Below are 115343 nucleotides of genomic sequence, written 5' to 3'. Positions count from 1 at the left end.
TCCGCCGGTGGTTTTACTTTTAACTTCACATACGGATTTGCCAGATAGCCCTGCCAATCGACCAGCTCGATGCCGTAATCGTTCACTGTCCGCTGAAAAATGTCGATAACCTGGGCACCCACTTGCGCTTGAGCTTGCAATTCCGCTTGTGCTTGCAATTCCTCTTCGGCAAAAGCCTTTTCACCCGGAACAGCCGGTGTTAAAGCAACGATCAGAGCAGCCGCAAGCGTGGTCAGACCTGCTTTTGTGCGTCGTTTGTGCATATTTAATCCCTCCATCACTTTTTTTGGGGATGAATTGCGGAATGACAGCGTTCTTACAACACAAGCAGCTCCTTCGGCGAAGAGGTCAGCACCTTGACTCCGTCATCTGTAATCAGCACATCATCCTCAATGCGGACCCCGCCGAAGCCCGGAATATAAATTCCCGGCTCCACGGTAAGCACGTGACCCGGCACCAGCACCGACTTGCTTTCACGGGACAGCCGCACCTGTTCATGAATTTCCAGACCAAAGCCGTGGCCCAGCCCGTGACCAAAATGCTCACCATAACCGTATGAGGCAATCACATCCCGCCCCAAGCTGTCCCCCTCTCGACCGCTTAACCCCGGACGGAGCCCCGCAATCGTCTTCTGGTTGGCCTCCAGAACAATGGCATATAATTCCTCATGCCGCTCTGACGGTTTTCCTACAAATACCGTACGTGTGAGATCGGACAAATAACCGCGCACATTGGCGCCAAAGTCCAGTGTGACAAACTCATCCCGGCCAATTTCCTTGTCACTGGCGAGCCCGTGCGGCAACGCCGAACGCTCACCTGACGCGACAATGAACGCATAAGCGCCCGAATCCGCGCCTGCCAGCCGCAGCCTGTACTCCAGTTCCGCCGCAATTCGACGTTCGGTTACCCCGGGTTTGATCGAGTTCAGCACTTCAGTAAAGGCAGCGTCCGTGATACGTACCGCTTCGCTGATAGTGCGGATCTCCTCCTCGTCCTTCACATCGCGCAGCCGTTCAACTACATCCTCGGTCAATACGCATTCCAGGGACCCCAGCGCCGTTTGAAGCTCACCCGACTGCTGAAGGGAAACATGACGGCTCTCTACTCCCAAGCGCTGAATACCTGATTTCCTTGCGAGATCAGCCACGGTGTGGAGAATGGGTCCCTCATGCCGCAGGACGGAATATTCCGGCGCCTGCTCCGCTGCTTGAGTCGTATAGCGGAAATCCGTAACCAGGAAAGCTTCCTGCTCCGTAATGAGCGCGATCCCCGCCGAGCCGGTAAACCCGGTCATATAACGGCGGTTGGGACCCTGTGTAACCAGCATCGCGTCTATACCCAGCTCGTGAAATTCCGCGCGCAACCGCGCCAGTCTGCCAGGGACACCCTGCAGTGGTGTGGCCGCACGGCGGGGCTGATCCCCGGCCGTCGCAGTCCTCCGCTCTTCCTTGGCCGCTATCCAGCTTCCCGAAGCTTGCTGCATACCTTCCTCTTTCACTCGTTCTCGCCTCCTTATCCCAAATCATACGTTCCAGCTTTCTGTCAGCCTTTGATGCCCGTCAAGGTAATGCCTTCAATAAAATATCGCTGCCCGATAAAGAAAAGCAGAACGACAGGAGCCAAAATCGTGCTGGAAGCCGCCATCAGGTAAGGCCAGTTCGTATTGTTCAAGCCGCGAAACGTCGCCAACCCCAGCGCCAGCGTAAAATGCTTTTCATCACTCAAATAAATAATCGGGCCCAGAAAATCATTCCACACGTCAATAAAGGTAAAAATGCCGATTACGATCAACGCTGGCGAGCACAGCGGAACGATGACCCGCCACAGCACGGTCAGAGGTGTGCCTCCATCCATATAAGCCGCTTCATCCAGATCACGCGGAATTGTCAGCATGAATTGGCGCATCAGGAAAATATTAAATGCTCCGCCGCCGAACCAGGCGGGAACAATCAGCGGCAGAAACGTATTCAGCCCTCCCAACTCGCGCCACATGACAAAGGTGGGAATCAGCGTGACCGCGTAAGGCAGCATCATCGACCCGATCAGCAGGGAAAAAATCAACTGGCGTCCCGGCCAGCGCAGACGGGCAAAGGTAAACGCTGAGATGATGGAGGTTACCATCACCCCCGCCAGCACGCACACCTCAATGATGAAGGTATTCAGAAAATACCTGCCGAACGGCACCGAAGTCAGCGCCTCAGGGTAGTTGCTCCATTGAAAAGGAGCAGGTATCCACTCCGGCGGGAACACGAAGATTTGCGAGGTTCCCATCAGAGAGCTGCGAATAAGCCATACAAACGGCAGCAGCATGAACACACTGCCTGTGATTAAAATGAAATACAGCAAGATACGACGGATAACCGTGAAGGGCTTTGCACGCATGACGGTGGTTGGACTGCGGGAACGTTCCCGCTGCGGAATCGGACGCTGTGGCGCTCCCGGAGGACGGGCAGAAGAAGTCTGATTCATGGACGCCCACCCCCTTCATAATGAACCCACTTGTTAGATGTGGAGAAAATGAGCGCCGTCAACACCATGATGACGAAAAACAAAATCCAGGCCAGTGCCGAAGCATAACCGATTTTCGTTTCCGTAAAGGCCGTGCGCCACAGGTAGAATACATAGAACAGGGTTGAATTGTTGGGTCCCCCGTTGGTCATGACATAGGCCTGATTGAAGGCCTGGAAGGTAGAGATCAAGGACATCACCAGATTAAAAAAAATGGTCGGCGTCATCGAAGGAATCGTAATATGAACAAATTTGTGCCACATATGACCGCCATCCACCTCAGCCGCTTCATACAAATGGGCAGGCACCGACTGCAGTCCGGCCAAAAAGATAATAACCGTGTTCCCGATTCCCCAAGTGCTCATCATAATCAAGGAGGGAATGGCTGTCCTCTCATCGTAAATCCACTTGCTTCCCTGCAGGCCGACTTGCTCCAGCAATGAATTCAGCAGGCCAAAATCGGGATTAAACATCCATAACCACAGCATCGTGTTGGCAATGCTCGGCACAATCGTAGGCAAATAAAAGATGGTACGGAACACCGACAAACCCTTTACCTTCTGATTTAAGAGCAGCGCAATGATAAAGGCCGCCGCCAGGCCAAGCGGGACACTGCCCAGCGCATAATAAGTGGTCACAAACATGGATTTGGAAAAGGTATCATCCTCGGTCAAAATGGTCCGGTAATTATCCAGCCCGACAAAGCTCATCTGTCCGCCAATGGTCCAGTCGGTCAGACTGAAGACAAACGAGGCCGCAATCGGTCCAATCGTAAAGATCACGAGCCCCAGCATGGCAGGAAGCGCAAGCAGTATGCCCCAGTTCCGCTCCATACGCCGCATTCCTGACTTGGGTCGCTTCATGGGCAGTTCTCCTTTCCCGGCTTTCCTGCCGGATTATTCATCCGGGTATACTCCCTTTAGCAGCGGTTGAATGACAGGCTCCAGCTCATCCAGCGCCTGCTGCGCTGTCTTCTTGTTCGTCCAGATCATATCCAGTCCCGGCGTCAGCTTGGCACCGATATCCGGCCAGTTGCGGAGCGTAGAGGTTAACGGCTTGACCGCATAATCTTTGGCATAGTTGATGCCTGCCTGCTGAAATTCCGGCGGATGGGCGGGGTTATCTGTCCATGACTGAATAACCTGCTCATCTGTATAATATTTTTCCTCGATCGGCATCCACAGACCTGACTTGAACAGGTCCACCTTCTCGGGGTTGTTGTGATACAGATAAAATTCGAGCGCTTCCTTCGGGTGCTTGGTGCTCTGGAAAATAACCGTAGCTCCTGCAACGATCATCGTTTTGGGTTCCTTCAGCTTCGGCAGAACGCCGATGCTCCACTGCAGTTGCTTGTTGTTGGAGAAATCCAGCAGGGACCATGTCCCGTCCACCACCATGGCAACCTTTTTCGTCTGCAGCCGGATTGTATTGGAAGGCATATCCTGCTGTTGAATCAAATCCGGAGATACATGCTCTTTGAACACCAAGTCCTGCAGCTTCTGGAATACCTCCACCGACTCTGGACTATTCAGGGTATACTTCGTGCCTGTCTTGTCGGTTAAACCTCCGCCGTTGCTCGCCAGGAGCGGGCCCCAGGAGCTGCGGTCATTACCGAAGGCAAAGCCGTATTGCACAATATTGTCCGGATCAAATCCACTTTCACCCGGATGCTTGCCGTTCTGATCCTTGGTTAGCTTTCTGGCCACCTCCAGAAATTCATCCCAAGTCCATGCCTGTTCGGGATCAGCCGGCGGGAAAGGAACACCTGCTTCCGTAAACAGATCTTTGTTGTAAAATAACTGCATAATTTCCAGTGCGGTGAAATTGCCAATCGATTTGCCGGGTTCGCTGTAGAGATAAGAGGATTTTAGCTTGTTGGTTAATTCGGGAAATTCATCATAATAAGAGGATAAATCCAGGAGTTTGCCTTCACTTGCCCACTTCATCGTGAGTGAATCGCCCAGATAGGCGATATCCGGCAGTTGATTCGCGGCCATTAAGGTGTTGATTTTAGTCGGGTAATCCCCAGGGACGTGTTCGCCCTTCACCCGAATATTCGGGTGGGAAGTGTTAAAGCTCTCGATCATGCTTTCCATCGCCTGCTTCTCGTCATTGCTGCCCCAGTACATAAACCTGAGCTCGACCGCATCCGAATTGGCCGGTTCGCCAGCATTGCCGCTGCAAGCCGCCAACCCTATAAACACCACGGCCATCACGAGAGTCATCCATGTCCGTAACCGTCGTTTCCACACATCTACCGGCCCCTTCCTGAATCGGATTTCCCTTACAAGAGGTTGTTCAAAAAGTCAGCTTTTGATCACGAAGTAAATCAGGAAGTGGACTCGACCTCGAATCTTGAATTCAGCCGGGACTAAGCGGATGCTTCCGAAGCATGTTTCCTACGGAAACATTTCAGGTGCTCACGTACCCAAAAGTACGCTCCGCTCCTCAGTCCCTAGCTTCATTCAACTCCAGCGTTTTGAAAAAACGCACTTCGGAAGCATAGGCCTCGGTGCTGAAAACCTGACTTTTTGAACTCTCACTTATAAGTCCATTATGCGTGGAAAGCCCAGTGCCGACCACGCGACAAGTCCAGACGTTCTTTGTTTTGGTATGATTTTTTTAACAGAAATTTAACAATTCACAAAAAAGTTTTACGGAACTCGGTGGGAGTCAGTCCGGTGTGCTTCTTGAAGGCGATGCTAAAATAATTCGTATCCGCGAACCCCACCATCTCCGCCACCTCCGCCACCTTGCGCTTCGGGTCCAGCAGCAGCTCGCGGGCACGTTCAAACCGCACCCGGGTCTGGTAATCGGCAAAGCTTTCTCCCGTAACCTGCTTGAAGCGGACGCTCAAATATTTGGGGCTCATATTCATATAAGCCGCCAGACGGTTCAGACCTCCGTCCTCCTGCAGATGCTCACGGATCCATTGCCTGGCCTGCTGAAATTTGCGTGGGATCCCCTGCTCGCGCGCTTCCCGGATATGGCGGGCCATCCGGATAAAATAACGGAACACATAGTCGATCATCTCGGGTCCATGCCGTAATCGCGACAGCTCCAGCAGCGGGTTCTGCCCCTGCGCCGCCTGACGGACGGATGTTTCGTTGTGAATGATGCGCATGGCGAGCAGCACAAGCTGTGTGACGATCGTCTTCACCTGTTTGACAGGCAGACCGGCCAATTGCATCGACCATTCCTGCAAAATCGCCTGCACAGCAGCATCATTACCGGCCCGAAGCTCCGTGATCATCAGCAGTTCCTTCTCCAGCAAACCGCTGCTGTTCAATGTATTGGTCTGAATACTTTCAAAGGGGATGATCTGGTTATAGCCAACCCAGGCCCGGTGCTCTGCCGCCAATACCGCCTCCTCGTACGCTTCCGGAAGCTGCTCCAGACGCTGCACAGGGCGGCTGATTCCGATAGACACGGCCCGGTTCAGCCGCTCCTGTACGTCCTGCCGGATGTGCTGTGCCGTCCGCTCCGCCGCGCGGTCGGAAGCGATTGACAGCAGCAGCGCACACCGATCCCGGGACACTGCCGCCCCGTACACCTTCTCTCCGGCTGCTGCTATGGGGACGTCCCAAGCCAGCCCGGGGAAAATAGGATTGCCGTCATTCCGGCAGCCGCGCCGTTCATTGGCGGACAGCGTTTCCTCCTGCCTCAGTTCTTCCAGCTCGCAGCACAGCACGATATAAGGCGGCCTGCTTGTTTCGCTGAAGAACTCCTGCCTCTCCATCTCGCCAATAACCTCTTCTGCGGGACGCCGCTGCTGCAGCAAATCCAGCAGCAAATGCTCCCTGTACCATGGCTCGGATGAGCGCTGGCGGTAAACGGCCTCCTCCCCTGTTATACGCCATTCAGCAATCCGTTCCCCGGCCCTTCTCAAGGCTGCTTCAAATTCCTCTCTCGCCACGGGCTTGAGCAGATAGTCGGTCGCCTGCAGCGACAGCGCCTGACGAATATAGGGCACGGATTCGTAGCCTGTCAGAAATAACAAGGGCGTCTGTTTATCCTGTTCCCGAATAGCTTGGGCTACCTCCAGGCCGCTTGCATCCGGCAAATGAATATCCAGCAAAATCATGTCCGGTCGCCGCTCCGCATACAAGCGTAATGCGGTCTCACCATCACCCGCCATGGCACAAACTTTTACGGACAGACCGCTTTGCGCCACCATCCGCTTGAGCCCTTCCCGAATGTGATATTCGTCGTCTACAATCAGCAGCCGGTACATGTCATCCTCTCCTCTCTTTATTCAGCCCGAATCGGCGCGAGCAAAGTCACCGAGGTATACTGTCCCAACTCGCTCGTGACGGACAGTCCATACTGCGGACCGTAATGCCGCAAACGCTCATGCACATTGCGCAGCCCAAAGCCCGGGTCACTGCCCCGCCCGGGTTCAAGGGATTTGCTTATAGCCTCCAGGCGTTCTGCGGCAATCCCGCGCCCATCATCGCTGACCGTTAATCGTAGCGCATCACCTTCCTTCATACCAGATAACATAATATAGCCGGGGTCGGTGCGGCCTTTGAATGCGTGGTAAATGGCATTTTCTACAAGCGGCTGCAAAATGAGCTTGGGCACGTAAAACCCGCAGATTTCTTCCTCCACCTCGCAAATCCATTCAAACGAATTGTGAAACCTGAACTGCTGTACCTTCACATAGGCGCTTACATGCTCCACTTCCTGGCCCAGGCTGATTTCCTCCCGCCCGTAGCTTAAGGAGATGCGAAAGCATTTGCCAAAAGCCCCGATGACCTCCGCCATGTCCCCTTCTCCCTTCGCAAGAGCCATTCCCTTGAGCGACTCCAGCGTATTGTACAAAAAATGCGGATTAATCTGTGCCTGCAGCGCACGAAACTCCGCCTGCTTGCGGGACAGCAATGCTTCATACATTTGTCCGTACAGCTCATGATTTTTTTGCAGCATATGAAGATAACGCTCCCCGATCTGTCCCACTTCATCCTTTGGATTAAAAACCATGGAGGCGGGGGGCCTTGGGACGGAGGGGTCTATGGCGCTTATTCCCCCATCTGCCGCCATTAATCGCCTGAGCTGCAGCAAAGGACGGTAAATAGTATCACTCATGCGATAAGAGAGAAACCAGCCCAGTACCAGCGCAATCCAGAACGTCCAGATGGTCCAGACGCCCACCTTACGCGCATCCTCAAGCAGCACGGAGGGATCGACGGTTTGCAGCAGCGTCCATTGCCCTTCATTTAATGGACCATAGGAGATCATTGTTTGCCGCCCGTTCCATGTTCTCCAGTCCTTGGCCAGCTCTGGCCGGTCTGCAGCGGATTCCGCAATCTGCCGCAGAAGCTGCCGGTCCGCCGCTCCTTGCTCCGGCAATCCGTATACGGCTTCACCCTTCTGATCCAGCACCCACATCTGGATATTGCCGTCTGCTTCATGGAAAGAAAGTCCACGAAACAAGCTCTCCTTATCCATTTCTAACAACAAAAATCCAAGCGGTTCATAATCTCCGGTCGTTTTGCGCAGCAGCTTGCCGACATAGATGCGATTCTCCGGCAGCCCGCGACCTGATGCGAACGGCGAGTGGTTCATCCATATCATAGGTTTCTCCGTGAGCAGGCGGCGATACAATGCATGGGCTTCCTCTAATGTAGGAATACCGCCAAAACGGACCGACACATTCCCCTGGTAGAGAAAATGCCTCGGTCCGCCATTGGCGGCATAGATAAGCGAGGATATGATATACGGCTTGGTCTGGGTCTGTGTCCGGGCAACCATGCTAAGGGTGTCATCATTCCGCAAGTATTCATAGTCGTCCTCCGGCTTGCTATCCAGTGTGGCCTGCACATCAGGATTGCTGAGAATGGCGTTGGTTAAATCATTCAAATCGGAAAAGGTCGAGTTCACATAATTCACACTCATTTTCCAGGATTGCGTAGCCAGCGCTTCCGACTTCTCGCCAAGGGAATGAGCCGCGATCCGGGCAAAGGTAAACGTCAACACCGCCATTGGAACGACGGTAAGCACCAGTGTCAGTACAATGATCTTCCCACGAATGGTGGGAACTCCGGTGAACCTGATACCGCCCTTTCCCTCCATACATCCTCCTCCTTACACATAAGTGTGGAAGTCATGTTGCTTCCTTTGCCGATTGGGAATCATGCCTGTACTTAAAATGCAAGGATACCCGCCGCCACCTTCTCCTTGGCGGGAGAAGAGCGACGGCGGGCATAATGATCAGCAGCTATTTAATATTTCCTCTCCTTATCAGGGATTTCCTGCTGACTTGCCGGAGCTATTTGGCGCAGCCGGTAAATCAGGTGTCACCGGGGAAACCGGGGCTGCCAAAGTCGGCGGGTTAACTGGACTTTCCACTTGAATCTCAGCCCCAGCTTCAATAACAGTTACCCTCGCTATGGCCTGCAACAGGGTGCCCTCTACCGTGCCCTTCACTTCAAATGATCCGGGAGCGGCATAGAGTGCTGGATCGATATCCTCCCATTGCACATCCACCCATTTGGTGGAGCCTTCTCCTTCTCCATACGTAGCCTCCACCACACTAGGGAGCTCCGGCTTGATACCTGCCTGGGTCGTTACACTTACTTCCTTCAGAGCAGTGATGTCCCCCATTGGCAGCAGACTCTGTGCGGTCGTGCTGGCCAGTCCCTGCACCTCGGCTGCGCTCAAAGCACGGCTGTAGATGCGGAAATCATCTACCAGACCGTTGAGATACGGGTCAGGGTATTGAGATTTGCCGATATAGTTGTTCTTGGTCTGACCCAAACTGGTGGGGTTCAAGGTCAAGCTGGCATTACGTCCCACTTCCCGACCGTCCACGTACAAAATTCCTGTGGATCCGTTCAGCGTGACTGCGACATGCTTCCATACCCCTGTCGGCAGCACAGGGCCGGTGATCGTTTGTTCCTGCCCTGCCCCGTTGCCATTCACCGTAATGGCAAACAGCATCCGGTTCCCGGCTTTGGGGGTCAAGAACATATATTCATTCGTCCCGGAGCCGAAGTCAAAAATCCGCACATAATCGCTGAGGCTATTTGCTTTGACCCAGCCGGATACGGTCAATTGCTGCGCTCGGCTCACGATGCCCGCCGGAAGCTGTACATAGCTGTCACTGCCGTTCAGGCTGACGGCATTGCCTTTAATTCCTTGAGCCCATGCGGCCGCTCCTTTCACTGAAGCATTATTGCCGCTGCCCGAGGAATCCGCAGCGACGGTGCCGCTTGTTTCATCAAGCTTGTATAGCGCAAGCTGCTCTGGCAGCGGTGCCGCCGGCTCCACCACCACGCTGACGATGTCTTCGGCAGACAACAGCGAGTCGTTGGCAGTCAGCTTGAAGCGATACGTTCCCGGTGCGGACACGTTCACCCTCGTGCGCAGCGAGGTTTTGCTGGCGAAGGTAACCTGCGCGTTTTGCGGTCCTTCAACAAGGCTCCATTCGCTGGTCACCTTTCCTTGCGGAAGCCCGTCATCCTCAGCCGTTCCTTTCAAAACGATCGGATCGGGCAGCTTCACTTTGGCATCCTGGCCGGCATCTACGGCTGGAGCTTTGTTCGGGTCAGGTGTAGTCGGTGTCAGCTCTACCGTGTAGGAAGCTGCGGTGCCAATCTCCAATTTAAGCTTGTTGACAGACGCATATGCGTTAAATTTCCCCTTCGCTTGACCGTTCACCTTCACCAGGTACGTGCCTTCCGCCAAACCCTCGAAGGTAACATACGTCGTGTGCGTTTGACCTGGCGTTTGGTTCTTCAATTGAAACCATACATAGTCGTTGGATGTGGACAGCTTAGCTTCGGTAAATTGATCCTTGCTCAACTCCATGTACAGCTTTTCTGTAATCAGGTTGATGCGCTTGAACAGGCCGTCCAGCGGCTTGATGGTATAGATATCACCGCTTTCGCTCACCTCGGCACCATAACCTGTCAATCCAAAAATCGGATCTACAGCAACATCGGCACTTAACGTGTGGAGCGCACCGAACAGTCCGAGGTCCGCCTCGCCGCTCATGCCGCGCCAGCCGTTCAGGAGCGGAACATTTCTACCACCACCGGTGCCGTTTGTTCCGAAATTGCCTTTTTCCGCTTGATACGTCCAGGCGACCGCACCGACGTTCGCCGGGTCTGAGCTGATTTGCCCGGAGTTGATCGCTCCGACGTTGGCGATCTTGGCCGCATAGGACAAACGCTGCTGTTCCTCACGGCGATTGCTCTCATGATAGCGGATCCAGTCATCCATCGCATAGCCTGCAAGTGAGGTCGTGTACTGGAAGTTAAACCAATTCTCCCCGGTAATCGTGACAGGATCGGCATAATAGTACCATACAGGCATATGACCACGTGCTGCCCGGGTTTTGGCATTGATCTTGCCCATCATTTCCAGGGATTTGCTTTCCTCTTCTCCAGCATCCGCTTTCATTTTAGCCAGCGTATACACTGCCTCTTCACCTGTATTGTCATAGCTGTATTCGGAGCCGTAAGGATATTTCGTATTTTTGAAATTGTTAAATTTGCGGTCCATTTTTTCCTTGATATCACTTGCCTCATCCACAAAGCCCTCTTCTTCAAGCGCCTGAATGATATCCGGTGTGGTCAGCTCACCCATCAGACCCGTTTCCCAGTTGTACGCGACAGGCCCTTCGTACAAGGCTTTGAAGATGTTGTAGGCCCGCAGCAAATACGTTTCCTTAGGATGCTTGTATGTCACAAGCTCCGGGTACTCCTTTGCGATCTTATACATACTGAAATAGGTGTTGTATACGTGCGGATACGCATATCCGCGGTAGGTTGGTGTATCGTTCGGCTCCGGCATCAGGAAGTCATGAATTAAATAGTCCTCATGATGTCCGTTCATCAGATTCGTCCAGATGGCCGTCTCCAGATAATCGTCCACGGCCTGCACTTCCCTGGCTACCGGAGACAGTACATTTTTCTCCGCCAGGAACTGCCCGTGAGTCAGGCCCCAGTCATCCCCCCAGCCCCAGTAGCCATTGAAAATATTACGCTTAGATTTGGTATGCATCATCCAATCGTCGAACACTTTATCGCGCAAATCGCCTGGCACATTCCATTGGGTCTTCTCGACCATAAAGGTAGCGTGCCGCTGCAACGCCTGATCAACCGGCTCGATGGCATAAAACTGCAGTACCGTTTTTTGGCCGTTTCCATATTCCACTGTAATATTGTTCGGTCCCAGCTTGGTGAGCTGCAGCTCATAAATGTGATGTCCGCCCGCCTTGCTTTCCTTCAGCGGAATGACGGTTCCATCCGGATAAGTCACCTTGTTGATGGTCTGCTTGGTGCGCAGGTCCACTTTAGCCTTCTGATTCGTAGGCACGATCATGCCCGGCACAACGGTGACATCCACCAAATTCGCCTCATACAGCTTATCTTTCATGTCCTGCTCGTTCTGCACCGCCAGAAACTTGAAGCCATAATTGCGGCGTTCACTGGGGTTTAGGGTCAGGCTGGTGTTGGGCAAATATCCACGGTTGGTAGACTTGATGACATTGGAATGAATATAGAAAACATTCAGCCCCTCGATCCATTTGCCTTCATTCGCCGGGTTCCAGGCCCACTTGCTGCCCGGATGCTCTTCATCCCGCCAGCGGTCCTGGTACTCAAAGCCCGCACCTGTCGCGGCGTCCGGGATTAGCAGCAGTGAAGAACCGATACCGCTTGGACGTCCTGCTGTAATGTAGGAGCCGTTATTACCGACAAAGGAATGGGTCACAACTCTCGTTTCGTAAATCGCGTCCCCGTAGGTCCACTGCTCATTGAAGGGCAGCGGCAGACCAAAATCGCCAATTTCCAACTTTTTTCCACTCGTATTCTGTACCTCTATATTCCACCGCACCGAACCGTCCGGCTCCGCCGAATACGTTTCAATCACTTTAAAATTACGGATGCCTTCTGCATTGCTCGAATTCTCGTACGTCACAGTGACAAGGTTGCCGCTGTTCGTGATTTTGCGCACGTCTGCCGACTTGTTCGTCGATGCCTTGGTCCAGGTGCCTCCGTCCAGTCGGTACGTGAACATCAGCTCGCCCAGCCATTGATGATCTGCGGTATTCTGCTCTGGGGATACCGTGGCGTTCATCACGTATTCTGTCGGAAAAGCATCTCCTTTGATACGAATGGATGAAATTTCGCCATGCTGGCCGGTCTGAATCGTCAACTTGTCATTGGCCAGTTCATAGGCCGCTGCCGTTTGCGTTTTCAACCACATGGACGCAGCGCTTAACGCTAAAAAGGCTGTCAGAATCATCTTGAATTTCATAAGCATGGCCTCCTTCCGGAACCGAAATCCCTGGATTGCTTACCTGTCACCTGAAGTCTCATCATGTCGCCGAAACCTCCTTTTTTGGAATGTAAGCGTCTTCATAATCATTGTACATAGCATGTTCCATGGGGAGAATAAACAGTTTCAACCGATTTATGTAGAATTTCAACCACTATCAATCATGATTCATAAACCCATACACGCATTTCCCCTTTAGTCCGATTGCACCATGCGTAATAAGGGATAGCGGTGATGGTCTGGGGAACCCATTCCGGTGGCTCGGAGCTGTACAATGCGGCAGGGCTTTTTACTCGATAACCGCCTGCGCTCAGCTTAACCATTCCACCCAGTAAACTTTCGTCGTATTCTGCCGTAATCAGACTGCACTTTGGCAATCTTAACCCTGCCAAATTGGGCCCATTATCCACTTCCTCCAGACAGAACACAACCGGCCCGCGCTGGAGGGCAACCTGCTGTTGATTCATGGAGACAAGCGGATGGCTGCGCATTCGTTCGACAGGCATTGCCAGGTGCAACGTTACGATATCTCCTGCCTTCCAAGTGCGCTGAATCCGTGCATAACCTTTTTCCAGATGATCTAATGAAACGGCTTCCCCATTCACCTTCACTTCGGCCTGCTTGCACCAGCCCGGAATTCGAAATGCCCAGTGAAAAGAAACGGGCTCTGCTGTATGGACAGAAAAGCTTAAATCTGCGTCCCATGGATAATGATGGGTTTGTGTGATTTCAACCTGTTGCCCGGACAGCATCAGGCTGGCCTTGCCTGCAATATATAAGTGGGTGTACAGAGTGTCCGCAGTCTGGGTGTACACATGATCTTCGACCGAGGCGATCATTCGTGCCAGATTGGGCGGGCAGCAGGCGCAGAAGAACCATTTTTGCCGTTCTGTTTTGACATGCTCCTGATCTGTTCTGGAAGCTTGGAAAGGATTAACCTCCAGCGGATTTACGTAAAAAAACCGCTTGCCATCCAGGTCCATTCCACTGATCGTTCCGTTGTACAGCGCCCGCTCCAGGACATCGGCATATTTCCGGTCAGACGTCAAGCGCAGCATACGATTCGCCCAGAAAACCAGCCCTACAGAGGCGCAGGTCTCGCAATACATGCTGTCATTGGGCAGGTCATACCGGGAGGTAAAGGCTTCTCCATTGACTGCAGAGCCGATCCCGCCGGTAATGTACATTTTGTGATTCGTCACATCATTCCATAGAGTTTCGCAGGTCTGCAGCAGGGAAGCATCGTCCGTAACCGCCGCCAGATCCGCCAGTGCAATATACAGATACATCGCTCTGACGGCATGACCAATAGCCTCCGTTTGCTCCCGAACAGGCTGATGAGCCTGCTGGTATTCGAAGCCCAGGCCAAAATTAATATGTTGATCATCATTCCAGGTAGGGGCAGTGTGAATATGCTTCCTCTTTTCCTGCTCCTCCACAAAATACACAGGATGCTGTCCGCGCTGATCAATAAAATATTGTGCCAGATCCAGATATTGATCCTTTCCGGTGACACCGTATAATTTGATTAAGGCCAGTTCAATTTCCTCATGCCCTGGGTAACCCTTTAATTTACCATCTTCTGTTCCAAACGTCTGTTGAATCAGATCTACGTATTTTTCCATAATGTGCAATAATCTGTCCTTGCCTGTCGTTTCATAATAAGCAACGGCTGCTTCTATAAAATGTCCTGCACAGTACAGCTCATGATTGTCTCTTAAATTCGTCCAGCGGTTGTCGGGCTCCTTCAACAGGTAGTACGTATTCAGATATCCATCGTCAGCCTGGGCTCTTCCCAGCAATTCAATCACTTCATCCGCCTGGGCCTCGAGCGTTGGATTCGGATGATCCCTCAGGCTAAAAGCAACCGTTTCCAGCCATTTCGCAAGATCACTGTCCTGGAACACGGTGCCATAATACTCTCCGCTCGATTCCCCGGCGGCAATTTTAAAATTTGCAATAGCATGGCTGGGCTCCGTATCCGGCAATTCATCATTCAATGCTTTCCACTGATAAGGAATGACCTCCTCCGCTACAACTTGCTTGTACTTTTTCCAAAATAAATCCTTCACAAGGACACGCTTAACCGGGTTTGTCGTTTTCATTAAATAAACATTCCTTTCCTGATAATAGAACGCTTTCATTTTTCGAAAAATAAAGATAAAGTATGATCATACCAACCATGCCAATCTGAGCTCTCCTTGCCACAATGCTTATTTTAGCAACGTGAATACGTAAAAAAAATCGCGATCTTTAACTAAAACTTATACGATTTCACACATCGACTTTGTTTGCAGCTTTCGATTCCATTCGCAAGACGCACGCAAAAAGGAGCTGGCTTGTATGATCAAAACAGACCTCTTATCCTTCCTTGTTCCCCCACTGCCTTTTTTCATTGAGGGCAATTTTACGACTTATCAGAAAGGAGATTGGCACCCAAACCGTTATAATCTGGGTTATTTCGACGTGATTATCATTAAAAAAGGACTGCTGCACATTGGTGAAGAGAATCAAGCGTGGCAGGTCCCCGAAAACTTTGCTTTAATTCTTGAACCGGATAAACACCATTTCCCCATTGAGGCCTGTACAGAACCAACCTCCTTTTACTGGTTCCACTTTCAAACCAACAGCACCTGGTGCGCACAATCCTCACCTAATCTTATTACACCCAGCGCGCCCATTCCGGAGCTGCATTTTCATTCAGAGCATACGACCATCCATCTGCCCAAAATTCAAAAAGTGGTCAATGCACAGGAGTTGTTTTCTAAATTGGACTACTTATTATCCTCTACTTTAAAGCCCAGAAAGCTGGCGCTGTGGGAGGCTCAGCAAACATTTGCAAACGTCTTCCGAAGCCTGGAGTATGACCAAAGCAACAAAAACAGCTCTGCCAAGTTAGCAGAGCAGATTGAAATATATTTAAAACAAAACTACCGAAATACGATCACCAATAAAGATTTGGAGGACCATTTTCACGTGCATCAAAATTATCTGGCCCGATGTATGAAAGCAACCTTTCAATGCACCCCGCTTGAATATTTAATGGATTATCGACTCGAACAGGGACGTAATCTTTTGCTGCAAACCGACTGGCCTGTCCAGCAAATTACAGAAGAAACAGGGTTCTCCCAAGCAAGCTACTTCTCCAGATGCTTCAAAGAAAAATACGGGATGTCCCCGAAAAATTACAGACAGCAATACTGGATGCCCAAGTTTCTCTAGCCCTTAACCACTGAACGGTTTGGCTCCGGCGGGCAGCAGGTCCGTAAAAGCAAAGTAATAATCTGAGATGAATTCATACGTTTGTATAAAGATCGCGACGCCTGTTCCAGTGACATAGAAATCCGAATGATCGGAAAGACCTCTGCGGAAAAAACCGTCTTTATCTTGCACTTTTTTGAGCATTGCCTTCTTGTAGTCCGGGTTCGCCTTTAACACATCACCGAGTTCCAATTGTGCGCCATCTGCCAGGGAGAACGTATACCCCGTACGGGATGTGGTGCCGTCAAAGCTGCCAAGATAGGAGTAGTCCTGCATGATCAGGCTAACATAACCACCACGGTTGTAGGTTACGACATAAGTGCTTTCAAACTTGGATGGTTGGTTAGCAGGAGACCCGCCCATTTCTTGCATTTGCTGCTTCGCCTGTGCCAATACCTGCTCTGCATGCTGCTTCAGCACGGCATTCATCTTCTCAACACCAGCCTGACTGCCCGCGAACTGCGGGTATTTCAGATCATAGGTCGCCGTATCCATTTTTTCCTGAGACAGATTTACTGTACGGATGGAGATTTCATTTCGTTGGCCTTTGGTCATGCTTACCGTTTTTGCGGGTGCATTCCAGGCGGCGTCTATTCCCAGATAGACCTTCAAGTTGCCGATGGGAATATAAAGCTTGCCGTTGATCAGCTGTGCTTTCATATCGTCCGTACTTACTCCGTTGACTCCGACGTAAGGCTCGTCGTACCCGGTTGAAATCGTGAGCTTATTATAATTGGCACCGATCGTATAAGCTTTCTCAGACGCATTATAAGCCACAGGCAGCTTCAAATCATCCCTTAGAGCTGCTATCGGAATCAGAGTCTGCCCTTTGATCAAAAGTCCCTTGGTCTCCAACGCCTTACCGTTCCATTTCAGAGTTACCTGCGTTTGCTGAGCAGTTTGAGAGTTGCTGCTGGCTGCATGCAGCTCGGAAAAAGACGCAGTAACACCACCGATGGCTATAGCAGCAGCCAGCAGCAGGGAACCCAGTTGTTTTGTCTGTATTTTCATTGATAAACATCCTCCTCTGAGCCGTATCATAGAACACCTTGAACAGGGAAATGTTACAAACGGGTACGTTCCATTAACTGAAAAGCGTAGATGTCAGACATTCAATTTCTCCTCCTATACACATTGGAAAGTGGTCATCAAGCGTATATTTTTTATGTCACCACCCATTATCCGCCTTTTCAGTCCCGCGTTCAATGCTGGCAAGCTGCTGAAAGCACTTATTCAGTTGCTCACCGGGACGAGCCTTTGACCTCCCTGCTTACGGTACGATAACCGACAAATTCGGGGTAACGTTTCACGTCTTTACAGAGGGCGAACAGCCTTAATGTCTTTGGATTGTCAATCCCAAGCCCAAAAACCCTGGCGCTGATCAAAGCGCAGGGTTCTTGGGCTTGTCCTCTTCATGATCAGATGTCCTTATTGATCCAGCTCTCTTACTTCAAAAGGAAGCAGAACCTCCTCAATTTCGCTTCTATGAGGTTCATATTGTGAAGGGAGCATCAGGTGTTGTCCCATCGTTTCCTGTGATTCGTCATGAGCGAAGCCCGGAGGGTCTGTAGCGATTTCAAACAAAATTTCTCCATGCTCTCTAAAATAGATCGCATTAAAATAATTTCGATCCTGCACCGGTGTGACTCTATAACCATTGTCCTCGACGTATTTCTTCCAGTCTAGCTGATCCTGATCGTCTTTCGCCCTCCAAGCAATGTGGTGAACGGTACCGACACCCATCTGTCCATGTCCTGTGGATGTAAGCTTAAGATCAATCCAATTCCCGAGATCCCCCACAGAACGGTAGCGAGCGATATCACCTTCTTTGCCGACAAATTCAAGCCCCATGACCTTCTCTAATAGTTCAGCCGTTTGATCGGGACGAGCCGACAGCAGGGTTGCTCCGCCAAAGCCTTTAATCGCTACATTAGAGTCAATGCCCCCAAAATCCCACGAATTGGGCTCCCCTTCTTCCCGCTCAACAATCTCCAGATGGAGTCCATGCGGATCATCGAACTCCAAGTACTGCTCTCCGAAGCGTTCCATTTTGATAAAAGGAACCTTGAAATGTTCAAGCCGTTGTTCCCAAAAGCTCATGGCTCCTTCGGGCACAGCATAAGAAGTAACCCCAACCTGGCCATCACCAATGGTCCCTTGGTGAGCATTAGGCCACGGAAAAAAGGTGATGATTGTTCCAGGTTTTCCGCCTTCATTGCCAAAATAAAGATGATACGTTCCCGGATCGTCAAAGTTAACGGTTTGTTTTACAAGCCGCAGTCCCAGCACTCCTGCATAAAAATCTACATTCTCCTGCGGATGCCCGACGATTGCAGTAATATGATGGATACCCATCGTTTTTTTACTCATCACATTCACCCCTATTACATATGAGTTACAAATTCATTAACCGGCTTCCGGTATCCGCGTGGTCTGCGGCTCTCCACTTTCTCTTTTCCGATGGTAATCATCAATACGATCTCCTGCTGGTCGCCAATATTCAGAATTTCTTTGACTGCTTTCGGATCGAAGCCGATCATTGGGCATGTGTCCCAGCCTTTATCCTTGGCCGCCATCATGAACAGCATGGCTGACAGCGACGCATTTCGGATCGCCTCATCTCTTTGAAATTCTTCTCCTCTTGATTCATAGGTCGAAACGGTGTCGTTGACCATCTGATCGTACTCCTGCTTATTGACCACCCCTAGGTGCTTAAGGCCTTCATAAATTTCAGATGCTTGCAGATAGGCCTTTTTATCACCCAGGACCACAATAACAGCAGAAGAGCTTTCCACTTTATATTGGCCGTATGCTGCTTTTTTAAGTCTTTCCTTATAAGCAGGATCAGTGATAGTTATGTAATGGGTATGCTGCAGGTTAAATGCCGATGGGCCCAGCTTCACCACCTCAAAAATCTCATTCAATTCTTCTTTCGTGATCGGATGATCCGGCAGAAAATTGCTCGCAGAGCGTCTTTCCTTCGCCACTTGTATAAAATCAGCCATTTCTTTCTCCTCCATCTCGGTTAGCTTTCATGTTATTTTGATTAGATGCCTGTTTTTTATCTTAAATTAAAGAATATTTATCATGAAGTAATAGTATTACTTTTATATAGTAATGTCAACAAAAAAATCCCTTCCGGCTGTAACAAACAATCATAGGGTCAAATGACCTTATCTGTTAGCCACCAGAAGGGATCATGATTCATCGAACACTATAACATTCAGATGACCGCAGCCTCTTTACCTAGCGCCATCGTGTAATACCACGGCTTTTGGTCTTCATTCTGTTGGTATACCACGATCAGGAGCGTACGCCCTTCGGCCGTCAGAGCGCTGCCGCCACCAAGAACATGCTCAAGCCGGAACGGCAGCATATCGACCACCGCGAATTTCTGCAGCTCCTTCTCCCCCATGCCCAGCTCGGTAAATGCCGGGGGTGCGAATCGTTCTCCTTCGACTGCCCGCACCGCATCCGGCTGCTGCGCCGCCAGCTTAACATACTCGCTGCGGTCACCCTTATCGATCGAAGCTTCCCACCAGATTTTACGCGGCTTATATTTATGGTTCAGGAAGTAGTCCAGCTTCATCAGGCCGAGAATAACATCCATTCTTTTCGTCTCACGCTGCCCCAGAAATGCATAGAGCCGGGTGAACAGATCCTCAAGCTGATGCCCGATCTTCTGCCAGCCTCGCTCCTCCCAGTAGTCTCCGAACTCCTGAAAGAAGTCGAACGCTGAAGCGAATTCCCGCTCGATCAGATAATGAAGCGTATGATCCATCCGATGGGCGTTCCAGTATTTCTCCAGCACATCCTCCAGGCGTTTCAAGCGGACAATATCGGCAAAAGACAGCACATCGTTGCTCAGCATTTCATACGGCGCGACATCCATATAAGTGTAGTTATACTTCTCGGCGTCCAGACGCAGCCCGGTGCCGCGCAGCATTTTGAGAAATCCGAGCTGCAGCTCCTCGGGACCAAGTGCGAACACATCGTTAAAGGTTTTACGGAACGTATTATAATCCTCCAGCGGCAGACCTGCGATCAGATCCAGATGCTGGTCGATTTTGCCGCTCTCCTTGACCTTCGTGACCGTGCGGGTCAGCTTGGCAAAGTTCTGCCGCCGCTTCACCAGCTCGTTCGTCGGGTCATTGGTTGACTGCACACCAATCTCGAACCGGAAGATGTCCGGCGGCGCGTGCTCTGCCAGATAATCCAGCACCTCCGGCCGCATAATGTCCGCCGTAATCTCAAACTGGAATACGCAGCCGCGGTGATTTTCGATCAGGAATTTGAACATCTCAAGGGCGTAATCCCGTTTGATGTTAAATGTGCGGTCGACAAATTTAATCAGCTTGGCTCCGTTATCGATCAGGTACAGCAGATCGGATTTGGTCCGCTCGATATCAAAATAACGCACGCCGACCTCAATACTGGATAGGCAGAACTGACAACTGAACGGGCAGCCGCGGCTGGTTTCGAAGTAGACAACCCTTTTTCCCAGCTCCGGAATATCCTCCGGGAACCGATGCGGACTCGGCAGCTCGTTTAGATTGGCCTTCGGCCGGCCCGGCATGAGGATGACCTCTTCACCCTTGCGGTAAGCAAGGCCGTACACAAAATGATACTTGCCCGCCCCCTCAATCTCCTGCAGAAGCTGATGAAACGACTCCTCCCCTTCACCCATGACGATGAAGTCAACATTCTGCAGCCGATTCATCCAGTATTCCGTATCATAGGAGACCTCCGGCCCTCCGAGCACGATCTTCACGTCAGGCATGACCTTTTTCAATATATCAACGACCTTGATCGTCTCTTCGATGTTCCAGATGTAGCAGGAGAAGCCAATCACGTCCGCTCCGCGCCGGTACAGGTCCGAGATGATGTTCATCACCGGGTCCTTGATTGTATACTCCGCCAGCTCAATGTCAAAATCACGTTCGCTATATGCCTTCAGACAGCGGATGGCGAGCGAGGTATGAATATACTTCGCATTTAAAGTAGACAGAATGACTTTCATGGGTCACGACCTTTGCGTGGATTGTTTAAAAATCGTCGTCATATACCGGCACGGGATCGCCCGTCTGGTTCAGGAAGAAATCCAGGAACGGTTTCCCGTACTTCCGGAATTTCACCTCGCCGACCCCTTTGATACGCAGCATATCCGCTTCGCTCTGCGGATTGGCCACACTCATTTCCCTCAGGGTGGCATCGTTGAAAATAATATAGGAAGGCACATGCTCCTTCGCTGCCAAGTCACGGCGGATCAAACGAAGCTGCTCAAATACCGTCTCATTGACTGCCGACGGATAAGCATCCCGGCTGCGCCGGCCGCCCGCACCGCCAGAAACGGCGGTCGCATGCCGCACGATACGCTGCATGACCTGCCGCTGTCCCTTCAGCACCTCCGCAGCAAGCTGCTGCAGCCGAACAACCGGATATTGTCCTTCACTGAGGGACAGATATCCCTCCGAGATCAGCACGTTGATAATCTCTACTATCTCCTTCTCGGTGCGGTTGCCCATAACACCGTAGGTCGGCAGGCTGTCAAAGCCGTACTGCAGCACCTTTTTGTTACGGGAGCCCTTCAGCACAGCCGCAACCATCGTCGCACCAAACCGTTCCCGCATGCGGTGAATGCAGGAAAAGATTTTCTGCGCATCCACCGTCATGTCCACGAGCTCGCGCTCATCAGTGCAGGAACTGCAATTCCCGCACGGCGTGTCATCATGCGCTTCGCCGAAATAATCCAACTGCGCACTGCGCAGACAGCGGGTCGTATAACAATAGTCGACCATCTGCTGCAGCTTCCGGTAGTCGTTACGCTTGCGTTCCTCATCCTGCGGGTTCTGCTCAATCAGGAATTTCTGAGTCACAATATCCTGCGGCCCGAACAGCAGAATGCACTGGCTCGGATCGCCGTCACGTCCGGCCCGCCCGGCTTCCTGAACGTAGGCTTCCATGTTTTTCGGCATATTATAATGCAGCACATACCGCACGTTCGATTTATCGATGCCCATACCGAAGGCATTCGTCGCTACCACGACCTGAATATCGTCATACAGAAAAGCCTCCTGACTTTCTGCGCGCTCATCATCGCTCATTCCGGCATGATAACGCCCAGCCGCAAGACCGGCATCACGCAAGCGCTGGTACAAATCATCGACATCTTTCCGTGTCGCCGCATAGATAATGCCGGCCTCTCCGGCACGCTCACGCACATAGTTCATGATATAAGCCTTCTTGTCCTCACCCCGGAGCACATGAAACGCCAGGTTATCACGACCAAGACCAGTGACAAACGTCCCGGGCTCACGCAGCCGCAGCAAGCGTACAATATCATCCATAACCTGCGGTGTCGCCGTTGCCGTGAAGGCAGCCAGGATCGGACGCTGCGGCAGACTGTCCACAAACGGGGCCACAGCCAGGTAGCTTGTCCGGAAATCATGTCCCCACTGCGACACACAGTGCGCTTCATCCACAGCAACGCAGGAGATCGGTAACTGGGACATCTCCTCGCGGAACCAGTCCAGCTCCAGACGTTCCGGCGCCACATACAGCAGCTTCAGGTCTCCGCGCTGCGCTCGCCGGATGCGGTCATTCACTTCCCGGCCGCTCAAGGTACTATTAATGAAAGCAGCCTGAATGCCCATGGCAGTCAGTGCATCCACCTGGTCCTTCATCAACGAAATCAGCGGGGATACAACAAGCGTGAGTCCGTCATGCAGCAGCGCCGGAATCTGGTAGCAGATGGATTTCCCCCCACCTGTCGGCATGATCCCAAGCGTATCGCTGCCCCGCAGCAAACTCTCTACAATTTTCTTCTGTCCTTCCCGGAAATCGGGATATCCGTAAAACTTGATCAAAAGCTCGCGCGCCTGTTCCAGACCCGGTGCTTGCACGTTCATAGTTCATAACCCCTTATAATCCAGCGTGAATAACGCCAATAAACCTCTCGTTCACATGCTAAGCTGCTTTTGCAGCCTAAACAGCCAGTACAAGTTATTGTCCCATCAATGCGACATCATTTCAATAGGCAGCGGAACTGGGCAACCGGCCGCAGCCCGCATGTATCTCTAGTTTAGCGGGCTTCGAAAAAATGGGCAACCATGCCGCACCGCTGTCTCTTCAAAACACGAGTTTCTTTTCAACCCCTTATTAGGTGCCGCTGATGCTCAGACGACATAGTATACATTATTTAATTAAACGGCTAACTGCTAAGGAGATTGCGTTAGCGTTTATGAAGAAAAAACCATAAAAGCACCGAAGAAAAAGGAAAATACAATGATGAAAAGGAGGCTATCAAGTGTCACAATCCAATATGCCTAACATAACCCCTGATATATCCTTAACCAGAGATGATGCTATCAACTTGCTGATATCTTCTATAGCTCTTGAAGAGCTTAGCCTAAGCCACATTCTTAATGCAGAAGGCGAAAAGCTACAATATGTGCTTGGGACGCTACCGGGTTTTACCGGGTCGGCTCCTACAGTAAGCGAGCTTTTGGCCGTCAACGATAGTGTCAGAAATATGCTGAAGGATGTAACCAGAAAAGAATGGGTATTGCAAAACAAGCTGGATAGTATTTTATCCGCACCAAATTCAATTGGTCCAACAGGTCCAACAGGTCCGACGGGCGGACCTGCTCCAGGAACATTCCTGTTTTATGTTAATGGAACAACCGGTTCCGCTACGGTGGGGGTCGGAGAAAGTGTTAACTTTTTTTCCGATACGCTGTCAATCGAAGTCACACAAGGTTCAGCAAATGTGCGCATAGAAACGCTGATTCCAGCAACAGGACCAACGGGTAACACAGGACCGGCGGGACCTACAGGGGGCACAGGCACTACTGGGGCTACGGGGACGACCGGAGCCACAGGCGCGACCGGCGCTACTGGAGCTACGGGCGACACAGGGGCGACCGGACCAACGGGCGACACGGGCGCGACCGGACCCACAGGGGACACGGGCGCGACTGGACCCACAGGAGACGCGGGCGCGACTGGACCCACAGGAGACACGGGCGTGACCGGACCCACAGGAGACGCGGGCGCGACTGGACCCTCGGGCGGCACAGGCGCGACCGGACCAACGGGCGACACGGGCGCGACTGGACCCTCGGGCGGCACAGGCGCGACCGGACCAACGGGCGACACGGGCGCGACCGGACCAACGGGCGACATGGGTGCGACTGGAGCCACGGGCAACACAGGCGCGACCGGCGCTACGGGAGACATCGGCGCGACCGGACCCACAGGAGACGCGGGCGCGACCGGACCAACAGGAGACGCGGGCGCGACCGGACCCACAGGGGACGCGGGAGCTACTGGACCCACAGGAGACGCGGGCGCGACCGGACCAACGGGCGACATCGGCGCGACCGGACCAACGGGAGACACGGGCGCGACTGGACCCTCGGGCGGCACAGGCGCTACGGGACCCTCGGGCGACATCGGCGCGACAGGCGTTACTGGAGCCACGGGACCGACGGGCGCAATTGGACCGACAGGACCATCTGGCGGACCACCCGGGCCAACAGGCGCTACGGGAGACATCGGCGCAACCGGACCCTCGGGAGACGCGGGTGCGACTGGACCCTCGGGAGACACGGGTGCGACCGGACCCTCGGGCGGCACAGGCGCGACTGGACCCTCGGGCGGCACGGGCGCGACAGGCGTTACTGGAGCCACGGGACCGACGGGCGCAATTGGACCGACAGGACCATCTGGCGGACCACCCGGGCCAACAGGCGCTACGGGAGACATCGGCGCAACCGGACCCACGGGAGACGCGGGTGCGACCGGACCCACGGGAGACGCGGGTGCGACTGGAGCCACGGGCGGCATAGGCGCTACTGGAGCCACGGGCGACATGGGCGCGACCGGAGCTACGGGCGACATGGGTGCGACCGGACCCTCGGGCGACACGGGACCAACAGGCGCGATCGGGGCTACGGGTGACACCGGAGTAACCGGACCGACAGGCGGTACAGGACCGACGGGAGCCACCGGCGACATCGGACCCACGGGCGATGTTGGGGCCACTGGAGCCACGGGACCGACGGGCGCGATTGGACCGACAGGACCATCTGGCGGACCACCCGGGCCAACAGGCGCTACGGGACCGACGGGGGACGCGGGCGCTACAGGACCCTCGGGCGACATCGGCGCTACTGGACCCACAGGGGATATCGGCGCGACAGGACCCACAGGGGACATCGGTGCGACCGGACCCACGGGGGACGCGGGCGCTACTGGACCCACGGGCGACACGGGCGCTACAGGACCCACAGGGGACATCGGTGCGACCGGACCCACAGGGGACGCGGGCGCTACTGGACCCACAGGGGACATCGGTGCGACCGGACCCACAGGGGACGCGGGCGCTACTGGACCCACAGGGAACATCGGCGCGACCGGACCCACGGGGGACGCGGGCGCTACTGGACCCACGGGCGACACGGGCGCTACAGGACCCACAGGGGACATCGGTGCGACCGGACCCACAGGGGACGCGGGCGCTACTGGACCCACAGGGAACATCGGCGCGACCGGACCCACGGGGGACGCGGGCGCTACTGGACCTACAGGGGACATCGGCGCGACCGGACCCACGGGGGACGCGGGCGCTACTGGACCCTCGGGCGACACGGGCGCGACTGGACCCACAGGGGACATCGGTGCGACCGGACCCACGGGGGACGCGGGCGCTACTGGACCCACGGGCGACATCGGCGCTACAGGACCCACGGGGGACGCGGGCGCTACAGGACCCTCGGGTGACATCGGCGCGACCGGACCCACGGGGGACATCGGCGCGACCGGACCCACGGGGGACGCGGGCGCTACTGGACCCACGGGCGACATCGGCGCGACCGGACCCACAGGGGACATCGGCGCTACAGGACCCACAGGGGATATCGGCGCGACCGGACCCACGGGCGACATCGGACCGATCGGACCGACAGGACCAACCGGACCTTCCATAACCAGCATTAGTATCATTCCTACAGCGACCAGATATTCTCTTATTCCCCCAAGTGATGCGAGTTTATCTGTTCCTGTAACGTACGCCGCAACCCAGTTCATTGATGATTCCGGTAACCTGGCCGCAACATTCAGCGGACTTGGACCAAACAGCTACAACAACTTATTTATCAACGGAATCTTGCAAGAGGGAAGCTTCTATAATGTAACTTCATCTGCATTAACATTAAATAACGGGGGAGGGACCCTTTATGCCGGAACTCCAATCACTTTAGTAATTGTAAACTTTACTGCCCTTATCACATAACAAGTCCGGTTATCTAGCAATCTATAAAAACACACTTTTAACCTCGTTCTTTTGCCGTCTCTTTCTCTCTTTGCCAAACATATCTTGGTATAGAGAAAGGAGGTGAGTCACAATGCCAATAACTCCTCCCTTCCAGGCCTCCAGAAAGTTCGCTTCTACAATTGGAGCCGGAACCGGAACAGGTCCGACGTTCGCCGTTGCCGCAACCACCTTTACAAATGATGCCGGAGCGGCAGCAACAGCTTTTCCAGCCTCTTTTGCTTACTACGTTCTCTATATCAACGGTGTTATTCAATTAGCCGACACTTCAACGATCTCGACGACAACGATCACTATACCTGGCGGTGATGCACTTGACGGAGCAACACCTCTGCTGGTAGAATTTGTCGTCACTTAAGGTTTAGCGTAAGAAAGTACCGGTTATCTTGTTAAGATAGCCGGTACTTTCTATTTATACGTAGATCATCAACCGCTAACGCAAGCTTCCGTTAAATGTCGTACATAGCATTCCGCCTGCTCGCATGGTATAGTGGACGCGATACTACAAAGGATGGAGATATTACCGTTATGGGTGAACAAAAACGCCCCCGTAAGGGAGCCCAAACCTATGCACAACCAAAAAAGCAATCTCAGCTAAAAACACATACAGGCAAAAACAATGCCAATACGGGTGCCAAGATGGTCTCTTCCGGCCCCAAGCCAAAAGGGACATACACACAGCCCTTCTCCCGCAAACCCGCAGGTGCTGCTGATGCAGAGGAGCTGCGCTCGGACGACCGTATCGTCGTCACAATCAAACGGCTCGGCATCAACGGAGAAGGTGTCGGATATTACCGCCGCAAGGCCGTTTTTATTGACGGGGCCCTTAGCGGGGAAGTCGTCAAAGCCAAAGTGATTGATGTTCAACCTAAATTCATTAAAGCAGAATTGACCGATATTGAGAAAAGGTCCCCTCATCGCATTGAGCCCCCCTGCCCCGTATTCGGCGTCTGTGGCGGCTGCCAGATCCAGCATCTTTCTTATGAAGGCCAGTTGGAGGCTAAAGCGGATATCATACGCGAAGCGTTCAGGCGTTATGCCGGGCTGGAGGATATACGGATGAAGCCGGTGCTGGGTATGGAGCATCCGTGGGATTACCGTAACAAAGCACAGTTGCAGCTTACCCGCCGCCAGGGTGAGGTCATTGCCGGGCTGTATGAAGCGGAAAGCCATGATATCGTGGACATCAGCGGCTGTCCGATCCAGCATCCGCAGGTCAATGAAGCCGTGGAAAAAGTCAAATCCGTGCTGGAAGAATTACGGATTCCGCTATACAAAGACAACGGCTCCCGCGACGGTGTCCGCACCATCGTTATCCGTCATGGCTTTCAATCCGGCCATCTGCAGGTGACACTGATCACTGCGAGCAACCAGCTACCGCGCAAGGATGACCTTGTCCGCCTGCTGCGCCTCACGCTGCCGGAAGTGACAGGCATCTCCATGAACGTGAATCCAAAGCGCACATCGCTCATTTTTGGCGATAAAACGACTACGCTCTGGGGAGCGGGAGCCATGCAGGAATCACTCGGCGACCTGGAGTTCGCCCTGTCTCCACGCGCATTCTTCCAGCTCAATCCGCAGCAGACGGTCAAGCTGTATGAGAGCGTCAAAGTTGCGGCTGGCCTGACCGGGCGTGAAACCGTTGTGGATGCTTATTGTGGGACAGGCACCATCGGTTTGTGGCTGGCCCCTTACGCCAAGGAAGTCAGGGGCATCGAGGTCATTCCGGAAGCCGTCGAGGACGCCAAACGTAATGCGGAGCGCAACAACCGGACCAACGCCTCCTTCTATGTTGGAGAAGCGGAGGAACTGCTGCCACGCTGGGTGAAATCAGGCTTCTCCCCTGACGTCATCGTTGCCGACCCGCCGCGTACCGGCCTGGACCGCAAGTTTCTGGACACGATCCTGCGTACGAAGCCGAAGCGCTTCGTCTATGTATCCTGCAACCCTTCTACTTTGGCCAAGGATTGCAAGGTGCTGCTGGATGGTGGGTATTCGATCGAGTGGGTTCAGCCTGTCGACATGTTCCCGCAGACCAGTCATGTGGAGTCAGTGGCATTGTTAGTGCGAAAGGACAAATAATACGAAGATCTATCGTTTGATATACGTTGTTTACATGCTGTAAGTGAAGAAGAAGTAAGAGCATGAACAGATTAGTTTACCGTTTCGGGATAAAGAGTTGTACAGATATTCATAGAGAGGTTTTTGACATGACAGATCATTTTTGGCTTGATTTACCACGGCCTTTCTTTATACTGGCGCCCATGGAAGATGTGACGGATGTTGTTTTTCGCCATGTCGTAAGTGAAGCAGCCAGACCGGATGTGTTTTTTACGGAGTTTGCGAATACAGAAAGTTATTGTCACCCGGAGGGGAACCATAGTGTGCGCGGGCGTTTGACTTTTACAGAGGATGAACAGCCTATTGTAGCTCATATCTGGGGAGATAAGCCGGAATACTTTCGTCAAATGAGCATCGGTATGGCGAAAGAAGGGTTTAAAGGCATCGATATTAATATGGGGTGTCCTGTAGCGAATGTAGCAGAAAATGGGAAGGGAAGCGGTCTGATCTGCCGTCCTGAAATTGCAGCGGATATCATCCAGGCCGCAAAAGCCGGGGGACTGCCCGTTAGCGTAAAAACAAGGCTCGGTTTTAGTGCCGTAGACGAATGGCGCGGCTGGTTAACCCATATTTTGAAACAAGACATTGTTAATCTGTCCATCCATCTGCGGACAAGAGAGGAAATGAGTAAAGTAGATGCTCATTGGGAACTGATTCCGGAAATTAAGAAGCTTCGTGATGAGGTGGCGCCAGGTACACTTCTGACCATTAACGGGGATATCCCTGACCGTCAGACCGGCTTGCAGCTCGCTGAGCAATACGGTGTGGATGGTATTATGATTGGGCGTGGTATTTTTCATAATCCATTTGCTTTTGAGAAGGAGCCGAAGGTTCACAGTAGCAGGGAATTGCTTGATTTGCTGCGGCTGCATCTGGATCTCCATGATCAATATTCAGCACTGGAACCCCGTTCGTTCAGGCCTCTTCCCCGCTTCTTTAAAATATATGTCCGTGGATTTCGAGGGGCAAGTGAATTAAGAAATAGCCTAATGAACACCAAGTCTACAAGTGAAGTACGTGCGCTGCTCGATGAATTTGGAAACAAGGAACATGACTAGGCTGAGGAATTCGGAACCTTATTCAGATTCTAATAGAACTTAGGGGGGTTATATGTCCTGGAGCAAATTGAAGCAACAACTTGAGAGCTTTCTCAGTCCTGCGTTAAATGGAAGGGTGGAATACCGCGCACCAGGGTACCGTTATTTACCTGATAAATCAGGTATTTGTTATATTTCGGTAGATAAAAAGAACATACTCAGGATGAGTGATAAAACCAGCTTCATCAGATGGTATCAAACGGAGCAGGAAATTAAGAATGACCCAGCTATCCAAATTCCTATCACCAGTGACGACATTGAAGCGGTCAAAAAAGATACCAAGGGGACAGTGCCGGAGGATCGTCTAATAGTAATTGTTCGAAGCAGAAAAACATCAGAATATGCAAAAGAGCTTTTGTCAGCACAGGCCTCATTAAGTAAATCAAATTTTACCGTTGTGGCTAATAAGTTCTTATCTACCTCTGTAGAGGAGAGCATAGAGAGCAATGATATCTTGTTGAATATTTTAGCATTGGTGGACCGAAGAATTGGAAAAAAGCGGATTTTAAACATGTCCGAGAAGATGAAGTTAAAGCATCCAATCGTGCAGTATTTTTATGAATTACGGCGTAATACGTTATGAAGTATTTAAGGCAGGTGTTATCAGATGGAAAACGTTATTGATTATTATTCCCATTTTGACGAGTGGGGTAGGTTGGATAGGGAACCACTAGAGTTTATCATTAACTGGCATTACATTAAAAAATATCTACCTCCCCATGGTAATGTATTTGACAATGGGGCAGGACCCGGGAAATATTCAATGGAGCTAGCGAAGCTAGGATTTAATGTAACTCTTTCTGACTTAACACCTAGACTAGTTGAAATTGCTAAGAAGAAGGCAAGCGAACTGGGCTTAACGGAACACTTCAACGGCTTTCATGTGTTAAATGCTATAAACTTGGACGGATTACCCAATGAGATGTTTGATGCTACTTTGATGTTAGGACCTCTTTACCACTTACAAAGGGAAGAAGAACGGATAAATGCTGTAAGAGAGTTGTTTCGCGTTACAAAAAAGGGAGGTATCATTTTTGTCGCTTTTCAAAGTAAGATGAGAATGACAATAACTTCCTTGCAATATCCACAGCACTGGAAGCCCAATGACACTATGGATTCAATAAAAGAGTTCCGCGATACTGGGATTTTTAATCACGTAGATAAGGGACGATTTACAGGAGCATATTACTTCAACATCAATGATATTAAGCCCTTTATGGAAAGCCAAGGATTTGAAACAGTTGATTTGATTGGTTCTTCTAGTATTGGTGGAATAATAAGTAATGAACAAAGGCAGTCTTGGGAAGAAAAAGGTGAGTCGCAGAGTCTGATGAACTTACTTATTGAACTCGCTAAGGACCCTTCCGTCTTGGGAATATCGTCTCATTTGTTGTATATCGGCAGAAGGAAATAAACGAACCCCCAATAGAACCAGTTTAACATTGAGCAAACACCAATCCTGCGGACACATATATGTTTATTGTCACTGTCTACTCGTCACATGTGGAGTGTTGCTCACTGTTAGTCAGGAAGGACAATTAAATCGGAGATATATTGGCGAAAAAAAAGCAAAGAGGGGCGGCCAACCGCGGCGAACCCCTCATTTTTGTTCGAATATGTACAATAAAATAACATTAATTACGAGCGGATATAAACTGTAATATGCAGTTGGATAATGCAAATGCGTTGCAAAGTTTAAGTCTTTTCCACCCCTACCATGGGATTCCCTATTTTTTCCTAGTACCCGAAAGAAATAAAAATAACGGGATTCTCAGCCTGCGTTCATACGTCTCTTCGCTTATGAAGTTCTTTCTTATAGGTCTGGATTCCCTTAGCTGTTCTATGATAAAACCTGCTTCTTGCAGGGCTATAAAATAATCTTCAATGGTACGATGATACTTATGGACTGTACCGCCTAGCCATTGTTGTTCTCGATAACCATCTACAAAATAATTGTCTACAATCCAATTTGTTCTGGTTCCAGATGGTTGAAGTGTAGATGTGATGATAGGATGTTCGACAGAAAATATAAACTTCCCGTTTGGTTTCAGAGTCTGATGGATTCTACGGAAAACACTTCTAATATCTTGTATGTAGTGAATAGCAAGCCTTGAGAGCACAAGATGAAAGGATTCATGGGGGTACTCCCAATCTTCAATCATGGTTTGAATAACCATCCCGTTGTATCCTTCTAAAGTCTTCGCGGCAACTTGAACCATATTGTGAGAACCTTCAATGCCAATATACTCCGTACAGCCCTTATTGAATAGTTCGATGCCGAAACTAGCGTCACCACAACCTAAATCTAAGATTTTCATTCCTGAGACATCACCAAGAAGTTCCCATACGACAGGCTTCTCCAAAGTATCATTTGCGTTCTCTTGCCCTTGCCGCCGCTCCATATAATTCTCAAAGTTGCTATCGTTATCGTAAAATTTAGAACCATAGTAACTCATACAGCGCCTCCCAAAGTATTTCCCTAAATTATACCATGGCGAAGAAGAACTTTATGGAGTGCTGCTCATTGTTAGTTTGGAACGGGAAGTGAAGATGCCTTGCCACTCTCTGCCTAGATAAAAATAGCTGTGCTTAGCTATGATATAAAGGTAAGTAAGTACGACTAAAATTGGGAGGAAGTGTAAAACCATGAATTTAGAAACGGTCATGCAGGAGCTTGAAGCGCTCGGCAAGGAACGGCTCAAAAAAATGTACTTGTCCAATGGAGCGCATGAACCACTTTTTGGCGTGGCGACAGGTGCTATGAAGCCCCTAGCCAAAAAAATCAAAACCAATCAGCCTTTGGCCGATCAGCTTTACGCCACAGGAAACTACGACGCCATGTACTTTGCTGGCATTATTGCAGATCCAAAAGTGATGACCGGGGCGGATTTTGAACGCTGGATGGACGGGGCTTATTTTTACATGCTGTCCGATTACGTCGTTGCGGTAACCTTGGCGGAAACCGATATTGCGCAAGAAATCGCCGACAAATGGATCGCAAGCGGCGAAGAGTTAAAAATGTCAGCGGGATGGAGCTGTTACTGCTGGCTGTTGGGCAGTCGGCCGGACGCCCAGTTTGCCGAAAGCAAAATTGCTGACTTGTTGGAGATTGTGGAAAAGACGATACACGATTCTCCCGAACGAGCGAAATCTTCGATGAATAATTTTTTGTACACTGTAGGGGTATCCTATCTGCTGCTCCATGATAAGGCCGTCGAGACCGCAAAGGCCGTAGGCCCAGTAGAAGTTAAACGGGACAATAAAAAAAGCAGTATCTTGCTCGCTTCCGAAAGTATTCAAAAGGCGGCAGAAAAAGGGCAGCTTGGTTTCAAACGCAAATATGTAAGATGTTGAAAAATGTTAACCGTTTGTTCCCTCCCCTTCTCTCGCATAGGACAGCAGCGCTACAATCAGCGAACCGCAGGTAAGCATCAGCATAACCGCTCCAATGACAAACAAGTCAGGAAGCGTTGTTCCCACATTCTGCACCGCCATAATGGTCAATACCTCGCTGACAAAACGGGCGATCTCCATTCTCTGCTGCGGAACATAGTGTTTTGAGATTACTTTTGAATTTGTTTGTCAGCCTGATTTAATTCGTTTGAAATGTACAGCTCCATGATCCCGCCCCTCCCCCATCATTTAAAATCAGCTCAAATAAAACGGATAACAACTATAACTTACCATACCGGGCTGGAAATGAAAGACCTGAAGAGGATTTGCTGCAAGAATGTATGCTTTGTTCTGATTGGAGCCAGATTGTTAACAAAGCGCCGATATCACACATACCACAAGGAGGCACAACATGATGAAAATCATTGTTACCAGCATATTCGTTCAAGATCAAGATAAGGCATTGAAGTTTTATACAGAAACGCTGGGTTTTGTGAAAAAGCATGACGTTCCCGTCGGAGAATTTAGATGGATCACGCTTGTTTCCCCCAATGAGCCGGAAGGTATCGAGCTTTTACTCGAACCAAATAACCATCCTGCCGCCAAAGAGTATCAAAAGAAGATATTTGACGGCGGTTACCCGGCAACCATGTTTGGCGTTGCAGATATTCATAAAGAGTACCAACGTTTGCTGGAAAACGGCGTGAATTTTACTACAGAGCCGACAAAAATGGACAAACTCACCCTGGCTGTCTTCGACGATACATGCGGCAACCTGATTCAGATTGTGCAGCAGTAATAGCAAAAAAGGGGAGCTAACCTCCCTCTTTTGGGGTCGAGCTGCTATCGTAGCTATATCATGTTTTTTTATACCCGCCGAGCGTTCCACCTGGAATTCGAACCTTATTGTACACGGTCACAGGTATTATCCCTCTGCTTGTTTGGTCCGGTAACCCGGAGCGTTGCCGCCCTGCTTGGCCTTCTGCTTCACATTTGTGCCGATTACTCCTGCGATAATGAGTACAGAACCGATGAGATGGTAGACGGTCACGGTCTCTCCGAGCATCAATGCTCCGGCTGCGATGGAGATGACAGTGGACAGATTGGAAAAAACGCTGATCTTGGAAGCCTCAAGCTTGGACAGCGCATAGCTGGACGAGAAGGCTGTCACCAGTGATGCCAATATGCCGAGATAAAAGATGGACCAGGTAAAATCCGCATGCACCAGCGGTGCGAAGATTTGCTTCATCGTCCCATCAGCCGCATGACCAACGAGCGACACGACCCAAAAGGTGACACACCCGATCGCCATCATGGAGCTGGTGACCTCGGTCGGTGTGAACGTGCGAAGCAGAAAACGCGAAAGGACGACATAACCCGCAGATGCGAGACATGACAGGATAAGCAGCAATATGCCCGCTGCATTCGCAAGCTCAATGCCGTTACCTTGCATAACAAAGATCAATACCACGCCAAATACGGATAACAGGATCGAGAGCTTCTGCTGCAGTGTCGTGGCTTCCTTCAGAAAGATTCCTGCCAGCAAGGCGGTAAGGATTGGTGTCGTCGCAAAAATGATGCCACCTTCGGCAGATGAAGCATACTGCAATCCAAATGTCTGCAAGGTAAAGAAACCAAGCGGATACATCAAGGCTAACAGGAACAGTCTCAGCCACGGCTTGCCCTTGAGCGAAATGCGAAACACACCGGTGGCCACCAACACAACAATCGCCGCGAATGACAGAGTAAAGCGCAAGGCCAAAGTATCGATAGGATCGGCGTACATGAGAGCGACTTTTGTAAACATAAAGGATAATCCAATAATGAACGCATAGGCGAGAACGGCCAAATATGCATAAAAGCGACCACGTTGAGATTGAGATTGCATTGATGTTTCCTCCTTTTGACGAATGCGGCGTCGAATCTGTAATTGAATAGTAAGCTTTCCCCTTTCATGCCACAATGCGAAAAAAACGAAACTGTACCGATACAGCTATGGGCAGCGGTTATGGTGCTTGGGCGTTTTTTTCGGTATAGTGGGTCCAAGAAGAACTTCGGGTAAATATGGAGGCATGGGGAGCAAGGATGTCATGAAAAAATATTCAGCAATCCTGACGGATTTTGAACAAAAGCGGGCTGCAGGCGAGCTTCGCCCCGGACAGAAACTGCCATCCGTTCGTCAGGCGGCGGACATGTACGGCTGCAGCATCAGCACGGTGACAAGGGCTTATGCGGAGCTTGAGAAACGTCATGCAATCTATTCGATTCCACAAAGCGGTTATTATATCGTGGAAGACGAAGAGCAAGAGGCCGGGTTGGATGATGGGGTGATCGATTTTGCATCCTCCTCTCCCGATCTGAATGTATTTCCTTACCGGGATTTTCAGCATTGCTTGAACAAGGCAATCGATACATACAAATACCATTTGTTCACCTACGGGGACCCGCAAGGGCTGAGCGCTTTGCGCGAAACGCTCGTTAAGCATCTTGCCGATGATCAGGTGTTCGCCAAGGCCCAGCAGATCGCGGTGACACCGGGCATCCAGCAAGCACTTCATACATTAGCGAAAATGCCGTTCCCAAACGGCAGGTCGGTGATCCTGGTGGAACAGCCGAGCTATACTTTGTATTTAAAGTTCCTTGAGGCGGAGAATTTGCCCGTGAAGAGCATTGCGCGTACCGCAGAAGGCATTGATTTGCAGCAGTTGGAGGAACTATTTCGCAACGGGGATATCAAGTGCTTTTATACGATGTCGAGACATCATAATCCGCTCGGCACATCCTATGGGGTGCGGGAGAAAAAGACGATCGCTCGTCTGGCAGCCAAGTACGATGTGTATGTGCTGGAAGACGACTATATGGGGGATCTCGGAGACAGGCGCGGGTTTGAGCCCATATTTGCTTATGACCAGAGCAGGCATGTAGTGTATTTGAAAAGTTTCTCGAAAATCATCTTCCCCGGGCTGCGGATCGGTGCCGTGGTGCTGCCTGAGCCGCTTTTAGACAGGTTCCATACGTACAATCAGCAAGGCGGGGCTGCCCTGCTGTCACAGGCGGCGCTGGATATCTACATTAAAAACGGCATGTACGAAAGGCACCGAGAAAAGATCTATCGGCAGTATGAAGCAAGGGTTGAGACCTTGCACGACGCGGTAAAGATGTATAACGACGCAGGGCTGCTTGAAGTGGCGGATGTCCGTTCAGGCATTTATACGCAGTTCAAAATACCGCAGGCGGTCAATCTTGAGCGGGTAGTGGATCAACTCAAGAAACGGGGCGTGCTCGTAGGCAGCGGGAAGCTGTTCTACCTGTCAACCTATCTGCAACGGGAGAAGTTTTTGCGCATCAGCATCTCGCGCGCCCGTCCGGAGCAGATTCATGAGGGCGTGAAAGCTGTCATCGAAGAAGTAAAACGTGGAATGAATGCATAAGACCAAAACCTAATATTTTTCAATCTACTGAAGACCATTGCGCCTTCTTCGCTGGTTATGGTGACAAGATTATTACTGCTGAAGATTACGAGTATTTTGAAGATGGCCTCTATGCCTTCTTTTGATATAGGATCCGCGAATATAAGGAGGAGAGCTAACATGACAAAGAATAACGAAACCAGCAGCATAAAGGAATTGTCACCCGAACAACGTGAGGAACTGCTCGAAACAATAAAAGCCCGGTTTGAGAAAAACATGAACCGCCATAAAGGATTAGAATGGACTAAAGTTCAAACAAAGCTCGAAGCTAACCCTGAAAAATTATGGTCACTCAATGAAATGGAAATAACCGGCGGTGAACCGGATGTTGTTGGTCATGATGAAACGACGGGTGAATACATTTTCTATGACTGTTCAGCAGAAAGTCCTAAAGGCCGTAGAAGTGTTTGTTACGATCGTGAAGCGCTGGAATCAAGGAAAGCACATAAACCAGAAAATACCGCTGTGGATATGGCTGCTGCCATGGGCATTGAGCTTTTAATGGAAGAACAATACCGAGAGCTGCAGAAGCTTGGGAATTTCGATATGAAAACATCGAGTTGGGTGAACACTCCTGCTAATATTAGAAAACTCGGCGGGGCCATCTTTTGTGATCGCCGCTACGACACTGTCTTTATGTACCACAATGGGGCTGACTCCTACTATGGTGCAAGGGGGTTCCGTGGCTCGCTAAGGGTCTGATTATTGAAGGGAGAACAAGATGAATACAAGTTCGTTTCATTCATTGGAAGGTGAGTATATCTGCTTTAAATCACTAAGCTCAAATAATGTTAAAGAGATACATAGCTATGCTTCAGATGAGGATGTGTCACGTTTTATCGGCTGGAATTTAATGAATACCTTCCAGGCAGTGATAGGGACCGCTATGATTTTTAATTTTGACAAAGAAGCCAATCACGCCGAGATTGGTTATGTTCTGCATAAGGAGCATTGGGGCAAGGGTTATGGCACAGAAGCCGTTGGTTTAATGAGTGAATTCGCATTTGAATCCCTTCAGCTCCACAAACTGTATGCCAGTGTGGTAGATGCGAATATCGGCTCCGCCCGTATCCTTGAAAAGAGCGGGTATGCATTAGAAGGGCGGTTAAAAGATCACTATTTTATAGAAGACAACTATTATGATGCATTGCTTTACGGCAAAATAACCAAGCTGGCCCTAGAAAGAAGACCTTAGCTTTCGGGAACATAAGCCAATGCAAAAACAGCCATGATCAGCATTAACCCTTCCATGGCTGTTCGTAATACGAGCTGGCCGCTGCACCTTTACAAGAATGGCCCTCGTCCGGTGGTCTCGCGCACAATCAAATCAACAGGCAAGATCTTGCGCCGCTCTTCAATCGGCTGCCCGTCAATTTGATCAAGCAGCATGCGAACCGCTGCCTGCCCTTTTTCCAATATGTTCTGCGAAACGGTCGTAAGCGATGGAGATGTGTATTCGGATATAAACAAATTATCGAAACCGATCACAGAATACTCGCCGGGTACACTTTTTCCTTTTTCCCTCAATCCCTTAAGCAATCCCATTGCACTGATGTCGGAAAAAGAAAAAATCGCTGTGACGTCCGGTAGCTCCACCAGTCTGTTCGACGCTTGATAGCCTCCCTCCAGGGACGTCGGCAGCTTAATCATCAATTGGGGGTCGTACGCAATGCCCGCTTCCTCCAATGCATCTTTATATCCAAGCCAACGCTCATGCAGCACGCCGTAGCTGGAAATACGATCCACAGGAATGTCACCGACCAATAATGCAATCCGCCGATGGCCTTGAGCGATCAGATAAGACGTCGCCCGATAGCTGCCCATGCGGTCGTCGAGATTAACTTGATACAACTCGCTGTCCTGCAGATAGCTGTCAATAAAGACAACAGGTAGACCCAGCTCCATCGCCCGGCCAATCGCCTGTGATCTCTCATTCATGCCCACAATGATCAAGCCGTCCAATCTTCGCTCCTTCGCGAAGGCGAACGTTTCCGTGCTTTCGTCAATGCCGGCCAATATAATATGAAATTTCCGGTCCCGCGCCCCTTCCTCCACACCTGCGAGCAGATCCCAGTAGAAGGGATTGTCCTGCAGGCGCCCTGGCTCCATGGTCGGCACGACCAGACCGATCAAATCTGTTCTCCGTGTCTTCAAATTCCGGGCAGGCAAATTGGGTGTATAACCAAGCTCCTCGATCACCCTTTGAACCTTCTGTATCGTGCTGGCCGATGCGCGGCCTTTTCCATTCACAACGTTGGAAACGGTGGCGATGGAGACCCCTGCTTTTTTGGCCACATCGACAATGCTGACTTCTTGCTTCATATGAACACCGCTCTCTTTAATTGAAACATTTTACCACATTATAGCCCAAGCGATCCTGATACGGAAACCATGGACGGCAGCCTGTCCTGCCAGCCGCGCAAGCTTCCTTTTGCAGACCGCCTTGACCAAACGGAATAACGGCCAACCCGCTGCAAGCGGATCGGCCATGAGTTTACCAGCCGCTGTTCCCAGAGCCTTTAACAATCTGAAAAGCATGATTAGGATTGTGAAGACCGCCTGAAGCAGCGTCTTGTACTACAACGTTTGAAAACGATCCCGAACCTGTGACCCCATCAAAATAAATACCGTATGTTCCTGCTCCGTCAACGTTTACCCCATCCAAAACAATGCCGCTGATTTGCTGATTGTAGCTGAATTTGATGCCTTCATAGGTACTGTCCAGAATATCTGCCTGCTCGATCACAATAGGTGAAGTAATATTTTGATTTTCTGCATAAATCCATAATCCGCCAAAGCTGGTGTTCCAATTCGGCTCATAACCGCCGGTGCGCAGCAGGGTATTGCGTTTAATTTCCGTCGTTCCACTGAACGGTACGGCATTAAAACGGGTGCTCACGGCAATGCCTGCCGATGCCGTTACGGTATCCGCGCCAATGTTATCCCAGACTTTGTTTGCTTTTCCGCCGTACAAAGCAAACGTGTTGGCTAAGACCGGAATTTGCGCCGTATTATACCGAAATAAGTTGTTCTCGTTCGGCATACTGTCCGACCACATCGCGAAAGCGTCATCCCCTGTATTACGCACGTTGAAGTGGCTGATCATTGTGTTTTTCACACCGCCGTGAAAATTGACACCGTCTGCCCATGTATTACGCACACGGCCGCCTGTAATATACAAGCCGTCGGTGCCTGCCTGCAGCCAGAATCCAACCTTCATATGCTCGATCCAGACGTTCTGAATAAGCGAACCCGTGCCGAAGTTGCCCTCAATCCCGGCGTGATCCGCAGCGTCGTTCCGGTAAAACGAATCGCCGAAAATGGACAGATCGGCAATCCGCACATTGCCGCCCGTACCGTAGAAGCCCCCTTTTCCATTTGTCCCCTGCAGTGTCGTATGCCACATGCCTGCTCCGCGAATATGCACGTGATCCACGTTCACTCTGTCATTCATGCGGAATATGCCCGCCGGAATCCAGACACCAGCCTTGTTCATCGATTTCGCATATTGAACCGCTTCGCGCAGAGCCTGCGTATCGTCGTTAGAATCGTTCGCAGTCGCGCCGAAATCGGTAACGCTCACAAAATCCGCCGGCATGGCGTATGCAGGCTGCACTTGCTCCAGATTAACCAGGTCAAGGGTATAATAAGAGGCCGTATCTCCTTGGTCTTTTTGCAGCCTCACTGTTGCTCCGGCCGGAATATCCCCTACTATAAACCGGCTTTCATCATAAAAATGGTGCGCCCCGCCATTGGCGGGATGATCATTATAAGGATAATTCCCATACGTCCAGGCGAACTTGGAGCTCAGGTTCAACGCTTGCCGTTTGACCCCATTCACATACAAGCTGAGCGTAGCCTCTGTTCCTCCACCGCCCGGAGCATCTGGCATGCTGTAACGGACAATCAACGAGTTGGCTGCTGCGGGTGCGGTCCATTGCACATAACGGCCTGTCGACGATAGCTTCACGGCGCTTCGCCCGGAGGATTCGGCTGCAACGGTCAGATACTCACGGGACGGTGTCAGTACCTCTGCATTTGTCGTTCCTTTTTCCGCCTCCAGCTCCTGGTACGGCACGGTCGCTCCCCGATCTGCAAGTGTTATGCCATCCTCAACAGACAACAAATCCATTTGTACGCCGCTCATCGCTCCGCCGCTTGTCTCGTACCAGATGGTGTTTAACCCTTTGCGCAGCGGAAGCGTCTCCGTTTGATTGGCCCAGGCATCCGTTCCTCCAGTGGAAGCAAGCGATGTTGTCGTGGTGTAGACCCCGTTCACATATACGTTCATCACTCCTGATTCGCCAGTACTCTTGGCATAACGCAAAGTAACATCTTTATTTCCCGTGGATGCCGAATTGACCGTAAAAATGACCCGTGCGCCTGCAGAATCGAAATTACGCAATACATTTCCCGTTCGGACAACTCCGCCGGAAAAAAACTGCTCCTCTGCTTGATACACGTCCGGTGAACCAGGATTCGGCTCGGGTTCTGGTTCCGGCTCGGGAAGCAGCTCCCCGACAACGATATGGTCCAGATTCACATTCCCCGAATCTGTTGCATCAAACCGATATTGAACCGTGTTGCTGCCTTCATGAAGCGTTACCGTCTCTGCCTTCGTTCCCCATTCATCCCAGGCCGAGGTCGCAGGCAGCAGCAATTGACCCGTCTTTGCACCGTTGACGTAAAGGCTGAGCGTCATCGCCGCACCTGTTCCGTTGGCATAACGGAGTGTGATATCCCTGTCACCAGCAGCGGACGATTCTACCGCAAAGCTGACGGAAGCAGAGCCCTTGTTACTGTCGGTGAAGCCGCCGATAAAGCCGGAGCCCGAATACCCGGCATGATTGGACTCCACCAGCGCGCCACCCGCCAAAGAGGCATCCTCGGCTTCATAGGCAGTGGCGGCATAGATCGGCTGCGGCAGCGCCACAAGCGCCAAAATCATGCAGCTCATCAGGAACAGCAGCAATGCTTTTTGTTTCAATCCAGACCTTCTCATTTCGTCGCCTCCCCAAAAATAGACTCAAGACTCAAGCAGCCAATCCGGTGTCCCTGACACTACCCCTTCGTCGCGCCATCCGCGAGACCTGTGATCAAATAGCGCTGCAGGAACAGGAAGACGATGGCGATCGGTACCGCAATTAAAATTGCGCCTGCCGCAAAACGGGTAAAGTTGTTGGCAAATTTGTCGTTGATAAAATTAAACAAGCCGAGCGCCAGCGTGAATTTCTCCGGGCTGCGTAAAATGATGCGTGGCAGCAGAAAGTCCATAAACGGCGCCATAAAATTAAACAGTGCGACTACCGCAAGGATCGGTTTAGTGAGCGGTAGCAGAATTTGAAAGAAAATTCTGAAGTGGCCGGCACCGTCCATTTTGGCGGATTCATCAAGATCCCGCGGAATCGTATCCAGATAACCTTTGACCAAAAATGCATTCATCGGAAGCCCGCCGCCGATATAGATGACCACGAGACCCCACAAGGAATCCAACAGACCGACCACGTTCAACAGCAAATAAATAGCGACCATGCCCATCAGCACAGGAAACATCTGCAGCAGCAGGAAGGAATAAATGCCGTATTTTCGGCCTACAAAGTCATACCGGGAAAAGGCAAACGCCACAAAAGAAACAACAAGCACGGATACAACCGACGTGACGGCTGCTACAAAAAGCGTATTTTTGTACCATAACAGATAATCGCTCTGCGGATTCGCAAAAAGCCACTCATAATGAGTGAACGACCATCGCTCCGGTACAATACTTGAGCTGAACAAGCTGGTTCCGGGATTCAGCGAGATGCTCGTTGTCCACAGCAGAGGGTACGCAATGACCATAAACATGAACAGCACCACGCTGTAAATCAGTGTTAATTCCAGGCGGTTTTTGGCCTTTCTGCTCATCAGAACATCCTCTCCTCTCGGGACGCGCGGCTGCGGCTGAATTGAAAAAATGCAAAGATGGTGACGACGAGGCCCATAATAATCGAAATTACCGCCGCCATTTTGTAATTGTTGTTTTCGAACGTAAGCTTGTACACCCATGAAATCAGGATATCCGTTCCGCCGGCAGTTTGGTTTCGAACCGGGGGTCCGCCCTGATTGAACAGATAGATGATGTTGAAATTGTTGAAATTGCCCGCATACTGCATAATGAGCAGCGGCCCGGTTGCATACAGCACATGCGGCAAAGTAATATATCTGAACTTGTTCCACCGGCTGCCGCCGTCCACATCGGCCGCTTCGTACCAGTCTTGGGAAATGCTTTGCAGCACGCCGCTAAACAACGCAAAGACGAATGGAAAACCCAACCATACCTGGATCATGATGATGGTGATCTTTGCCCACACTGGATCGGACATCCATGGAATCTGCACCCCAAACGGCGCCAGCAGCTCACGGTTGATTGCGCCAAAATCGTCGTTGAACATCGCGGCAAAGATAAGAATGGTCACGAAGGAGGGCACGGCCCAGGGGAGAATAAATACAGTACGGATCAGCTTCTTGAACTTGACGCGGGCGTCGTTCACCATGACGGCCAACAGCATGGCGACCGCAATTTGCAGCGTCGTTGCGACGAACGTCCACACCACCGTCCATGATAAAACGGACAGCAGGCTTGCACGCCATATTTCTTCCGTCAACAACATTTTAAAGTTATCGATCCCCACCCAATTCAGAAGCTTCGCGGGCGGAGAATTGTATAAATTGTAATCCGTAAAAGCAAGGCAAATCATGAACAACAATGGAAATACAACCACGAAAGCCAGTATGAAGAAGCCCGGTAGCACCATGTAATAAGGGAAACCACGGTCCCATGCGGCGTGAAAGCCTTCCTTCAGGCTGGGAATTGTAAAACCATTTTGCAGTTGCCCACCGTCACGATAAGCATCGATCAAATTGTAAGCATAAAAAATGAGCATGAACCCTACCAGGATAACGGACAACAAACCCTGAACAAGTAGCGTGCGGGAGTCGTCCAGCATCGGAATGGTACCCAGCGTATAAATCCCCCAGAATCCAATGTTCAAAAAGTCGTACAGCCCTGACAAAATTGCCGCCGACAAGAGCAGGAACAGCCCCCCCTTGACATACCTGCGGTTATAAAGCTGCCCTAGTCCCGGTAATACAGAAAGCGCTACAGATAAAGCCGGATAATGATTAGACTTCCTTTTAAATTGGCCTGCTGCCAAGCTCCTCACCTTCTTCAACCGTCATGAATCTCATATCATGCCTTATGCATTCCCACGGATCTATGCCTATTGTGCGCCCGCCATTTTTATTTTGTCTTGAATCTGGGCGACAGCCTCGTCAAGCACCGCCTGCACGTCTTCCCCTTCTGACACAAATTTAAGCGCATTCGCCAGCGGATCCCACACATGCGTCAGCTCTGCGACATTCGGGAACGGTTTTCCGTATTGAATTTGCTCCGAGAAACCGGCAACCAGTGGATCATTGACGAGCAGCGGATCATTCAGAACGTCAAGATGAGCCGGCATTTCACCTGTCGCTTTAAACCATTCCATAGACGACTCCGCATTGGTTAAAAAAACAGCAAGGTCGGTTGCCCACTCCGGATTTTTGGAATAAGCAGAGAGCATCCACCCTTTTACGCCGATGAATGACTGCGGATGAGTGCCGTCTTCCATGACCGGCAGTGCCGCAACGGCAAGATTGTCCCCCAACTGTGCCTTATGGTCAGTAATGGCCCATGGCCCGTTAATGACCGCAGCAGCCTTGCCTTCATTGAACAGGCCACCGACAATATCACCGTTTACCCCTTTAGGCAAATAGCCCTTCTCGAACCAGCTTTGGATAAGGCTCATGCCTTGAACGGCCCCTGCCTGATTAAGCCCTATCTCGTTAATGTCAAAGCCGTTATCCGTTTCTTTAAAAATATAACCGCCGCTTCCGCCCATAAAGGCCCAGGAATAATAGAAATTCGTGGCATCATACAGAAAACCGTACTCATCGTTGCCCGCATTTGTCATTTTTCCAGCAAGCTGTTCAAGCTCCGCAATCGTCTTTGGCGCTTCAGGGACAAGCTCTTTGTTATACAGCAGCGCATACGTCTCAACCACAAACGGCAATCCATACAGGTTCCCGTCATAGCTCAGCGCTTCCAAAGTTTCTTTCGTAAAATTAGCTTTATCTTCGTCGCTCACCGTTAACGGCTGTACAAGTCCCTGCACCGAAAGACTGCCGATCCCCGGCTGATAGAAAAGATCCGGTCCTTTGCCCGCAGGTCCGTCCAGCGACAGCGCCTGCTGCTGATCGTTCATGGCAATCGGTGTAATATTTACCGGAATGCCGGTTTGTTCGGTATACTTCGCTGTTATGGCTTTTAAAGCTGCCAGTTTTTCGGCATTGTCGTCCGCCCAGATGGTAAGCTGCGCGGGCTTCGTGTTTTCATTCGTCCCGGGTTGGCCCGGGCTTGCATCACTTTCAACGCTGCGTTGTGGCCCGCATGCTGCCAGCATGAGAATAAAAACCAATAAAAAGACCCCAACAACCATACTCTTTTTGTGCGACACTCTGGATTCCTCCCGGATCATTTTCATCTTACTCTCACGTTAACACTGCTTTGGCTATCGTTTCCCGAACCTTGAGTTCGACGTGCAACACCACCTTTCAGGAGAATGAAGGCCCATTCCCGATTTGATCCATCAGCAGCTTCATTGCGGCCTGCCCCTTCATCAGACCAAGTGCCGCTATATCGGACAACGAAAAGACAGCGCTTACATTATTAGTACCAGTCAGCCATTCCACAGCCATAGCTCCAGTAAGTGCCTGGTCGCCAAATATCCCCCCCAGACGATCATCCAGACACACCTGATATAAATGCGGATCCTTGAGATAACTGTCGATGAACACACAAGGGATATCCCAATGGATGCTTTTGCAGCTCTGACGACTTGGCTTATGCTTACATCACGCTTCATTAGCCCTCCTTCATTAAACGTTTAATCTTTATGAATAATGACAGGTTAAACCTTTAAGCAGAGAGTAACATGCATTTATTCCCAGCGTCAAGCTCATTTATTTGTTGGCCTTGATCCACTTGAGCAGTTGACAGAGTACCGCCCACAACGCACAAAGCCGGTTGCGCTTAAAATCAGGCAACCGGCTTCTAATTGAATTGTGATGTTTTATAAAGCCCTATATAGAGCACGCTTTAAAGCCGCATGATATTCTTTTATCACTCGCTGGCTGATCTCGGCAGAAGGAAAGTATTCTTCGAAACCATGAAAACATCCAGGGTATAAATGAAATTCTGTTGGCACACCGGCCTGCGTTAGCCTCAGAACATAGTCGATGGTTTCATCGCGAAATGGATCCAGGTCACCGACACAGGTGTACATGGGTGGAAGCCCCGACAAATCGGTTGCACGTGCCGGAGCGGCATATTGAGATACTTCACCTTCATCCCCTAGATACATTTCCCATCCCAATTGGTTTTTTGCTCTGCTCCATACTCTGTCATCCGTTATTTCATTGCTGGACTTGGTCATGTGCCGATCATCAAGCATCGGATAGAGGGGCATTTGGAACAGGATCGAAGGACCATTTCGATCTCTTGCCAAAAGAGAGACGGCAGCCGTTAATCCACCACCGGCACTGGGGCCAACCACTGCGATTCTGGATGAATCGCTCCCCAGTTCTTCAGCGTTTTCGGAGAACCACTGGAGTGCAGCGTAGCAGTCCTCGAGCGGAGCCGGAAAAGGATGCTCTGGAGCCAGCCGATAATCCACGGAAACGATGACGCATTCGAGTTCCGATACCATCTGCTGCAAGGCAGGATCCATCATATCCGCGGAACCAAGAATATAACCGCCACCATGAATATAGAGAACTCCCGGTAGTGGCCCATTCTTTACTCGCGGTTCGTACATCTTGATCCGAACATCCGGATCCCCTGCTGCGCCCGGAATATATCTTTCTGAGGTCAAAACGGCATCATTAACAGGCAGAGATGCTGTCATACCGGCAACAAACTCTTGCATCTCTTTCCTTTTGGCCGCTAAATTCTCTCGAGTGTAAACAACCTCCGGTAAAACGGAAAACATATTTTTAAGTTCCGGGTGTAATCTTTCTTCCATTCTCCAACCATCCTTTGTGAAGCAGAGTCATAAATCGTCATTGAATGTCAACCCTGTCTATTTTGCCACGCCGTTTGCCCTAGCAAGTCGCGCATGGTCGCCATGTACTTTTCTTCCGAATGGGACCACCTCAGTTTAGCCGTTTCCTCTGCGTCCGGACCTGCGAGATAGCGCAGCCGGGCAGACGGATCGCATGCAGCGGTGTATATCTGATCTGCAACCTCGTTCTCATCCGCACTATCAAACGGATAGTTCATCATGGAGTTCATCATATGATCAAAATAAGGCTTGTACGGTTGTGGAATGGATACGGCTTGGGCGGCGGCCATGGTGTTCGACGTGAAATTCGTGGTTCGCATGGCTCCGGGTTCCACAAGTTTGACGGAGATATTTTGCGATTCCAGCTCGTACGACAATGATTCCGATAGCCCCTCGATGGCATGCTTGGTCGCGACATAGACCGTCAGCAGTGGGTTGGATACAAAACCCACGTTCGAAGTGATATTGACGATGGTTCCACCTCCTTGCTCACGAAAATAAGGGGCAATCGCCTGAATGACGTTCATGACACCGAAAACATTAGTCTCGAAAATTCCGCGGATCACATTCATGGGTGTAGCTTCAAATATCGAGAGGATGCTGACTCCGGCATTGTTCACGACGGCGTCGATCCGGCCGAACCTATCAACCCCTGCCGCAATCGCCGCCTCGATCGTGGCGGGCTTAGTAACATCAAGTGCGGTTACGAAAATCCGTTCGGGATTTTCCTCTGCCAAGCGCTGGTCCGGCTTGCGCATCGTCGCAACCACGTTCCATCCTTCATAAGCGAACTTCTTCGCTGCTGTATTTCCCAATCCGGTCGAACTCCCGGTGATCAACACTGTTTTGGTCATTGAAGACCCTCCTCTTCATCCTTTTGTTATTTCTCCCTTAGCTTACAAGGCTAAAGCCGCTCTAAGTCAAATCCAAAACATGATCCCTTATGGACAAGGGATGTATGGACTGGAAGCAAGCTCGGATTGTAAAATAGATGAAAGTAACTCTAACAAGTAAGAGGCGGTGAAAATGCTTATGGCTTATACGATGAAGGAAGTTGTGAATAAAACGGGCATTACCGCGTATACTTTGCGTTTTTATGAGAAGGAAGGCGTATTGCCGGCTGTTGACCGGGATGTTAATGGGGTACGCAAATTCAGCGACCATTACGTCGATTGCGTTGAGATGGTACAAGCCCTTCGTTCGACAGGTTTGCCCCTGGCCGAAATCAAACAATATGTTGAGCTATACAAGAGCGGAGATCGGACACTGCCCCTAAGAAAAACGATGCTGGCCAACCAAAAAAGCAAAGTGGAGGAACAAATCGTACGGCTGATGAAAACGCTGGAAAAGCTCAATTACAAACTGGCATTAATCGATGCCCAAGAAAACAAATTTGAACGGCTGCCCTGATCGGAGGAAGGTAGTATCTGTCACCTTCCTCTTTACAGTAACTCCCTTGCTGCCAGTCGAGACTGCACCTGCAGCAAAGGAGTTTATACGGGTTATGAGGGAATTGAGCACAGACATTACAAATTCATAAAGCTGTCCCTTTCGACCTTACTTACCCGCAGCCCGTAACGCTCGTACCATTGCGATTTTCCTTTTTCCTGCGCGACTTTATGCAGACTGTGCTCCCTCCACGCCTTAATGCTATCCAGCGAATCCCAATAGGAGACGGTAATCCCCAACCCATCCGCAGATCGAACGCTTTCTATGCCCAGAAAACCTTTCTGCTGTGCCGCAAGCTCCACCATTTTATCCCCCATGGCTTCATATCCCTTGTTCTCGCCGTCAGAGAGCTGTGAAGTAAATATAACCGCATAGTAGGGCGGCTCCGGCGTTTTTGCAATGGAATCCATGACTCTGCCTCCTCGTCGTTCATTCTATTTGAATTATAAGAGCACCCTTTTAATAAATAAAATGAATGTTTAGAATGGTTTATATGAAACTTTTTCATGTGAAAAGCGAGGGATAATATGAGCTTATTCAAGTATGAGATTTTGCTCAAGGTCATTGAGACCGGGAGTCTGACTAAAGCAGCAGAACAATTAAACTTGACCCAGTCGGCGGTTAGCCATGCCGTGGCAAGCCTTGAAGGAGAACTGGGGCTTCAGCTTCTTCATCGGGGCCGCTCAGGGGTACGGTTAACTCATGAGGGAGAGCGTTTATGGGGATACATGCAAGAAATGGTACACCTGCAAGGCAGGCTGCAGCAGGAAGCCGATCTTATTAAAGGACTGGAAACCGGTATGGTTACGATCGGTACTTTCACGAGTGTCTCCATGCATTGGCTGCCTGACATTATTAAAAATTTTCAGGACCAGTACCCGCTCATTCATATCAAACTGCTTGACGGGGATTATCAGGAGATCGAAAGCTGGATCGCGAGGGGCACCGTGGATTTCGGCTTTGTCAATTTACCAACGGTTCAGGGCTTGGAGCAAATCGAATTGAAGCAGGACAAACTCCTGTGCATCATACCATCCGGCCATAGGTTGAGTGAAGAAGAATGCATAACCACGGATCATATTTCTGAAGAGCCATTTATTATGCCAGCCAAAGGCTGCGATACGGATGTACGTAAATGGTTTTCGGAACAGGGTGGTACGCCCCGCGTGCGATTCGAGCTGGAAGATGACCATGCCATTATAGCCATGGTGCGCAGCGGGCTGGGCATCAGCATTCTTCCTGAGACGATCCTATCCGACCGTCCGTCAGGTCTTTACGTCTGCCCACTTGCGCCGGAGGCTCACAGAACCATTGGCTTAGCCGCGCTTTCCTTCAAGAAAGGTTCGCCCGCGGCGGCCAAGGCGATAGCGTTTATTATTGAAGCTTTTCGCTCCGAAGCTGGTAAAATTCCCTTTCATAATGCTGCTGCGCAGCACTTAACGCATCCGGGATCGACATAATGCCCAGCTCCAAAATCTCCTCATTCTCAAAAACCGAAGCGCAAGGCGACAGTCCTCCCAATAGTGTAATCTTAATGCTGATCTCATCCCTGGCGTTGTGGCTTGTTTATGGAAATAAGTTGTCCTTCAAAAAGCAAAAGCATTAAACAGACCCCTGCGCCACATGGCTCAGGGGTTAATCGGAGTCTCCACCCAGTGTACGAGCATAGCCGCTTTATATCAGATCCATTGTCCATCACTCGGAATCACGACCCGGTCAAGCAGCCTTTCCTTCTCCACCCGGCCGCGCAAATCCGCTCTTGTGACAAGACAATGATTGATCGCGTCCATATGCACAGCCACCACCTTCGTCTTCGGAGCATATTGGCATACACGGATCACATCGTCTTCATCCATCGTGATCGGATCACCCACATTGAACCGCGCTCCCCCGGCGTTAACCACCGTTATGTCCGGCTGATGGGCGTCCAATGCCTGCTGCACATCGTCACACCAGATCGTGTCCCCCGCGATATACAACGTCGGTTCACCTTCCGCTTTGAAAACAAAACCGGATACAGGCCCCATCTGCTTCCCGATCTCCCCTGTGCCGTGCTGTCCGCTTGTCCGATGGATCGTCACGCCTTTAAAGGTAATGCTTTCATTTACGGCAGTTACCGAGCCAAAACCTGCAGAGATGATAGCTGACTCATCCTCCGGCTGACAGATTACCGATGTTGATTTTGACAGCGCCACAATCGCAGCTTCATCCCAGTGATCTGGATGCAAATGCGTGACAAGCACGGCGTCCGGATTAAACAGTCCCTCCATTTCAAAAGGCAGCGGCACGAGCGGGTTACGGCGGTCGTTCGGCGTATTAATAACCGGTGGGTTCGCTCCTGCGTCACTGAACATCGGGTCAACCAGGAACTGTGTTCCTCCATATTCCAGCCACAGCGTGGCATGGCGTATTAATTGAAGCTTCATTATTTTGCACCCCTTATCTTTCGAATCATGAATCTGCTAAAATTATATATAAAACAAGCGATAAGGTAATCATCCCGGTGAATGGAAAAACCGCTTTCCACTTTCACACTGAAAGGAAATTAAGATGTTAAGCCATCAAACGATCGATGAAGTTGATTTGCGTATTCTGAAGCTCCTGCTGGAGGACGCTTCCCAATCCTACAAAACCGTCGGCCAGCTCGTGCACCTGACCGGACAGGCAGTTGGCGCCCGTGTACGAAAAATGCAGGATCTCGGTGTGATTGAAGGAACGACTCTGCGCTGGAACCCGGAAAAAATCGGCCAGACGGTGCATGCCTTTGTTACCGTTTTCCTAAGCTCCAATACGGCCCATCCCTCGTTTCAAGCATTCGCTGCACAAAGCGAACAGGTGACCGAAATGCATCGTGTAAGCGGCGAAGGCTGTTACTGGCTGCGGGTGCGCGTCGCATCGCCGCTGGAGCTGAATGATTTTCTGGATCATCTCCTGAAGTATGGAAATTACAAATTAAGCATGTCGATTGGTCAATTGAAATAGAAAAAAACCGTGCAAGCCGCAGTTGCTTTAGCTAGCTTTGCACGGTTTTATTGTTCTATCTGTTCCTTGGCGGAAGGCTGGAATTGCCATTGACCCCGCGAGTATCAGTTATCCATATATTGCTCATCTGGCTCATTTAAAGCGGCTGCCAGAATTTTCTCTGCAACAAATTCAGGCGTATCCGATGGACGGGAAGAACCTGGCGCATGCTGCGGTTGAACGCCCAGCGCGTTTTTGCCAAAATCCGTTGCGGTTGCGCGTGGGTAGACGGAAATCACCCGGATATGCTCTGCAGCCAATTCACCTCGTGCTGTATCGGAAAGCATGTTCAAAGCGGATTTGGTAGCCGCATAAGCTCCGATTCCAGGAATATTCATCTTGGAGACCACCGAACTTATATTGATGATCAGCCCTCCTCCTTGCTCCCGCATGATAGGGATCACAGCTTGCATAGCTGCTAATGGTCCCATCACATTAAGATCAAAGATTCTACGGAAGTCATCCGGATTGACATCGGCGATCGAGCTAACTACGGCTTGTCCTACGTTATTGATAACCACATCCAGACGGCCAAAATGCCGCGCCGTCTCCTCAATGACTCGTTGAACCTGCTTCGGATCGCTCACGTCAGCAGGCAGAGCCACAACGTCACTTCCCTGGCTCTTCAATTCCTCGGCGAGTTGATGAAGTACATCGGCAGATCGGGCGACTAATGCTAGTTTGGCACCAGCGGCGGCAAAGCGGCGTGCTGTAGCCAAACCGATACCAGCGGATGTTCCAGTAATAAGAACGACCTTGTCACGAATTTCCATATTAAAATCTTCCTTTCTTTGAATGAAATGAGATGTACGGTCTTTGCAATGCCTTTTGGTTGATATATCAACCCGTGTTTACTATATCGCATTCAGGTTGATGTGTCAACTAAATTATTATACTCCATGACTTATAACGAGCTATACGAAGAGGAAATGCGAATTCGCAACATGCACTGGGTACACGGAATTGCGGAGAACTACATTGCCTTTGTCGCTCCATGCCAGCTTTAAGCCCCATTTTTGATAGAATGTGATGGAAACCTCCAAATTTTTCACAGGCAGGTGTGCTTCATATAATCCTGTATCATTGTTCCACATCCTTTTGATGAATCTTTTTCTTGAACCAGCTACATTCGAAAAGCAATAGACAGCTTCGTTCCGCACCGCTAATTTGGATTTCGATCCTTATTTTCAAAAAATTATAAATCAGATATTGATTATGCCAGGATATAGATTTATTCTGTATCTAGTTTTTCCTTCTCCTAATCGATAATCATAGGAGAAGGAACGAATAGTTTTAAAGGGGGCAATAAATTGAAAAAAACAATCTATAAGAAGTGGTGGTTCTGGGTAATAATCATTTTGTTTGTTGGAGCTATAGCAAACTTAAAAACTGAAGAAACTGAAATAGTACCAAATGAAACAGTTTCAACGAGCCCTGTGTCAAATGAGCCAGAAAAACAAACGCAAGTTGAAGACACAGGTAATACGGAAAAAACCGAAAAAAATGTAGAATCTCCAAACCAATCAGAAGCTGCATCAAACTGGGTGGGTATAGGTGCAGATCTAACAGCATTTGAAGAAAAATTCGGGGCTCCAAGTAATGCTTCTGATGATCTTTTCACAAATTATAGCAATGATAAATATTCATGCATGGCTGTTGACAATAAGTGCATTAACCTCACAATTAACACTGAGGCAAGTAACATTGATGAAGCTATAGTAGAGATAAATACAATGAGTCCGACCGATGCCAAAGTAATTCAGAGATATGAACTTAAGGAAGATGATACTGATTATTTGAGAACAATCATTGTTTATCGAAGCGAGATACTTAAAAACAATTTCGAGCAATCGTTGTTTGGGGATGCTGAGCCTGGAACATTCATTGCAATTATCAAGTCTAACCAGACAGAGGGGATATTTGCTACTGTTCTCGGATTAGGTGATAATCCTTAATTGTTGTTGTCTAACAATCCGTTTCCTAAGCTGCATCAACCTAAATGCATTTATGTAAGAAGCTGTAACCAAACTTGTGACTCATACATAAAAGGCGACTCAAAATCATTTTCGCTGATTTGAGTCGCCCTGTCTTTTTATTTTATGAGAAATGGGAAGCTACGGTGTCCTCAACGTCCTGCAACATTTGCTTGTAAGCTTCTTCATCGAGATGCCCAATACCTCCGAAGAGCAAATGCCCTACGGACTCAATGCCCACGAAGTCAAAGATACCGATATCAGAAGTCATTTTCAACGCTTCTGTCATACCAGACTCATCATAATAAGGCTTTGGAGTACCTTGTGTATTGATAATAAATCCTTTCTTTCCTGTCAGCATCTTGACGACTCCCTCTTCGCCATACGCATAAGCAAACCCATAGGAGAATACACGGTCAATATATCCTTTAAGAATTGCCGGCAATCCGGTCCACCAAATTGGATAAATCAAAGTGATGACATCGGCTTCCGTGATGTAATCCTGTTCTGTTTTAATATCCTGAGGAATTTGTCCCGCCTTCATGGAAGCTGTGTCTTCGGGTTTGAGTACGGGCTGAAAGTCCAGTGCATACAAGTCACGGACAACCACTTCGTGACCGTTATTTTTCAATGTACGGACTGTGGTTTCCAATATGGAGTGGTTTAAGCTCTCCGCATGGGGGTGAGCATAGATAACAAGATGCTTCATAGATGATTACCTCCGTTTGTTTACATTTTTATTTAAAATATGAAATTATATAGATATCTATACATTCTAGCAAAAAAAATTATAACCTACGCAGCATGTTTTCTAAGGTAGATTCCAGTTGTTCTTTTTCAGAATCATCCAGACTCCCGTAAATGGCGTCGTTCAATTTTTTGGATATCGAATGAAATATGGGTTCCAATCGCCTACCCTTCTCGGTAAGCTGGATCCAGGTTACTCGGCTGTCCTCCTCGCTTTTTATCTTTTCAACATAGCCCAATTTCACCAACTTATCCGCTAAAACCGTTACCGTCGGCTGTTTTCGATGAATTCTTTCGGCTAGCTCCTTCACGGAAAGTCTGTTTTTTTGATACAGAAACACTAATATATCTCCGTGGGAAGGAGCCAAGCCTTCGATCCCGACACGCTCAAGCTCAGACACAATCATTTTATTGACAGCATCTCTGATCTTGCTAATGGTTGCGGCAGCATTGTATTTCAACATACCCGTATTATACATAGACATCTATGTATTTGCAACAGGTTATTAATTTTTTTCTCTCTGATTCTTTTTCATGGAGGATAGGCATCTCGATAAACAATGTATCTATTTTGTGATAGTATAGGACAGAGTCAACGTAAGAAAGGACCTGGAAAGGTGCCTGCCAAGCATCTTGATGAAACTTGATGATTTATTGGCCAAAATCAACTAGATTGACTTTGGAACGTATGAGACGAGGAGAATTAGAGATGAAGGACGTTTTCCACGATATAAGCCCACACACCCTGCAGGCCGACTGTGAAAGCTGCTTCGGTTTATGCTGTGTCGCGCTTCCGTTCGCGGCCTCGGCCGACTTTGCGGCCGATAAAGACGCCGGACAGCCCTGCCCCAACCTGCAATCCGATTTCCGGTGTGGCATTCATAACCACCTAAGACCGCAGGGCTTCAAGGGCTGCACCGTATTTGACTGCTTTGGAGCGGGCCAAAAGGTATCCCAATTCACCTACAAAGGAAGAGACTGGCGGAAAAAGCCCGAAGCCGCGAAGCAAATGTTTGACGTATTTCTGGTCATGCGGCAGCTCCACGAATTGCTTTGGTACCTAAATGAAGCGCAGACACTGCAGGCAGCCCGTCAAATTCATGACAAGCTGCGCGCGGCGCGAGATAAGACCGAAGCCTTCACCCGGCTTGATCCCGATTCCTTGCTGGAGCTGAATACAGCCACCCATCGTGCTGAGATCAATGCCCTGCTCCTGCAAACCAGTGAGCTCGTAAGAGATGAGGCGCTGCGACAGTATAAACCGTCACGCCGCCGCAAGAACTACGGACGTGGAGCAGATCTGATCGGAGCCAAGCTGAAAGGCGCTGACCTGAGAGGCGTAAATTTACGGGGAGCCTACTTGATTGCCGCCGATCTTAGAGACGCGGATTTAAGAGGCGCCGACCTGATCGGAGCAGACTTCCGGGACACGGACCTCCGTGGGGCCAATCTCAGTGAGAGCCTCTTTCTCACCCAATTCCAAATCAACGCCGCAAGCGGGGATAGCTCTACCAAGCTGCCCACATCGCTCACCCGCCCCGCGCATTGGAGCACCAGCACATCCTAACCCATTAACCCAAAAGAGGGCCAAGCTATCCCAAAGTTAGTTCTAATACAGAAAGATTCGTCTCCTATATAAAAAGGTCGAGAACAGGGAAACTCGCTCCTGTTCTCGACCTTTTTTACCAAATCCGGAATCGAAGAAGATTTCTCGGAATTGGCATTTTCTTCTTTTAAGTTGGCATACGCACGCAGCAGCGGAGAGAACGAAGCAATTCCGGAAAAGCGGAGCGTTCGCCTTTGGCCCGAAGGGTCAACAGCGATTGTAGGAATGCTTCGTTCTCGGAGCGCCTCATAACGTCTGCTTCAAGGCAAGATGCTCCCTCGCCCATAAGGCCGCACCAATAACACCGGCCGTTCCGCCCAGTGCAGAAGAAGCAAATGTAATCGAGCCTACTACCTTAGAGATTCCATAACGCCGGATAGCCGCGAGCATCGGATCAAGGAGCAGCGCTCCGCTCTGCGAAACACTGCCGCCAATCACGATAAGCGCGGGATTCAACAAATGGGCAAAAGTGACGATCCCGCAGCCAAGTGCCTCCCCTGCATCAGCTAGCAGCCTGATTGCAAAGTCATTTCCTGCCTTCGCGGCCACTGCTACATGCTCTGCTGTTACCCGCTCCGGCTCAACACCGTTCAGGGCAGCTATTGCCGCAGCTTCAGGTTCGCCTGCCTGAATGGCTACCCACGCCCTGCGGGCAATGGAATGCCCGGCCGTGTACATTTCCACACAGCCCCGATTGCCGCATGCGCACAGGGGTCCGCTGCGGTCAATCGTGATATGACCAAACTCGGCGGCACTATGAGTGGTTCCCTGAATCAGCCGGCCGCCGCTGATAATCCCCGCACCAATGCCCGTTGAAACAGTAATATAAATCATGTCCTGAATACCCGCCTTTTCACCCGCCATCCACTCGCCAAACGCGGCGGCATTGGCATCATTGAGGATATGGACAGGACAATGAAACCATTTCTCCAGGATAGGGCCAAGCTGCACATTATGCCAGCCTAAATTGGTAGCCAGCGAAATGATGCCTTGGTCCGGCTCCAATACGCCGGCGACAGCCACCCCAATGCCACGAATAGTTATGGAACCCGCTCCCGCCCGTGCAGACTCATCCGCTATTAATGCGTCACTTATGACGATTAGACGGCGAATCACATCATCTGCTCCCCGGTCAGCAAACGTGGGCTCCTGAATTTTAGCCACAATCCGCCCCTGCTCGTCGATCAAAGCAGCGAGCATTTTCGTGCCGCCCAGATCAATTCCCAAATATAGATTATTCATGCATTAACCTCTCTCCCGACTCCAACCTCCGTTATATTTATTGCAAGCTCTGCTTGATCCGGCGAATCGCTTCTGAAACGATCGGGCCATCCAGCCTCTGTTCCAGCCGTACTGCGCGTCCAACATGTACTTCCTCCACCCCGGTAGCAGCCAGGAAATCCGAGATATTGTCTTCATCCAAACCGCTGCCTGCAAGAATACGAATCCGGGTGCCTTCTGAGCGTTGACGCAAGCGGGCAAGCATACTCATCCCTTCTACAGCGGTGGAACACCCACCCGAAGTCAGGATGCGATCAATTTGCGGAAAATTCAACAGTGTGTTAAAGGCCTCCTCCAAGTCACGCGCCTCATCAAACGCCCGATGAAAGGTAACGGACAGGTCCTTAACCTCCCCGAGAAGAAGAGAAAGAGCTTCCGTATCAACCTGTCGATCTTCTGTTAAAACGCCCAGGACAACACCACTCACTCCCAGCTTCTCTGCGGCACGAATGTCACGAGCCATGACCTCCAGGTCTTCCTTGCTGTACCGAAAAGAACGGCTGTGCGGCCGAATCATGACACGGATGGGCAGCGACGATACCTCGACGGCCCTCTCGATCATGCCGATACTGGGCGTAAGCCCCCCTTCCGAAAGCGCGCTCACCAGCTCAATGCGGTCGGCACCGCTGTCGTTAAGCTGCAGAATATCATCAATGGAGGTTGCGATCACCTCAAGCCGTTTTTTTTCAGACAAAACCTTCACCCTTTCACCGCTCCTTGTGTAAGACCTGAAACAATGTAACGCTGTACAAATGCAAACAGAATGGCAACCGGGATCAGTGAAAGCATGCCTGCGGCACTCATCTCTCCCCAGTTCACATCAAATTTCTGAATAAATCCGTTTAAGCCGACCGGAACCGTCTTCATATCCTCGCTTACCGTGAACATAACCCCGAAGAACAAATCATTCCATGCGGCTGTAAAGGCAAAGACAAAGCTGGCGACAATACCGGGCAGCATGATGGGCAAAATGATCTGGACCACAGTGCGGAAACGGCTGCAGCCGTCCACCATGGCAGCCTCTTCAAGAGCCACCGGAATTCGCTGGAAAAACCCGGACATCGTAATGAGACAAAAAGGGATATTAATAGCCGTATACGTAATAATCAGGGAGGCCAGCTTATCCAGCAAATTCAGTTCCCCAAATACAATATAAAGCGGTACAAGCAGCACCATAATCGGAATCATCTGTGTGGCCAGGAACACGAGCAGGAAAAGCCCTTTTCCTCTAAACTGATATCTTGCTAACGCATAACCCCCGAGAATGGAAACGATCACGACCAGCAAGCCGGAGACAAGACTGACCATCGCACTATTCATAAAATACTGCAGGAAATCCGAATCCTGAAACGTTTTTGCATAGTTATCCCAGGTTAGCTTTTGCGGCCACAGCGTCAATGTGGAGCCATATATCTCCTGCCTTGTCTTCAGAGACGTTACGAACATCCAGTAGAAAGGCACCAGCGTTCCCAACAGAAACAGGGCAAGGGCGAAAAACCGGATAAGCCCGGGCATTTTTTTACGAACCCATACCGCCATTATAGATCACCCGCTTCCTTATATCTCGTTATGCGCAGAAAGACAATCGTATACATCATCAATACGATCAGCATCAGCACGCCGAGCGCCGAGGCCTGACCGAAATCAGCAGAATAACCAACCTTGTTAAAGATATAGGAAGGCAAATTATGCGAGCTGTTCGCCGGTCCGCCGTCGGTCATGATATAGATCAGATCAGCAGAGTTAAAGACCCAGATCACACGCAGCAGCAGCGTCAGGATCAGTGTGGGCTTAATATAAGGCATAATAATTTGAAACAGCTTACGCATTCTGCCTGCTCCGTCAATATCCGCTGCTTCCAGAATTTCATCCGGAACCGATTGCAGAGCGGCCAAGATCATGATGCCGAAGAAAGGCACGCCATACCAAATCATCGCGATGATGACCGGAATAATAGAAGCGTACGGAATGGCCAGAAAAGGAATGGACTTGTCGATCAGGCCAGTTTGCAGCAGAAGGTAATTGACAAGCCCTCCCCGCTCGTTAAACATCCACTTGAAAATCATGCCGATCAAAAAAGCCGAAACCGCCCAGGGCAGAAATACAACAGCCTGATACAGATTTTTCCCTTTGAACCTTGTATTTAAGGCCAATGCCAAGCCAAAACCGAGGATAAATTGCAATCCGACCGTAGCTATCACCCAAATGACAGAGTTCAGCAGAATGCGCAGCATATTGGGATCGGCAAACAATGTCCTGAAATTTTCGAAACCAGCGTAACCAATGTTATTGGGTTCAAACAGAACATAATGCATAAAGGCTAATTGAAAAGCTTTGGCAACAGGATAAGCAAAAAAAGCAAGCACAACCACGATGGCAGGCAGCAACAGCAGATATGGCTGATAGCGCCGGGCCTTCCCTTTGGATAACATCTCATCACCTTCCTACAGAAAAACGCATAACCAAGCAAAATTGGCTATGCGTTTTCATTCTCCCTCAGATCATGCTTAAGGATTTTGCTGCTTGTATTTGCTTTGCGCCTCGGTTAAATAATCGGCCAAACGGGTTACGGTATCATCAAGCGACTGGCCGCCCATGATATATTTTTGTGTCTCGGTTACCGCAAATGTGCCTGTAAAATCACCAAGTGTAGGCAGGTAGCTCGGCGGCCCCGCGAAAACAATGTTGGAATCCGCCATCGCACCCGCATAACCCGCAATCGGGCCTGAACTGAAGAACGAATCCTGCAGGGAATCCTGATAGATCGGGATGCTCGTGTTGGCTTTGCTGTATTCCAGATTGTTTTCGGGATTGCTTAAAAACTCAATAAATTTCCAGGCCTCGTCTTTATGCTCCGAATTTTCCGCGATGGAATATCCGGCGGTGTAGCCCCAGTAGATATAACGTTTGCCGTCATCCGATTTGGGCATTGGCAGCACGTTCCAGGTGCCCTCCGTCATATTTTTCTCTGCTACTGCAATGACCTCCGGCGTCTGGTTCAGAATGCCTGCCTGACCGTTCATGAAGCCCTGGACCATCTCGTTGAAGCCCCAATTGACGGACTCTGATGGCGTGTACCCGTTCAGGTAAATATCATAAAATCTCTTGAAGGCTTCCTTGGCTTCCGGTTGATACAGAATGGATTTCCCTTCCTCATCAAACCAACTGTCTGTGTGAACAGCCGCCATCACATATTCCATCGCCCGGATAATGCCGTGAGCGCCACCGCGGAAGGCGACTCCATACTGTTCTTTCGATTCATCCGTCAGTTCCTTGGCCAGGTTAAAATAGTCATCCCAGGTATCAATCGTTTCAGGCAGGCCTTTTTCCTTGAACCAATCGCTGCGGACAAATAATCCCTGCAGCAGGAAAGCGTCCGGAATCGCATACACCTGATCCTGATATTTGTTTCGTGCCTGCTTGAAAGCCTCCGTCGTTTTATCCTTCTGATCCCAACCGTCGTAATAAGGCTGCAGATTGGCAATATATCCTGCGGCCGCCAGTCCGGCGAGAGAAGTGTCATCCACGCTGATGACATCCGGGAGGGTTTTGGACGCCCCCATCATCATCCATTTGGTATGCGCGTCTTCCCACGGTACTGAAGAGTATTCCACATCGATGTTCGAATTTTCCGCTTCAAACTTCTCAATCATGCCCTCCATGAAGCTTGTGCGTTCTTCACTTGGTAAAGGATCAAGATATGAAATGACAACCTTCTCCGCGCTGTCCCCATCTGCTGCCGTGTCCTCTGTGCTTCCCCCTCCACAGCCAGCCAAAATGGAAAAAGGAAGAATAACACCTGCCAATAATGCGGATACCTGTTTTTTCATGATTCAGCCACTCCCCTAGATAGCATTAATTGGTTGTTTTAAGATGGAATACCGGTTTGTTTTGCCCAACGACCAGGCGGTTATCATTCATAATGTCAAGCGGAGCCAGCTCATACATCCGGTTAATCGTGTCCTGATTGGGATAGCCTATTTGCTCCAGAATGGAAGCTACTATAATCGGCCATTCATCCTCCGAGCCGTCCAGCACCTTCAAGGCAAAAGCCAGCCGCTCCTTCTTCAATCCGAAACAATAGACCCCTTTTGCGCCTCCCTTGGCAACAATATTGTCATCCATCAGCAGGCTAGAGCAGATGCGGTCTGTCCCCGCTACCATTTCATAATGCGCGTTCATTCTGCGCACGATTTTCTCGACAGCCAGCCGAATCGCAGCGTCTCCGATCAAATCCGGACAAGCCAGCTTCAGGAAGGCTGTAGCCAGTGAACGCAAAGGCATCGCAAATACCGGGAAGCCGCAGCCGTCTGTTCCCAAAGCGATATCTTCCTTCTTCAGGTCAGCAAGGTAGGCAAGTGTCTCCAGAATTTCCTGCTGGGCAGGATGATCAGGGCTTCCGTAGCCCTCCAGGGGATAACCCGTGGCTTTGCACAATGCCAGAATGCCGAGATGCTTTCCCGAGCAATTATGATAGATTGGACGCTTCGGTTGATGGTCACGCTGCAACTGCTCGGTTGCATACACACTTATCGGGTATGTCGGGTGGCAAATCAGGAGATTTTCCTGAATATCTGTTTTGCGCATGATGGACTCCAACGCCTCCACATGAAACGGCTCGGCACGATGGGAGCCGATCAGTATGGCACCCTCGGCCTCTGTAAAGCCAAAAGTATCATCAGCTCCGTGTTTGACGACTGGTATCGCTTGGAACGGCTTTCCTGAAGACCGCAGAAAGGTCACTGCTTCCGTATCACCGACTGAATATTTCGCACTGCCTGATTCGTCAACACCGCAAATATGTCCGGTATGTACACATTCTTCAACACCGGCACGGTACTCCCTGACCAAAACTTCCTCCATAGTCATCTCCTTTTGCCCCCCTTATTTATGGACAAGCCCGTAATCGATCTGCTGCTGTAGTACGAGTTTGGCAGCGCCAATCATTACAGACCTCTCGCCAAGCTTGGAACGAAACATTTCAAACGAGCCACTAAAGTGCTCCCCTACAAATTCCTGAAGCTTCAGCTTCACAGCCTCAAACATTTCCGGATGATCCTCGATGAACTTGCCGGTTAAAATAATGTGGTTGGGATTATAGGCGCACACCACGTTATTGATGGTGATCGCAATATAGGAGCAGGCCCGGTCAATGATGCTGCGCGCCCACGGCTCTCCCTGCTCCATATACTGGAACAGTTCCTGCAGGCTACGCACCTCCCTGATCTGGTTCGCTTCCTGCAGCAGGGCCAGGTCCGTGATATAGGTTTGCAGACAGCCCCTTTTACCGCACTCACACAGCTTTCCGTTCGGATCAATGATGGAGTGTCCGATCTCACCGGCGATGTTTCTGGAGCCGCGATAAATTTTCTGATCCATAATTAGGGCGGTCCCTAGCCCGCTGCCGATACTAACCAGAGCGGTTATACTCTCAGCCGGTATACCATCCAACGAGTGAAAAGAGCTTTCTCCCAAGGCTTTGACCTTCAGGTCATTATCCAGCACCACCGGCATGTTCAGCTTGGCTTCCAGCATCTTGACGAAAGAGATATTCCTCCAGCCAAGCTGCGCGGAGAACACTACCATACCTTGATCCGGATCAACGATACCCGGCAGTCCTACACCCGCACCTACGAATTTGGAAAGCGGAATGCCTTGTTCTGCAGCCATTTCGGTGACCATATGAACGATCAGATCAATCAAGACGTCCAATTGCTTCCCGTTCTGATCAACAACCTGCTGTTTCTCCGCAATGATGCGGCCGCTTAAATCAACCAAGGCAGCCTTCGTCAAATTCCGGTCCACTTCAATGCCAACCGTCATGATTGATTCCAGGTCCAGATCAAGCATGGTGGCCTTCCGGCCCACACCGCCAGAGATTTGATCCGTTTCTTTCACCAGACCCAGCTCGATCAGGTCGGCAACCACCCTGCCCACCGTGGCAGCGCTCATGCCCGAGAGCTTGGCAATGTCCGTGCGTGAGATCGGATGATGATGCTGGATGCTGTTAAAAGCGAGCATGCGGTTCTTCTTGCGGATGAATTCCTGATCATGCTTTTCCAAAAGCACTTGCATCTTCCCTTCCTTTTAATTAATTTCATGGTGAAACTAATTAAATAAAAAAAATCGCGTTTTACAGATATTCACTGTTGAAACTAAGTCTATTCTCCTATTTCTTCCTCTTCATTGCTTGCAACTTGATAAAAATATAGTCTCATACATGCATAATGTCAAGGAATAAATTTGTTTCATGTAAGAATACATGACATGTATTGAAACACTGCTCTTTCTCCTTCAATTTAGAAATCGCAGGAGCGCCTTAGGGATGATGTTCATTGCCACTTTCGTTCGGACCTGTGTACAATATCCTTGTGTACAAATTTCATTGAAGCTTTTATTTTCAAATTTGCAAAGTCAGGAGGCATGGAGATGCTGAAGCATTATATACTGCCGGACGGAACACTGGACTCACAGCGGATATGGAAAAGCGAAATCCTGTATACCGGCATGAACGGCAGACATGTAGAGCGTTTTTACGTGTCGCCTGCAGAGAGCTATATTTTCAAGCCTTTAACCAATGACGGACAGAAGGGCAAGGAACGCTGGGTATACGAGCACCTCCTCCCCTCCTTTCCGCCTATATACCCCAAGCTGCTGGACAAGTCTGACTCCGATGCTCCCGACACGAGCTGGATGATCTTCGAGGATCTTGGCATACTTCATCATGTCTATGACGAGGAGCTGGCTTTAAAGGTTATCCCTCACATCGTCTGGTGGCACGGACAACCAACGGAAGCCCTGCAGCAGGTTCCTTTGAAGGGACCCAAGCCACCCATTGGGGATATCACGGCAGACGTTGCAGCAAAACAGACCGAAGTGGAAACTGCTTTGTTATCCGTGGGTGTTCCAGAGCTTACCGTTCGCTCACTCTTCGAGCTATTGGAACGACAGCCCTTCACGGAAGCGACCGTACTCTGCCATGGAGATCTGCACCTTGGCAACTACACCAGGACGAAGGAGCGGTTAGTCGTGCTGGATTGGGAGCATGTTCACCTGAATTCCCGCCTTTGGGACTTGTACCATCTGATCGACATGTCCCATCCGCTGTTTCCGAAGCGTATGACGCCCTCAAGTCGTAACCGCTTATTGGATGCCTATATCGGGCAAGCGCTGCAAACTGGCACTGTACTGCATCCGTATGATTTCAAACAGGAATATTATCTGTTCGCGGCGGTCTTCTCCATCTGGATGCTGTTGCTGATCCGCTCGGATCTGGAGCGAGGTGAGGGCGTTTGGCCGCAGGAAGCACTAGCTGCGCAGCTGCGCGAAACGCTGGACAGTTTGACGCAGTGTGCAGAAGAGCTGTTCTACAATAATGAAAGCAAGGTGGTGCAATAAATGACCAAAGTCGGATTAGTGATGAGGAAAATTCAGTTTACGGAAGCTCAGGGCCCACGTATTTTTGCAGAAAGACTCCGCCAAATCGGCAGCGAGTTGGGAGTAGAGATCATCTTCATTTCACCGGAACGACACGTCAGCGGCCATGATTGGCTGCCTGGCTATGAACATGAAAAGGGTGATCTCGTCAATTATGACATTGTGCTGGACCAGTTGCACGCACAGCAGATTGAGCATGTAATCTATACTGTGTCCGGATTCACCTTTTTGAACATGTTCTTCAAGAAGACCGTGCTGTTCCCTCACAGCTTTCCCGATCCTGCGCTGACCGGCTATGAGATGATGAAGCCGTTCTACTCAATTGTGAACAAGGCGATCGTGCAGACCGATTTCCTGAAACGAGAGATGGCGGACAAATTTGGGGTCCATGACGTCACGGTCATTCCGATCGGATTTAATGAACAGCTCGTGGACAAACATTTTGATCCTTCTCGGGTTGTGCAAAACCGTATTCTGTGGATCGGCAGAGATGAAGAGAATAGACGCCCGGATCTGGTGCTGGAATATGCGCGCTGCAACCCGGACAAGGAAGTGTTTATGGTATTCGGGGGAGAAAGGTATAAAGAAAGCATGAAAAAGTACAACATTCCGCATAACGTGAAGCTTCAGTTCGCCTTATCTCAGGATGATGTATTTGCGCTCATGAATACGGCGAAGGTGTACTGGAGCTGCTCCAAATTCGATACGTTTGCGATGCCGCTGACGGAAGCCTTGGCGATGGGCAAACTTGTCGTCAAACCGGAGCATGCCTGCTATGGCCATATCGGCTCGCGTCATGCCTTCGCAGGCAATGAACAGAACTGGTTCGAGCTCGTCAATATGGCGGCAGCTTCACCCCATACCATCTCGCTGGAGAACAAGGCCTATGCGCTGGAGCGCTTCTCCAGCAAGGTGATGAAGGAAGGATACCAACGCTTTTTCGAGCAGTGGCTGGGCTGATCGTATCCACCGTTTACGACAGATTCCGGGTGGCCAGGGCGCAAGGATTATAGACGGCTCTCTTCAGGCCCGAAAAGCTCCAGCGTCGTCCGGATAAACAGCTTTACGGCCAGCGGCGCTTCCTGAAGAGACGGTAGCACCATATGAATATCCCGGTATGCTCTCGGTTCAATCCTACGGGTGGTCACATTCGGCGGCTGATATGCCTGCATCATACCGGACATGATCGCCGAACCTAGCCCCTCCTGAATCATGTTCAGCAAGGTTGTAAGGCTGGATACGACAAATTTGGGTTTAAGCGGTGTATCTGCCTGCGCGAACAGCTCATATATGGGCGTTTCAAAACCGCCCTTGCAAATGATCATGGGCCCCTGAGCCAGCTCCTCAATCCGGATGGCAGAACGTGAGGTCAGCGGATGATCATCTCGGATGACCGCGAACATCTCCTCTCGGAGCAGCGGGATCCTCTCAAATTGGTGATCCTTCATAATCGTAAAGCCGATATCGATCTGACGGGATTCCAGCCACCTATGGATCTCGTCAATCGTTCCCTCATGCAGATCAAACTGCAAATTCGGGTACTTCTCTCCGATCGTGCGAATGATCCTTGGCAGGAAATGCGCGGAGGCTGACGTAAACGTCCCAATCCGGATGACACCCACCTCCAGACCCTTCTCGGCGGCAATCTCCTGCTCCACCTTCTCAAAGCCGTTCAGAATTTCACGAAAAAGAACCAGTATGCGGCTGCCCACGTCCGTCAGGACAATCCCGTTCCGCCGGTCACGTATAATCAGCTTCACATCCAATTCATCCTCCAGCGTGGATACTGCCCTGCTGACAGCCGGCTGTGTCATATTGAGTGCCTGGCCCGCTTTGGTGAAGCTTCCGGTCTCGGCAATTTTCACAAATAACTGCAGTTGTGTATTTGTCATAACGTGAATGATATGCTCCTTATAACAAACATTCATTTTATTTATAATCAAAGTCATTGTATCATGGTAAAGCATTGTATGAAAGGAGTGATCTGTCTTGTATAAGCTGTCACGATCACGGACTGCCGTGTATCTTGCTTTTCTAATCATCATGTGGGGAGTCAACTGGCCCTTGTCCAAATTTGCACTGGAATTTACTCCTCCTCTATTGTTTGCCGGACTACGAACCTGCATTGCCGGTCTCTTATTGATTTTGATCGCACTGCCGCGCTTCCGGGAGCTGCGTTTCAGACAGAATTGGCCTGTCTATCTGACTTCCTCGCTGCTGAATATTGTCCTGTTTTACGGTTTTCAGACGATCGGACTTGGCTATGTCCCCGCTGGTCTGTTCTCCGCCATCGTGTTCCTGCAGCCTGTACTGCTCGGCATCGCAGCCTGGCTATGGCTTGGTGAAGAAATGTCCGGGAAGAAGCTGCTCGGACTGCTGCTTGGGTTCCTTGGTGTAACAGCTATCAGTATCGGCGGTTTGGCGGGTCATATCGCTCCGACGGGAATTTTACTCGCCATCGGCAGCGCCGTGACCTGGACCTTTGGAACCGTGTATATGAAGAAAACCTCCAGTCGGGTGGATATGCTCTGGATGACCGCGATCCAGATTACAATTGGCGGCATTGTGCTGCTGGCTGCGGGTGCCGCTGTGGAGAACTGGTCCGATATCCGATGGGAGCCGATATTTGTCTATGATATGCTGTTTATCTCCGTGTTCGTCATCGCCCTCGGCTGGCTCACCTTCTTCAGGCTGATCGGCTCGGGTGAGGCCAGCAAGGTGGGCTCGTTCACCTTCCTGATCCCGCTGATCGCGATCACCTGCAGCGTTCTGTTCCTGGGTGAGCACGTAACCCTGAACCTTGCCGTCGGGCTCGTTCTGATTGTACTGAGCATCCTGCTCGTCAACGGAAAACAGCGTAAATTAGCGGCTAACAGCAGTACAGCCCCATCCTGATTCGGCACCATTGTAAACGTGAAAGAGCGAGTACCTGCTCGGATTTCCGCCCAGTACTCGCTCTTTTCCCTTCATTACTCTTTAGGGATATATCCAGCTTTACCTTCTCCGCCATTTACAAGCCATGCATCACATGCGCTGGCATGAAGGACAAAAGGCCGAGAACAAGTACTCTCTGTTCTCGGCCTTTTTGCCACGTTATCCACCGCAGAGGATTGCGATGTTTTCTCGTTATTTTTAAGTAGATCCAAGCACACTGCAGCGGAGAGAACGAAGCGATTCCGGAAAAGCGAAGCGTTCGCCTTTGGCCCGGAGGGTCAACAGCGATTGTAGGAATGCTTCGTTCTCGGAGCCCTCCCAACCTGCGAAAGCAGCAGCCAAAGTGAACAATCCTCTCCTCTTTCAGAAGAACGGGAACAAGTATATATCAAACGCCTTGCGGAACAGGCAGACCAAGGGCCTGCGCCAGCCGGGTGCCGAATTCCGGCTCTGCCTTGTACCAATGGCCGATCTGACGGATTTTAATTTCATCCTTCTCCACAGGCTTCATTGCACCGGCAATATTGGCGATCAGACGGGTACGCTCGTCCTCACTCATCAGGCGGTACAGGTCACCGGCCTGGGTGTAATGATCGTCATGGTCATAACCTGTGCTTTCAGCCAGACCGGACACAGCAAATGGTGTTGTCTTATGCTCAGGCGCTTCCTTCGGTCCACCGTAACTGTTTGGCTCGTAGTACATGCCAGCTCCACCATTGCCGTCGGCTCTCATGAAGCCGTCACGCTGGTTGTTCTTCACGTCCGCAACCGGACGGTTAATCGGCAGTGTGTTGTGGTTGGCGCCTACGCGGTAGCGGTGTGCATCGGAGTATGCGAACAAGCGGCCCTGCAGCATTTTATCCGGAGAAGCCTCAATGCCGGGCACGAAATTGCCGGGAGAGAACGTAGCCTGCTCCACTTCGGCAAAATAATTCTCAGGATTTCTGTCCAGCACCATGCGACCCACTTCAATCAGCGGATAGTCTTTCTGTGACCACACTTTGGTGACATCGAACGGGTCGAAACGGTAGGTGTGCGCATCCTCCAGCGGCATAATTTGCACATACAGCTTCCATGCAGGGAAATCTCCCTTTTCAATGGCATTAAACAGGTCTTCTGTATGATAATCCGGGTTGTCACCAGCCATCTTCGCGGCTAGCTCCACATCCAGATTTTTGATTCCCTGCTCTGTTTTGAAATGGTATTTAACCCATACGCCTTCTCCTGCAGCGTTAACCCATTTGAAGGTATGGCTGCCGAACCCGTGCATATGCCGATAGGTTGCGGGAATACCACGATCCGAGAACAGGATCGTTACCTGATGCAGGGATTCAGGGGACAGAGACCAGAAATCCCACACCGCATTCGGATTTTTCAGATGGGTCTGCGGATGACGCTTTTGTGTATGAATGAAGTCCGGAAATTTAATCGCATCACGGATGAAAAACACCGGCGTGTTATTGCCTACCAGATCATAATTTCCTTCTTCTGTATAAAATTTAACGGCAAAACCGCGCGGATCGCGAACTGTATCGGCAGAACCGAGCTCACCCGCGACGGTAGAGAAACGAATAAACAGCGGCGTGCGCTTGCCAACTTCGGACAAGAAAGCAGCTTTAGTGTATTGGGACAAATCATGGGTTGCTTCAAAGTATCCATGTGCTCCTGCACCTTTGGCATGCACGACACGCTCAGGCACACGTTCACGATTAAAGTGGGCCAGCTTTTCCAAAAGGTGTACATCCTGAATCAGTACGGGCCCGCGGTGGCCTGCCGTTATAGAATTCTGATTATCCCCAACTGGAGCTCCCCAGCTTGTAGTCAAATGGTTATGATTGCTCATTAACGGAATCACCTCGTATGCTTGATATGTTCCCACTATAATTACTGCCCAGATAAAAATCAATCTTTTTTTATAATAATTCTAAAATAAGATAAAATACAAAAATATGATTTGAATATAATATGATATATATGTTGTTAATCGAACTTCATGCAATGTTCATCCCCTGTTTCCTTGACAGTTTTCTTCAAGCTGAGACAGTTTGACCTATGGAAAAAATATGAGCTGATAGAAGGTCTTCTGCCCAGTAAGGCGAGAAGACCTTCTGCAGCACCGCATTCAGCACGCGCGGAAAGCCTGTTCCATTAGCCAGATACAATCTTTATTTATTCCAGCGGGAAAAAAGCTGATTAACCCGCTCGGCAAAATCCTCGAGATTCAAGTTGGCTTTATCAAGCCTGTAGTACCAATTTTTGATCGTATCCAGAACCCAGGACGGAATTCTTGCCTCCGAAAATCCCGAATAGAATGAGTAATAGGCCCATACGAGGTGTTCCCAGCGTTTGTCGTCGCCTTCTTTAATGTACTCGGACACATCCAGCACCTTGCCGCGTCCATTCTGCAGCAGGACATTTTTAAGATGAATATCCCTGGGGTTAAGCCCCTTGGACCTCACAAATTCCCGGGCTTCTTCTACATCCTGAATGACCTGCTCGGGCACGGGAGTTCCCTGAAGCAAGCAATCCATCAGGGTGACCCCTTGCTCATAGCTGATTACAATATACCTCTCCCCTTCTCCATAAAAAACGGGAAAGAAAGGGCATCCTCGCAGCTTCTCATACACAGAAGCCTCGGCGTTCTTCTTCTCCGCGGCCAGTTCCGAATAGATCTTGAATGCATATTCCGGCATGGAATCCAGCGTGAATACGGCAGCATCTGTGCCGATGCCGATACAGTGTACACCTTCTGCATAACCGTTAATGGTAACAGGCGCATTGTCCAGAGTACCGACGACTTCAATCCGCTCTAATACGCTTTCTGCCTTTCTCCATTCCTCACTCATGTCCATCTCCTCTTTCCCGGTTTACGCCCTATTATTGTGAGACTGACAACAGAAAGCTCCTTAGCTCTTCATAGCTGGCAGCCGTTCCATACGGGGAATGCTCCGTCGTCTCTGGAGCCGCCTGACGATGGTTATACCATAGCACCTTCCAGCCTGCCGATGATGCGCCCACGACATCGTTTCGCCAGGAATCCCCCACATACCAGCACACGTCAGCATTCGTTCCCGTCCGGTCGTTCACGGCAGCGAATATACGCGGATCAGGCTTCGCATAACCTACAGCGCCCGAGATAAACATATGCTCAGGTGCCACGTGGGTCTCCAGCGCTAAGGCGCGGATTTTGTGAAGCTGGTGTTCTTCAGGACCGTTGGTAATCAGCCCGACCAGATAGCCCGCATTCGCCAAATCTTTCATTAGTTCTTTAGCCCCTGCGAAAGGCGTGATCTTATACTGGCGGTCCAAGTATTCAGCCTGCAGTCGAGTCGCCTGTTCCCAGGTCAGCTCGCTGCCGAATTCCTGCATGGCGAGCACAAAACGGCGAATACGCATGTCCTCCAGCTCCGCCGTACCCGGAGCCCTGTGCAGCAGTCCCCCCTCCGCCGAAAGCTTATCGCTATAATATCGGATGCGATGATATGCTGACTCGTACGGAAAGGAATCGTCCAGCCCTAGTATATGCTGAAGCGCGCCGCGGGTAGGCTCTAAATGATCGTACATGGTATCATCTACGTCAAAGAATACCGCCTGGTGCCATTTTTGCAATGTCATGGATTATTCGTCCCCCTGCATAAGTCTCTTTTTTGCACCTGTGCCCCCTGGCTCACATAATTTAGATTAGCTCCCGAGAATCACCGGTGTTTTTTACATTCATTTGACAAAAGCACTTCATGATACTTATCTACCATTTTTCTGCAGTTTTTATAAATTTGGTTTACAATTCGTATAATATCACGTAATTTTTAAGTTACGGTCCCGCTATCAGATCCGTTGGTCCCGCCCTCTGGGCAATCCAACGAACATAAAACGCATGTCATCAGTAAGGGAGGAAGCTTGAATGAAGCCCGGTTCTAACATTAACTACGGCTCCTTGTCGACGCTGATCCAGGAACTTATCGACTTTGAACAGGAGCTAGAAGAGAACAGGCACTCCCTCGATTTCGATCTGGGATTGATTATGGAACGCGGCCGGGGTATACGCTACATGTCCACCCCGCCGGATGTCATCCCATTCGCACGAGCAGGGGTGGACGGGCTCCAATACGGTTTTTTGACCGATTTCGGAATTATTGCCGATCCTGCGCAAGCTCCGGTAGTCTGCGTATCCCCCATGCACTGGAACGGTGTATGGCTGGTTGCCCGCAATCTTCAGGAATTCCTAAGCATTGTCTATACGGATAACAGCCCGCTTATCCATTACTATGAACATACTGACGCCTATCTGCACGATCTTGCACGGCGTCAAGCCCCTGTTTACGATGAGCGGAGGCAGATGGTGCGGGAGCTGTTCCGGACCCGCTTCGGCATTCAGCCGATTGAAGACATGGTCCGCTATATCAAGGAGTTGCGCATTACCCGCCGCAGAAGTATAGCCGTACAGACCTTGAACGGGCTCGGCGTTGTGCCGCTCTCTTCAGAGCAGCATGTTCACACCCCGTTCAGCCTGCCGGATACGCTGCTCTGGGAACGGGATGGCAAAAGAATACGGCAATTCTTCCTGAAGGCCTCGGTCGAATCCAGGCTTGCCTTTATACGGGACGCCCAGACGAAGCACCTGTTTACAGATTGCAGCCTGCGGACGTTCGTCACAGCTCAGCTTAGAACGATGGGAATGCCTGATGCGGCCGACCATCTTGATGAATCCTATTATACCGTGGTCATGGAATCCTAGCCAAAGTATCAGTATAATTTCTGTACTCTGCCGCCCACCTGTGGGCGGTTTTTTTCTGTTTTGTGCAAAACTGTTTAGTATATGCGGTTCATGCTACAATAGAGCCAGAGAAGGAACATAAAGTCGGCTGCAAGCCGGATACCGTGAAAGTGAGATCACCATGAACAACACCTTACAATATTCCAGCTATGACATCATAGAAGTGTGTCTGTTGGCCGGAAAAGTAATGCTGCAAAGCGGGGCGGAAACCTACAGAGTGGAAGATACGATGTCGCGCATCGCCGCTGCTTACGGCATTCTTCATTCGCACAGCTATGTTACTCCAACCGGCATCATATTTTCCATGGACGGTACGGAACCGGCCAAGCTGATCCGTATCGTAGAGCGGACGACCGATCTTCACAAGGTGGTTGAGGTTAACAATATATCACGCCGGATCAGCGCGGGCGAACTGTCCCCAAGGCAGGCGACCGAGCAGCTTCGACAAGTAGAGAACGGTCCGCCGGCTTATTCCCGCTGGGTGCAGCTTTTCTCCGCCGCGGCAGCCAGCGGCTGTTTCATGATCATGTTCCAAGGGATATGGCCTGACTTCCCGGCCGCCTTTATCTGCGGAGCTATCGGTTTTGCAGCGGTACAGTATTTTCACCGGCTCGTTCAGGTGAGATTTTTCGCCGAATTTTCTGCCGCTTTTCTGGTGGGCCTAGCCGCCTCGCTGTTTGTTACCATCGGCTTCGGGCACCAATTGGACACCATTGTGATCGGCTCTGTGATGCCGCTGGTGCCCGGTCTGCTGATCACAAACGCCATAAGGGACTTGATGGCAGGCCACCTCGTCTCCGGGCTGTCCAAAGGGGCGGATGCTTTTCTAACTTCTTTTGCCATTGGAGCCGGCGTCGCCGTCATCTTTTCCATCTGGTGGAGCGGAGGTATGCTTTGATTCTGGAACAGCTTGTTACGAGCTTCATTGCTTCTGCCGCATTCGGCATTCTGTTCCATGCGCCCCGCAGGTCGCTGGCGCTTTGCGGTTTTGTCGGTATGCTGGGGTGGTCGGTCTACTTCTGCACCGTGGATCGCTGGGATACCCTGCTCGCGACGTTTGCCGCCACTTTTATGATCGGGGTTTTCAGTCAGGCATTTGCAAGATTGTATAAGATGCCCGTCATCATCTTCAGTGTGGCAGGCATGATTCCGCTGGTGCCCGGCGGCATCGCCTATGACGCGATGCGCAGCTTTGTGGAACATCATTATGCCGGAGCCATCGAGCTTGCCGCACAGGCGCTCATGATCTCCGGCTCCATTGCCGTCGGTCTTGTTGCTTCCGAAGTATTTAACCAGATGCTGCAGCGGGTAAAGAGAATATGATGTGGAAATTGGGTACCAGTCAACAACAAGAAGCCGCCATCCTGTGAACCCTGTATGCTAATCAATAATGTCTAACAGGAGGATGTATGCAGACTATTGGACTTATAGGTGGGTTACATTCACCCTTCTACACGCTTGCCCAGGATGACCAGATCACGTTCGATTCCGTCCAGCACAGCAACACGCGGGTACAGTCCCCATTGTTCAAAACCGAATTTGCGCAGCAGCCCGAGGCTTGGCTCATTGTGACCGAAAACAAATCCCAGCACCGTCTGTACCCCCAGCCTTGGACATTCCTGCAACGCATGCTGAATCAACCTGCTGCCGATGCCCGCTCCCCGGATGGCTTCGCTGACATAGATGCTGATTTCCACCGTACCGTTATAGGCCGGTCTTCCATAAAAAGATTGCAGGCTTGCCCATCCGGCAATCCCGTTCACACCGCGTATCACCCATAGCGGCCGCCGCTCGGGATCATGCTCCTCAAACCAGCTCAAACGGCTGTCTATGGTTACCGGCTCCAAATCCGCCGTCACCATTCTGCCGGGAATGGTAGAGTTGTAGATATCCACGATTGCGGGCAAATCCTCCAATCGGGCAAGATCAATGATATACTGCTGTTCCATGTCAGAACCCTCCAATTACATGTATAACCCGGGATAATACAATCCGGCATGTAAACCTTATTCTACAAGAGAATCCGCAGGATCGTCATCTGTTTTGCATAACGCTCCCGGACAGATTTATAATAAACAGGACTAATGCCAATGCTCGCAGATTTCAAGAAACAGGCTGTGGTTGAACAGACGTACATAGAGAATACATTTGAGAGGGAGAATTGATATGGCTGACAAAATAAACGTTCTGTATAACGCGATGATAAACGGCGGGTGGAAGGGTGCGCTGGTCACCGACCCCATGCATATCTATTATTTGACCGGCTTTGCAAGTGAGCCACACGAAAGATTTCTCGGACTCCTGCTCGTGGACGGAGAGGAGCCTATGCTCATCGTCCCCGCCCTGGATGAAGAAAAAGCCCGTGAGAGTTCCTCCGTCAGCCGCATTATCACCCACACCGACACAGATAATCCGTATGAGCTTCTCAGCAGATTTATAGGCAGTGGTATTGATTCGTTCGCCATCGAGAAGGAGCATGTATCCGTCGCGCGTTACGAAATCCTTTCCACAACCGTGGGAGCACGCCGATATGTAGACCTCGGCCCCGTGCTGCGGGATATGCGGGTGAGAAAATCGGCGGATGAGGTGCAGCGTCTGAAGCATGCCGTCAGACTGGTCGAGGATGTGCTGCGTGACGGATTGACACATGTCCGCGAGGGCATGACCGAGGTGGAACTTGTCGCGGAGCTGGAATACCGGATGAAGAAGTTGGGCGCAGACGGCCCCTCTTTTGATACGACGGTGCTGTTCGGCACCAAAACAGCCATGCCTCATGGAGAACCCGGAACCAAGAAGCTGGCGCCGGGGGATCTGCTCATGATCGACATGGGCGTGTACGCCAACGGTTACGCATCGGACATCACCCGAACATTTGCGTTCGGCAGCCTGACCTCCGAGCTTGAGCATATTTATAATACTGTACTTCAGGCGAATCTGGCGGGAATCGCGGCCGCTCGTCCGGGAGTCACCTGCGCATCTGTGGACCAGGCGGCACGCGCTGTCGTTGAGGCGGCCGGATACGGCGCGGCATTCAATCATCGCGTGGGGCACGGCCTCGGCTTGGGCATTCACGAGTATCCTTCCCTGCACGGTGCTAATGAAGATCCGCTCGTGGAGGGTCTGGTCTTCACGGTTGAGCCGGGCATATATATTGCAGGCCAAGGCGGTGTCCGCATTGAGGATGACGTGCTGGTTACCGCAGACGGCGTCGAAGTGCTGACCTCGTTCCCGAAGGAGCTTACGATTCTGGCATAATGTGCTGACAGATGAAATCCAAAAAAGGGACTGTATCCAAAAGTCATCCATGATGACGGTGGAACAGTCCCCTTTTCTATACCATCGCAGCGGTTTATGCAGGCTTATAAGGCTGCCGTCGCATCCAGATCCGGCCCACGGTCGTTGTATACATCCTGATTGTTCTCTTTTAGAATCTTGCCGGAAATCAAGCCAGACGTAATCGAATCATTAACGTTCAGCGCAGTACGGCCCATGTCGATGAGCGGCTCAACCGAAATCAGCAGGCCAGCCAGCGCAACAGGCAAGTTCAGTGTGGACAGCACGATCAGAGAAGCAAAGGTGGCTCCGCCGCCAACACCGGCAACACCAAACGAGCTGATGACTACGACGGCGATCAAGGTGAGAATAAAATCCCAGCTTGTCGGGTCAATTCCGACAGTCGGCGCAATCATCACAGCCAGCATGGCCGGATAAATGCCTGCACAGCCGTTCTGTCCGATGGTAGCCCCAAAGCTCGCCGACAGGTTGGCAATGCCCTCGGATACGCCGAGCTTGCGGGTCTGTGTCTCTATATTCAGCGGAATCGTAGCCGCACTGGAACGAGAAGTGAACGCAAACACCAGGGTAGGCAAAACTTTGCGTACATAGGTTACCGGATTATATCCGAACAGTGATATCAGCACAAGGTGAATGACGAACATGACCAGCAAAGCCACATAGGAAGCAAGCACAAATTTGAGCAGCTTTAGAATTTCATCCGGATTCGTGGTTGATACCACTTTTGTAATGAGCGCAAGAATTCCGTATGGCGTTAACCGGAGCACGATCGTGACAATACGCATAACCACTCCATAGACCGCCTCAATCATGTTGCGGAAGGTCCGAGCCTGCTCCGGCTTCTTCCGGTCCAGCCCCAATACGGCCACACCTACAAAAGCGGAGAAAATAACAACTGCCAATGTAGATGTGCTGCGGGCGCCTGTCATATCTTCGAATGGATTGGAAGGGATAAATGACAGCACCTGCTGTGGAATGGTCAAATCCTCCACCTCTCCCACACGCTCCTCCAGAGCGGCCCCGCGTTCCTGTTCAGCATCACCGGCTGTAATTTCAATGGCCTTCAGATCAAAGGTTAAGCTTGTCACGATACTGACGGATGCGGCAATGGCCGTAGTGATCAGCAGCACCGCAATAATAGAGAAGCTCATTTTCCCCAGATTCTGTCTGCCCTTCAGATTCATGATAGCCGAGATGATGGACACCATGATCAGTGGAATAACGATCATTTGCAGCAGCTTAACGTATCCGTTGCCCACCAGATTGAACCAATCTACCGATTTAGCGATGGTATCCGAGCCTGCCCCGTATACAAGCTGCAAAATAACGCCATATACAATTCCCAGGCCCAGGCCTGTGAACACCCTTTTCGTAAAGGAAATGTGCTTTTTCTGCATCCAGTACAAAATCCCCAGCAACACCAGCATAAAAATCACGTTTAAAACAACCAGAAATGTATCCACAAAAGTTTCCCCTCTCTCTTTGCATTACCCGGAATCATTTCATAAATCAACGTTTCCGAACCTTCCTTTTTCTGGACATTAGTCCGCACTGAATACTATACCACAATTCCCGACTAAATAGGTGTGATTTATTTAATTTAATGTAATATATATGTCACGCAATACTTTTGATTCATATTTTATTTTTGATTGTAGTTAAAATTTACTATTCAACCTGCGGTCGATTTTGTAAAATAGGACTATCCTAGTTCTAAAGTGTTACGGATACCCGCCGCTTTACATACCGGTTAGCGTGCATCCGTCCGCAATCATGATGATAACGGGATTAGACAGGGCAAGTCAGCCCAAGAGAAATACGAAAGGAGATCACTTATGTTGCGCTTTAATCGCTCTATCGCAGCCAAGCTGAAGCTATTGAATATAGCGATCCTGCTGGCCGCTTCGCTGCTTTTCAGCATCAGCTTTTATGCCGTATCCATGAGTATCATCAACAGCTATGTTGTCCCACTGTCCGTTCAATCCCTTGAAACCGGTGCCCAGGAGTTGTACAGCAAATTGAATGCCACCCAGGCTCTCCAAACCCGCCAGAGCGGAGCCGGAGCGGTCATGACCGTGGAATCCTATCTTCAGGAAAAGGTAAGCGGTCTGAAGCTGGAATCCGCCTACCTTGCGACCGTTACAGATCAGGAGGTAGCCATTGTCGCCCGCAGCACTGCATCAGCCTATCAGATCGGGGACAAGCTGCCCTTCATGAAAGAAATGCAGCAGGCAATAGACAGCCATGAAAGACAAACAACCGGCGTATACAAGGATCAGTATGGAGTACATAAGACGGCTTTTTACTCGATTCCGGGAAGCAATTTGATTGTGGCCGTGAACACGGATGTAGGTTTTATCGAACAGAAAACCTCGCAAATCTTCTGGATTTGCCTCGTGATTACCGTAGCGGTCATCGCAGCAGGCTGGTTTGTATCCACACTGACCCTTCGCAAAATTACCCGACCGATTGCCGAACTTGTGAAGCATAGCGAGCAAATCGCTGCAGGCGATCTATCCCGTGAGCTGCATATCCGAGGGAAAGACGAAATCGCACAGTTGGCCGGAAGCTTCCAGAAGATGACCGGGAATTTGAAGGAAATGATCGGACAAGTATCCATCACCTCGAACGCCGTTGTTGAGGGATCGGACGATCTGCTGCGCCGGGTGGATGCGGTTAGCGGGACAGCCCGGCAAACGGCCCATTCCGCCGAGGAGGTAGCGAAAGGCAGCATGACCATTGCTACTGCGGCCTCCGAGAACGCGCGTGCGATGGAAGAGATTACACAGGGAATTCAGCATATCGCTGCATCGTCAGGCGAGGTGTCAGAGCAGATCAGCAAAGCAGCCGATGAGGCGGTTAATGGCAACACACTGGCCCAGAACGCTGTTTCTCAGATGAATCTTGTCGGAGAAGCCGCTGAAGAGTCCTTGAAGTATGTAAAAACGATGAATAAACGCTCTGAAGCAATCGGCGAGGTCGTATCCTCCATTTTTGAGATCACGAAGCAGATCCAAATGCTGTCGCTGAACGCTTCCATTGAAGCTGCACGGGCCGGAGAACATGGACGTGGCTTCGCCGTGGTGGCCGGAGAGGTACGCAAGCTGGCCGAACAGTCGAAAACAGCCACACAGCAAATTTCCGACTACTTGCTCACACTTAAAGAAGATTCCCATATGTCCGTCAATTCCATGAGCCGGGTGAACACTGAAATTGTAGCCGGGTCCGAATTGGTACAACGTGCCGGGGCGGCCTTTAACGAGCTCATGGATGTGATCCAGAATGTCAATATGACCATTCAGGCCGTCTCCGCAGCGACCGAAGAGGTGTCCGCAGGCTCCGAAGAAGTTAGCGCATCTGTCGAGGAAACAGCTAACATTACTGCCAGAGCGCAGGAGATGGTTCAAGAAATTGGACACAGCGCGGAACAACAGCTTGCCGAAATGGATGATCACGCCCGTACCGTACGGAAGCTGAATAAGGAAGCGTCGGCTCTGCAGCAGGCTGTGCTCAAATTCAAATTGTAGCTTTTGCAGCATTGGGTGGTCTGAGGTGCTTCTTTCGCAGGTTGGGAGACGCTCCGAGAACGAAGCATTCCTGCAATCGCTGTTGACTCTTCGCGCCAAAGACGAACGCTCTGCTTTTCCGGAATTGCTTCGTCCTCTCCGCTGCTCCGTGCATCACCCTACTTCAAGATGCCCTGCAGAAATCGCCAATGTCCTGCAATTTCCGCGGGGGAGTAAAGTCGAGAACAGGGGCAAGCTCTCCCTGTTCTCTAGCTTATACTCTTCATGTGTGATGCTGGTATATGAGAAAGAGCGAGTATTGTGGGGCTCTGACCACGGATACTCGCTCTTTTTTTAAATCTTTTCGTAATTTAAAGCTGCTTGCCTACTGTTGTTTATTCTCTTTAACGGGCAGCCCTTTTCTTAGTTTAACCCCATGATGCTGTATACCCTTTTCATATCCAAATGGGCACGGACGAGGTCGGCAACCCGGTCGAACTCACGCTCTTTGGCTTCCCGTGCGTCAAAGGTTTGCCCCAGCGGAGATAGTCCTTTGTTCAGCCGGATACCGTCCAACCAGGAACGGCGCAGCCTGTCATTATCAAACACGCCATGGAGATACGTCCCCCACACCCTTCCGTCAGTTGTGGCACTCCCCTCATCGAAAGGGGACTCCTCCCTTCTGCTTACCCTGAACAAGGGCCGCAGGCTTTCCGGGTCCCCATCCATCCGTTCAGTAACTCCCATATGTATCTCATAACCTGTGATGGGGAAAGACTCTGCTGTCTGGTTCGCCAACGACAGAGGATGGGTCGTCGCTAGGGTGCCGCTGACTCGAACCGTCTGCTTTTCTTTAAGGAATGTCGTAATGAGCGGCAGCCAGCCGAGCCCTTCCGCTTCCTGCGGCTGTCCTGCTTCAACCGCTTCCGGGTCCAGCAGCCGCCGGCCAAGCATCTGGTAACCGCCGCAAATACCGACAAGCTGTCCGCAGCCCTTTTGCATAGCCAAGCGGATATCCTCGTGAATTCCCTGCTCCCTCAGGACTTCTAGATCGCCGATCGTATCTTTGGTTCCTGGTAGAATGATGGCATCCGGTACGCCAAGCTGCCCCAGCTCCGTAACAAACCGTATACTTACATCCGGCTCGCCCGCCAACGCGTCTACATCTGTAAAGTTCGAAATCCGCGGATACCGGATCACCGCAATATCCAGTTCCTTTCCCTGCGCCCGTGACTTGGGCAGCTTATCCAGCACAACCGAATCCTCCGCCTCAATCTTGATGTCCGGGATATACGGCAAAACACCGAGGACCGGAATCCCTGTCCGCTCTTCCAGCCAATCCAGCCCAGGCTGCAGCAGCGACAAATCACCTCTGAACTTGTTGATGATAAAACCTTTGATCCGCTTGACTTCATGTGGCTCCAGCAATTCAATGGTTCCCACAAGAGAGGCAAATACCCCTCCACGGTCGATATCGGACACCAGCAGCACAGGAGCGTCCGCCCAGCCGGCCAGATTCATGTTCACAATATCCCGCTGCTTCAGATTGATCTCTGCCGGACTGCCCGCGCCTTCCATCAATACGATATCGTACTTGCTGCGCAGCCGGTCAAGCGCATCCATAACGGTCTGTTTGGCCTGCGGCAGAAAGTGGTTCCGGTAATCGGATGCGCTCATATGGGCATAAGGCACTCCATGTACCACAATTTGCGAATGCATATCCCTGACCGGCTTGATCAGGATCGGATTCATGTCAGTTGTTGCTTCAATTCCGCTGGCTTCCGCCTGAACTCCCTGCGCTCGTCCGATCTCCTTGCCGTCCGCCGTGACGTACGAGTTCAGCGCCATATTTTGTGATTTAAACGGGGCAGGCCGATATCCATCCTGCTTGAAAATCCGGCATAGGGCCGCAGTAACGACACTCTTGCCGACATCCGAAGCTGTGCCCTGAAGCATCAGGACAGCGGCAGTTGGCTGCCCTGCTGTTTTCTTTTCGGCCATTTCAGGGTCCCCCTCTATATTGAATCGATTTGGTATTTAGGCCGCAGTCTGCCTTTACAACAGCAGTCTGTGCAGCAGCACAGCCGCAAGCAGCAGCAGTGCCTCCAGCAGCTCATTTAGTGCGCCGTACACGTCACCGGTCAGTCCGCCAAGTCGCCGACTGATCCGTTCCGCTGTCCATTTGCCGGCAAGCCATGCCAGAACCGGGAGCGTCGGAAATGCAGCCATGAACGGATGCCATAGACCAGTCCAGTTCAGAAGCGCAAGCAGCACAGTCATTCCGGTGGCAAGCAGTGCCGCAAGGCGGACCTCACGCCCTCTGAGCGTTTCGAAATGTCCTGCCAGCCCTTCACCCTGACGCGCCTTGGGCCAGCCGCCCAGAGCAGCCACCATGAACCAGCGACTCCAAATTAGGGGCAGCAGCAGCACAGTGGACCAAAGCCCTTCATCCATGACTGTGTAGATGAGAGAAAGCTTCAACAGCAGAAGCAGGACACAGGCGATTACACCCATCGCTCCTACCCTGCTGTCCTTCATAATCTCCAGCATACGTTCCCGTGAACGGTAGCTCAGGAGAGCATCCGCCGAGTCCATCCATCCGTCAAGATGCAGCCCTCCGGTGAGCCATACCCACAGCATCAGGATTAGAACGGCTGCCGGGAAGGGCGGCAGAAGAAAAGCGGACAGATACGCCGCAGCCCAGACAACAGCGGCAATAGCGAGGCCGACAAGCGGATAATAAACGGTGCTTCTTTGCAGCAGTTCAGGCGAGAAATCGCCTCCGGACTTGACCGGAAACCGCGACAGGAACTGGAACGCCGTTGCCGCCGACTCAAGCCACCGCTTCACAGCCGGTACTCCAGACGTTTTAATTCAACGGCGACACCCGCGGTGACGAGAAATACTTCTTCGCAGATGCCCGCAACCCGCTGATTCATCATCCCGCTCAAATCGCGGTACAGCCGTCCCAACGGATACTCGGGAACGATGCCGCTGCCAACCTCATTCGTCACGAGCATAAGCTCCCCTGGATACGATGACGATGCTTCCACCAGGCGTTCAATCGCCTCGCGGGCCGCTGCTTCGCCATCGTTCCCGGCTGCGAGCAGGACATTGGACAGCCATAATGTAAGACAATCAACAAGCACGGCAGGCGGTTCCCCGTTGCTGGCAAGCCGATTTAGCAGGTCAGGAAGGTCGAGCGGCTCCTCCAATGTCCGCCAAGGATAAGTAACAACGGAACGTTGGCTGCGGTGAAGAGCGATCCGTTCCTTCATCTCGTCGTCGAAGGCCTGCGCCGTTGCCACGTACACTGCCTCGCCTGCTCGGGACATACAGAGCCTCTCGGCGAAGCTGCTTTTGCCGCTGCGCGCCCCGCCTGTAATCAGCGACTTCATACTTCCGGCACTCCTGTTCCGTCGGAAACGCCAGCACTGGCAAACGTCGCCATCTCATGCATGACCGCACAGGCCGAATCCAGCAAATGCAGGCTCAAGACACCACCCGTGCCTTCTCCGAGCCGCATGTCCAGTTGAAGCATCGGCTCCAGGCCGAGAATCTCTAGCAGCACGACATGCCCTTTCTCGCCAGAGACATGCGAAGCCAGCATATAATCAAGGCTTGCCGGGCACAGTCGGCTGGCTGCCAGCGCCGCCGCACCGGAGATGAACCCGTCAAGGACGACGGGACAGCGCCGGGCTGCAGCTCCAAGAATGAGACCCGCCATGCCGGCGATCTCCAATCCGCCCACCTTCATCAGCACGTCAATAGCGTCTTCCCTGTTCGGCTGATTGACGGACAGCGCCTGCTGGACCGCAGCCGTTTTGCGATTCAGCCCCTCGTTGTCCACCCCCGTACCGCGTCCGACGAGCAGAGAAGGCTCCAGCCCGGTTAACGCGCAGGCAACCGCCGCGCTCGCTGTCGTATTCCCAATGCCCAGCTCACCGGTTACAAAAAGCTGTATCCCCTGATCACAAGCCTCGTCAGCGATAGCCGCACCGAGAAGAATCGCCTTCTCCGCTTCCTCACGCGTCATAGCCGGGCCCTTGGCCATATTGGCGGTGCCTTTTCTTATCTTCCGGCTCAATAACGAGGGATGGCTGACATCCGCGTTTACGCCCATATCAACACAGATCACGTCCGCACCCGCCTGACGGGCAAATACATTAACGGCCGCACCTCCAGCCAGCATGTTAAGCAGCATCTGGGGAGTTACCTCGGCAGGATAGGCGCTGACGCCTTCCTCACACACCCCATGATCCGCAGCCATGACCACCACGGCTTTCCGGGACAGTTCAGGCTTCGGCTGGCCGGTTATGCCCGCTGCCCGAATGGTCAGGCTTTCCAGCTTGCCAAGGCTGCCCGGCGGTTTCGTCAATTGGTCCAGGTGAGCCGCAGCCAGCCGCATGGCTTCTTCATCAGGCAATGCTATACTATGGACAAGCCGTTCCAGAGCTTCATTCATCCTTCCACTTCCTAACCTTAAGGTTTTATTAGAGAACAGAGCTGACTCTATTCCCTTCGTTTCAGCATAAGCTGCGGAACCGCGCTGTCGGGATGGGGCATGACGTGACTATCCACTCCGAACCAGCGGTGGATGTTATTTTCCGTAAGCAAATCCCCAGGTGTTCCGGCCCCTTCGATACGACCTTCCTTCAGTACGAGAAGACGATCGCAGAATTGCGCCGCCAGATTCAGATCGTGCAGCACGGCAATAATGGTGATGCCTGCCTTCCGCCGCCACTCGGCCAGCAGCTCCATGAACTGGAGCTGATAATGAAGATCCAGGTATGTTGTCGGCTCATCCAGCAGCAGAATCTGCGGGTTCTGAGCCATCACCTTGGCGAGCGCTACCCGCTGCCGCTGGCCCCCGCTGAGCTGATCCAGCCTCCGCTCGGCAAGCAAGGCAAGCCCCAGTTGGTCCAGCACACGATCAACGATATCCTCAGCCGTATCCCTGCCCGCCCAATCCAGATGGGGGTATCTACCCATTTCCACTACATCTCTGACCGTATATCCGACCGGTGGCACCCCATCCTGCTGCAGCACAGCTACGATGCGTGACAGCTCCTTACGTTTGTAAGCTGCCGCTTCCTGGCCAAGAATACGAACGCTTCCATCATCCGGCCCATCCACCCCTGACAGCAGCCGGAGCAGCGTAGATTTGCCGCTCCCGTTCGGGCCGACGACTCCCCACCATTCGCCAGAGGCGGCACCCCAGCTTACATCAGCCAGCGCCTGTACCCGGCCAAAGACTTTGTGTACGCCCGATATATCCACTGCCCTTGTACTCATGTTCATCACGACAGTTCTCCTCCCCGCCGCTTCTTGTTCCGCTGCAGCAAGTATGCGAAGAACGGAGCGCCCACAAAGGCAGTAACTACACCCAGCGGAATCTCCGTCGGTGCCAGCAGCGTGCGTGCCGCCGTATCCGCCCACACTATGAATATGGCTCCTCCCAGCGCGGACAGCGGTATGATCAGCCGGTAATCGGGTCCGGTCAGCAAGCGGATCATATGGGGGACAACCAGTCCCACGAACCCGATCACCCCGCAGACAGACACCGACGCCGCTGTCAGAAAGGTCGCTGTAATCAGCACCCAGAGCTTGGTTCTATCCACATTCACGCCCATATAAGCGGCCTGTCCTTCACCTAATGCCAGCATGTTCAGCACACGAGCTTTGCTGCACAGGAGGATCAGTCCGAGAATGACATAAGGAAGAATAATACCAGGATAGGCCCAGCCCTTCAAGCCGAGGCTACCCATCGTCCAGTATAAGATTTCATTAACAGTCTCCTTAGACATGGCGGTGAGAAAAGAGACTACTGCCCCCAGAAAGGACTGCATAACGACACCGGAAAGAATCAGGCTTTGGGTGGGGATTTTCCCATTCTCTCTTGCCAGCAGAATCACCAAATATAAAGTAAGAATTCCGGTCGTAAATGCTACCAGCGGCAGCGTCCAAAGTCCGAAAAACGAGTACTGAAGTCCCCAGTAAATCAAAAATGCCGCTCCGACCGAAGCCCCCGACGATACCCCCAGTGTAAAAGGATCGGCCAGCGGATTGCGCAGCACGCCCTGGAAAGCCGCACCTGCAAGTGCAAGCGCAGCCCCTGTCAGCATACCGAGCAGAACACGTGGCAGCCGCACATTGACAATAATCTGCTCGGTGGGCCCCTCCCAGAACGGCGTAATGTAGGACCCTATCCAAGGCAGATGATGAATCAAAATTCCCGCAATATGCTGAACAGGCAGGCGCACCGAGCCGATGCCCAGACAGATCAGAACGGTCAGGATCAGCAGGATCAATCCGGCCAGTCCGTAAACGATAAGCTTGCGCTTCATTTAAAAACTTCCGGATAGATACCCTTGGCGACTTCCTTCAGCCCTTCCGTCACACGTGGTCCCGGGCGGCTGATCAGATTATCGTCCAGCCCGAAAATACGGTTGTTACGGATCGCATTGATATGATTCCAGCCGTCGCGTCCTTTGATCATCTGCTCCAGGGTCTGTCCATTCTCATCCACCACGCTTTTGCTGTACAGAATGACATCCGGATTGGCCGCGATGACCTTCTCTTCGCTGATCTGATTCCAGCCCTTCGTATCGGAGGCGATGTTTTCCCCGCCTGCCAATGTGATCATCTCGTCCATGAACTCGCCCTTGCCAACCGTCCAACCGGGCGAAAATTCAACGTATACCCGCAATCTCTGGGAGTCGCCGATATTTTTAACGCCCTCTTGTACCTCTGCAACATCTGCCTTCATTTTATCGGTTATAGCCTTAGCTTCCTGCTGACGGTCCATAATTGTTCCATAAAGGGTAATGTTATTCATGACATCCTCAACCGATTTCGGATCTGTCTTGAAGATGGTAATGCCTAGCTCGCGCAGCTTATTGACAGCTTCCTCGTCCATCGATATGCCCGTAAAGACAACGTCCGGCTGGGCCGCGATAATGGCCTCTTCATTCGGCTTTGTAATTCCACCCATCTTCGGCTTGGATTTAGCCACTTCGGGATAATCGTCATAATCGGACACTCCAACGATTTCCGTGTCCAAACCAATGGCGAACAGCGCCTCCGTCTCGGCAGGAGATACGGATATCACCTTCTCCGGAGCCTTTTCAAAAGTAAACTCCTGTCCGGTCGCATCCTTAACAGTCAGCGGATAAACCGTAGCACCTGGCTCTGCCGCCGGGGCTGTCTGCTGAGGAGAGGTGCTGCTGCCTGCGTCCTCATTGCTTCCTCCGGTATTGCCGCATGCAGCCAGCGCTGCAGTCAGTATCAGTGCGAGCAGCACGGTCATCCAAGTCTTTAACATTCTGGTCACAGGTGTACTCCCCTTTTCTTCTGTAGATTCTGGCTTTATACAAGAGAACCCGGCCCTCATGAGAGGACCGGGCTCTGCGTCAGCCGATATCCGCGGCAGGCTTATACCGCGCGGATTCATCGCCGCGAACCCGCCATCCTTTCCGCGAAGGAGCGACGGTATAAGCAGATCAGGCAGGTCTCCTGACTTACGGGAAGTGCGCAGACGGTGCCTGCCCGCCTCGGCAGTGGCATTTCACCGTCCAACCCGTTTCACAGTGGCGGGACCGTGCCGGAATCACACCGGCTTCCCTTTTAACAGAACGGCGGGATTCGAACACCCCTGCGACGCTCTGACCTGATCTGCTTTCAAATTCAATCAAAGCCGTACTTTTCAAAGTGATTATAGGTGAAAAAAGACGGCTGTACAACCCGCCCGGATGGTAGCCATAGCGGCAATTCAAGGAAAGCCCGCCTGGGCCGGGATTACAAATTTGTGAACAATCATACGTCTCCCAGCCAGCTTCCCGTAATCCGCCCCTCCTGATAACAAAGTCGCAGCCCCGCCACGCCAGCCGGCGGTACGTGAATGGACCAGAAGCCAACACCGGGCACAGTGAGCACGGCCAGTTGGCGAATCACACCTCCATGCGTGACAGCCAGCACCGCAGGAATGTCCTCCACACCGCTTCCTTCCTGCGCCAGTCCTCCCTCTTGCAGGGAATTCAAAAAACCGACCAACCTGCCTTCAAAATGCTCCAGCCTCTCGCCGCCGGGCGGTGTAACACAACGCGGATCATCGATCCAAGACCTGTACATTTGCAAATGCTTAAGCGATTCGTAGGTTTCACCGTCCCAAGCTCCAAAATCAAGTTCACGCAAGCGTGCATCCATAACGGCTGCAGCTGCCAGCTCAGGAGCGGCCAGTCTCAACGTCTCTGTACAGCGGCGGAGGTCGCTGCTGTACACTCTGGCAAAGCGCCTCTTGCGCAGACCATGCGAGAGTGGACGCAATTCATCCTCCGCACCGGGCAGCAACCCCGGATTAGCGTGTCCCACATAACGCTTATCGCGGTTCCATGAAGTTGTCCCATGTCGGACCAGAATCAAATCCAGCTCATGAGATGTACTGCTCATACCCCATTCCTCCCTCCCGGGATTCCAAACGTTATACGTTTACAGCAACATTACCATCCGTACAATACCCTCTGCCGCGAGACACAGCAGGACGAATAACCAGGAAGAAAGAAACATCAGCGCGACCGTCCGCCTGATATCCTCCTCTTCGAACTGACGGGTCGGGTCTCCCATATAAGCCCTGAAGGAGCGCACCCCATGGTACACATTGTAGCCCCCAAGTCTGACACCGAGCGCTCCCGCCACCGCCGATTCCGGGAACCCGCTGTTCGGGCTCGGATGCAGGCGTGCGTCACGCCATACCGTCAGCCAACTGCGAAGCGGTTCCAGCCTTTTTAACCATGCTGCGGCTACCAGTAGAATCGCAGTCAACCGTGCAGGAATAAAATTGGCCGCGTCGTCAAGCCGAGCGGATGCCCAACCCAAATGGATGTATTTCTCGTTTTTATAACCGACCATCGAATCCAGCGTATTGACCGCACGGTAGGCCATGGCCAGCGGCGCGCCACCGATCAGCGCATAGAACAAAGGCGAAATGATCGCGTCAACGATATTTTCCGCTATCGTTTCGACCGTTCCACGCACAATTTCGGGCTCATCCAGTTCCTTGGTATCCCGCCCCACAATCATGCCAAGCGCTGCGCGGGCAGCGGGCAGATCACCGGAACGCAGTTCTTTGTATACCGCTATGCCAGCATCCTTCAACCCTTTGGTGGCAATGGTCGTAGCAATCAGCAGCACCTCCGCACCGATAGCCAGCCAGGGATGGATTTTCCCAAGCAAAATTACAGTTAACCAGGTCAGCAGATACGCAGCCCCCACAACGATCAGGGGAAGCAGCAGCCCTGCCCACCGCAAAACCACCGCGCTGCGGGCATATCGGCGTATGCCGCTTTCCACAAGGGAGATCAGCTTGCCCATGCCGATAACGGGATGAGGAATCCAGCGCGGATCCCCAATGATCCGGTCCAGGATGTAAGCAGCCAGAATAATGAGGCTACCTGTCACGCCGTTCCTCCTCCAACACACGCCCCATCGTTTCCAGCAGCAGCAGGTTATCCTTCCGGTCTTTAACTGCAATTCGGAAATGGTTTTCTGTCAGACCCGGATACATTGCACAGCTTCGAATCAGCATGCCGCGCCGTCCCAGCACCTCCTGAAGCTCGGACGCCCGCCACATTCCCGGCGCACGGACGAGCAAATAATTAGCCTCGCCCGGAATCGCCGCATATCCCAGCTCCGCCAGCCCTGTCAGCAGTCGTTCCCGTTCAGTCTGGACAAGCTCCAAAGTTCGCTCTTCATAATCGCTGCCGGTTTGCAGACAGGCTTCCCCTGCCAGCAGCGCCAGCCCATTGACGCTCCAGGTCACCTGCTTGGAGGTCATGCGGCGGATCATACCCGGATGGGCCACAGCATAGCCGAGCCGAAGTCCTGGAATCGCGTAAAACTTCGTCATGGATCGGATAAGAATCACGTTCGGATACCGTTCCAGGCTTTGCAGCAAGGATACCCTCTGTTCCAGAGGGATAAAGTCCGTAAATGCCTCATCCACCACAAGCACAGTCCCTGTCCTTGCAGATGCGGCAGCCAAGGAAGCAAGCTCTTCCTGATTATATTGTACGCCATTAGGATTATTCGGCTGTCCGAGGAAGAGCAGGTCTACCTCTTCCATCAGACCGATCATCTCCGCTGTCTCCGCCCTCCACTGCTGCGATGCTCTGCCGTACACCCTGCTTACCTCTGCCCCGAATTTGGCCGCAAGCTCCCCATACTCCGAAAAGCACGGCTCCACGATGCCTACTCGCGCCGGTGCGAGAGCCAGCAGCACAAGGGCCATGCATTCCGCCGCCCCGTTGCCGATGCCAATCCATTCAGGTGCCAACTTCAAACGACGGGACAGCAGGCTCTTCAACGTCCGGTGACCAGGATCCGGATACCGGATGACCGCGCGTAGACCGTTGCGAAGCGCCTCCCTCACTTCAGGAGGCGGACCCAGCGGATTAATATTGGCGCTGAAATCGATAAAATCAGTCGCCCGCCTGCCAAACACGGCAGCAGCCGTCTCCATATCGCCGCCATGGCCAAATACTTCAATCATGTCCATCAACCTTTCTGGACGAATCCAGTTGCTGGTTCCCATTATGACGCTGCATTTCCCGTTCCGTCAATCGGTACAAGTCTTTTGTGTCATGTCGCTAAATCAGTTACAATGAAAAGACGAATCTTGTCATAAACGGAGGAAAGAACATGCTCTTTATCGATAATAAAGGAATCACAGATCCCGCCGTCAACCTGGCGATTGAGGAATATGCCCTGAAGCACCTCCCACTGGACGACAGCTACCTGCTGTTCTATATCAACAGACCGTCCGTTATTATAGGTAAGCATCAAAATACGGTGGAGGAAATCAACAACGAGTACGTGAGGGAAAACAATGTACAGGTCGTACGCCGTTTGTCGGGCGGAGGGGCCGTGTATCACGACCTTGGAAATCTAAATTTCAGCTTCATCACCAAGGATGACGGCCAATCCTTTCACAATTTCCTCAAATTCACCCAACCGGTGATCGATGCCCTGCACGATATGGGCGTCAATGCGGAAATGACCGGTCGCAACGATTTGCAGGTCGGTGAGAAGAAAATTTCGGGCAACGCCCAGTTTGCGACACGGGGACGCATGTTTAGCCACGGTACGCTCATGTTTAACCTTAATTTGGACCATGTGCAAGCATCCCTGAATGCCAACCCGGAGAAATTCAAATCCAAGAGCACCAAATCCGTGCGCAGCAGGGTCGCTAACATTGCCGACCTGATGGATCACCCGATGACGATTGAAGAGTTCCGCGCCGAGCTGCTTCGCCATATTTTCGGCCTGGAGCATGATCAGGTGCCGCAATACGAACTGACAGAAGCCGATTGGACCAAAATTCATGAAATTTCCGCCGAGCGTTATCAATCCTGGGACTGGAATTATGGTCAATCACCTGAGAGCAATATCAAGCATGTGAAGAAATTCCCGGTCGGCCTGATCGATATCCGGATGGATCTGAAGGATGGACGGATCCGGGAAATCAAGATCTACGGCGATTTCTTCGGCGTCGGCGATGTAGCGGATATTGAAGATGCGCTGCGCGGCCAGCGCTACGAAGAAGCAGAGGTTCGTGAGGCGCTGTCTTCTCTGGACATCAAGCACTATTTCGGCAATCTGGAGCTGGATGATTTCATCGGACTTGTATTGCTTGAAGACTAAGCAGCAAGTTCCAATCCGCAATACCAAACCGTACTTATAGATATAAAAGGAGAGAGAACCATTATGTATAAACTGATCGCCATCGATATCGACGATACGCTAATCAATGATGAGAAAGAAGTTACTCCTGGAACGCAGAAGGCGCTGGAAGCGGCTGTTGCCAAGGGTGTTGTGGTAACGCTGGCTACCGGGCGCGCCTATGCTTCAGCGCAGGCCATCGCACGCCAGACCGGTTTGAATGTGCCAATCATCACCTATCAGGGGGCGCTGGTTAAAAACCTGCTGGATGAGAAGGTATTGTATGAGCGCTACGTTCCAATCGTCGCTGCCCGGCGTCTGTTTGAATTCTGCCTGGAACGCAACCTCCATCTTCAGACATATGTGAATGACAAGCTGTATGCGCGTGAGGAAAACCAGAAGCTGCTCGACTACTGTGCGTTGAACAAGACACCTTACTACATCGAGCCGGTTTTCAGCAAAATGATCGAACAGCCTACCCATAAAATGCTGATTATCGATGAGCCGGACTATCTGGATGAGATTGCGCCGCAGTTGCGTGAGCTGCTGGGAGACGAGGTGCACATTACGAAATCCAAGCCTTACTTCCTCGAAATCATGCATAAAGAAGGCACCAAAGGTCATGCCCTGACGTTCCTGGCGCAGCATTTCGGTTGTGACCTGTCCGAAACGATCGCCATCGGCGATTCCTGGAATGACCATGAAATGCTGGAATGCGCCGGGCTTGGCGTGGCCATGGGCAATGCCATTGACGCGCTTAAAGAGCTTGCCGACTACGTTACACTCTCCAATAACGAAGACGGCGTCAAACATGTGATCGATAAATTTGTGCTGAACGCGGTCTAAGCCACAGGCACGGGTTTACAACGTATTCACTGCAAAGAAGCCTCTTTCCCTTTTAGATGGAAGAGGCTTCTTTTTCATATTAACGTCATCTCCGGCCCTCTGTCCGTCGTATTCATTCCAGTTCCAGCTCCATAAATACATTCGCTCTTGCATAAGGCATGGGCCCGATTTGCTCAACCGAAACGTGTTTGAAGCCAACGGATTCGTAAAGATGAACGGCATTCGGCAGCTTGGTGCTGCTCCCTAAAAAGAGAGAAGCTGCCCCAAGCTCGCGTGCGCGGTGAATAGCGGCAAGAATGATTCTCCGCCCGTATCCACGCCCCCGGCACTCGGGTTCAACGCTCATCTTCGAAAGTTCGAACACGCCAGCTCCGGTCGGCACGAGTGCAGCGCAGCCTACGATGGAATCGCCTGCGCGGGCGATCAGTACGTCCCCTCCTCTATCCACGATGTTTCTTACCGGGTTATCGAGGATGAAGCGATCGGCCTCTTCGATGGTGAAGATGCGGGCAATCCATTCCTCGTTAAGGGTTTTAAAGGCACTGGCTTCTTCAGGCGTCTGCATCGAAGTGATCACGAGCACGGTTTCAGTCATGTTGTTTCCTCCCCTTGATGGTGCTATCTCAGTACTACAGTGAAGGCGCTTATCATGCTTGTCAGTCTATAACTTTATTTTTCTGGCCCAATATTTTATTTCCTGAAAATAGTTTTCCTTTACGCCGGAGCCAATCCCAGGCCGATTGGTTCATAAAAATCATTCCCCCCAGAATCAGGACAACACCCGCGAGACTGATCAGACTGACCTCTTCCCCGTACAGAAGCACGCCTAGACCTACGGCAATCGGCGGAGATATATAGAGCCATGTCGAAGGAAACAACGGATTCGTCCGCGCCATAATCCAGTAAAACAGGCTGTGGCCCGCCATGGAGCCAATTACGGTCAGATACAGCAGCGAAGCGGCAGCTGGAATAGGGCTCCAATTGCTGATTTGCCAGCTCTCGGTGAACAACGATAAGACAAGCAGTAGAAGACCACCGTGCAGCATCTGTGCGGCATTCAGGGCAATCGGATTTGTACCCGCCAGCTTTGTGATAACATGTTTTGAATACAGCGCGCCTCCCGTGTAGCAAACCTCTCCTGCCAGAACCAGCACACATCCCAGCACCCACAACCCGCTTACATCCACAACAATGCCCGGAATCATAACCAACACTACACCTGTAAACCCTGCCAGACAGCCGATAATGGAGCGGCGTGACACCTTTTGCCGCAGCAGCAGGGACTGGATTAGAACGATCATCAGCGGGCCGGTTGCAGACAACACGGCACCGATTCCTGAGCTGACATGCTGTTCTGCCCAATACAGGGCGGCAAACGTGCCAAACGTTAATCCCGCACCGCTGATCATCGTCTCTTTGCGCAGCAGAAGCGATATCTTCACCTTCCCCGTCATCCGCAGCAGAAGCAGAACAATTACACCCGCAGTAGTAAAACGGACCCCACCCGACAGAAACGGGGGAAGTCCCGCATCAATTCCCACTTTAATGGCCAAAAAAGTCGTCCCAAAAATCAGACACATGACGACAAAAGCAACACCTATCATCTTGTTCCCCCCTTGTTGTGCTTCATGATAAAGCAGCAGGGGCAGAACAGTCGAAATTAGATAGAACAGATTGGAAGCATATAAGGTACAATGAAGAAAAGGAGCGTGAGGAAGATGACGGTTAAGGCAGCTTTTTCGGCTGATGCCGCCTTCAAGCTGTATGAACAGGTAATGAATTATATAGAAGTGCGCATAGAACGCGGGGAATGGAAGGAACACGAAAGGCTTCCCTCTGTACGCAGGCTCTCGGATGATCTGGGCGTACACAGGCTGACCGTATTCCGTGCTTATCAGGAGCTGAAAACTAAAGGCAGAATCTACGTCAAGGATAAATCAGGTTATTATGTACAGCCACCAAACGGGCGGGTAGATCGGGAACCGGCAGAAGACCCCGTGTACGGAAGCTGGGCGCGTGCGGATGAGCTTTCACGCATTCACTCCATTCAAGTGGACTATCAGTTCTCCAAAGCATTGATTGACCCCGCCCTGCTGCCGAACCGATTCTGGTCGGAGCTAATGACAAATGTGTTCCGCGAGTATCCTAAGCTGCCTGGCACCTACTCGACTGTTCAGGGAGATGCAGAACTGCGTGGAGCGCTGGCGGATCACTTTTCCAATACAGGGTTTGACTTATCCGCTGACGAACTGCTCATTACTTCCGGCGGACAACAGGCCATCGATCTGACGGCAAGGACTCTGATTCGTCCCGGAGACCGCGTGCTGGTGGAGCGTCCCGCATACGGACCGGCTATGGAAATCTTCCGCAGGCAGGGAGCGCGTCTGCTGACGGTAGATATCCGGCCGGATGGGTATGATCTGGAACGGATTGAACAATGCATGCGCACCGAGAAACCACGGCTTTTTTATATCAATCCGACCTTTCACAATCCAACAGGCTTCACCATACCTGCCGCACAGCGCAAGCTGCTGCCTGAGCTAGCCGAACGGTACGGGTGCGTCATCCTTGAGGACGACAGCACTTATGACATTCACTTCGGCCTTAAGACTCCGCCACCGGTATTCACCTACGCCACAACCGGGCATGTCATTTATATCCGCAGCTACAGCAAGTATGTTGCACCTGGATTGCGGATTGCTGCGCTGGCCTGCCGTGCAGAGCATATGCCGGGTCTGCTGGCAGCCAAATCGTTGGCCGATAACGGCTCCCCGCTGCTGAACCAGAAGCTGTTCCTGCACTATTTCCGTTCTCCACGCATGCAGCAGCATCTGGAGAAGCTGTGCACGGCGCTGCAGCTTCGCAAGGAGACGATGGAGCGTTGCCTGTCGGACTCCGGGTGGGCATGGAACAGTCCTGTCGGCGGGCTTAACCTGTGGGTCCGGCTTCCGCGCCAAGTAGACATGCGCTCATTCCTGCAGGCCGCGCTGACACAATCCGTATCCTTTATACCGGGACATGTGTTTGATCCGTTGGCCTCCATGGAAAATCCGTATATCAGGCTATCCTATCCTTTTGCCAACGAAGCGCAGATCCGTGAAGGGATGCGGAGGCTGCTTTCTGTCTATGAATCTCTTAAATAAGAGAATGAGCTCCTAAACTTCGAAGGAAGGCTAGTTGTCCTTGTACGCAAGCCTAACCTGAGTTCCCGTCCGGGCCAAAGCAATTCCGTCCGCCAGTGAATAGGCCTGATTCACGTCCACATCATGAGACATATGAGTAAATAGTGTCCGTTTGGGCTTGAGCTCGACCAACAGCTCCTGAGCCTCCAGCATGTCATACACCGAACGGGTGGAGTACTCTGCTTCTTCATGGTAGAAGCTGGTTCCAAGCACTAGCAGATCCAGCCCGTTCAAAGGCTTCTTCTCGGCTTCATTCAGGCCAATAGCGTCCGAGCAGTAGGCCCATGTGAAGCCGCTTTTTGTCAGCCGGTATGCGTAAGAGTAGCCGTTCTTGCCATGATTGACACGCCAGCCCTGGATGTCCCAGCCACCCAGCCGGATGCCGCCGTCCGCAGGCAGCAGGTCCAAATTCCCTTGCAGCCATGGAAACTGACGCAGGATGACGTCAATGACTTCCTGCGGAGCATACAGCCGTCCCCGCTTGCCCAGCCAGCGGCAGGCATCCGCCCACTCCGGCAGTCCAGCAATGTGATCAAAGTGGGCATGAGTAACCAAAATTGTATCTGTATGGCGTATGCCCATATTTTCCATCTGTGTACGCCAGTCCGGGCCACAATCGATGAGGAACGATTCATCATCTCCTTCTACCAGCACTGATGACCTCAGCCTCCGGTTAGCTCCTGTCAGACGTGCTTCCTCACATACACTGCAGTTGCAGTAAACACGGGGAACTCCCATGGCATCCCCTGTTCCCAGAAAAGTAAGTTGGTTCATACTAACCTCTTTCTAACCTCTTTTCTCCATTATACCTGCACCCTGTTATAGAAAGAAACACTGCCCACCCGTATAGGGCGAATCGGCAGTGTTCTTCGGAAACCAATATTTGATTCTTCAAGCTTTTTATAAGCCGGCCAATACCTGATACCAGATTCCCCGCTTGGAATACAGTTCGTCCCTCACCTTGTCCCATCCACCCAGATACTCGATATCAAACAAACCGGACGGCTGGGGAAAGCTGCTTTCCATTTCATTATAGACTTTTTCATCCACAGGGCGAAACCCGTTTTCGGCAAAAATCCGCTGTGCTTCTTCCGACTGCAGATAGTCTACAAACGCTTCAGCCAACTCACGATTGCCGTGCTTATCCACATTTTTATCGACTACTGCGGCCGGATTTTCGATCAGAATCGTATGCTTGGGAATGACGATCTCGTACTTGACCCCCTTGGCGATTCGAGCCAGCAGTTCGTTTTCATAGGTGACAATGACATCGCCCACTCCGTATTCAAAGGCAGCCATCGACGCCCGGCCGCTTTTATCCAGCGACTCGACATTCTGGTGAACATCCGCCAGAAACTGCTTCGCTGCTGCCGGGTCCTTTTTGCCTTTTTCCTCCGATATCTTCAAGCCCGCACCATAGATCGCATTAATGTCCCACTGGGCACCTCCAGAGGTCTTCGGATTCGGATACAGCACTTTGACCCCAGGCTTGGTTAAATCCGCAAAATCCGTAATGCCAAGCGGATTCCCTTCCCTTGTACCCAGCACAACAATAGAACGCGTAATCATGCCCTCATGCTGCGCTTCCTTCCATCTCGGACTGACCAGACCGGCGCTGACGAGCTTCTGCACATCACCTTCCATAGCCAGCATGGTGACATCCGCCTCAAAGCCACCGGCAATAGCCCGCGCCTGAGTCCCGGAAGCTTCATATGATTCCTGGAATTCGACCTTCTGACCAGTCCCGGCCTCCCACTTTTCCTGAAAACGGGGAATGATCTCAGCCATCGCATCCTTGACCACGCTGTAAGCTCCGATGACAAGCGTCGCATCCGCCGGCCGGCCACTGGCCGCGGCTTCCTGCGCCTGATCCGTTCCACCGCACCCAGCCGCCACTGCCGCTACAATCGACAGCAAAAGCAGTGCCGACAACATACGATGCTTTGTTTTGCTCAACCTGCTCCGCATATCACATGCTCCTCGCTGTCCTCTTCTTCATCAGATCATGACCGGCATCGGGTCTTCCTTCAGCCTGTTCTCCACCATCCAGCTTGACTCATCGTTGAAGAGATAGGCCCGGTGAATAAGCACCCGCACTTCCTCGCCAGGATGAAGCGTTGGCTTCTCCAGCGACCTGTAGGTAATGAGACGATTGCTGCCCACCTCAACCTCTACCATCCATTCGCTGCCACGAAAATGCAAATGCCGGACTGTGCCTGTTTCCGTTGCGGAACGGAGTGTAAATTCATGATCATATCCCATTTCAATATATTCCGGACGAATCAATGCCCGGACCCCGGGTCCTGCGGTTGTATCGAAGCCCTTCAAGGTTGAAGCATCCTCCACGATCGTGGATTCACCGATAAAGGAGGCGACAAACGGTGTGCCCGGGCTTTTATAAATATCCCAAGGCGTGCCCTTCTGCTCTAGGCGCCCCTGATTGATGACCATAATCTCGTCGGCTACCTCTATCGCTTCGTCCTGGTCATGTGTAACGAAGATAGACGTAATGCCCACTCGCTCGATCAAGTCACGCAGCCAGGTACGCAGCTCCTGGCGTATTTTGGCATCAATGGCGGCGAAGGGCTCGTCGAGCAGCAGCAGTTGCGGCTCGGGAGCAAGCGCACGTGCAAAGGCCACCCGTTGGCGCTGGCCTCCCGAGAGCTGATGAGGGTAGCGTTTTTCGAAGCCTTTGAGGCCAGTCAGCTCCACTAGCTCCATGACTCGTTCCCTAATTTGCGCCTTCGGCGTTTTTTTGATCTTCAAGCCAAAGGCGATGTTTTCAAACACGGTCATATGCTTAAATAACGCATAATTTTGAAAAACAAATCCAATTCCGCGTTCCTGCGGAGGAAGATCATTGACACGCTGCCCATGGAAAAGGATATCCCCGCCGTCCGGGCTTTCCAGACCAGACAGCATTCTCAGAATCGACGTTTTGCCCCCTCCACTCGGACCGAGCAGACCGATCAGATGGCCTTTGGCAATTTCGAAAGACACGTCCTTAACCGCATGAAAGCTGCCAAAATGCTTGTTCAGATTGCGAACCTCCACGTGCTGCATATCAGTGCACTTCCTTTCTTTTTTTGGACCATTCCATGATGAGCAGCAGCGCCGCGGAAAAGGCAGCCAATACAAGCGCCAATCCGTTCGCTGCAGTAACATTGAAGTTCTCCACATCCTGATACACGAGTGTCGTGGCCGTTTGTGTCTTGTTCATGATATTGCCCGATACGACCAGCACGGCGCCGAATTCGCCCAGTGAACGGGCCACCGTAAGCACAACACCGTAAATGACAGCCCAGCGAATGGAAGGCCAGGTAACGTACCAAAAGGTTCTCCATCCATAAGCCCCCAGTGTAGAAGCAGCTTCCTCCTGCTGAGCCCCGATTTCCTGCAAAACAGGCATAATCTCCCGCACCATCAGCGGAAACGTTACAAACAGAGTGGCGATCACCATACCAGGGAAGGCGTATACCACCTGAAACCCGCTTCTCTCAAAGAATGTGCCCATAATACTGTCCGGACCAAGCAGCAGCACGATCATGAGCCCTCCAATGACCGGCGAGACCGCATAAGGCAGATCCACAATGCTGTTCAATACGTTTTTCACCCGGTCACTCAGCCAGTTCGCTCGAACCAAGTAAATGGCCATCATAACGCCGAACAGCGTATTCAACAAGGTGACGACAACAACAACGGCTCCGGTCATCATCAGGGCGTGCAGCGCCTCGGGCCGCAGTAAAGCGGCGGTAAAGCCTGAGATTCCCTGAGCGAAGGCCCCTGTTACTATCCGGATCAACGGAATGATGATCAGCAGGATAAATACAAGATAAGTAAGACTGATCCACAATTTTTTCATCGTCTTCTCCCTCTTGTCTGAACGATGTTGATGCCCCACAGAATGAGAAAGGATAAGGTCAACAAAATAACGGATACTGCGGCCGCACCCACCGGATTGTCGCTTTCGACCTCCCCGTAGATGAACACCGACGCGACCAGCGTTCTTCCCGGAATATTGCCCGCTACCAGCACGACCGCACCAAATTCCGCCAATGCCCTTGAAAAGGCCAGCATGCCACCGCTCACCATGCCTGGCAGCATGGACGGGAGAATCACCCTCCAGAACGTCCGGCTCCTGGATGCACCAAGCGTGTAAGAAGCTTCCTCCTCGGACGGATCAATTTCCTCCAGCAAAGGCTGAACCGCCCGGATTACAAATGGAAACGTCACAAACACCATGGCAATCACGATGGCCGGCTGATGAAATACGATTTCAAAGCCAAGACTTTCAGCCAACCGTCCAACCAGACTACCCGGTCCCAGCAGCAGCAGAATCATCAGTCCTCCGACGGCCGTAGGTAGTGCAAACGGCAGATCCACCAGACTATTCAGAAGAGAACGCCCTCGAAATCTGTACCTCCCCAGCACCCAGGCGATCATTGTGCCGATGATGATATTGATCACAGTAGCCATCGCCGCCATTCTCAAGGTCAGCAGCACCGCTTTCCAAGCGATGGGGTCCCTGATGCTTTCCATAAATACAGTCCATCCGAGCGTAACGGAGTTATAGTACACTCCCGTAATAGGCAGAATGACCAAAACGATAAAATACAATAAAACGGTTGAGCGGAACCCCCACGTCCATCCCTTGTAACGGAAAACTGTATTCATTCTGTGTTTCCTGCCTTCCTTCCCCAACAAAAGTCCGGTCATAATTTTTCTATGTTTTACATTGAGGAATAATCAATTAATGGATTAATCCAATTAGTATACTTGGTTTTACTTATGTGATACTTTACCAAATTCTTTCGTAGACCGTCAATGCCTTTTTAATGTTTTCTTATACAATATATTCGAAATGATTATATTCTGAAGGGAGATTACATTATGCTGCATACCTTTGAATTGACGACAACCAAACGGGATGAAATTCGCGATATTACACGGGAGGTCGCTTTATACGTGAAAAAAAGCGGGGTGGGCAGCGGCACCATACCGAAGGAAATACCGCATCTCATTTGAAAGCCATTACCGCGGGCCCTTCTCAGACACTGGTTATTCACGACGGGCGATTGCTGCTGGGGCGTTGGCAAGGGATCTATTAAATCTTCAAAAAAAGACGATGTGTGCGCCAGACAAGCTCCATCGTCTCTCTAATCCTTTATCTTTCTCCATGTACAGTTATGCTATTGCAACGTCCTGAAGCATAAAAGTTTTAAAAAATGCCGTTCGTAACGGCACCCGCTTTTTTCATATATTTCTGCACATCAGTTTAACGTGAGCAAGCGCAGCCGGCCGAATTTCCTCAAATGTTAGTCTGTCCTGAATGTAATAGGAAACAAAACCGTGCAGGGATAGAAAGAGGCTGTGTGGAATACGCTGCCGGTCTGTCTCCGAATGATCTCCCTGCCCCAAGTGCTGGCGGATCATGGATGCGAATAACTCCAGACATCGGCTTTGCTCAGAACGGCAGTAGGTAAGCAGTTCTTCATCCCGGATCATGAACATAATCTCGTACTGGTACGGGTTTTCTAACCCGAACCGGATGAACTCCAGCATCAGCTGTTCCGGTTTGCTCAGACCTTCAGGAGGTGTTTTGTTGACCGCCTGCATCAAAATTTCAGCAAGCGCTCTGAAATCCTCCATGACAATGGCGTAGAAAAGCTCTGCTTTTTCTTTGAAATGATAGTATAAGGATCCATGACTATATCCCAGATGCTGTCCAATGCTGCGCATTGAAATGGCCCGGTAGCCTTTCGTAATGAAAAGATGCCTCGCCGCTTCCAGTATCCGTTCCCGTGACAACTCCTGTTCTACTGCTCTTCTAGCCATATGTTTTTATTCCCCTTCAATGAAGTAAAGCTGATTTCCCTCCGTTATGAGCGATTGTCCCTGTGTTATATCTGTCATCCAGAGCTTAAAGTCTTCCGACTCCCCATCCACGGGCAGACAGGTCAACTTCACTTTATCTGTAAAATCGGTATCCCCCATCCGAATTCCGCGGTTTCGCAATTCATTTTCCACCTTACCCAGCCAGGTATAATCGAGCTCCACAAACACTTCCCTATGCAGAACACGCGTGATGGCTTCTCCGGCTTCGATAGCCGCTACGGCGCCGTCCGTATATGCTCTAATCAGGCCGCCTGCTCCCAGCATGATACCGCCGAAATAACGGGTGACAACAATCACCACATTTTTCAAGCCCTGGTTGCGGATCACTTCAAGTATCGGTTTGCCGGCTGTACCGCTCGGCTCCCCATCATCCGATTGCTTCTGGATTTCATCACGCTCACCGATCATGTAAGCTGAGCAGTTATGGGTGGCATTCCAGTGAAGTTTTTTGATTTCTTCTATAAAAGCAACCGCTTCCTCTTCGTGTTCAACTGGCCGTACATGGCCGATGAAGCGTGACTTTTTAATCACGATCTCTTTCTGGCCGGCATTACGTACAGTTCGGTATCGTTCCAGCATGGCCGATCATTCCCCACTTCATTTTGAAAGAAAGCAGCCCATCAGCATACAACTGGTGAACTGCTTTCTTGTAAATCGTGCAAAATCTTTAAAACTGCTCGCAAATTACTCGGACAATCTGGCTTCCAGCTTCGCTTTCTCTTCCTCAAAGCCTGGTTTGCCCAGCAGTGCAAACATATTCTTCTTGTAAGCTTCAACACCCGGCTGATCAAACGGATTGACACCCAGCAGGTAACCGCTGATGCCACAGGCCTTTTCGAAGAAATATACCAGATACCCAAATGTGTATGGCGTGAGATCCGGTATGTTCACGATGAGGTTAGGTACCTGACCGTCCGTATGTGCCAGCATTGTGCCCTGAAACGCTTTTTTGTTCACAAAATCCATTGTCTTGCCTGCCAGGAAATTGAGGCCGTCAAGATCGTCTGTATCCTCTTCAATCGTAATATGGCTAGGCACGTTCTCGACCTGAATTACCGTTTCAAAAATATTACGGCTTCCTTCCTGGATAAATTGTCCCATGGAATGAAGATCTGTCGAGAAATCTACCGATGCCGGGTAAATTCCTTTATAATCCTTGCCTTCACTCTCGCCGAAGAGCTGTTTCCACCACTCGGACACAAAGTGCAGAGAAGGCTCATAGTTCACGAGAATTTCCGTTGCTTTGCCCTTCCGGTACAGCGCATTACGGACAGCAGCATACTGGTAAGCCTCGTTCTCAGCTACATTAGGATTGCTGTAATTTTGGGCTGCTTCTGCAGCACCCTGCATCATTTCCTCAATATTAATACCGGCTGTTGCGATTGGCAGGAGACCTACCGCAGTCAGCACGGAATAACGTCCGCCCACATCATCCGGGATGACGAAGGACTCGTAGCCTTCTTCATTTGCCAGGCTTTTGAGCGCACCGCGCGCTTTATCCGTAGTGGCATAAATACGTTTACGCGCTTCTTCTCTGCCGTACTTTTTCTCCAAAGCGGCGCGGAAGATACGGAAAGCAATCGCCGGCTCCGTTGTAGTACCGGATTTGGAAATCACATTGACGGAGAAATCCTTACCCTCAATCAACTCTAGCAGATGATTCACATATGTAGAGCTGATATTGTTGCCCGCAAAGTAGATTTCAGGTGTTTTACGCTTGTCCTTCGGCAGAATATTGTAGAAGGAATGCGATAGCATTTCAATCGCCGCACGCGCTCCCAAATAAGAACCGCCGATGCCGATCACAATCAGCACGTCGGAGTCACTTTGAATTTTGGCCGCGGCCTTTTGGATACGCGAAAATTCTTCTTTATCATAATCAGTAGGCAGATCGATCCAGCCAAGGTAATCAGAGCCCACACCTGTTTTATTGTGCAATTGCTCATGGGCCAATTTGATCGGTTCTGCAAAATAGTCGATTTCGTGTTGTCCCACAAAAGTGAGCGCTTTACTGTAGTCGAAAGAAACCTTCTTGGACATGATTGAACCTCCTGTTTTGCTATTAACCAAGGCGCTTCAATATACTGCCCATAAAGCGGCTTAGCAATAGGATACTTTATATTTTAGGGCCTGACAAGCATGACAAATCAGATTATTGTCCGGTTCCTTGAGAGGCCCTACGCCTATGGATGAGATATCATCGGGTTACGCCGGATATGAACAGCAGTAGTCCGTTACACTCCGTACTTCCAGCCTGAACTTGGACTCAGCAGGCACATGGAATGTCCCCTCTCCCTTGATATCCACCCAGGTTTCCTCCCCTGGCAGTAGTACACTTAAATCTCCGGACAAAATTTCCATGATCTCACGGGAATCCGTACCGAATTCATACGTTCCAGGCAGCATGATTCCTAGGGTCACTTTCGAACCGTCAGCCAGAAGGACCGTACGACTGGTTACCTTCCCTTCATAATATACATTCGCTTTCTTGACTACGCTGACTCCGTTGAACTGTTCCATGCGCCACGTCTCCTCGTTTCGTTTCGAATCATTCATCAGGACAGAACTGATGAATGATTCGAAACCGGAATCGCCTTTCCGGCGGTTCCGATTCCTAACTTTTTGATTAAAACAAGTTCGAACGATATAAGTTGTGTGGCAACTACTTATTTAAGCAGGTTTTTAACTTTGCTCACAACGTTCTCAACCGTAAAGCCATATTCCTTGATGACGCGGTCGCCAGGAGCAGATGCACCGAACGTAGAGATACCGATAATATCTCCTTGCTCGCCGACATATTTATCCCAACCCATCGGATAAGCCATTTCCACAGCAAGACGGGCTTTGACGTCAGGCAGCAGGACGGAATCCTTGTATGCCTTGTCCTGTTTCTCAAACAGATCCCAGCTTGGCATGCTGATAACACGCACCTGGATACCTTCTTCAGCAAGCGCCTCCTGTGCTTTGACAGCCAGTTGAACTTCTGAGCCGGTGGCAATGATTTGGGCAACAGGCTTGCCGTCCTTCGCATCAGATACGACATAAGCGCCGTGTTTGATACCTTCGCGTGCACCGTCAACCGTACCTGGCAGAATCGGCAGATTTTGACGAGTCAGAACGAGGGCAACCGGATTCGCCTGATTTTCCAGAGCATATGCCCAGGCAGCCGAAGTTTCGTTACCGTCCGCAGGACGGATCACCGTCAGGTTCGGAATGATACGCAGGGAAGCCAATTGCTCAATAGGTTCATGTGTAGGACCATCCTCACCAACAGCGATACTGTCGTGTGTCAGCACGTAAGTGACAGGAAGACCCATCAATGCAGCCAGACGAACAGCCGGACGCAGATAATCTGTAAATACAAAGAACGTACCACCGAACACTTTTACGCCTTTATGCAGTGCCATACCGTTCATAGCAGCAGCCATACCGAACTCGCGGATACCAAAGTAAATATTGCGACCGGCATAGTCTTCAGGAGTAAAGTTGGAGATGTTGTTCAGATGAGTCATGGTCGAGCTCTCCAAATCAGCGGAACCGCCTGTCAAGAACGGAACGTTCGGGGCGAGTCCATTCAGCGCATTACCAGAAGCGACACGTGTCGATACAGCTTTATCTTCTGAGGCGTATTTCGGCAGATCTCGATCCCATCCCTCTGGCAGCTTGCCGCTGACAGCAGTCTCGAATTGAGCCGCCAGCTCAGGGTGTGCTTCTTTATACTTCGCAAACAGCTCATCCCACTCTTTATTAGAAGCAATACCTTGCTCCTTCACTTGGGCAAAATGTGCGCGTACTTCGTCAGGCACAAAGAAGTCTTCCTCGTAAACCCATTTGTAAAATTCCTTCGTCAGCTTGGCTTCATCGGCACCCAGCGGGGAACCGTGTGTACCACCATGACCGCCCTTGCCTTGCTTGTTCGGGCTTCCGTAACCGATGATCGTTTTGACTTCGATCAGTGTAGGACGGAGCGCTTCAGCCTGACCCTCAGCAATCGCTTTTTCAATAGCAGGCAGATCGTTACCGTCTTCTACGCGAAGCACCTGCCAACCATAAGCTTCGAAACGCTTCGCTACACTCTCGGAAGAAGACAGATTCAGTTCTCCGTCTAGTGTAATATCGTTTGAATCGAACAGCACGATAAGCTTGCCCAGGTGCAAGCGAGCAGCCAGGGATGCCGCTTCGTGCGATACACCTTCCATCAGATCGCCGTCGCCGCAGATCGCATATGTAAAGTGATCCACAACTTTAAATTTATCTTTATTGTAAGTAGCGGCCATTTGCGCTTCAGCCATTGCCATACCGACCGCCATCGCGATCCCTTGGCCGAGCGGGCCAGTAGTAGCGTCAACACCTGCAGTATGACCATATTCCGGATGGCCCGGAGTTTTGCTTCCCCATTGACGGAACTGCTTGATTTCCTCCATTGGAAGATCGTAGCCACTCAGGTGCAGCAGGCTGTACAGCAGCATGGAACCGTGTCCAGCGGACAAAACAAAACGGTCGCGGTTAATCCATGTCGGCTGATCCGGATTATGCTTCATTGTCTTCGCGAACAATTGATAGCCCATCGGAGCGGAGCCCATCGGCATGCCTGGATGACCGGATTTCGCTTTCTCGATGGCGTCAATAGCCAGCGTACGGATGGTAGTGATCGACAGATTGTCAATAGTAGAGTTCTCGTCCTTATGAATCATTTCTTGATTCTGGTCAGTCATGATTATCCTCCTCGTAATTGTTGAACTATGCCAGATGGTTTCTGGATTTCGCAAACAGAACCCGGCAGCAATTTTATTACACCAGTCTCTCAATGCGATTTAATCCGCTTGAATCTTTCATTTTGACTTATTCATTACTCCTGTATTGTACCACTTGCCGCCGAGGTTTACCATACTCAGGGGTATATATACTCAATATACCCGTTATAGATCATCGTCATTAACCCGAACCGTAAATTCCATGTATGATATTGCCGGAATTTGTATTTAGGGAGCTCTGTTGAACCCTCAAAAACAGCAAGGGAGCCGCTCTGGTATTCAAACACCATAGAACTGCTCCCCTGTATAACTAAAATACTACGGTTTTATTTTCGTGTACCAAAATCCGGTCTTCGACGTGCCATTTCACCGCACGGGCCAAAACAACACGCTCAATCGTGCGGCCTATGCGCTTCAATTCAGTGACATCGTCCCGATGGCTGACACGCTGAACGTCTTGCTCGATAATAGGTCCCCCGTCAAGCTCCTCAGTTACATAATGCGCGGTGGCCCCAATAATTTTCACCCCGCGGTTATATGCCTGAGCGTAAGGCTTGCCCCCTACAAATGCAGGAAGGAAGGAATGGTGGATGTTAATGATCCGGTTCCTGTAATGCTCGATAAACTTCGGTGAAATAATCTGCATATACCGTGCAAGGATAATGACGTCAATATCGCTGCCAATCACTTCAAGCTGGCGGCGCTCGGCTTCAGGCTTCATATCCTGAGTAACAGGAATATGATGGTAAGGGATACCGAAAGACTCCACATACTCCTTCATATCCGGGTGATTGCTTACTATCATGGCGATGTCGGCATCCAGATCTCCCGCTTGCCATTGCCAAATCAGTTCAACCAGACAATGATCTTCCTTGGATACAAAGATCGCAAGCTTCTTTTTCCGGCTGACACTGGAGATGCGCCACTCCATACGGAACTGCTCCGCGACCGTGCTGAAATCCTGCTCCAGCTTGGGCAGGGATGCTTCCAACTGCGGCAGGTCGAATTCAACACGCATGAAGAACATGCCGCCTTCCGGGTCCATAGTGTATTGATCCGATTGCACGATATTAGCCCCATGTTCATGAAGGAAACGGGAAACGGCCGCCACGATCCCCGGACCATCCGGACAGGATATCAGCATACGTGCGCGGTCCGCATGCACAGTGTGTGCATTGACTCGATGTTGATTTACGTGGACTTCCATCTTTCTGTAGACCCTCCTAAACTTCTTATGCATTCACCAGCAACTGTTTGCCGGCTAACCAGGCAATCAGTCGATGATTAATCTGCTCTTCTGTCAACTCGGTAAAGAGACCAGCTTCAGCAACTTGATCATACAAACGCTCGAGCGGTTCACGAGGGTCTGCTTTTTTGGCTTTCGCATCGTTCTTTAGCAGAGTCCAGGTATCAAGCACAAACTGACGCGAGTCCACGTCCTGCTTGCTAAAAAAAGAATGCAGATCTTCAATCTGGTTCATAAAATCCTGACCAAAGCGCTCTGCAACATCTCCGCGCAGAAGCGCTATTTCGGCCTCATACATCGGGCGCTGCGTTTTGGCGTCTTTACCAATCCAAGGTGTCTCAAGAATAAAAGGGCGGCCTTTGAGCGCATCATGATGAACCACATTGCGGATAGTCTCAAAGCCGATCCATCCCGATCCGATCGGGGCATGGCGGTCCTTTCCGGCTGCTGCGGGATTTTTACTGTCGTTCAGGTGAACCACCGCGATGCGATCCAGACCGACAATTCTATCAAACTCTTCAAGGACACCATCCAGATTGTTAACGATGTCATAACCCGCATCATGAATATGACAGGTGTCCATGCATACGGTCAGGCGTTCATTATACTCCACCTTGTCCATAATGGCGGCGAGCTCTTCGAAGCTGCGGCCTATTTCCGTACCTTTACCGGCCATCGTTTCAAGTGCAATGTTGACGTCGGTCTCTTTGACTCCGTTCAGAACTTCATTTAGACCTTCCGCAATCCGGTTGATGCCGTATTCCGGATCTTTATCCGTGTAGGCCCCCGGGTGAAGTACAATATTCCGGACTCCGATTGCATGGGTTCTACGGATTTCTTCCTGCAAAAAGCTCACAGCAAGCTCGTACGTATTTTCTTTGTAAGAACCCAGATTGATAATATATGGGGCGTGAACAACAATCTCTTCCATGCCCAGCTCTTTCATCAACTGCTTCCCTTCATCCAGATACATGGATTCCATCGGCTTGCGGCGCGTATTCTGCGGTGCACCTGTATATATCATGAACGAACTGGAACCGTAGAGTGATGCCTCTTTGGTCGCGCTTAACAATCCCTTGTCAGAAAAAGATACGTGAGAACCAATCTTCAGCATCTTTCTTCCCCCCTTACCTTCGAATATCTCCTTATTTTAACGTGATTATGAAAATCTAACAACGATGAACATGACGGCCAACCGTTTTTGGAAAACAGAACCAGGAAGAGCACTCCAGTAAGATTTGTCCGGGCGCTAAAAACAAGTTATATTCTTACATAGTAGGAGAAATAAATTGGAAAATATAACCTGACCGATACGTCGATATCGGAGGCTGGTCTGAAGGGAGATCATCACCATAAAAATTGCTGTCTGCGGAGGTACCGGATTTATTGGAAGTGCGCTGATCGAGCACTGGTTGGAGGCGGGTCATGAAATTATAATTGTGACACGGCGGCGACCGGAGCGCACCTTAGGACATCAGCTTCAGTACATAAGCTGGGATGAGCTAGAGCTTAATCCGCAACGGATTGGAGGAGTGAATGCGATCGTCAACCTGTCCGGAGAGAGTCTGAACCAGCTCTGGACGAAAAGCGCCAAACACCGGATTATTCAGTCGAGAGTCGGCAGCATCGCGGCATTGGCCAAGGCTATCGAGCAGCTCGACAAGAAGCCCGAGGTCATTATTCAGGCTTCAGCCATGTCGATTTACGGAACATCCGAAACGGAGGAATTTGATGAATCCAGCCCGAACAGGCCCACAGACTTTCCGTCAAGGGTTACTGAACAGTGGGAAGCCGCAGCGGAAGCCTTCCAAGGAATAGGAGTCAGACTTGTAAAGCTGCGGATCAGCATGGTGCTTGGACATGAAAAAGGGGCACTTCCTCTATTAAAGCTGCCTTATCGCCTGGGATTCGGGGGCCGGATCGGCAGCGGACGGCAGTGGACCACCTGGATTCATATAGCCGATATGGTCAGGATTGTGGATCATTGTCTCCACGACAAATCCATATCCGGTGCAGTGAATTCATCTGCCCCAACTCCCGTAACCAATGACGAATTTGGCAGAACGATTGCCTCCGTGTATCGTCGCCCCCATTGGTTTTCTGTACCTTCCCTTCTGATTAGAGCGGCGCTCGGTGAAATGAGTATCATCGTGCTGCAAGGCCAAAGGGTGGTCCCCAAAAAGCTGCTGGATCACGGCTTCACATTCCTATTTCCAGATTTGAAGCAAGCTCTTGAGGACCTGTATGCCAAGGAACAGTCGGACTAACCCTTCGCGAATAGGAGAATACCGCAGGAAGTCTTATCAGGCTGCGTAATAAGTATAAGCCACGCCAGCAAGTTCAAAGGTGTCTCCGTCATCGAGCGGATACTCCTTATACGGGACCATCGGGTCGCCGTTTAACCGGGTACCGTTCGTAGAAGCTAAGTCCTTCAAAACATGCTTATGTCCGCTTCCATTTAGGCTCAGTTCGACGTGTGACCTGGATACCCCCTCCGTATCCTCTACATACTGGGCTATTTCCTGAGAGCGGCCGATAATAAAGCTGCCTGAACTGACCGGGATATTCTCTGCCGGGTCTGACTTGCCCGCCACCCTTCTCAAGTAGGCACCCGGGCGTACCGAAGACGGAATATCGACGCGTTTATCCTGAAGCAGTGTGGTTGCCGGACTTAGTGGAGAATCGGGCACATCATGAACCTCCTCGAACGTGTTATACCTGTTCGCCTCCTCGACGTCGAGCCGCCGATATTCAGGCTGAGGTGCTTTTTCCTGTACCGACCATCTCCATGGCTCTTGGCCCTCATCCTCCCGCTCTGACGAAAAACGAAACCTCCTGCGCAGAGGACCGGCCGGCTCCGAAGCTTCTTCATCTGGGATATCCTCCGGATCCAGGTCTTGTCCTCTTCTGAACCATCCCGTCAGGCTCCATCCCTGCCACGCAATTAATGCAAGGGCGGCCATGCCTGCCGTTATCAAGGCACAGATCAACAGTCGGATGGTGCTCGGAGCTTCAAGGTACACGTATTTCCAGATTACCGCAGCACCCAATAAACAACCCAAAGCTATGTACAAACGGTATTTGTAAAGTGCTGTTTCTGGCTCATAGCCATCTTCTTCTTCATCCTCGCTAACGTCGTCAGGCTCCTCTCGTTTGTTGGCAGTTGTGAATGCCGTATATGAGCCTGGCTCCCGGATTGGCAAAATATTGGCTGCGGAAGAAGGCTTATCCAAGTCCTTTTCCTGAATGGAGCTGTTGTCCTGCCTCGCTCTCAATACCTGCGGCTTCCGGTCGGCATTTACATCCTCGCCGGATTCCGTTGCACCATGGCTGTGCACGTTCCCTTTTGTCCTGGTACCGGTTTCGGGATGGATATATTGAAGCAGCACCTCTTTCAGCTTGCCGGGATTAAACAGTTCCCCATCGCAGACTTGGAGTATCCGCTGTACACCATCACCTTCCAATTCAGAGACGCAGCTTATCATTCGAATGATAAGCTGCTTCAATTGTGCACCTGCAGTACCTTCATACAAGTTTCTCCGCACTGGCACATATGTCAGGCTGACACTGCGGGATCGTTCGCTTTCCGAAATAAACATATACTCTTCATGCAAAATGAAACGATTTATATCGAGCATATATTGTCCGCAATTATGCAGTGTATCTGCAATTCGGTAGATTACTTCGTAAAACAAACTCATTGAAATATTGCCGTTCTTCCATAAATGAGACAGCATCCGTTGTCCGGTAATGTCATACTGCAATTCGATCCGGAAATCCACTTCTTTAACCATAACGCCTAACAATCCCTGAATCCGGTTTGACGTAACCATACCGCTCTGGACCGGATTGAGATCGGTCACCCTAAAGTCAGGCTCCTGTTTGACAATCATAAATGTACCGCCGTTCAGCGCAAAATCTCTCTGTAGCCCAAACAATCCTCTTCCCCCCTCTTTATAAATGCAAGTCTCTCGAAATCTAATCTGTCAAATTATTTTATTGCGCTGCCCGGAAAGTAACCGGCCAAAGCCGCCTCTTTCTCGCTTGTGAACTTTTCTACGATTTCTCCTTGATAGTTGTCAGAGGCACGGTAATAGACTTTGATGCCATTTTCCAAATAACCGAATATCTCCGTACTTTTAATCAGCCTGCTGCCGCCGAGCGCGTAGCTGTTATAACGATTCAGTCCAACCGGCACACCTTGAATAAAGGAAATTACCCCAACATCGTTAATGGTGTTATTCCATTCTTCCTGATCCACGTGCGGAAGCGTAAACGTATAGGTAATGCCTAGATTACGTACATACTCATTGTAGGAATTTGTATAATATGCCAGATTATCCTGCAAAACTGATATAATCGTAGTTCTGCGAACCTGTTCAAAAAGCTCCTGATCTTCAAGCAAAGCTATTCGATGGCTGGTAAGAAGCGAGACGTCCGCTCTTGTGCCCTCAAACCATATTTGGGCTGCTGCGTCATAGACATACACATAGTCATCCAGCGTAAAAGAGAGGCTGTTCCCCTGATCATCCACATAAGCAAACGGCTTTCGGGCTTTCCATACTTGCTTATTGACGTTTTCTCCTCTTTCATTCCTGAAAGTTTCGTTGGTGTACACCCAAAGACCGTCGTAATCAACCACCGCAATCAGGGGAATGTACGTTTTGAGCATCCCCTGAGCGGTTTCATCGTCGCGGATTCCAACATTGTTAAACAGCGTCTCGTAAAAAGCCTCAACGGCCAGCTCTTTATTGGCACGTATCCTTTTCACAAAATCATAACTGCTCTCCATATCCTGACTCTCGTTCAACTGAAGCGCAAAAGCAGCATCCTGTACAGCCGTCCGCACAGCCCCGTCATACAGAACCATTTTTTCCAGCGTTCTTTCCTGTTCCAGCACCCGCAGATTATTTTCAAAGAAAAGCGGAAATACAATCATCACAAACACAAGAGACCAGCTAATAATCTTCATTCAGTATCATCCCTCCGTAAGGGATATAGACCCGCGTTGAGTCTCCAGTTTGATCATTGGTCAGGAAGTTATGCAGCAGGGAAGCCTTTGTAGTATTCGTATTTCTCACCGTTACAGAGAAAAAATCCCCCTCCCGCATGTAATACCGCCGACTTTCCGCTAAATCAGAGCTGCTCCCCCCTGGGAATAGAGATGCCAAAATACTTTTCGTGTACCGGGCATCATAATAAACATCTGTTTTTCCGGTAAAGGTAGTGGCGTCCAGCGGGTCCAAATAGACCGGATTGTACTGCTTTGCCCTATGCTCCATCTGAATATCATATAGATTAGAGGTACCAAGCTCCCTCGTAAAATCGTTATACATTGCCGGTGTAATGTACCCTTTGTTGCGGACAGAATCCACAAAATTGGAAGTTGCTTGGTAAGCAAGGTTGTACGCGATTTGATCTTGCTGCTGATACGCCGCTTGCATAGGATAGAAATAGAGCAGCAGACAAGCAAGTATAATGGCAAATGGATAAAGCACGTACCTGGCCATTTCCAATCTCCGTCCCTCATTGTTTTCTAAATATCACTCGTTGCAGTACGCCATCACCATTCCTTTGATACGCTGTGCTGTATACAGCCTGAGGAGCAATCATGGAAACGTCTGTCTCTTCTATAATGACGTCTTTGGAAAAAAGATAGCCATCCACCTGGATATCCGCCCCAAGCTCCGCGATTTGGAATATGGACTGCATAACAGCCGAGCCGCTGATCCTTTCTTCCTCTTCAATCACAGGCATTACGACCAAATTTCGGTCACGACTATCCATTACAGCATTTACCTCGCCAAGGGCCTGATGATTTTCGCGAAACAATCCGATCCCGGAAACGGCCGCACTGATGAAGAGCAGGAAGCCGGCCGCAGTGAACAGCATTTTAGCTGTAATATTCATATCTGTTTATTCACCCATTAGCTTTGCGTAAACTCAATACCTGTCACCACATTGTTCTCGTCACGCATGACTAAGCCTTTAAATTGACCTGACGGGTTGACGTACTCATTGGATGTTACATCCGTAGTCCCCCCAATGCTGCCTTTGGTGTAGGTGGTTCCGCTCCTGTTCTTGTTCGTCGACACCTTGATCGTAAAATTTTCTTTATTGCCGAATTTACGAATAGTGTTGACCACCTGGCTGCCGGTCAAAATGGTATTGTCATAACCCGCATACGCCTGCCCCGACAGCTCGGTCTGAATACCGGAAAATTCAGTCTGCGCTTGTTTGGCTCCCTCCTGGGCCGTGCCGAACAGAGTTACACTCAACGTGATGAGGGCGATGGCCAGAAAGAGACCTGCCGCTCCGACTAATGCTTTTGCTGCTGTGCCCATATTTCATACTCTCCTTTGGTAACTATAGAATTTAAAAAAATCGAATCACTGCACATTCTGTATTTGCTCAAACGATGCCCCAGCTTGTGTCATACTGAGATAGAGCATTGGGAGTACCAGATAAAGAAAGATTAAGTACATGGATGGTGCCAATCCGAAGATTCTGCCCCAGAATGCCTTCCGCTCAATCAGCCGATTGAAGTGCTCTTTGCGTTTTTCGGCGTAATACTCCTTCGTCAGCTCCAAATCATCAAAGGCCTGAAGCAGCGGGATTTTCTCAACCGCTAACCTCAGCTTCTCAACAATCCTGACAAATGGTTCAAAGGCCACATCTTCACCCAGTATTTCAAGAGCTTCTTCCTGACCGCTGCTGAAGTTATTCAGACAGTTTTTTATCGGGTCTTTGAAAATAACGCTGTATCTCTCCATCCACTCAAGCACCGTTTCCACATCCATTCTTTCAAACTGAGCCAGGATGGAAATCATCGTATGGAACTGATCCACCTCGTCCTGCATCTCCATATACCGGATCTTTTTCTGGAAATACAGCAGCCAGAGAGGTGTAAAATAAGCTACACAGGTCAGCAGCATACACAGCAGCAGCTCCCACCACTTGAAGTACTCATTCTGAATCTCCACGTATTTTTGATAGATTCGGTTTGCCGTATAAATGGTTGTTGAATCATTGCTGCTGGTCTGTGTTAACGTGCTTACCAACGTAATCAGCGAGGAAGGGGTGACCTCTGCCGCATCTTCCATGGCTGCGAGAACGGAGCGGTCAAAATCGGTATTCTTTTGCGCTGCCGCCAACTCATCAGGGCCAAGCTTCCCGAATATTCCCGTACCCCGTAAAGGATCATGGAGCACATGATGGATGGACAGAGAATGCATATAGAAAAACATCGAGACCGTTCCTATCAAAATGATTCCGCTTAGAAGCAGTCGCTGCACATACAGCCACTCTACCGTGAGATAGGAGTTGGCTTCCTTGATGAGTACCGTTAGCTGAAAGTGGGCTTTTCTATGCGGTGCGGGTACAAAGCGGTCCACCACCCAGCGCAGCAGAGTGATTTTGGTATACAGCAGCTTCTCCCACAAAACGCGCTCCGTCTTCGCCACATACCTGGCCTCGTCATTCGCCAGCAGCTTTTTGATCAACGCATAACACAGCAGTACGACGAGAAAGAAGAAGACTTTGACGAAAAAACCGAGCTTACTCGAATAAAAATCGCTCATAACGGGAAAATAGGTTTTCGCCCATAGCTCTATCGGTTTTATAAACACCACGGAAAGTACGACAATCGTCGATAAGCCCTTGAGTAAATAGTTCAGGCGCTCTCTTCGCAAAATTTCGTAATTGACGTCCTGGATCAGCTTGGTAATCGCACTGAGATACATAGATGAATTTCTGACAATCCGATCCCCGAATTCAGATACGAGAAAGGAAAATCCGGTGAACATCTTATAATACTTGTTCGGTGCCACTTCATAATAAGTGTCCAACGCCTTATGCTGATCATCGGCGGTCAAGATTTCATAGATTCGCTCGCCATGCCGCGCGGCTTCATGAGGCGCAGTAAGGCTGGCTTCATAAATAGCCTCCTCCACATTCTTGGTACGCTGAAATTGATGTCTTGTATCCTCGTACAGTGTGATAGACCGCTTCAACAGCCGATCCTCGACACGGTTCACAAAGGTGGTGATCATCACCCCGTTCAAGACCACAGCACCGAAGAGAATGAAAAAGACCGTGAGCAAGTCCCGGCTAATCAGGCAGAACAGCAGAACCAGAATGGTTGTCGAGCTTAATGAAATAAAAGCAATGTTCATGGTCTGCCGGCGTATCGCATACTCGTCGAAGGAATCCAGAACCTCCAGCCGCTTGCGGATTTTCCAGATGTACTTCCGCAGCAAGGGAAGTCGCTGAAACTGAACGTATGACCTCTGATAAAGCAGGTTCAGGCGATGACGATTGGCCCTCTTCCCAAATAGCTTTTCAAAAACATCGCTTTTCTTTCTGCCTTCCGCGTTTCTCACGAAGGCAATGAAAACAAAAGCGATAATAAACAGAATGAACATTCCGAAGGAGAAACCTGTGATCAGCCAACTGTTCATGCTGGCACCTTCCAATAGACTGCAAGCAACTCCTCAAACTCCGTCCGGTCCTTAGCATTCATATGGCGCATCATTTCCGTCTGCTGGCGCTCGGATATCGGATGCTTGGCGATATACCCCCCGTCCTGGAAGACCACAATATCCCTGCCCTCAAAGGTTTTACGATCCGTCATGCGCCTGTAAAACTCAATGGCTGCCTGCTCTGGTTCTTGCGGATATGTATCCTGCTCCATCATGGGTACACATTCCGTTATCCGTTCAATGTACCTACGTCCTTCCGCATCCTTGAACAAATGGATATCAAAATCCAATACACTGACAACCTGCTGTTCGGCAATGGATTCGTTACGGAAAAGTCCCGTCTGCAGTGTGGAATTACGCAGAGAAAATACGAGATCCCGGAACGTCTTCGCATGGTGCGACAAAATAGTGAATAAGCTGGCAACTGTACCCGCCTGCAAAAACCAGGCCACCTGTTCTGCTGTCGCGGCCTCGCCGATAATGTTGACCGCTCCATCCGTCTTTTTTTGAATATCCATCCCTTTTTGGCCTGTGATATCCGCGGTTTCCCGGATAGACACAATGTTCCGCTGCGGAAACAGATTCCGCAAATGC

Annotated in this window: 103 protein-coding genes, 1 pseudogene and 1 riboswitch (2 of these 105 cut by a window edge); of the genes and pseudogenes, 30 read left to right on the top strand and 74 right to left on the bottom strand. The window is 50.8% G+C overall.

All coding sequences use genetic code 11. From position 1 onward, the window contains the following. The 9 genes from OIN60_RS01060 to OIN60_RS01020 form a co-directional block, all read right to left on the bottom strand. Window positions 1-263: the 5' end (the start) of an Ig domain-containing protein gene (locus OIN60_RS01060; protein WP_305753013.1), read on the bottom strand. Its footprint begins 1291 nt before the window's first position; 263 of the gene's 1554 nt are visible here — the first part of the coding sequence; it begins with the start codon at window positions 261-263; its stop codon lies off the left edge, out of view. A 53-nt stretch (window positions 264-316) separates the two neighbouring features. Then, a complete protein-coding gene (locus OIN60_RS01055; protein WP_305753012.1) occupies window positions 317-1498 on the bottom strand; it encodes a M24 family metallopeptidase in 1182 nt (393 codons plus the stop codon). Between the two features lie 44 nt (window positions 1499-1542). Next, a complete protein-coding gene (locus OIN60_RS01050) occupies window positions 1543-2469 on the bottom strand; it encodes a carbohydrate ABC transporter permease (protein WP_305753011.1) in 927 nt (308 codons plus the stop codon). Then, on the bottom strand, window positions 2466-3371 hold the full coding sequence (locus tag OIN60_RS01045; RefSeq protein ID WP_305753010.1) for a carbohydrate ABC transporter permease: 906 nt from the start codon (window positions 3369-3371) through the stop codon (window positions 2466-2468). The genes OIN60_RS01050 and OIN60_RS01045 overlap by 4 nt, the downstream gene beginning before the upstream one ends. A 33-nt stretch (window positions 3372-3404) precedes the next feature. Further along, the gene (locus tag OIN60_RS01040; protein WP_305753009.1) at window positions 3405-4760 is read right to left on the bottom strand and encodes an ABC transporter substrate-binding protein; all 1356 of its coding nucleotides are present in this window, start codon (window positions 4758-4760) and stop codon (window positions 3405-3407) included. Between the two features lie 389 nt (window positions 4761-5149). Continuing rightward, window positions 5150-6742, bottom strand: coding sequence for a response regulator (locus OIN60_RS01035; RefSeq protein ID WP_305753008.1), 1593 nt, complete (start codon window positions 6740-6742; stop codon window positions 5150-5152). 17 nt (window positions 6743-6759) lie between these two features. Beyond that, window positions 6760-8583 (bottom strand): cache domain-containing sensor histidine kinase, encoded by a 1824-nt coding sequence (locus tag OIN60_RS01030; RefSeq protein ID WP_305753007.1) that lies wholly within the window; start codon window positions 8581-8583, stop codon window positions 6760-6762. 168 nt (window positions 8584-8751) lie between these two features. Beyond that, a complete protein-coding gene (locus OIN60_RS01025; RefSeq protein ID WP_305753006.1) occupies window positions 8752-12774 on the bottom strand; it encodes a DUF5695 domain-containing protein in 4023 nt (1340 codons plus the stop codon). Between the two features lie 182 nt (window positions 12775-12956). Then, the gene (locus tag OIN60_RS01020) at window positions 12957-14900 is read right to left on the bottom strand and encodes a glycoside hydrolase family 127 protein (RefSeq protein WP_305753005.1); all 1944 of its coding nucleotides are present in this window, start codon (window positions 14898-14900) and stop codon (window positions 12957-12959) included. Window positions 14901-15138: 238 nt separating this feature from the next. Here OIN60_RS01020 and OIN60_RS01015 point away from each other — a divergent pair, with 238 nt between their 5' ends. After that, window positions 15139-16017 carry a helix-turn-helix transcriptional regulator gene (locus tag OIN60_RS01015; RefSeq protein ID WP_305753004.1) on the top strand — a complete coding sequence of 293 codons (879 nt, stop codon included), beginning with the start codon at window positions 15139-15141 and terminating at the stop codon, window positions 16015-16017. A gap of 3 nt (window positions 16018-16020) precedes the next feature. Here OIN60_RS01015 and OIN60_RS01010 read toward each other — a convergent pair whose 3' ends face one another. The 5 genes from OIN60_RS01010 to recQ all read right to left on the bottom strand — a co-directional run bounded on the left by OIN60_RS01010 (window position 16021) and on the right by recQ (window position 22964). Further along, entirely contained in the window at window positions 16021-17067 is a 1047-nt protein-coding gene (locus OIN60_RS01010; RefSeq protein WP_305753003.1) for a PdaC/SigV domain-containing protein, read from the bottom strand. Window positions 17068-17484: 417 nt separating this feature from the next. Next, window positions 17485-18426, bottom strand: a complete 942-nt coding sequence (locus OIN60_RS01005; protein ID WP_305753002.1) for a ring-cleaving dioxygenase — start codon at window positions 18424-18426, stop codon at window positions 17485-17487. Window positions 18427-18440: 14 nt separating this feature from the next. Beyond that, complete coding sequence (locus tag OIN60_RS01000) at window positions 18441-19061, bottom strand: nitroreductase family protein (RefSeq protein WP_305753001.1); 621 nt, start codon at window positions 19059-19061, stop codon at window positions 18441-18443. A 218-nt stretch (window positions 19062-19279) separates the two neighbouring features. Next, entirely contained in the window at window positions 19280-21076 is a 1797-nt protein-coding gene (locus tag OIN60_RS00995) for a B12-binding domain-containing radical SAM protein (protein ID WP_305753000.1), read from the bottom strand. Between the two features lie 25 nt (window positions 21077-21101). Continuing rightward, on the bottom strand, window positions 21102-22964 hold the full coding sequence (gene recQ / locus OIN60_RS00990; RefSeq protein ID WP_305752999.1) for a DNA helicase RecQ: 1863 nt from the start codon (window positions 22962-22964) through the stop codon (window positions 21102-21104). 398 nt (window positions 22965-23362) lie between these two features. Here recQ and OIN60_RS00985 point away from each other — a divergent pair, with 398 nt between their 5' ends. The 6 genes from OIN60_RS00985 to OIN60_RS00960 all read left to right on the top strand — a co-directional run bounded on the left by OIN60_RS00985 (window position 23363) and on the right by OIN60_RS00960 (window position 31021). After that, window positions 23363-26350, top strand: a complete 2988-nt coding sequence (locus tag OIN60_RS00985) for an alpha-helical endospore appendage domain-containing protein (RefSeq protein WP_305752998.1) — start codon at window positions 23363-23365, stop codon at window positions 26348-26350. A 112-nt stretch (window positions 26351-26462) separates the two neighbouring features. Beyond that, window positions 26463-26747: a DUF4183 domain-containing protein gene (locus OIN60_RS00980; protein WP_305752997.1), complete on the top strand. Its 285-nt coding sequence runs from the start codon at window positions 26463-26465 to the stop codon at window positions 26745-26747. A 281-nt stretch (window positions 26748-27028) separates the two neighbouring features. Then, entirely contained in the window at window positions 27029-28471 is a 1443-nt protein-coding gene (gene rlmD, locus OIN60_RS00975; protein ID WP_370872342.1) for a 23S rRNA (uracil(1939)-C(5))-methyltransferase RlmD, read from the top strand. A gap of 128 nt (window positions 28472-28599) precedes the next feature. Further along, on the top strand, window positions 28600-29568 hold the full coding sequence (locus OIN60_RS00970) for a tRNA dihydrouridine synthase (RefSeq protein WP_305752995.1): 969 nt from the start codon (window positions 28600-28602) through the stop codon (window positions 29566-29568). Between the two features lie 52 nt (window positions 29569-29620). Continuing rightward, window positions 29621-30190, top strand: coding sequence for an SF0329 family protein (locus OIN60_RS00965; RefSeq protein ID WP_305752994.1), 570 nt, complete (start codon window positions 29621-29623; stop codon window positions 30188-30190). Between the two features lie 24 nt (window positions 30191-30214). After that, window positions 30215-31021, top strand: a complete 807-nt coding sequence (locus tag OIN60_RS00960; RefSeq protein WP_305752993.1) for a class I SAM-dependent methyltransferase — start codon at window positions 30215-30217, stop codon at window positions 31019-31021. Window positions 31022-31334: 313 nt separating this feature from the next. Here the strand turns inward: OIN60_RS00960 and OIN60_RS00955 are convergent, their stop codons facing one another. Beyond that, window positions 31335-32063: a class I SAM-dependent methyltransferase gene (locus OIN60_RS00955; RefSeq protein ID WP_305752992.1), complete on the bottom strand. Its 729-nt coding sequence runs from the start codon at window positions 32061-32063 to the stop codon at window positions 31335-31337. 190 nt (window positions 32064-32253) lie between these two features. Here OIN60_RS00955 and OIN60_RS00950 point away from each other — a divergent pair, with 190 nt between their 5' ends. Beyond that, window positions 32254-32961 carry a DNA alkylation repair protein gene (locus tag OIN60_RS00950; RefSeq protein WP_305752991.1) on the top strand — a complete coding sequence of 236 codons (708 nt, stop codon included), beginning with the start codon at window positions 32254-32256 and terminating at the stop codon, window positions 32959-32961. A 6-nt stretch (window positions 32962-32967) separates the two neighbouring features. Here the strand turns inward: OIN60_RS00950 and OIN60_RS00945 are convergent, their stop codons facing one another. Then, a complete protein-coding gene (locus OIN60_RS00945) occupies window positions 32968-33141 on the bottom strand; it encodes a hypothetical protein (RefSeq protein ID WP_305752990.1) in 174 nt (57 codons plus the stop codon). A 274-nt stretch (window positions 33142-33415) separates the two neighbouring features. On the opposite strand from OIN60_RS00945, the gene glxB reads away from it, so the two are divergent. Continuing rightward, window positions 33416-33799 (top strand): methylglyoxalase, encoded by a 384-nt coding sequence (gene glxB / locus OIN60_RS00940; protein ID WP_305753177.1) that lies wholly within the window; start codon window positions 33416-33418, stop codon window positions 33797-33799. Between the two features lie 126 nt (window positions 33800-33925). Here the strand turns inward: glxB and OIN60_RS00935 are convergent, their stop codons facing one another. Next, on the bottom strand, window positions 33926-34888 hold the full coding sequence (locus OIN60_RS00935; RefSeq protein WP_305752989.1) for a DMT family transporter: 963 nt from the start codon (window positions 34886-34888) through the stop codon (window positions 33926-33928). A 202-nt stretch (window positions 34889-35090) separates the two neighbouring features. On the opposite strand from OIN60_RS00935, the gene OIN60_RS00930 reads away from it, so the two are divergent. The 3 genes from OIN60_RS00930 (at window position 35091) to OIN60_RS00920 (ending at window position 37665) form a co-directional block, all read left to right on the top strand. Further along, window positions 35091-36431: an aminotransferase-like domain-containing protein gene (locus OIN60_RS00930; protein WP_305752988.1), complete on the top strand. Its 1341-nt coding sequence runs from the start codon at window positions 35091-35093 to the stop codon at window positions 36429-36431. A 159-nt stretch (window positions 36432-36590) separates the two neighbouring features. Continuing rightward, window positions 36591-37172 carry a DUF4256 domain-containing protein gene (locus OIN60_RS00925; RefSeq protein ID WP_305752987.1) on the top strand — a complete coding sequence of 194 codons (582 nt, stop codon included), beginning with the start codon at window positions 36591-36593 and terminating at the stop codon, window positions 37170-37172. Between the two features lie 19 nt (window positions 37173-37191). After that, complete coding sequence (locus OIN60_RS00920; protein WP_305752986.1) at window positions 37192-37665, top strand: GNAT family N-acetyltransferase; 474 nt, start codon at window positions 37192-37194, stop codon at window positions 37663-37665. An 89-nt stretch (window positions 37666-37754) separates the two neighbouring features. Here OIN60_RS00920 and OIN60_RS00915 read toward each other — a convergent pair whose 3' ends face one another. The 8 genes from OIN60_RS00915 to OIN60_RS00880 form a co-directional block, all read right to left on the bottom strand. Continuing rightward, window positions 37755-38792, bottom strand: a complete 1038-nt coding sequence (locus OIN60_RS00915; RefSeq protein ID WP_305752985.1) for a LacI family DNA-binding transcriptional regulator — start codon at window positions 38790-38792, stop codon at window positions 37755-37757. 172 nt (window positions 38793-38964) lie between these two features. Next, window positions 38965-41472, bottom strand: coding sequence for a CBM35 domain-containing protein (locus tag OIN60_RS00910; RefSeq protein WP_305752984.1), 2508 nt, complete (start codon window positions 41470-41472; stop codon window positions 38965-38967). A 59-nt stretch (window positions 41473-41531) separates the two neighbouring features. Then, the gene (locus OIN60_RS00905) at window positions 41532-42374 is read right to left on the bottom strand and encodes a sugar ABC transporter permease (protein WP_305752983.1); all 843 of its coding nucleotides are present in this window, start codon (window positions 42372-42374) and stop codon (window positions 41532-41534) included. Then, window positions 42374-43663 (bottom strand): sugar ABC transporter permease, encoded by a 1290-nt coding sequence (locus tag OIN60_RS00900; RefSeq protein WP_305752982.1) that lies wholly within the window; start codon window positions 43661-43663, stop codon window positions 42374-42376. The genes OIN60_RS00905 and OIN60_RS00900 overlap by 1 nt, the downstream gene beginning before the upstream one ends. Window positions 43664-43729: 66 nt before the next feature. Further along, a complete protein-coding gene (locus OIN60_RS00895) occupies window positions 43730-45004 on the bottom strand; it encodes an extracellular solute-binding protein (protein ID WP_305752981.1) in 1275 nt (424 codons plus the stop codon). A gap of 97 nt (window positions 45005-45101) precedes the next feature. Beyond that, the gene (locus tag OIN60_RS00890; protein WP_305752980.1) at window positions 45102-45344 is read right to left on the bottom strand and encodes a type 1 periplasmic-binding domain-containing protein; all 243 of its coding nucleotides are present in this window, start codon (window positions 45342-45344) and stop codon (window positions 45102-45104) included. Between the two features lie 275 nt (window positions 45345-45619). Next, on the bottom strand, window positions 45620-46570 hold the full coding sequence (locus OIN60_RS00885; RefSeq protein WP_305752979.1) for an alpha/beta hydrolase: 951 nt from the start codon (window positions 46568-46570) through the stop codon (window positions 45620-45622). Between the two features lie 47 nt (window positions 46571-46617). Beyond that, complete coding sequence (locus OIN60_RS00880; protein WP_305752978.1) at window positions 46618-47463, bottom strand: SDR family oxidoreductase; 846 nt, start codon at window positions 47461-47463, stop codon at window positions 46618-46620. 172 nt (window positions 47464-47635) lie between these two features. On the opposite strand from OIN60_RS00880, the gene OIN60_RS00875 reads away from it, so the two are divergent. After that, window positions 47636-48019, top strand: a complete 384-nt coding sequence (locus OIN60_RS00875; RefSeq protein ID WP_305752977.1) for a MerR family transcriptional regulator — start codon at window positions 47636-47638, stop codon at window positions 48017-48019. A gap of 116 nt (window positions 48020-48135) precedes the next feature. Here the strand turns inward: OIN60_RS00875 and OIN60_RS00870 are convergent, their stop codons facing one another. Then, on the bottom strand, window positions 48136-48468 hold the full coding sequence (locus OIN60_RS00870; protein WP_305752976.1) for an antibiotic biosynthesis monooxygenase family protein: 333 nt from the start codon (window positions 48466-48468) through the stop codon (window positions 48136-48138). A 117-nt stretch (window positions 48469-48585) separates the two neighbouring features. Between OIN60_RS00870 and OIN60_RS00865 the strand changes: the two genes are divergently transcribed. Continuing rightward, window positions 48586-49518, top strand: coding sequence for a LysR substrate-binding domain-containing protein (locus tag OIN60_RS00865; RefSeq protein WP_305752975.1), 933 nt, complete (start codon window positions 48586-48588; stop codon window positions 49516-49518). A 219-nt stretch (window positions 49519-49737) separates the two neighbouring features. On the opposite strand, the gene OIN60_RS00860 is transcribed toward OIN60_RS00865, so the two are convergent. After that, the gene (locus OIN60_RS00860; protein WP_305752974.1) at window positions 49738-50484 is read right to left on the bottom strand and encodes an MBL fold metallo-hydrolase; all 747 of its coding nucleotides are present in this window, start codon (window positions 50482-50484) and stop codon (window positions 49738-49740) included. Window positions 50485-50608: 124 nt separating this feature from the next. Here OIN60_RS00860 and OIN60_RS00855 point away from each other — a divergent pair, with 124 nt between their 5' ends. Continuing rightward, window positions 50609-51040, top strand: a complete 432-nt coding sequence (locus OIN60_RS00855; protein WP_305752973.1) for an Lrp/AsnC family transcriptional regulator — start codon at window positions 50609-50611, stop codon at window positions 51038-51040. A gap of 104 nt (window positions 51041-51144) precedes the next feature. Here OIN60_RS00855 and OIN60_RS00850 read toward each other — a convergent pair whose 3' ends face one another. Then, complete coding sequence (locus tag OIN60_RS00850) at window positions 51145-51852, bottom strand: SDR family NAD(P)-dependent oxidoreductase (protein WP_305752972.1); 708 nt, start codon at window positions 51850-51852, stop codon at window positions 51145-51147. A 537-nt stretch (window positions 51853-52389) separates the two neighbouring features. Between OIN60_RS00850 and OIN60_RS00845 the strand changes: the two genes are divergently transcribed. Next, window positions 52390-53034 (top strand): hypothetical protein, encoded by a 645-nt coding sequence (locus OIN60_RS00845; protein WP_305752971.1) that lies wholly within the window; start codon window positions 52390-52392, stop codon window positions 53032-53034. 142 nt (window positions 53035-53176) lie between these two features. Here the strand turns inward: OIN60_RS00845 and OIN60_RS00840 are convergent, their stop codons facing one another. Next, complete coding sequence (locus tag OIN60_RS00840; RefSeq protein ID WP_305752970.1) at window positions 53177-53761, bottom strand: NAD(P)H-dependent oxidoreductase; 585 nt, start codon at window positions 53759-53761, stop codon at window positions 53177-53179. A gap of 79 nt (window positions 53762-53840) precedes the next feature. Then, window positions 53841-54284: a MarR family winged helix-turn-helix transcriptional regulator gene (locus OIN60_RS00835; RefSeq protein ID WP_503122961.1), complete on the bottom strand. Its 444-nt coding sequence runs from the start codon at window positions 54282-54284 to the stop codon at window positions 53841-53843. Between the two features lie 224 nt (window positions 54285-54508). Here OIN60_RS00835 and OIN60_RS00830 point away from each other — a divergent pair, with 224 nt between their 5' ends. Beyond that, complete coding sequence (locus OIN60_RS00830; protein WP_305752969.1) at window positions 54509-55366, top strand: pentapeptide repeat-containing protein; 858 nt, start codon at window positions 54509-54511, stop codon at window positions 55364-55366. A 285-nt stretch (window positions 55367-55651) separates the two neighbouring features. On the opposite strand, the gene OIN60_RS00825 is transcribed toward OIN60_RS00830, so the two are convergent. The 7 genes from OIN60_RS00825 to OIN60_RS00795 all read right to left on the bottom strand — a co-directional run bounded on the left by OIN60_RS00825 (window position 55652) and on the right by OIN60_RS00795 (window position 62761). Beyond that, window positions 55652-56647 carry an ROK family protein gene (locus tag OIN60_RS00825; RefSeq protein WP_305752968.1) on the bottom strand — a complete coding sequence of 332 codons (996 nt, stop codon included), beginning with the start codon at window positions 56645-56647 and terminating at the stop codon, window positions 55652-55654. A 37-nt stretch (window positions 56648-56684) separates the two neighbouring features. Further along, window positions 56685-57380, bottom strand: coding sequence for a copper homeostasis protein CutC (locus tag OIN60_RS00820; RefSeq protein ID WP_305752967.1), 696 nt, complete (start codon window positions 57378-57380; stop codon window positions 56685-56687). Window positions 57381-57385: 5 nt separating this feature from the next. Continuing rightward, entirely contained in the window at window positions 57386-58225 is an 840-nt protein-coding gene (locus OIN60_RS00815; protein ID WP_305752966.1) for a carbohydrate ABC transporter permease, read from the bottom strand. Beyond that, on the bottom strand, window positions 58225-59118 hold the full coding sequence (locus OIN60_RS00810) for a carbohydrate ABC transporter permease (RefSeq protein ID WP_305752965.1): 894 nt from the start codon (window positions 59116-59118) through the stop codon (window positions 58225-58227). The genes OIN60_RS00815 and OIN60_RS00810 overlap by 1 nt, the downstream gene beginning before the upstream one ends. Window positions 59119-59193: 75 nt before the next feature. Beyond that, window positions 59194-60516, bottom strand: coding sequence for an ABC transporter substrate-binding protein (locus tag OIN60_RS00805; RefSeq protein ID WP_305752964.1), 1323 nt, complete (start codon window positions 60514-60516; stop codon window positions 59194-59196). Window positions 60517-60541: 25 nt separating this feature from the next. Continuing rightward, on the bottom strand, window positions 60542-61555 hold the full coding sequence (locus tag OIN60_RS00800; RefSeq protein WP_370872337.1) for an asparaginase: 1014 nt from the start codon (window positions 61553-61555) through the stop codon (window positions 60542-60544). A 15-nt stretch (window positions 61556-61570) separates the two neighbouring features. Continuing rightward, complete coding sequence (locus OIN60_RS00795) at window positions 61571-62761, bottom strand: ROK family transcriptional regulator (RefSeq protein WP_305752963.1); 1191 nt, start codon at window positions 62759-62761, stop codon at window positions 61571-61573. A 354-nt stretch (window positions 62762-63115) separates the two neighbouring features. On the opposite strand from OIN60_RS00795, the gene OIN60_RS00790 reads away from it, so the two are divergent. Together OIN60_RS00790 and OIN60_RS00785 are read left to right on the top strand one after the other, a co-directional pair. Further along, window positions 63116-64084: a phosphotransferase gene (locus tag OIN60_RS00790; RefSeq protein ID WP_305752962.1), complete on the top strand. Its 969-nt coding sequence runs from the start codon at window positions 63116-63118 to the stop codon at window positions 64082-64084. Then, window positions 64085-65083 carry a glycosyltransferase gene (locus OIN60_RS00785; RefSeq protein ID WP_305752961.1) on the top strand — a complete coding sequence of 333 codons (999 nt, stop codon included), beginning with the start codon at window positions 64085-64087 and terminating at the stop codon, window positions 65081-65083. Window positions 65084-65130: 47 nt separating this feature from the next. Here OIN60_RS00785 and OIN60_RS00780 read toward each other — a convergent pair whose 3' ends face one another. Beyond that, window positions 65131-66015: a LysR family transcriptional regulator gene (locus OIN60_RS00780; protein ID WP_305752960.1), complete on the bottom strand. Its 885-nt coding sequence runs from the start codon at window positions 66013-66015 to the stop codon at window positions 65131-65133. A gap of 97 nt (window positions 66016-66112) precedes the next feature. Here OIN60_RS00780 and OIN60_RS00775 point away from each other — a divergent pair, with 97 nt between their 5' ends. Next, on the top strand, window positions 66113-67018 hold the full coding sequence (locus tag OIN60_RS00775; RefSeq protein WP_305752959.1) for a DMT family transporter: 906 nt from the start codon (window positions 66113-66115) through the stop codon (window positions 67016-67018). A gap of 427 nt (window positions 67019-67445) precedes the next feature. Here the strand turns inward: OIN60_RS00775 and katA are convergent, their stop codons facing one another. The 3 genes from katA to OIN60_RS00760 all read right to left on the bottom strand — a co-directional run bounded on the left by katA (window position 67446) and on the right by OIN60_RS00760 (window position 70672). Further along, window positions 67446-68900 carry a catalase KatA gene (katA, locus tag OIN60_RS00770; protein WP_305752958.1) on the bottom strand — a complete coding sequence of 485 codons (1455 nt, stop codon included), beginning with the start codon at window positions 68898-68900 and terminating at the stop codon, window positions 67446-67448. Window positions 68901-69222: 322 nt separating this feature from the next. Beyond that, window positions 69223-69903: a protein kinase family protein gene (locus OIN60_RS00765; RefSeq protein ID WP_305752957.1), complete on the bottom strand. Its 681-nt coding sequence runs from the start codon at window positions 69901-69903 to the stop codon at window positions 69223-69225. 31 nt (window positions 69904-69934) lie between these two features. Beyond that, window positions 69935-70672, bottom strand: coding sequence for an HAD family hydrolase (locus OIN60_RS00760; protein ID WP_305752956.1), 738 nt, complete (start codon window positions 70670-70672; stop codon window positions 69935-69937). Window positions 70673-70958: 286 nt separating this feature from the next. Here OIN60_RS00760 and OIN60_RS00755 point away from each other — a divergent pair, with 286 nt between their 5' ends. The 3 genes from OIN60_RS00755 to OIN60_RS00745 all read left to right on the top strand — a co-directional run bounded on the left by OIN60_RS00755 (window position 70959) and on the right by OIN60_RS00745 (window position 73154). Then, on the top strand, window positions 70959-71792 hold the full coding sequence (locus OIN60_RS00755; protein WP_305752955.1) for a hypothetical protein: 834 nt from the start codon (window positions 70959-70961) through the stop codon (window positions 71790-71792). 160 nt (window positions 71793-71952) lie between these two features. Continuing rightward, window positions 71953-72729 (top strand): threonine/serine exporter family protein, encoded by a 777-nt coding sequence (locus OIN60_RS00750; protein WP_305752954.1) that lies wholly within the window; start codon window positions 71953-71955, stop codon window positions 72727-72729. Further along, window positions 72729-73154: a threonine/serine exporter family protein gene (locus tag OIN60_RS00745; RefSeq protein ID WP_305753174.1), complete on the top strand. Its 426-nt coding sequence runs from the start codon at window positions 72729-72731 to the stop codon at window positions 73152-73154. Before OIN60_RS00750 ends, OIN60_RS00745 begins: the two co-directional genes overlap by 1 nt. Before the next feature lie 119 nt (window positions 73155-73273). Here the strand turns inward: OIN60_RS00745 and OIN60_RS00740 are convergent, their stop codons facing one another. Continuing rightward, on the bottom strand, window positions 73274-73780 hold the full coding sequence (locus tag OIN60_RS00740; protein ID WP_305752953.1) for a GNAT family N-acetyltransferase: 507 nt from the start codon (window positions 73778-73780) through the stop codon (window positions 73274-73276). A 217-nt stretch (window positions 73781-73997) separates the two neighbouring features. Between OIN60_RS00740 and OIN60_RS00735 the strand changes: the two genes are divergently transcribed. Continuing rightward, complete coding sequence (locus tag OIN60_RS00735; RefSeq protein WP_305752952.1) at window positions 73998-75086, top strand: M24 family metallopeptidase; 1089 nt, start codon at window positions 73998-74000, stop codon at window positions 75084-75086. 104 nt (window positions 75087-75190) lie between these two features. On the opposite strand, the gene OIN60_RS00730 is transcribed toward OIN60_RS00735, so the two are convergent. Beyond that, complete coding sequence (locus OIN60_RS00730; RefSeq protein WP_305752951.1) at window positions 75191-76588, bottom strand: L-cystine transporter; 1398 nt, start codon at window positions 76586-76588, stop codon at window positions 75191-75193. Between the two features lie 372 nt (window positions 76589-76960). On the opposite strand from OIN60_RS00730, the gene OIN60_RS00725 reads away from it, so the two are divergent. Continuing rightward, window positions 76961-78652, top strand: coding sequence for a methyl-accepting chemotaxis protein (locus OIN60_RS00725; RefSeq protein ID WP_305752950.1), 1692 nt, complete (start codon window positions 76961-76963; stop codon window positions 78650-78652). Window positions 78653-79054: 402 nt separating this feature from the next. Here the strand turns inward: OIN60_RS00725 and OIN60_RS00720 are convergent, their stop codons facing one another. From OIN60_RS00720 to cobD, 10 genes are all read right to left on the bottom strand, one after another. Further along, complete coding sequence (locus OIN60_RS00720; protein WP_305752949.1) at window positions 79055-80632, bottom strand: cobyric acid synthase; 1578 nt, start codon at window positions 80630-80632, stop codon at window positions 79055-79057. Window positions 80633-80686: 54 nt separating this feature from the next. Further along, a complete protein-coding gene (gene cobS / locus OIN60_RS00715; protein ID WP_305752948.1) occupies window positions 80687-81481 on the bottom strand; it encodes an adenosylcobinamide-GDP ribazoletransferase in 795 nt (264 codons plus the stop codon). Beyond that, window positions 81478-82029: a bifunctional adenosylcobinamide kinase/adenosylcobinamide-phosphate guanylyltransferase gene (gene cobU, locus OIN60_RS00710; protein WP_305752947.1), complete on the bottom strand. Its 552-nt coding sequence runs from the start codon at window positions 82027-82029 to the stop codon at window positions 81478-81480. Before cobU ends, cobS begins: the two co-directional genes overlap by 4 nt. After that, a complete protein-coding gene (gene cobT, locus OIN60_RS00705) occupies window positions 82026-83096 on the bottom strand; it encodes a nicotinate-nucleotide--dimethylbenzimidazole phosphoribosyltransferase (protein ID WP_305752946.1) in 1071 nt (356 codons plus the stop codon). The genes cobU and cobT overlap by 4 nt, the downstream gene beginning before the upstream one ends. A 47-nt stretch (window positions 83097-83143) precedes the next feature. Beyond that, window positions 83144-83932: an ABC transporter ATP-binding protein gene (locus OIN60_RS00700; protein WP_305752945.1), complete on the bottom strand. Its 789-nt coding sequence runs from the start codon at window positions 83930-83932 to the stop codon at window positions 83144-83146. Next, complete coding sequence (locus OIN60_RS00695) at window positions 83932-84978, bottom strand: FecCD family ABC transporter permease (protein ID WP_305752944.1); 1047 nt, start codon at window positions 84976-84978, stop codon at window positions 83932-83934. Before OIN60_RS00695 ends, OIN60_RS00700 begins: the two co-directional genes overlap by 1 nt. Next, window positions 84975-85955 carry an ABC transporter substrate-binding protein gene (locus OIN60_RS00690; RefSeq protein WP_305753173.1) on the bottom strand — a complete coding sequence of 327 codons (981 nt, stop codon included), beginning with the start codon at window positions 85953-85955 and terminating at the stop codon, window positions 84975-84977. The genes OIN60_RS00695 and OIN60_RS00690 overlap by 4 nt, the downstream gene beginning before the upstream one ends. Before the next feature lie 164 nt (window positions 85956-86119). Continuing rightward, window positions 86120-86316: riboswitch (cobalamin riboswitch) on the bottom strand. Window positions 86317-86446: 130 nt separating this feature from the next. Beyond that, window positions 86447-87079, bottom strand: coding sequence for a histidine phosphatase family protein (locus OIN60_RS00685; protein ID WP_305752943.1), 633 nt, complete (start codon window positions 87077-87079; stop codon window positions 86447-86449). 39 nt (window positions 87080-87118) lie between these two features. Next, entirely contained in the window at window positions 87119-88087 is a 969-nt protein-coding gene (cbiB, locus tag OIN60_RS00680; protein WP_305752942.1) for an adenosylcobinamide-phosphate synthase CbiB, read from the bottom strand. Next, window positions 88077-89177 (bottom strand): threonine-phosphate decarboxylase CobD, encoded by a 1101-nt coding sequence (gene cobD, locus OIN60_RS00675; RefSeq protein ID WP_305752941.1) that lies wholly within the window; start codon window positions 89175-89177, stop codon window positions 88077-88079. The genes cbiB and cobD overlap by 11 nt, the downstream gene beginning before the upstream one ends. 149 nt (window positions 89178-89326) lie before the next feature. Here cobD and lplA point away from each other — a divergent pair, with 149 nt between their 5' ends. Together lplA and OIN60_RS00665 are read left to right on the top strand one after the other, a co-directional pair. After that, the gene (gene lplA / locus OIN60_RS00670) at window positions 89327-90328 is read left to right on the top strand and encodes a lipoate--protein ligase (RefSeq protein ID WP_305752940.1); all 1002 of its coding nucleotides are present in this window, start codon (window positions 89327-89329) and stop codon (window positions 90326-90328) included. Window positions 90329-90391: 63 nt separating this feature from the next. Next, window positions 90392-91192 carry a Cof-type HAD-IIB family hydrolase gene (locus tag OIN60_RS00665; protein WP_305752939.1) on the top strand — a complete coding sequence of 267 codons (801 nt, stop codon included), beginning with the start codon at window positions 90392-90394 and terminating at the stop codon, window positions 91190-91192. A gap of 112 nt (window positions 91193-91304) precedes the next feature. Here the strand turns inward: OIN60_RS00665 and OIN60_RS00660 are convergent, their stop codons facing one another. Together OIN60_RS00660 and OIN60_RS00655 are read right to left on the bottom strand one after the other, a co-directional pair. After that, complete coding sequence (locus OIN60_RS00660) at window positions 91305-91787, bottom strand: GNAT family N-acetyltransferase (RefSeq protein WP_305752938.1); 483 nt, start codon at window positions 91785-91787, stop codon at window positions 91305-91307. Window positions 91788-91848: 61 nt separating this feature from the next. Then, complete coding sequence (locus OIN60_RS00655) at window positions 91849-92796, bottom strand: DMT family transporter (protein ID WP_305752937.1); 948 nt, start codon at window positions 92794-92796, stop codon at window positions 91849-91851. A gap of 114 nt (window positions 92797-92910) precedes the next feature. Here OIN60_RS00655 and OIN60_RS00650 point away from each other — a divergent pair, with 114 nt between their 5' ends. Further along, window positions 92911-94335: an aminotransferase-like domain-containing protein gene (locus tag OIN60_RS00650; protein WP_305752936.1), complete on the top strand. Its 1425-nt coding sequence runs from the start codon at window positions 92911-92913 to the stop codon at window positions 94333-94335. A gap of 30 nt (window positions 94336-94365) precedes the next feature. On the opposite strand, the gene OIN60_RS00645 is transcribed toward OIN60_RS00650, so the two are convergent. The 5 genes from OIN60_RS00645 to cysT all read right to left on the bottom strand — a co-directional run bounded on the left by OIN60_RS00645 (window position 94366) and on the right by cysT (window position 99048). Beyond that, window positions 94366-95148, bottom strand: coding sequence for an MBL fold metallo-hydrolase (locus OIN60_RS00645; protein WP_305752935.1), 783 nt, complete (start codon window positions 95146-95148; stop codon window positions 94366-94368). 126 nt (window positions 95149-95274) lie between these two features. Then, complete coding sequence (locus tag OIN60_RS00640) at window positions 95275-96342, bottom strand: sulfate ABC transporter substrate-binding protein (RefSeq protein ID WP_305752934.1); 1068 nt, start codon at window positions 96340-96342, stop codon at window positions 95275-95277. Window positions 96343-96372: 30 nt separating this feature from the next. Further along, window positions 96373-97437 carry a sulfate/molybdate ABC transporter ATP-binding protein gene (locus OIN60_RS00635; protein WP_305752933.1) on the bottom strand — a complete coding sequence of 355 codons (1065 nt, stop codon included), beginning with the start codon at window positions 97435-97437 and terminating at the stop codon, window positions 96373-96375. Window position 97438: 1 nt separating this feature from the next. Then, window positions 97439-98236, bottom strand: a complete 798-nt coding sequence (locus tag OIN60_RS00630; protein ID WP_305752932.1) for a sulfate ABC transporter permease subunit — start codon at window positions 98234-98236, stop codon at window positions 97439-97441. Continuing rightward, window positions 98233-99048, bottom strand: coding sequence for a sulfate ABC transporter permease subunit CysT (cysT, locus tag OIN60_RS00625; protein WP_305752931.1), 816 nt, complete (start codon window positions 99046-99048; stop codon window positions 98233-98235). Before cysT ends, OIN60_RS00630 begins: the two co-directional genes overlap by 4 nt. 216 nt (window positions 99049-99264) lie before the next feature. Between cysT and OIN60_RS00620 the strand changes: the two are divergent. Beyond that, a pseudogene (locus OIN60_RS00620) lies at window positions 99265-99482 on the top strand (YjbQ family protein). Between the two features lie 145 nt (window positions 99483-99627). On the opposite strand, the gene OIN60_RS00615 reads toward OIN60_RS00620, so the two are convergent. The 7 genes from OIN60_RS00615 to OIN60_RS00585 all read right to left on the bottom strand — a co-directional run bounded on the left by OIN60_RS00615 (window position 99628) and on the right by OIN60_RS00585 (window position 107383). Next, window positions 99628-100209, bottom strand: coding sequence for a TetR/AcrR family transcriptional regulator (locus OIN60_RS00615; protein ID WP_305752930.1), 582 nt, complete (start codon window positions 100207-100209; stop codon window positions 99628-99630). A gap of 6 nt (window positions 100210-100215) precedes the next feature. Beyond that, the gene (locus tag OIN60_RS00610) at window positions 100216-100848 is read right to left on the bottom strand and encodes a YigZ family protein (protein WP_305752929.1); all 633 of its coding nucleotides are present in this window, start codon (window positions 100846-100848) and stop codon (window positions 100216-100218) included. Window positions 100849-100953: 105 nt separating this feature from the next. Next, a complete protein-coding gene (locus tag OIN60_RS00605; protein ID WP_305752928.1) occupies window positions 100954-102309 on the bottom strand; it encodes a glucose-6-phosphate isomerase in 1356 nt (451 codons plus the stop codon). Between the two features lie 165 nt (window positions 102310-102474). Continuing rightward, on the bottom strand, window positions 102475-102789 hold the full coding sequence (gene ppnP / locus OIN60_RS00600) for a pyrimidine/purine nucleoside phosphorylase (RefSeq protein WP_305752927.1): 315 nt from the start codon (window positions 102787-102789) through the stop codon (window positions 102475-102477). Between the two features lie 146 nt (window positions 102790-102935). Beyond that, a complete protein-coding gene (gene tkt, locus OIN60_RS00595; RefSeq protein ID WP_305752926.1) occupies window positions 102936-104984 on the bottom strand; it encodes a transketolase in 2049 nt (682 codons plus the stop codon). Window positions 104985-105333: 349 nt separating this feature from the next. Further along, complete coding sequence (purU, locus tag OIN60_RS00590; RefSeq protein WP_305752925.1) at window positions 105334-106230, bottom strand: formyltetrahydrofolate deformylase; 897 nt, start codon at window positions 106228-106230, stop codon at window positions 105334-105336. A gap of 25 nt (window positions 106231-106255) precedes the next feature. Then, a complete protein-coding gene (locus OIN60_RS00585) occupies window positions 106256-107383 on the bottom strand; it encodes a deoxyribonuclease IV (protein WP_305752924.1) in 1128 nt (375 codons plus the stop codon). Between the two features lie 238 nt (window positions 107384-107621). Here OIN60_RS00585 and OIN60_RS00580 point away from each other — a divergent pair, with 238 nt between their 5' ends. Continuing rightward, on the top strand, window positions 107622-108536 hold the full coding sequence (locus tag OIN60_RS00580) for a TIGR01777 family oxidoreductase (RefSeq protein WP_305753172.1): 915 nt from the start codon (window positions 107622-107624) through the stop codon (window positions 108534-108536). Window positions 108537-108572: 36 nt separating this feature from the next. Here the strand turns inward: OIN60_RS00580 and OIN60_RS00575 are convergent, their stop codons facing one another. The 7 genes in view from OIN60_RS00575 to OIN60_RS00545 are tightly spaced (at most 53 nt apart) and all read right to left on the bottom strand, a layout consistent with a single transcriptional unit that may run on beyond the window. Beyond that, window positions 108573-110207, bottom strand: coding sequence for a DUF6382 and FHA domain-containing protein (locus OIN60_RS00575; RefSeq protein WP_305752923.1), 1635 nt, complete (start codon window positions 110205-110207; stop codon window positions 108573-108575). 53 nt (window positions 110208-110260) lie between these two features. Next, the gene (locus OIN60_RS00570; protein ID WP_305752922.1) at window positions 110261-111241 is read right to left on the bottom strand and encodes a hypothetical protein; all 981 of its coding nucleotides are present in this window, start codon (window positions 111239-111241) and stop codon (window positions 110261-110263) included. Beyond that, entirely contained in the window at window positions 111228-111779 is a 552-nt protein-coding gene (locus tag OIN60_RS00565) for a hypothetical protein (protein ID WP_305752921.1), read from the bottom strand. The genes OIN60_RS00570 and OIN60_RS00565 overlap by 14 nt, the downstream gene beginning before the upstream one ends. Window positions 111780-111795: 16 nt before the next feature. Continuing rightward, window positions 111796-112179, bottom strand: a complete 384-nt coding sequence (locus tag OIN60_RS00560) for a hypothetical protein (RefSeq protein ID WP_305752920.1) — start codon at window positions 112177-112179, stop codon at window positions 111796-111798. 17 nt (window positions 112180-112196) lie between these two features. Beyond that, window positions 112197-112613 (bottom strand): ABC transporter permease, encoded by a 417-nt coding sequence (locus OIN60_RS00555; RefSeq protein WP_305752919.1) that lies wholly within the window; start codon window positions 112611-112613, stop codon window positions 112197-112199. 45 nt (window positions 112614-112658) lie between these two features. Beyond that, a complete protein-coding gene (locus OIN60_RS00550) occupies window positions 112659-114728 on the bottom strand; it encodes a hypothetical protein (protein ID WP_305752918.1) in 2070 nt (689 codons plus the stop codon). Then, window positions 114725-115343, bottom strand: the 3' portion of a protein-coding gene (locus OIN60_RS00545) for a P-loop NTPase family protein (RefSeq protein WP_305752917.1). Its footprint extends 1253 nt past the window's final position; the window shows 619 of its 1872 coding nt (coding positions 1254-1872); its start codon lies beyond the right edge, outside the window; the stop codon is at window positions 114725-114727. The genes OIN60_RS00550 and OIN60_RS00545 overlap by 4 nt, the downstream gene beginning before the upstream one ends.

It is taken from the genome of Paenibacillus zeirhizosphaerae (genome assembly GCF_030705605.1).
Classification (GTDB): Bacteria; Bacillota; Bacilli; order Paenibacillales; family Paenibacillaceae; genus Paenibacillus; species Paenibacillus zeirhizosphaerae.
This window is presented reverse-complemented; position numbering and strand designations above follow the sequence as displayed.

Excerpts from the sequence above, each read along its gene's own strand:
- OIN60_RS00560 (WP_305752920.1), bottom strand. The coding sequence starts at position 112,179 with ATGAATATTACAGCTAAAATGCTGTTCACTGCGGCCGGCTTCCTGCTC.
- OIN60_RS00935 (WP_305752989.1), bottom strand. The coding sequence starts at position 34,888 with ATGCAATCTCAATCTCAACGTGGTCGCTTTTATGCATATTTGGCCGTT.
- OIN60_RS00750 (WP_305752954.1), top strand. The coding sequence starts at position 71,953 with ATGAACAACACCTTACAATATTCCAGCTATGACATCATAGAAGTGTGT.
- OIN60_RS00835 (WP_503122961.1), bottom strand. The coding sequence starts at position 54,284 with ATGTCTATGTATAATACGGGTATGTTGAAATACAATGCTGCCGCAACC.
- OIN60_RS00915 (WP_305752985.1), bottom strand. The coding sequence starts at position 38,792 with ATGAAGCAAGAAGTCAGCATTGTCGATGTGGCCAAAAAAGCAGGGGTC.
- OIN60_RS00685 (WP_305752943.1), bottom strand. The coding sequence starts at position 87,079 with ATGAGCAGTACATCTCATGAGCTGGATTTGATTCTGGTCCGACATGGG.
- tkt (WP_305752926.1), bottom strand. The coding sequence starts at position 104,984 with ATGACTGACCAGAATCAAGAAATGATTCATAAGGACGAGAACTCTACT.
- OIN60_RS00550 (WP_305752918.1), bottom strand. The coding sequence starts at position 114,728 with ATGAACAGTTGGCTGATCACAGGTTTCTCCTTCGGAATGTTCATTCTG.
- OIN60_RS00570 (WP_305752922.1), bottom strand. The coding sequence starts at position 111,241 with ATGAAGATTATTAGCTGGTCTCTTGTGTTTGTGATGATTGTATTTCCG.
- OIN60_RS00810 (WP_305752965.1), bottom strand. The coding sequence starts at position 59,118 with ATGTTATCCAAAGGGAAGGCCCGGCGCTATCAGCCATATCTGCTGTTG.
- OIN60_RS00855 (WP_305752973.1), top strand. The coding sequence starts at position 50,609 with ATGTTAAGCCATCAAACGATCGATGAAGTTGATTTGCGTATTCTGAAG.
- OIN60_RS00720 (WP_305752949.1), bottom strand. The coding sequence starts at position 80,632 with ATGGCCGAAAAGAAAACAGCAGGGCAGCCAACTGCCGCTGTCCTGATG.
- cobU (WP_305752947.1), bottom strand. The coding sequence starts at position 82,029 with ATGAAGTCGCTGATTACAGGCGGGGCGCGCAGCGGCAAAAGCAGCTTC.
- lplA (WP_305752940.1), top strand. The coding sequence starts at position 89,327 with ATGCTCTTTATCGATAATAAAGGAATCACAGATCCCGCCGTCAACCTG.
- cysT (WP_305752931.1), bottom strand. The coding sequence starts at position 99,048 with ATGAATACAGTTTTCCGTTACAAGGGATGGACGTGGGGGTTCCGCTCA.
- OIN60_RS00850 (WP_305752972.1), bottom strand. The coding sequence starts at position 51,852 with ATGGAAATTCGTGACAAGGTCGTTCTTATTACTGGAACATCCGCTGGT.
- OIN60_RS00930 (WP_305752988.1), top strand. The coding sequence starts at position 35,091 with ATGAAAAAATATTCAGCAATCCTGACGGATTTTGAACAAAAGCGGGCT.
- OIN60_RS00610 (WP_305752929.1), bottom strand. The coding sequence starts at position 100,848 with ATGCTGGAACGATACCGAACTGTACGTAATGCCGGCCAGAAAGAGATC.
- OIN60_RS01020 (WP_305753005.1), bottom strand. The coding sequence starts at position 14,900 with ATGAAAACGACAAACCCGGTTAAGCGTGTCCTTGTGAAGGATTTATTT.
- OIN60_RS00905 (WP_305752983.1), bottom strand. The coding sequence starts at position 42,374 with ATGAGCAGAAAGGCCAAAAACCGCCTGGAATTAACACTGATTTACAGC.
- OIN60_RS00665 (WP_305752939.1), top strand. The coding sequence starts at position 90,392 with ATGTATAAACTGATCGCCATCGATATCGACGATACGCTAATCAATGAT.
- OIN60_RS00840 (WP_305752970.1), bottom strand. The coding sequence starts at position 53,761 with ATGAAGCATCTTGTTATCTATGCTCACCCCCATGCGGAGAGCTTAAAC.
- OIN60_RS00885 (WP_305752979.1), bottom strand. The coding sequence starts at position 46,570 with ATGGAAGAAAGATTACACCCGGAACTTAAAAATATGTTTTCCGTTTTA.
- OIN60_RS00615 (WP_305752930.1), bottom strand. The coding sequence starts at position 100,209 with ATGGCTAGAAGAGCAGTAGAACAGGAGTTGTCACGGGAACGGATACTG.
- OIN60_RS00725 (WP_305752950.1), top strand. The coding sequence starts at position 76,961 with ATGTTGCGCTTTAATCGCTCTATCGCAGCCAAGCTGAAGCTATTGAAT.
- OIN60_RS00660 (WP_305752938.1), bottom strand. The coding sequence starts at position 91,787 with ATGACTGAAACCGTGCTCGTGATCACTTCGATGCAGACGCCTGAAGAA.
- cobD (WP_305752941.1), bottom strand. The coding sequence starts at position 89,177 with ATGATTGAAGTATTTGGCCATGGCGGCGATATGGAGACGGCTGCTGCC.
- OIN60_RS00735 (WP_305752952.1), top strand. The coding sequence starts at position 73,998 with ATGGCTGACAAAATAAACGTTCTGTATAACGCGATGATAAACGGCGGG.
- OIN60_RS00830 (WP_305752969.1), top strand. The coding sequence starts at position 54,509 with ATGAAGGACGTTTTCCACGATATAAGCCCACACACCCTGCAGGCCGAC.
- OIN60_RS01050 (WP_305753011.1), bottom strand. The coding sequence starts at position 2,469 with ATGAATCAGACTTCTTCTGCCCGTCCTCCGGGAGCGCCACAGCGTCCG.
- OIN60_RS00755 (WP_305752955.1), top strand. The coding sequence starts at position 70,959 with ATGAAGCCCGGTTCTAACATTAACTACGGCTCCTTGTCGACGCTGATC.
- OIN60_RS00960 (WP_305752993.1), top strand. The coding sequence starts at position 30,215 with ATGGAAAACGTTATTGATTATTATTCCCATTTTGACGAGTGGGGTAGG.
- OIN60_RS00800 (WP_370872337.1), bottom strand. The coding sequence starts at position 61,555 with ATGACTATGGAGGAAGTTTTGGTCAGGGAGTACCGTGCCGGTGTTGAA.
- OIN60_RS00785 (WP_305752961.1), top strand. The coding sequence starts at position 64,085 with ATGACCAAAGTCGGATTAGTGATGAGGAAAATTCAGTTTACGGAAGCT.
- OIN60_RS00910 (WP_305752984.1), bottom strand. The coding sequence starts at position 41,472 with ATGAGAAGGTCTGGATTGAAACAAAAAGCATTGCTGCTGTTCCTGATG.
- OIN60_RS00605 (WP_305752928.1), bottom strand. The coding sequence starts at position 102,309 with ATGTCCAAGAAGGTTTCTTTCGACTACAGTAAAGCGCTCACTTTTGTG.
- OIN60_RS01035 (WP_305753008.1), bottom strand. The coding sequence starts at position 6,742 with ATGTACCGGCTGCTGATTGTAGACGACGAATATCACATTCGGGAAGGG.
- OIN60_RS00695 (WP_305752944.1), bottom strand. The coding sequence starts at position 84,978 with ATGAAGCGCAAGCTTATCGTTTACGGACTGGCCGGATTGATCCTGCTG.
- OIN60_RS00805 (WP_305752964.1), bottom strand. The coding sequence starts at position 60,516 with ATGAAAAAACAGGTATCCGCATTATTGGCAGGTGTTATTCTTCCTTTT.
- OIN60_RS00640 (WP_305752934.1), bottom strand. The coding sequence starts at position 96,342 with ATGCGGAGCAGGTTGAGCAAAACAAAGCATCGTATGTTGTCGGCACTG.
- OIN60_RS01030 (WP_305753007.1), bottom strand. The coding sequence starts at position 8,583 with ATGGAGGGAAAGGGCGGTATCAGGTTCACCGGAGTTCCCACCATTCGT.
- OIN60_RS00645 (WP_305752935.1), bottom strand. The coding sequence starts at position 95,148 with ATGAACCAACTTACTTTTCTGGGAACAGGGGATGCCATGGGAGTTCCC.
- OIN60_RS01000 (WP_305753001.1), bottom strand. The coding sequence starts at position 19,061 with ATGGCTGATTTTATACAAGTGGCGAAGGAAAGACGCTCTGCGAGCAAT.
- recQ (WP_305752999.1), bottom strand. The coding sequence starts at position 22,964 with ATGAACGTGCAAGCACCGGGTCTGGAACAGGCGCGCGAGCTTTTGATC.
- OIN60_RS00740 (WP_305752953.1), bottom strand. The coding sequence starts at position 73,780 with ATGGAACAGCAGTATATCATTGATCTTGCCCGATTGGAGGATTTGCCC.
- OIN60_RS00860 (WP_305752974.1), bottom strand. The coding sequence starts at position 50,484 with ATGAAGCTTCAATTAATACGCCATGCCACGCTGTGGCTGGAATATGGA.
- OIN60_RS01045 (WP_305753010.1), bottom strand. The coding sequence starts at position 3,371 with ATGAAGCGACCCAAGTCAGGAATGCGGCGTATGGAGCGGAACTGGGGC.
- OIN60_RS00955 (WP_305752992.1), bottom strand. The coding sequence starts at position 32,063 with ATGAGTTACTATGGTTCTAAATTTTACGATAACGATAGCAACTTTGAG.
- OIN60_RS00880 (WP_305752978.1), bottom strand. The coding sequence starts at position 47,463 with ATGACCAAAACAGTGTTGATCACCGGGAGTTCGACCGGATTGGGAAAT.
- OIN60_RS00790 (WP_305752962.1), top strand. The coding sequence starts at position 63,116 with ATGCTGAAGCATTATATACTGCCGGACGGAACACTGGACTCACAGCGG.
- OIN60_RS00780 (WP_305752960.1), bottom strand. The coding sequence starts at position 66,015 with ATGACAAATACACAACTGCAGTTATTTGTGAAAATTGCCGAGACCGGA.
- katA (WP_305752958.1), bottom strand. The coding sequence starts at position 68,900 with ATGAGCAATCATAACCATTTGACTACAAGCTGGGGAGCTCCAGTTGGG.
- rlmD (WP_370872342.1), top strand. The coding sequence starts at position 27,029 with ATGGTCTCTTCCGGCCCCAAGCCAAAAGGGACATACACACAGCCCTTC.
- cobT (WP_305752946.1), bottom strand. The coding sequence starts at position 83,096 with ATGAATGAAGCTCTGGAACGGCTTGTCCATAGTATAGCATTGCCTGAT.
- OIN60_RS00995 (WP_305753000.1), bottom strand. The coding sequence starts at position 21,076 with ATGAAAGTCATTCTGTCTACTTTAAATGCGAAGTATATTCATACCTCG.
- OIN60_RS00555 (WP_305752919.1), bottom strand. The coding sequence starts at position 112,613 with ATGGGCACAGCAGCAAAAGCATTAGTCGGAGCGGCAGGTCTCTTTCTG.
- OIN60_RS00635 (WP_305752933.1), bottom strand. The coding sequence starts at position 97,437 with ATGCAGCACGTGGAGGTTCGCAATCTGAACAAGCATTTTGGCAGCTTT.
- OIN60_RS00825 (WP_305752968.1), bottom strand. The coding sequence starts at position 56,647 with ATGAATAATCTATATTTGGGAATTGATCTGGGCGGCACGAAAATGCTC.
- OIN60_RS01015 (WP_305753004.1), top strand. The coding sequence starts at position 15,139 with ATGATCAAAACAGACCTCTTATCCTTCCTTGTTCCCCCACTGCCTTTT.
- OIN60_RS00865 (WP_305752975.1), top strand. The coding sequence starts at position 48,586 with ATGAGCTTATTCAAGTATGAGATTTTGCTCAAGGTCATTGAGACCGGG.
- OIN60_RS00765 (WP_305752957.1), bottom strand. The coding sequence starts at position 69,903 with ATGAGTGAGGAATGGAGAAAGGCAGAAAGCGTATTAGAGCGGATTGAA.
- OIN60_RS00950 (WP_305752991.1), top strand. The coding sequence starts at position 32,254 with ATGAATTTAGAAACGGTCATGCAGGAGCTTGAAGCGCTCGGCAAGGAA.
- OIN60_RS01025 (WP_305753006.1), bottom strand. The coding sequence starts at position 12,774 with ATGAAATTCAAGATGATTCTGACAGCCTTTTTAGCGTTAAGCGCTGCG.
- OIN60_RS00965 (WP_305752994.1), top strand. The coding sequence starts at position 29,621 with ATGTCCTGGAGCAAATTGAAGCAACAACTTGAGAGCTTTCTCAGTCCT.
- OIN60_RS00815 (WP_305752966.1), bottom strand. The coding sequence starts at position 58,225 with ATGGCGGTATGGGTTCGTAAAAAAATGCCCGGGCTTATCCGGTTTTTC.
- OIN60_RS00650 (WP_305752936.1), top strand. The coding sequence starts at position 92,911 with ATGACGGTTAAGGCAGCTTTTTCGGCTGATGCCGCCTTCAAGCTGTAT.
- OIN60_RS00870 (WP_305752976.1), bottom strand. The coding sequence starts at position 48,468 with ATGGATTCCATTGCAAAAACGCCGGAGCCGCCCTACTATGCGGTTATA.
- purU (WP_305752925.1), bottom strand. The coding sequence starts at position 106,230 with ATGGAAGTCCACGTAAATCAACATCGAGTCAATGCACACACTGTGCAT.
- OIN60_RS00875 (WP_305752977.1), top strand. The coding sequence starts at position 47,636 with ATGCTTATGGCTTATACGATGAAGGAAGTTGTGAATAAAACGGGCATT.
- OIN60_RS00920 (WP_305752986.1), top strand. The coding sequence starts at position 37,192 with ATGAATACAAGTTCGTTTCATTCATTGGAAGGTGAGTATATCTGCTTT.
- OIN60_RS00565 (WP_305752921.1), bottom strand. The coding sequence starts at position 111,779 with ATGGCCAGGTACGTGCTTTATCCATTTGCCATTATACTTGCTTGTCTG.
- OIN60_RS01010 (WP_305753003.1), bottom strand. The coding sequence starts at position 17,067 with ATGAAAATACAGACAAAACAACTGGGTTCCCTGCTGCTGGCTGCTGCT.
- OIN60_RS00970 (WP_305752995.1), top strand. The coding sequence starts at position 28,600 with ATGACAGATCATTTTTGGCTTGATTTACCACGGCCTTTCTTTATACTG.
- OIN60_RS01005 (WP_305753002.1), bottom strand. The coding sequence starts at position 18,426 with ATGAGTAAAAAAACGATGGGTATCCATCATATTACTGCAATCGTCGGG.
- OIN60_RS00760 (WP_305752956.1), bottom strand. The coding sequence starts at position 70,672 with ATGACATTGCAAAAATGGCACCAGGCGGTATTCTTTGACGTAGATGAT.
- OIN60_RS00700 (WP_305752945.1), bottom strand. The coding sequence starts at position 83,932 with ATGAACATGAGTACAAGGGCAGTGGATATATCGGGCGTACACAAAGTC.
- OIN60_RS00690 (WP_305753173.1), bottom strand. The coding sequence starts at position 85,955 with ATGTTAAAGACTTGGATGACCGTGCTGCTCGCACTGATACTGACTGCA.
- ppnP (WP_305752927.1), bottom strand. The coding sequence starts at position 102,789 with ATGGAACAGTTCAACGGAGTCAGCGTAGTCAAGAAAGCGAATGTATAT.
- OIN60_RS00925 (WP_305752987.1), top strand. The coding sequence starts at position 36,591 with ATGACAAAGAATAACGAAACCAGCAGCATAAAGGAATTGTCACCCGAA.
- glxB (WP_305753177.1), top strand. The coding sequence starts at position 33,416 with ATGAAAATCATTGTTACCAGCATATTCGTTCAAGATCAAGATAAGGCA.
- OIN60_RS00980 (WP_305752997.1), top strand. The coding sequence starts at position 26,463 with ATGCCAATAACTCCTCCCTTCCAGGCCTCCAGAAAGTTCGCTTCTACA.
- OIN60_RS00945 (WP_305752990.1), bottom strand. The coding sequence starts at position 33,141 with ATGGAGATCGCCCGTTTTGTCAGCGAGGTATTGACCATTATGGCGGTG.
- OIN60_RS00630 (WP_305752932.1), bottom strand. The coding sequence starts at position 98,236 with ATGAAAAAATTGTGGATCAGTCTTACTTATCTTGTATTTATCCTGCTG.
- OIN60_RS00795 (WP_305752963.1), bottom strand. The coding sequence starts at position 62,761 with ATGCAAGTGCTTTTGGAAAAGCATGATCAGGAATTCATCCGCAAGAAG.
- OIN60_RS00655 (WP_305752937.1), bottom strand. The coding sequence starts at position 92,796 with ATGATAGGTGTTGCTTTTGTCGTCATGTGTCTGATTTTTGGGACGACT.
- OIN60_RS00585 (WP_305752924.1), bottom strand. The coding sequence starts at position 107,383 with ATGCTGAAGATTGGTTCTCACGTATCTTTTTCTGACAAGGGATTGTTA.